An 86,802-nucleotide genomic window follows, 5' to 3' on the forward strand; every position below is an offset into this window, starting at 1 on the left:
CTACGAGCACGGGCTGGTGGGGGCGGCCGGTGCCGGCGGCTGACGCGCCGGGACCGGTGCCGGGCTCGCGGGCCGGTGACGCGGCGCTCGCCGCCGGCGTGTTCCTGATGGCGATGGTCGAGGTGGTCGGCACGGTCACCACGGCGGCGCCGTTGCTCCACCCCACGGCCACCGGAGCCGTCTCGGTCGCCGCCGGGATCGTCCTGGCCGGCGCCCAGGCCGGGCTCGTCCTGCTGCGCCGGTTCCGGCCGCGGCGGGCGTACGCGCTGCTGCCGGTCGTCGCCGTCACCGAGTTCTGGGCGATCGGCGCGTTCGCGAGCTACGCCTGGCCCGTGCTGGCCTTCGCGGTCGCCCGCGCGCCGGGCCGGGCCGCCGGGTGGCTGGTGGCGCCGACCCTCGGCGGCCTCGTCGCGGCCGGGGTGGTCGGCGGCGGGACGTCGGCGGACCTGGCGACGCGGGCCGGGCTCGCCACCGGCCTGGGCCTCAGCGTCGGGCTGCTCGTGCTGGCCGGTGCTGCCGCGGGCCGCTACACCCGCTACGGCACCCGCCGGGCCGCGCAGCAGCGCCGGGTGGCCGAGCAGACCCGGCGGGCCGCCGCCCTGCGGACCGAGCGGGCCCGGATCGCCGAGGAGATCGGGAGCGGGGTCCTCGCCGGCCTGCACCGGCTGGTCGACCGGACCGCCGCCGTCGCCCCGGACCCGGGCCCGGACACGGCCACGGGCCGGCCCGCGGGCCGGGACGGCGAGGTGGACCTACGCGGACTGCGCGACGAGGCGCGGACGGTGCTCGCGGCGATGCGGCGGGTGCTCGGCGTGCTGCGGGCGCCGGCCGAGGACCCCGCCACCGCGGGCCATGCCACCGCGGGCCATGCCACCGTGGGCCCTGCCGCCTCGGACCATGCCACCGTGGACCCTGCCGCCGACGAGCGAGCTGCCGAGGGCCCCGCCGCCCAGAGCCCCGCCACCGAGGGCCCCGCCACCGAGGGCCCCGCCGCCAAGAGCCCCACCGCAGAGAGTCCTGCCGCCGAGGAGCGGGCCCCCGGCCGCGGCCCGGCGGGCGACTCCGCTGTCCCCGGCGCGGAACGCGACGCCGTGGTGGACGGTCCGGGCAGCACGGCCCCGAGACCGCCGGCCGCACCGGCCGCGCTCGGCCGGCAGCCCGTGGCCGTCCCGCGACGGACGCGCCGCCGCGTCCCGCCGCTGCCCGACCAGGCCGGGCTGATCGTGCTGGGCGTCCTCCTCGCGGTGGCCCTCCCGCTGGGCGCGCTGCCCTCGGTCCGCACCGGGGACCCGCCGATCGACCGCCTCCTCGCCTACATCGAGCTGCCGTCGCTCGGCACCCCGGTGGTGCTGCTCGCCGTCACCGCACAGTTCGCCGCGATCGCCTGGTGGCGCACCGCCCCGATCGTCGCGATGCTGGTCTCGGCCGCGGGCTCGCTGACCGCCGCGTCGCTGGGCGGCGCCAACCTCGTCGCCGACACCGGATGGCTGCTGCTGGTGTGGGGCGCGGCGTCGCGGGCACCGGCCCGGTGGTCGGGGCCTGCGGTCCTGGCCGGCACGTCGGCGGTGCTCACCGGGACGCTGCTGTCCTCCACCTGGTCCGGCCCGGCCGACGGGCTCATCGTGGCGCTGGCCTACATCTGGGTGGTGCCGTTCTGGATCGCCGGGGTGCTGGTCCGCCGGCAACGGCGCGAGTCCGACCGGCAGCGCCGCGAGCGCAGCGCCGTCGACGACCGCGACGCCGTCGCCCAGGAACGCCTGCGGGTCGCCCGGGACCTGCACGACGTCGTCGCCCACCACGTGTCCGCGATCGCGGTGCAGGCCGGAGCCGCCCGGATGGCCGCCGACCCGCAGGTGCGCGACGAGGCGCTCGCGCACATCGCCGCCTCCGGCCGCCGGGTCGCCGCCGCGCTCCCCGAGCTCGCGGGGCTCACCCCCGACGCGCACGGCGTCGTCCTCGACGCCGAGGGCGTCGACCGGCTCGTCGCCGCCTCGCGGACGGCCGGGCTGCCGGTGACCGTCGAGGTGTCCGGGACCCCGGCGGACCCGCCCGGTGACCCCGAGCTGTTCGCCCAGCGGATCCTCACCGAGGCCCTGACCAACGTGCTCCGCCACGCCGGGCCGGCGCCGACCCGGGTGCGGCTCGCGCACGACCCCGGGCAGGTGTCGGTCCGGGTCAGCGACGACGGCCCGGTACCCGGCCACCGCCCGGACGCCCACGGCTCCGGCCTGGGCCTGGTCGGCATGCGCGAACGGGTCTCGCTGCTGGGCGGACGGCTGCACGCCGGGACCACCGGCGGTCCGGGATGGACGGTCGACGCGGTGCTCCCCCGCTCCCCCGTCGTCCTCACGGACGAGACGCGACCGCCCCCGATCTCGTCCTCCGCGCCGATCCGGAACGACCCCCTCGGCGCCTAGCGTCGATGCCGTCGACGGCGCGGAGGAGGGGGCAGGATGACGGGGAACCGGACGAGGATGCCGGCGGAGACCGGCAGCACCGGCCCGGCCGGGGCGGCGAGCACCGGCGGCGGGGTGCCCGACAGCAGCACATCCGACGCGGGCACATCCGACTCCGGCGCACCCGACGCCGGCACTCCCGATACCGACACAGCCGCTGCACCCCACGCAGGCACGGCCGCTGCGCCCGCCGGCGGGACGACCGCGAGGGGGGTCGTCCCGCCCGCGCCGCCGCCCGGCACCGGGCGGCCGGGACGCCCGTCGGTGGGCTGGACCGAGCTGCTGGCCGCGGTCCCGATCTACCTGGTGCTGACCGCGGCGGCGGGGTTCACCCTGGTCCTCGTCGCCGAGATGGAGTCGCTGGAGTCCGCGGCCGTGCCACTGCTGGCGCTCACCGGCGCCGCCACGCTGGCGACCGCGTTCGCGGTGCTGGCCCTGCGGGTGCGGTGGCCTGCCGCGATCGGGCTGCGTCGCGCCGCACCGCGCTGGCTGCTGCTCGGTGTCGCGGCCGGCCTGGTGACCCGGGTACTGGCCATCGGGGTCGGCTGGTCCTACCAGCAGCTCACCGGGGACCTGTCGAACCCGCAGGCCTTCCTCGGTGACGCGCTGGCCGGCGACGACGCGCTGACCCTGGCCGGGATCATGCTCACCGGCGCGCTGCTCGTCCCGTTCGCCGAGGAGCTGCTGTTCCGCGGCATCGGCTACGGCGCGCTGCGCCGTTACGGGGTGTGGGTCGCGGTCCCGGCGAGCGCGGCGCTCTTCGCGATCGCGCACGGGGTGAACGTCATCCTGGTGATCGCGTTCGTGCTCGGGATCGTGTGCGCACTGCTCTACGAGCGGTCCCGCTCGGTCTGGCCGGCGGTCGTCACGCACGTGGTGTTCAACGCCTCCGGGTTCCTGATCGCCTCGCTGTTCCTCGGGGGGCCGGCGTGACACACGGGAACGGCGCGCTCGAGATCGACACGATCACCAAGCGCTACGGGGACACGGTCGCCCTCGACGGGGTGAGCGTCGACGTCCGTCCCGGGGAGATCCTCGGGTTCGTCGGCTCCAACGGCGCCGGCAAGACCACGACCATGCGCATCGCGCTGGGGGTGCTCGCCGCCGACTCCGGCCAGGTCCGGCTCGACGGCCGCCCGGTCGACCTCGACGTGCGCCGCACGATCGGCTACATGCCCGAGGAACGCGGGCTGTACCCGAAGATGAAGGTCGGCGAGCAGCTCACCTACCTGGCCGAGCTGCACGGGCTGCGGCGGGCCGCCGCCCGGCGCGCGACCGCCCGCTGGGCCGAGCGCCTCGGCATCGCCGCCCGGCTCACCGACCCGGTCGACGCGCTGAGCCTGGGCAACCAGCAGCGCGTCCAGCTGGCCGCGGCCCTGGTGCACGACCCGGCGGTGCTGGTGCTCGACGAGCCGTTTTCCGGGCTCGACCCGGTCGCCGTCGACGTCATGAGCGACGTGCTGCGGGAGAAGGCCCGGGCCGGGGTGCCGGTGCTGTTCTCCAGCCACCAGCTCGACCTCGTCCAACGGCTCTGCGACCGGGTCGCGATCATCGTCGCGGGCCGGATGCGCACCGTCGGGGCGGTCGCCGAGGTGCGCCGCGGCGCCGGCGTCCGGCTCGAGGTGCACGCCCCGGCCGCACCGCGGGGCTGGGCCGACGGCCTGCCCGGGGTGACCGTCGACGGCACGCTCGACGGCCGTACCACGCTCCTGCTCGACCGGCACGCGAACGACCAGGACGTCCTGGCCGCCGCGCTGGCCACCGGGCCGGTGCACGGGTTCACGCTGCGCACGCCATCGCTGACCGACCTCTACCGGGAGGTCGTGGCGTGACCGGCCCGCTGCCCGCGACCCGGGCGATCGCGCTGGTCGCCCGGCGCGAGTTCCGCGCGCAGGTCGTGAAGAAGAGTTTCGTGATCTCGAACGTGATCGTGCTGCTGGTCATCGCCGGCGGGATCGTCGCGTTCGCCGTGTTCGGTGGCGCCGGCGAGGAGGAGCGCCCGGGCATCGGCGTCGCCGGGGCCGGGCCGCTCGCGGCCGCGGTGACCGGCGCCGGTGACCGGCTCGGCCTGCCGGTGGACGTGCGCGCGCTCGACTCCGCGCAGGCCGGGCGCGACGCGGTGGCGGCGGGTGAGCTGGAGGTCGCGCTGGTCCCGGCGGCCGACGGCGCCGTCGCGATCGTCGACGAGGAGGTCCCGGCCGGGCTCCGGGCGGTGCTCGACGCCGCGCTGGAACGCCAGTCCCGCGACGCCGCCCTCACCGGGCTCGGTGTCGATCCGTCCACCCTGGACCGCGGCACCGCACCGGCGGTGCTCACCGTCGACGCCCTCGACCCGCCCGACCCCGAGGCCGGGCAGCGGACCGCACTCAGCCTGGTGGCGCTGTTCCTGCTGTTCGGCCAGATCCTCGGCTTCGGCACGTACGTGGCGATGGGAGTCGTCGAGGAGAAGTCCAGCCGGGTGGTGGAGCTGCTGCTGTCCACGATCCGGCCGCTGCACCTGCTGTGGGGCAAGGTCATCGGGATCGGCACGGTCGGGCTGCTGCAGCTCGTGCTCTACGGCGTCGTCGGTCTCGCCGCGGGGATCGGGTCCGGGGTGCTGACCCTGACCGGGACCGCGGTCGGGGTGTTCGCGGGCGTGCTCGGCTGGTTCGTGCTCGGGTTCGCCTTCTACGCCGTGCTGTACGCGGCCGCGGGCTCGATGGTGTCGCGGCAGGAGGACGTCAACTCCACGGCCGGGCCGCTGATGCTGAGCCTGTTCGTGCTCTACGGGGCGGCGTTCTACTACGTGGGTTCGCCGGACGCGACGCTCGCCGTGGTGCTCTCCTGGATCCCGCCGTTCTCGGCGATCCTGATGCCGTTGCGGATCGCCGACGGGTCGGCCACCGGGCTGCAGATCGCCGGGACGGTGGGGCTGATGCTCGCCGCGGTGGCGGTGCTCGCCTGGGTGGGGGCGCGGATCTACGAGCGCTCGGTGCTGCGGACCGGGACGACGGTGCCCTGGCGGGAGGCGCTCGGCCGGTCCCGGCGCTGATCCGCCGTTCAGACCTCGACCAGCTCGCGGGGCAGGCTCGTCAGCGCCGCGGCGGGGGCACCGGACCGCACGTGCAGGGTGTCCTCGATCCTGACCCCGCCGCGGCCCTCCAGGTAGACGCCCGGTTCGACGGTGACGACCGAGCCGGCGGCGACCGTCCCGGTCCCCGTCCGCGACAGCCACGGCGGCTCGTGCACCGCCAGCCCGACGCCGTGCCCGAGCCCGTGCGGGAACTGCTCGGCGTACCCGGCCCGCTCGATCACGTCGCGGGCGGCGCCGTCGACGTCGGTGACCGCGGCACCGTCGGTGAGCGCGGCCCGCCCGGCCGCGGCCGCCGCGTCGACCAGCGCGTGCAGCTCGCGCTGCCAGTCGGCGGCCGGGCCGATGCAGAACGTGCGCGTGGTGTCGGAGTGGTAGCCGTCCAGCGCCGCCCCGAAGTCGATCTTGACGAGGTCGCCGCGGCGGAGCTCCGTGCCGGTCGGGCGGTGGTGCGGGACGGCCGAGTGCGCGCCCGCGGCGAGGATCGTCTCGAACGCCGGCCCGGCTGCACCCAGCCGGCGCATCCGGTCCTCCAGGTCGTCGGCGACCTGCCGCTCGGTGCGCCCGGGGGCCAGCCCGCCGGCCTCGAGCAGCTCGCGCAGTGCGGCGTCGGCCAGCTCGCAGGCCGCCCGCAGCGCGGCGACCTCGCCGTCGTCCTTCACCGTCCGCAGCCGGGCGACCAGCCCGGGGGCGCGGCGCAGCCGGCGGCCCGGGACGGCGTCGCGGACGGCGGCGAACCCGTCGACCGTCAGCGTCGCCGAGTCGTAGCCCAGCGTCCGCCCCGCCGGGACGGTCGCCGCGGCGGCCGGTGCGCTCGGCCGGTCGATCACGGTCTCCAGGTCGGGGCACTGCTCACCCGCCTGGATCCGGTAGCGGCCGTCGGTGCAGAGCAGGTCCCGCCCGTGCACGTCGACCACGGCAGCCGCGTTGGACCCGGTGAAGCCGGTCAGGTAGCGGACGTCGAGCAGGTCGGTGACGAGCAGCGCGTCCAGGCCCGCGGCGTCGAGGAGGGCGCGCAACGCGGCCCGGCGGTCGGGGTGGGGCATGCGCGCGAGCCTATGTCCTAGGGTCGCCCGCATGGGCCTGTACTTCCGCCAGCTGCTCTCCGGCCAGGACTACGCCGTCGGTGACCCGGTCGCCACGCAGATGGTCAACTTCTCCTACCTCGTCGGGGACACCGAGACGCGGGAGGCGGTCGTCGTCGACCCGGCCTACTCCCCCGACGAGCTGCTGGCCGCGCTCGACGCCGACGGCATGCGGCTGGTCGGCGTGCTCGCCACCCACCACCACCCCGACCACGTCGGCGGGTCGATGATGGGCTTCGACCTGGTCGGTGTCGCCGACCTGATCGGGCGGCACCCGGTGCCGATCCACGTGCAGCGCCCCGAGGCCGACTACGTCACCCGGGTCACCGGGCTCTCGGCCACCGACCTGACCCCGCACGACCACGACGACGTGATCGAGGTCGGCAACGTCGCGATCCGGACCCTGCACACGCCCGGCCACACGCCCGGCAGCCAGTGCTTCCTGGTGCCGGACCCGGAGGGCGGCGACAAGCTGGTCGCCGGCGATACGCTGTTCCTGCAGGGCTGCGGGCGCACCGACTTCCCGGGTGGCGACGCCGAGCAGATGTACCACTCGCTGCAGCAGCTGGCGTCGCTGAAGGGCAATCCGACCGTCTACCCGGGACACCGGTACTCGCAGGACCCGAGCGCGCCGCTGGCCGACGTGCAGCGCAGCAACATGGTCTACCGGGCGACGTCGGCCGAGCAGTTCGTGGCGGCGTTCGGCAGCTGACCGCATCCGGGCCGAGGAGACGGGGAACTCCGCGGCCGACCCGGCGCGCGAGGTCGTGCTCACGCCGGCCCGAGCCGGCTCGGGCCACCCGTCGTCTGTCTACGCGTCGTCGCAGGTCGGTGCGTCCTGCGGGACGCGCCCGGCGCGTGCGTCCCAGCCCGCCAGCAGCTCCAGCGCCGCCCGCGAGGGCGAACCGGCCGGGGTCGAGTAGACGAAGCCGGTCTGGTCCTCGTCGTCGTTCGGGGTCAGCGCCTGGTAGTCCACCGTCAGCGGCCCCACCAGCGGGTGGTGGTAGCTCTTGGCACCGGTGGTCCGCCGGTGCACCCGGCGGGCCGACCAGTAGCGCCGGAACTCCTCGCTCCGGATCGACAGCTCCCCCACCAGGGTCTCCAGCAGGGGGTCGTCCGGGTGACGTCCGGCGTCGAGCCGGAGCATCGCGACAGTGTCGGCGGCGACCGCGGCCCAGTCGCTGTAGAGCTCGCGGGCGTGCGCGTCGAGGAACACGAACCGGGCCTGGTTGCGCTCCGCGGCCGGGCGGGACCGGAAGTCCGTGATCAGCCGCCCGGCCAGGGTGTTGTGCGCGAGCACGTCCAGGCGTCGGCCGAGCACGAAGGCCGGGGACGACGCCTGGTCGAGCGTCTCCAACAGGGTCAGCGTCGCCGGGGCGACCGCCTGCCTGCGGGGCGACGACCGGCGACGGCGGGCGGGTTGCCCGCGGACCAGGTCGAGCAGGTGGTCCTTACCCGCGTCGTCGAGCTGCAGGGCGTCGCCCAGCGCGTCGAGGACCTCCTGCGACGCGCTGCGGCTGCGCCCCTGCTCCAGCCGCGTGTAGTAGTCGACGCTCACCCCCGCGATGCGCGCGATCTCCTCCCGGCGCAGCCCGCCCACCCGGCGGCGTGCACCGCCGGCCCGCTCCAGTCCTGCGGCCTCCGGGGACAGCTGCTCCCGGCTCGACCGCAGGAACCTCGCCAGCTCGGTCGTCATCGGCCCTCCCGGTGGTCAGACGGTCTCGAAGGCGGTGCCCTGCGACCGGGCCCGCCACGGCTCCAGCTCCGCCCCCATCCTGGCGAGGGTGACCTCGAGCCGCTCGACGGCGTCCGGCCCGATCGGCAGCCGCCGCGGCGGGGCTTCGGACGTCGCAGCCGCCACGATGAGCTCCGCGCTGCGGACCGGGTCGCCGAGCTGGGTGTGGTTGGCCTCGTCCACCCAGTCCAGGGTGACGTGCGCGGGGGTCCCGTCGTAGTCGGCGATGCGGCGCGCGGGCAGCGACAGCGAGGACCGGTCGAGGAAGTCGGTGCGCAGCACACCCGGCTCGACGACCATGCTGCGGATTCCGAACGGCTCCAGCTCGCTCGCCAGTGCCTCGCCGATCCCTGCGACCGCGAACTTCGAGGCGCAGTACAGCCCAACTCCGGGCTCGCCCTCGTAGCCGGACCGGGAGCCGACGTGCACCAGCGTGCCGCGGCCGGCGCGACGCATGTGCGGCAGCACGGCGCGGGTCATCGCGATCAGGCCGAAGACATTGAGGTCGAACAGGGACCGCGCCTCGGCGTCGGTCACCTCCTCGACTGCGCCGAGCAGTCCCCGGCCGGCGTTGTTGACCAGGACGTCGATGCCGCCGAACTCCTCGACGGCGATCTCGACGGCGTGGGCGATGGCCGCGCCGTCGGTGACGTCGAGCGCGACGGGCACCGTGCGGGGGTGTGCCCGCAGGTCGGCAGGCAGGGCGTCGGTGTCGCGGGCGGTCACCACGACCGCGTCGCCACGGTCCAGCGCGGCACGGGCGATCTCGGCACCGAGCCCGCGGGAGGCTCCGGTCACGAACCAGGTCGACATGAGAACTCCTTCTGTGCGGATTCCAGGGCGGCGGTCGTTCCGCCCTGGACCCATTCGACCGGCCCGGAGGCGCCTCATGGGGGCTCTGCCTCGCCCGGCTCGTCGGGGGACAACCTGTCCCCCGACGAGCCGGGGCACCGGTCAGGTGTAGGAGTTGCCGACACCCGTGCGCAGGGTGCGGAGCTGATCCGCGTCGTGACCGAAAATCACCTTCCCGTCGGTGCGCTCGGCGATCCCGCGGATCTTCTCCACCGAGGCGAACCAGGCGACGGTGTCGTGGACGATCGCCGCGGGAAGTGCGGGCGGGCCGTAGGACTCGCTGCGGTACAACGCGTCCGACGCGAAGATCATGGTCCCGCTGTCGACCAGGTCGACCTGCAGCGACAGGGTCCCCCAGGTGTGCCCCGGGGTCCGGAGCGCGGTCACCCCAGGCATCAGCTCGGTGTCGGCGGCGATCGTGGTCAGGTCGAGGCCGTCGTAGTCCGACCTCAGGTGCGCGCCCAGGTTCGCGCCGTCGAAGGAGAACGCTCCCGCCTTCTCCGCCTCGTCGACGATGATCGTCGTGGAGGTGCCCGCCCACAGCTGGGCGTTGCCCACGTGGTCGATGTGCAGGTGCGAGAGCACGAGCATGTCGACGTCGTCCGGCCCGATCTCGAGCTGCCGGAGCCGCGAGTCGAGCCAGTCCTCCTCGGGCACGCCGTCGATCGGGAAGGTCTCGTCGAACCCCATCGGGGCCCACCGGGTCTCCCAGTCTCGCGGGACACCGGCGTCCCACAACATCCTCTGGCCGTTCGGGTGTTCGATGTAGACCACGTGGGTCGGCACGTCCACCCAGTCCCGCTCGCGCGGGCCACCGTTGGGGGTGAGCATCCGGGCCGGGTCGACGAGGAGCCACTGCAGGTCGGCGTGGACCGTGCCGGTCGGCAGGATCGTCACCCTGATCTTGTCGGTCGTCATCGGGTCTCCTCCGCTGTCGCGAGGTCACCGGCCGCCGGGACGCGGGCCGCGGGCGTCGCGCCGGTGACCAGGTCGGTGCCGCGGGTCTCCGGCAGGTACCGCACCAGTGCCGCCGTGGCCAGCAGCGCGACCGCCACCACGTAGAAGGCCGGGGCGACGGCGAGCCCGAGACCTGCCGCCAGCGCGGCCGCGACGAGCGGGCCCGGCCCACCGACGGCGGCCTGGGCCAGGTTGAACCCGATGGCGCTCCCGCTGACCCGGGTGCGGGCCGGGAACAGCTCGACGAGCAGCAGGCCGAGCATGACGTTCGCCAGCGCCTCGAACACCGCGAACACGGTCAGCCCGAGCAGGATCAGGCCCGGGACCCCGGATCCGATGAGCAGGAACGACGGCACCGCGACCACCGCCAGGCCCAGGCCACCGACGATGATCGTCGGACGGCGGCCCCACCGGTCACCCGACATCCCGGCGAGCGGGCAGACCAGCGAGTAGATCGCCAGCCCGGCGACGGCGAGCAGCAACGCCTCGGTCCGGTCCAGCCCGACGACCGTGGTGAGGTGGGTGACCACGTAGGTCGCCAGGTAGTAGAAGCCGAGCCCGGCGACCGCGGTCGCGGCGAACACGAGCCCGATCCGGCCCACACCGGAGCGGCCGAGGCTGCGCAGCGGCTCCTGCGGGACCTCGTCGCGGCGTTCGAGCTCCTGGTAGACGGGGGTGTCCTCGAGCCGGTACCGGATGTAGAGGCCCACCACTGCCAGCGGTGCCGCCAGCAGGAACGGCAGCCGCCAGCCCCACGCGGTGACCTGCTCCTCGGTGAGCCACGCCGTGGCGGCCAGCGCCACGATCCCGGCGAGCAGAACGCCGATCGCCGATGTCGCCGAGATGACGCTGCTCCACAGGCCCCGCCGGTGCGACGGCGCGTTCTCCAGCAAGTAGGTCGTGGCCCCGGCGTACTCCCCGCCTGCGGAGAAGCCCTGGACGCAGCGCAGCGCGACGAGCAGCAGCGGGGCCGCGACCCCGATCGACGCGTGGCTCGGCAGGCAGGCGATCAGGGTGGTGGAGACGCCCATCAGCAGGACCGACAGGGTCAGCGCGGGCCGGCGGCCCGCCCGGTCGGCCAGCCGCCCGAGCACGATCCCGCCGAGGGGCCGCATGACGAAGGCGACCCCGAACACGGCCAGTGCCGCGAGCAGCGAGGCGGTCGGGCTCGACGACGGGAAGAACAGCTGACCGATGGTCACGGCGAAGAAGCCGTAGAGCGCGAAGTCGAACCATTCCAGGATGTTGCCCGCCGCGGCGGCGCCCATGACCTGACGCGACGACCGGACCGGTCCCGGCCGCGCCGGGACGATCACAGCGCGAGCCCGCCGTCGACGACCAGCTCGGCACCGGTCATGAACGGGCAGTCCCGCGCGGCGAGGAACAGCACCGCACCGGCGATCTCCTCCGCCGTCCCGCGCCGGCCGAGCGGTGTGGCGGCGGTGACCGCGTCGATCTGCTCCCCCGGCATCACGTCGATCATCGTGGTGCTGACGAACCCCGGCGCGACCGAGTTCACCCGCACCCCGTGCGGGCCGAGTTCGACGGCGGCGCACTTGGTCATGCCGCGCACCGCCCACTTCGTGGTCGAGTACCCGATCTGGTTCGCGTATCCGCGGTGGCCGCCGATCGAGGAGAGGTTGACGATCGATCCCGCCCCCGCGCGCTTCATCGCGCCGGCGACCGCACGCATGCCGAGGAACACCCCGAGCTGGTTGACCCGGTAGTGCCGGTCGAAGTTGTCGACGCTGGTCTCGCTGATGTCGTGCCCGGGATCGAGGACCCCGGCGTTGTTCACGAGCAGCGTGATCTCCCCGAGGTCGTCCCGGACGGCGGCGGTCAGCTCGTCCCACGACTGCTCGCAGCTGACGTCGTGCGGCAGGTAGCGGTGGGCCGGTCCCAGCTCGTCGACGAGGGCGCGGCCGTGCTTCTCCGAGCCGCCCGCGACGACGACGGAGGCGCCGGCGCCGGCGAGTGCGGTGACGACGGCGGCGCCGATGCCGCGGCTGCCCCCGGTGACGACGGCGACGTCGCCGGTCAGGTCGTGGGTTGCGTGCGTCATGCGGGTCCCTCCCAGGGGTGTGCGGTGCGGAGCCAGTCGGTGAGCGCGGCGGTGACCGCCTCGGGCTGCTCCTCGGTGAGCAGATGGCCCGCACCGGTGATCGGCGCGTAGGTCGAGTCCGGCAGGTGGGCGTGCATGGTGCGGGCGTGCTCGAGGGCGATGCCGTTGTCGTCCTCGCCGTGCAGGACCAGCGTCGGGACGGAGATCCGGGCCAGGTCCGCGGTCCGGTCGGGCTTGTCGATCCACGAGCGGTACTCGCCGTACAGCGACCGGGCCGGGCGCCCGCGCCACGCCGTCGTCCAGCGTTCGACCAGCTCCGGTCGCTCCGCGAGGGCACGCTCGCCGAAGATCACCGGCCGGAACGCGTCGATCACGGACTCCGGGATCGGGCCCTCGGTGTCGAGGGGCTCGAGCAGGGCGCCGAACTCCTGGCGCTGCTGCGCGGTGTAGGCGGCGCTCTGGGTCGCCATCAGGACCAGGCCGGCGACCCGTTCCGGGTACCGCAGTGCCAGCTCGACGGCCATGAACCCGCCGACCGACATGCCGGCCAGCACGAAGCGGCCGACGCCGGCGTCGTCGGCGATCACGAGGGTGTCGGTGACCAGGTCGTCGAGGGATCGTTCGGTCCCGTACCGGGTCGTCCCGGCCCGGCTGGTCCAGGCGATGGTCCGGTACGACCCGGCCAGCGCCTCGGTCTGGGGCAGGAACATCGTGCGGTCGAGCAGTGTGCCGTGGCTGAAGAGCACCGGCGGGCCGTCGCCGGTGTCGGCCACGTCCGTCGCGGGCAGCGGGACGGTGTCGGCCATGGGGGCCTCCGTGGGGTGTCGGGTGCGGCTGGTCGTCGTCGATCAGCCGGTGGCGGCAGCGGCGGGCGCCTCGTCGGTGAGCGACCGGCCCGCGGTCTCGGGCAGGGCCCGGCCCAGCACGATCCCGACGACGAGCGCGGTCGCCGCCAGGTAGAGCGCCGAGGTGACGACCGTGCCGGTGGCCGCCGTCAGCGCGGCCGCGACCAGCGGCGCGGTCCCGGCGATCGGCCCGACGCCGAGGCTGTAGGCCAGCGCCGCACCGCTGGAGCGGGTCCGGGCGGGGAACAGCTCGACCAGCACGATCGAGGACATGACGTTCAGGCCGGCCTGCGGGACCGCGAACAGGCACATGCCGAGCAGGGCGAGCCACGGTGAGCCGGATCCGATCAGCAACAGGACGGGTACGGCGAGGACGACGTGCCCGATCGCCGATCCGATGTAGACCGGCCTGCGGCCGATCCGGTCGGACAGTCGCCCGGCGGGCACGCACAGCACCACGTAGAGGACCAGCGCGGCGGAGGTCACGAGCAGCGCCGCCGGGCGCGATCCGGTCACCGACATGGCGTTCGCGAAGTAGGTCGCCAGGTAGTAGAAGCCGACACCGGTGACCGACGAGCAGGCGAACGCGACCAGCAGGGACCGCCGCTCGGTGCGCAGCGCCTCGCGCAGCGGGGCAGCGGCCACGGAGTCCTGCGCCCGCAGCTCCCGGTAGACCGGGGTTTCGTCGATCCGCAGGCGCAGGTAGAGCCCGGCCAGGCCGAGCGGCGCAGCGAGCAGGAACGGCAGCCGCCAGCCCCACGCCTGCATCTGCTCCGGCGACAGCACGGTCTCCAGCCCGAGCACCGCCACGATCCCGGTGACGATCGCCAGCCCGCCGGAGGCGGAGATCAGCGCCGCGCGGGCGCCGCGGCGCCCGGGCGGGGCGTACTCGGCGAGGAACGCCGAGGCGCTGGTCCACTCGCCGCCCGCGGAGAGTCCCTGCACGCAACGTAGCAGGACCAGCAGGGCCGGCGCCCAGAACCCGATGGTGGCGTAGCCGGGCAGCAGCGCGATGCACGTCGTCGCGACGCTGATGCCGAGCACGGCCGTGGACAGTGCGACGCGGCGGCCGTACCGGTCCCCGGCCGACCCGAGCACCGCGCCGCCGAGCGGGCGGAACACGAACGCCACACCGAACACGGCCAGCGAGGCGAGCAGCGAGGTCATGGCGTCGTCGGTCGGGAAGAAGACCCGGCCGAGGATCACCGCGACCGCGCCGTAGACGGCGAAGTCGAACCACTCGGTGAAGTTCCCGATCAGGGTGGCCGAGACGACGCGGCGGGGCATCGGCGAGGTCATGACGGCGCCCGCCCGCGGTCCGCGAGGGGGGTGGTCTCGCTGCCGTGCACCGGCGCCCAGCCGGAGACCGGGGTGAAGTAGTGCAGCTCGAAGACCCGCTCCACGATGGCCCAGCGCCCGTCCCGCCGGGCCGCGCGGTCCCGGTAGATCCCGCCGACCTGGGTCGGCCCGGTCTCGACGTTGGTCACGAGGCAGTCGAGCGCGGAGACGGCGCGTGCGGTCTCTCCGTCGTCGTCGATGTCGACGACCACGTTGGACATCCAGTGGTGCATACGGGGGCTCTGCGACCAGAGCAGGTGTGCGGCCTCGACGATCCCGTCGATGCCTGCGAAGTCACCGAACGGCTCGCCGAGCCGCAGCTCGGCACCGGTGTGCCAGAGCGTGCGCAGCAGGTCGACGTCGCCGCTGTCGAAGGCGTGGGCGTACTGGGCCACGAGGCGTCCGACGGCCGTCCGGCTCTCGATCCGGTCGATCCGGGTCTCGATGTCGCTCACCGGCCTCACGCCCCGCCCAGCGAGTAGTCGATGACGCCGCGGACGATCGTCCCGTCACGCAGGTCCTGGTAGCCCTCGTTGATCTGGTCGAGGGTGTAGCGGCGGGTGATCAGCTCGTCCAGCTTGAGCTGCCCGGCGTCGTAGAGGCGCAGCATCCGGACGATGTCGTGCTGGGGGTTCGACGAGCCGAACAGCGTCCCCTTGATCGTCTTCTGGTTGAAGACCAGGTCGGAGCCGGAGACGTGCACGGTGAGGTTGGCCGGGTTGGCCACCCCCGTGACGACGACGGTGCTGCCCTTGCCGATCACGTTGAACGCGTCGGTGACGACCTGCTCGGTCATCACCCCGACGACACAGATGGCCGTGTCGGCGCCCTCGCCCCAGGTCAGCTCCTTGGTCGCGGTCGCCGCCTCCTCCGCGGTGGAGAACACGTGGGTGGCGCCGAAGTCCAGCGCGGTCTTGCGCTTGAACTCGATCGGGTCCACGCAGATCACGTACTTCGCGCCGGCGTGCGCGGCGCCCTGCACCGCGTTCATCCCGACGCCGCCGAGGCCGTAGATCACGACGGTGTCGCCGGGCCGGACTCCCCCGGCATTGACCGCGCTGCCCCAGCCGGTGGGGACACCGCAGCCGACGAGGACGGCCTTGTCCAGCGGCAGCCAGTCGTCGACCTTGACACACGACAGCTCGGAGACGGTGGCACGCTCGGAGAAGGCGCCGAGCATGCAGAACCCGCCGATGTCACCGAGCTCCGGGTCGTGCATCCGGAACGTGCCGTCGGGCATGGAGCCCTCGAGGATCGTGGCGCCGGAGTTGCAGAGGTTCTGCTTGCCGGTGGAGCAGTAGCGGCAGGTGCCGCAGGCCGGGGTGAAGCTGCAGACGACGTGGTCGCCGGGCGCGACCCGGGTGACCCCGGGGCCGACCTGCTCGACGATCCCCGCGGCCTCGTGCCCGCCGACGATCGGGAAGCGCACGACGTTGTCGCCGTCGACCATGTGCAGGTCCGAGTGGCACAGTCCGGCGGCGGACATCTTCAGCAGGACCTCGCCGGCACGGGGTTCGTCGAGCTCGATCTCGCGCATCTCGAAGGGCTTGTGGTAGCCGGTCAGTACGGCGGCACGGGTCTTCATGGGCTTCTCCTTGGTGTAGGGGTGGGCCGGGCTCAGCCGTGGAAGGTCCAGACGGACTTGGTCTCGAGATAGCCCTCGAGGCTGTCCGGCCCGAGGTCGCGGCCGTAGCCGGACTGCCGGAAGCCGCCGAACGGGGCGGCCGGGTCGGTGAGGCCCCAGCCGTTGACGTAGACGGTGCCCGCCCGCAGCGCCCGGGTGGCGCGGTGGGCGGTGCTGACGTCGCGGGTCCACACGCCGGCGGCGAGGCCGTACTCGCTGGCGTCGGCGCGTTCGAGGGCCTCGTCGGTGTCGTCGAATCCGAGCACGGTGAGGACCGGGCCGAAGATCTCCTCGGTCGCGCAGGCCATCTCGTCGCGTGCGCCGGAGACGATCGTGGCGGGGTGGAAGAAGCCCTCGGCCGGGGCATCGGGCCCGACGTGCACGGTCGCGCCCTGCTCCCGGGCCAGGCGCACCTGAGCGGCGACCTTGTCCTGCTGGGCCGCGTTCACCAGCGGCCCGAGCTCGGTGCCCTCGTCGAGGCCGTGCCCCGGGCGGAGCCCGTCGGCGATCGTGGTCAGCCGCCGGACCACCTCGTCGTGCACCGAGCGGTGCACGAACAGCCGGGACGGTGCGCTGCAGGTCTGGCCGGAGTGCCAGAACAACCCGCCGGCGGAGCCCTCGACGGCGGCGTCCAGGTCGGCGTCGGCGAAGATGATGTTCGCGCTCTTCCCGCCGAGTTCCAGCGAGACCCGCTTGACCTGGTCCGCGGCCCGGCGAGCGATCTCCTTCCCGACGGCGGTCGAACCGGTGAAAGTGACCTTGTCGACCAGCGGGTGGTCGACGAGCGCCTGCCCGGCGCCCGCGCCGCGGCCGGGCACGACGTTGAGCACACTCGGTGGCAGACCGGCCTCGATCGCCAGCTCGGCCAGCCACAGGGCCGAGTGCGGGGTTTCCTCCGAGGGCTTGAGGACCACGGTGCAGCCGGCCGCGAGCGCGGGGGCGAGCTTCCAGCCGCACAGCAGCAGCGGGAAGTTCCACGCGGTGATAGCGCCGACGACCCCGACAGGGTCCTTCTCGGTGGCGATGTGGATGCCCGGGTGCGACGTCGGCACGGTCGATCCGACGATCTTCGTCGGCCAGCCGGCGAAGTAGTGGAACGCGCGCGCCGCGAAGTCGACGTCGATCGTCCGGGCGGCGCCGCGCACCTTGCCGGCGTCGAGGACCTCGAGCTCGGCGAACTCGTCGGCCCGCTCGAGGATCGCATCACCGATCCGGTGCAGGACCTTGCCCCGCTCCAGCGGGGTCATCGTCCGCCAGGGCGATCCGGGGCGGAACGCCCTGGCCGCGGCCCGGACGGCCCGGTCGATGTCGCCGGCGTCACCGCACGCCGCGGTGCCGATCCGGTGGCCGGTCGCCGGGTCGACGACCGCGAGCTCCTCCCCGTTGCGGGCAGCGACCGCGGCCCCGTCCACGAACAGGTGCGGCGGCAGCGTGAGCCGCTCGGACACCGCGTCGGCCACGGCGGGGGCCTCGCTGGTGAAGGTCATCATTGCCCTCCGTAGATATTTGATACAAACTGCAGACCGAGCATGACGGACTCGCTCTCGGGGAGATCGGCTGTACGACCTGATCGATCGCCTGCCGTGCAGAGAGTCACAGACATTTTCCGCCGAGGCAAGCTTGAACTTCACCTAGTTTGTATCAAAGATCAGCCATCGGGCGGTCTCGTGCCGTCCGCCCCACTCGCCGTCCAGGAGGCATCGATGCCGTCCGCCGAGAGCCCACCGGCCACCCGTGGCCGACCGTTCCGTGAGGGTCTGCTCGCCCTCGACCCCCCGCGGCTGCTGGGGTCGCGCTGCGCCGGCTGCGGCGCCACGGCCTTCCCCGCGCGGGCCTTCTGCCCGGCCTGCCGGACCGGGGTCGTCGAGCCGGCCGAGCTCTCGACGAGCGGCCGGGTCCACTCGTTCACGGTGGTCCGCCAGGCGCCCCCGGGGACCGAGGTGCCCTACACGCTCGCCTGGGTCGACCTGCCCGCGGACGAGGTCCGGCTGATGGCTCAGGTCGTCGGTGTCGCACCGGAGGCGGTCGAGCTGGACATGCCGGTGGACCTCGAGCTCACCACCTTCGGCACCGCCGACGACGGCACCGAGCTGGTCGGGTTCCGCTTCCGCGCAACCGTGGCGGTGGCGGCATGAGCCTCGCCCCCGCCCACGTCGCCGGCGTCGGGATGGTCCGCTTCGGCAAGTACCCGGCCGACGTCATGCTCGAGGCGATGGCCCTCGGCGCGGCCCGGGAGGCACTCGCCGACGCCGGCGCCGACCTCGCGGCCGTCGACGGCCTCTACGTCGGTCACGTCTTCGGTGGCCCGGTCGCCGGTCAGCGGATCGCCGCCCAGCTGGGGCTCGACGGCCGCCCGGTGTCCAACCACGAGAACTACTGCGCCAGCGGCGCCACCGCGATCCGCGAGGCCTGGGTCGCGCTCGCCGCCGGCCTGCACGACGTGGCCCTGGTGATCGGCGTCGAGAAGATGACCGACCGGGTCGCCGGCGGGGTCCGTCCCGACCCCGGCGATCTCGACGCCGCCGTCGGCTACGTGATGGCCGCCGGGCACGCGATGAGCGCCCGGCGCTACCTGGCCGACCACGGGGCCACCCGCGAGCAGATCGCGGCGGTGGCGGTGAAGAACCACGCCCACTCCGTGCACAACCCCTGGGCGCAGTACCGGAAGCCGATCTCCCTGGAGCAGGTCCTGGGCGCCCGGCCGATCGCCGAGCCGCTCGGGCTCCTGGACTGCAGCCCGATCTCCGACGGCGCGGCCGCGGTCGTCCTGTGCACGCCGGCAGGCCTGCGCAGGCTCGGGCTCGGCTCCACCGGCCCGCGGGTGCTCGGCGTCGGCCTGGTGAGCGGCACGGTGCAGACCGGACTGGGCGACCTCAACGCCGAGGACGTCTCCCGCCGGGCGGGCGAGGAGGCCTGGCGGCTCTCCGGCGTCGGTCCGGACGACATCGACCTCGTCGAGATGCACGACTGCTTCACGATCGCGGAGATCGTCCGGATGGAGGGGCTGGGCCTGGTCCCGCACGGCCGCGGCGCCGCCTGGGCCGCGGAGGGGGTGACCGCACTCGGCGGCCGGTTGCCGGTCAACCCGAGCGGTGGGCTGCTCTCCCGCGGCCACCCCGTCGGTGCGACGGGTGCGGCGCAGGTCTGCGAGCTCACCTGGCAGCTGCGCGGCACCGCGGGCGGCCGTCAGGTCGACGGCGCACGCGCGGCACTGGCCTACTGCAAGGGCGGGACGGTCAACGGCACCGACGGCGGGTCGGTCACCACGGTGGTGATGACGGCATGAGCACGACCACCACCGCCGTCGTCCGCGGCGCGGGCACGCTGGTGCCCTCCGTCCGCGACGCGCTCGCCCGGGCCCGCCCGGCCGCCCCGGTCGCGGTCCTGGTCCCCCGGGTCCCGGCGACCGGCCCGCTCACCGAGCTGAGCGACGACCGCCTCGACGACGAGGTCGCCGGCCCGCTCGGCGCCGTCCTCGCCGACGTGCAGGCGGTACTCGGCGAGGTCGACCGGCTCGTGTTCGTCCTACCGCACGCCCCGCTGATGGCCCTCGCCGGTGGCAGCGCCGCGTCCGCCGTCGCGAACGGGGTCCTGTCGATGGCCCGCACACTCGCCATCGAGCTCGCCAGGGACCGGGTGACCGTCAACGTGGTGGCCGTCGATCCGGCCGCCCCGGCCGTCGCCGCTCTCGCCGACCAGCTCACCGTGCTGACGGGTGGGAGCGGCGACGCGGTCACCGGCCAGGAGATCTACCTGACCGCAGGCACCGATCTGGGGAGGCTGCGCCCGTGAGCGCGACGGCACTGGTCACCGGAGGAGCGGGCGGCATCGGCCGCGCGGTCTGCGCACGGCTCGCGGCCGACGGGTTCACCGTGCTGCTCGCGGATCTCGACCCGGCGGCTGCGGACGCCGCCGCCGCGCTCGGGCCCGGCGTCGAACCCCGCGTCCTGGACGTCACCGACCCGGAATCGCGGCGGGCGGCGGTCGCCAGGGCCGACGCGCTGGGCGGGGCGGACCTGCTGGTCAACTGCGCGGGCGTGTTGCGGGACGCGCGGATCGCCAAGCTGGATCCGGCGCTGTTCCGCAGCCTGATCGGGATCAACCTCGTCGGCCCGCTGGCACTGGCCCGGCTCGTCGCCGCGGGGATGGCGGAGCGCGGCCGGGGGTCGATCGTCAACGTCGCCTCGCGGGCCTGGCTGGGCACGTTCGGCTCCACCGCCTACTCCACCGCGAAGGGCGGCCTGGTCGGCGCGACCCGCTCCCTGGCGCTCGAGCTGGGGCCGCACGGGATCACCGTCAACGCCGTGGCCCCGGGGTTCGTCGAGACCCCGATGACCGACGGGCTGCCGCCGGAGATCCGCCGCCGGACCCTGGACGCGATCCCGGTCGGCCGGGCCGGGACCCCGGACGACGCGGCCGCCGCCGTCGCCTACCTCGCGGGCGCCGGCTATGTCACCGGGCAGGTGCTCGTCGCCTGTGGCGGCCGCAGCATCGGCTCCCCCTACTCGGAGGATGGACAGTGACGAGAGAAGACATCCCGCGCGGCCCGCTGCACGGGATCCGGGTCGTCGAGTTCGCCGGCCTGGGCCCCGGTCCGTTCGCCGCGATGCTCCTCGCCGACGCCGGCGCCGACGTGATCCGGGTCGACCGGCCGGCCGGTCCGGTGGACGGCGGGGCGCTCACCCGCGGCCGCCCGTGGATCGGCCTGGACCTCAAGACCGACACCGGGCACCGGACCGCCACGGAACTGGTCCGCAACGCCGACGTGCTGATCGAAGGCTTCCGGCCGGGAGTGATGGAACGGCTCGGTCTCGGCCCCGACGAGTGCCTGGCCGCGAACCCGCGCCTGGTCTACGGGCGGATGACCGGATGGGGCCAGGACGGTCCGCGGGCGCGGGAGGCCGGCCACGACATCAACTACCTGGCAGTGACCGGCGCGCTGCGCTCCATCGCCCGTCGCGGTGAGGCGCCGGTCCCGCCGCTCAACCTCGTCGGTGACTACGGCGGCGGTGGGATGCTGCTCGCCTTCGGTATCACCACCGCGCTGCTCGAACGCGGTGACGGCGGGCGTGGACAGGTCGTCGACGCCGCCATGACCGACGGGGTCAGCCTGCTCATGACCGGGATCTGGAGCCGCGCCGCACAGGGCCGCTGGTCCGGCGAGCCGGGCACCAACGACATCGACTCCGGCGCCCCGTTCTACGACGTCTACCCGACCGCCGACGACGAGTACATGGCGGTCGGCGCGATCGAACCCCAGTTCTGGGCCCGGTTGCTCGACGGTCTCGATCTCGACCCGGCCGAGCTGCCCGACCAGTGGGACCGGGAGCGCTGGCCCGAACTGAAGAAGCACGTCGCGGCGGTCTTCGCACGCCGCACCCGCGCCGAGTGGACCGCCGTGTTCGCCGACCGCGACGCCTGCGTCACGCCCGTGCTGAGCATGGCCGAGGCGCCCGACGACCCCCAGATCGCCGCCCGTGGCACGCTCCGACCGGGCCCGGGGGGCCCGCAGCCGGCGCCCGCCCCCCGCCTCGACCGGACGCCGCTACGGATGGAGTCCCCGTCCAGCACCGCCGAGGTCCTCGACAGGTGGGCCGTCAGCACCGGGGCGACCCGATGACCGCGGTGAGCCGGTCCCGACCGGCAGGACTGATAGATTATTCAGGTCCCGAAGGTCGACGGCGAGGAGAGACCATGGCCGGGCGGTCGACCGCGGGACCTCGGGTACAGCGCCGTTCGATGGCGGTGGAGGTCGCCGAGCACATCCGGTCGATGATCTTCGACGGCCGGCTCTCCGCCGAGCAGCGCGTCCCGCAGGACGCGATCGCGGCCGAGCTGGGGGTCAGCCGCCTACCCGTCCGCGAAGCGCTGATCACACTCGAGACCGACGGACTGGTCGCCTCCGAACCGCACCGCGGGACCTTCGTCGTCCCCATCCGGTCCGAGGACATCGAGGACCACTACCGGCTCTACGGGATGGCACAGGGCCTCGCCGCGGCCGGTGCTGCACGGCGGATCACCGAACCGGTCCTGACCAGGCTCGACGAGCTCCACCGGAGGATGTCCGGCACCGACGACCCGGATCTCGTGCACGACCTGAACTGGGAGTTCCACTCCCTGATCAACCACACCGGGGCGAGCAGACGGACGCTCTCGGTGCTGCGCCAGCTCTCGCACAACCTCCCGCGCGAGGTCTACGGCATCCCGCAGGCCGCGAGCCCGGCCGCGACGCGGCAGCACGCGGCGATCATCGAGGCGCTGCGGGCCGGCGACGGCACCGCGGCCGACCACCTCAACCAGGAACACGTGCGCGCCGAGGGCGACGAGGTCGTCGCCGTCCTCAAACGCAACGGGATCCTGTCGAACTGATCGCCCGCCGAGCCGCCGACGCGACTCCGCAGACTTGATCAAAGATCAGAAATGGACCATCCGATGCCGTATGTGCCGACCACGCTGCCCGAGGTCGTCGACCTGCGCGCCGCCACCGACCCGGACAGCGAGGCCGTCGTGGCACCCGAGGGCCGGCTGACCTGGGCCGAGCTCGCCGACCGGGTACGCACCCTCGCGGACAGCCTGACCGGGGGCGGGGTGGCGCCCGGGGACCGGATCGGGGTGCTCCTCCCGAACGGCCTGCGCTGGATCGTCTCCGCGCTCGCCGTGCAGCACGCGGGAGCGACCGTCGTCCCGATCAACACGTGGTACCGCTCGGCGGAGATCGCCCACGTGCTCGACGAGGCCGGTGTCGCCCTGGTGGTGACCGACGAGTCGGTGTTCGGCCGCGACGCCCTTGCCGAGCTCGCCGCCGCCGGGCGGCCGAGCACGCTGGTCTGGCGGACCGACGAGCCGCTGCCCGCGACCGGCCCGTCGGGCACGGTCCCGTCGACCGCGCCCGGCGCCCGTCCCGACGGCCTGGCCTACGTGCTGTTCACCAGCGGGTCGACGTCCCGGCCGAAGCCCGTGCCGCTGCGCCACGACCGGCTGCTGCGCAACGCGACCGAGATCGGGCGCCGCCAGCACCTGGTGGCCGGGGACCGGCTGTGGATCTCCGCCCCGTTCTTCTTCGGCTACGGCTGCTCGAACGCGCTGCCGGTGGCCCTCGTCCACGGCGTCACCCTGTGCGTCGAGGAGCGGCCCGCCGGGGACACCTCTCTGGAGTTCATCGAGCGGGAACGCTGCACCGTCTACTACGGGTTCGGGCCGACCACCCGGAACCTGCTGGCCGCTCCCGGGTTCGGCCGGTACGATCTTTCGACGCTGCGGACCGGCACGACCGGGTTCACCCGCGAGGACCGGCGCCTGGTCCTCACCGAGCTCGGGGTCGGCGGGATCTGCAGCGTCTACGGGCTCACCGAGGCCTACGGCCACTCGACCATGACCGAGGCGGGCGACCCGCCCGAGACCGTCCTGGGGACCGCGGGCCGGGTGCTCGATTCCCAGGAGATCCGGATCGTCGACGACGAGAGCCGGGTCGTGCCCACCGGGGACTCCGGGGAGATCGAGCTGCGCGGCTGCGTGATCGACGGCTATCTCGGCGACCCGGCGCTCGGCGAGGGCGCCTTCCGCGCGGGCGGCTGGCTGCGCACGGGGGACCTCGGGACCCTCGACGAGGACGGGCGCCTGAATGTCGTCGGCCGGCGCAAGGAGATGCTGAAGGTCAAGGGGATCAACATCGCACCCGTCGAGGTCGAGGAGCTGCTCTGCAGCCACCCCGGCGTCGACCAGGCCTTCGTGGTCGGGATCGAGGACGACCTCGGGAGCGAGCAGATGGTCGCGGCCGTGATCCCCCGCGGCGCACCGCCCGCCGATCTCGCGGCCCGGCTCGACGTCCACGTCCGGGAGCGCGCGGCGAGCTACAAGGTCCCGGCCCGTATCGAGGTCGTCGATCAGGCCGACATCCCACTCACCGACACCGGCAAGTTCAGCAAGCGACTCCTGCGCGACCAGCTCTCCGGAGGTACCCCGTGACCGTCACGACCCTGGCCGCCGGGATCGGCTTCACCGAGGGACCATTGTGGACCTCCGACGGGCGGCTCCTCGTCGTCGCGCTCTCCCGGGGCACCGTCGTGGAGGTCGGGCTCGCCGACGGCGTCCGGTCGCATGTCGACGTCGGCGGAGGACCCAACGGGCTCGCCGAGGACGATCGCGGCGCCGTCTGGGTCGCCCAGAACGGGGGCGCGCTCCGGCCGAGCACCTCGGAGCGTCCGGCCGAGCCGGGGCTCCAGCGCCTCGGCGGGGGCGGCGTGCGGGACGTGATGGTGCCGGGCGCGCAGGCCCCGAACGACCTCGTGCTCGGGCCGGACGGCCGGATCTGGTTCACCGACCCCGGGCCGCCGGGGGCGACCGCGCACGGCCGGGTCTGCGCGCTGGACCGGGCGACGGGCGCCGTCGAGGTCGTCCTGGACGACGTCGACTTCCCCAACGGACTCGCCTTCGCCGACGACGAGCTGTACCTGGCCCACACCTCCCTGGGTGTGATCAGCCGCCACCACTGGGACGGGAGCCTGCTGACGCAGGCCGGGGACCCGCTGGTTCTCCCCGAGGGTGGGCCGGACGGCCTGGCCCTCGACGTCGAGGGGCGGGTGTACGCCGCGGCGCCCGAGGCGGACGCGATCGTCGTGTTCACCCCGGACGGCGCCGTCGAGGAGACGATCGGCTTCGCCGAGCCCGCGTTCCCGACGAACCTCTGCTTCGCCGGCCCGGACCTCGACGTCCTGGTCGTCACCGCGGTGAAGGGCGGCCGGGTGCTCGCCTGCGAGCGGGAGTGGGCCGCGCCGGGCCGCCCGCTGACCGGCTGCCGGACGTGACGGACCGGTCGCGGGTCCACACGAGCAGTCGCCACCGGGCCGGCGTCGTCTCGGGGTGATCTCGCGGGATCACGCAGTGTGGCCGGTGGAGGTCTCGGTGCCGTCGGCCCCGACCAGGGCCTGGGCAGCGACCGTGTTGTGGAAGCCGGCGGAGCCGTCGGTTGCGATCCACGCGGCGCACACGACCAGGATCCGCGACAGCACGAACAGGAAGAACAGCGTCGCGAGCACGGCGCCGAACACGGCCCCGCCCGCGGTGTCCGACACGGCGCCGACGGTCAGCGCCGTGCCGATCTTGAGCAGCTCCAGGGCCGCCGCCCCGGCTGCGGCGGGCACCACCACCCGCCGCACGGGCACCGGTACCCGGGGCAGCCGGGCGAGCACGAAGCAGAGCACGGCCCAGTCCAGGGCCAGCACGACCGCGGACCCGACGACCCGCAGCACGATCAGGCCGCCGACGGCGTCCCGCAGCCCCAGCAGCTCCAGTGTGACGCCGGCGAGGCCGGTCACCACGGCGGTGACCGCCAGCGACCCGAGCACGGCGGTCCCCAGGATCCCGAGTGCACCCAGGTCCCACAGGAACCGGCGCGGGGAAGTCATCTTCTCCGGCGGCAGCAGGTACTGCGCGGACAGCGCTTCCCGCAGGTAGGCGGTCCAGGTCGCGCCCGCCCACAGCGCCCCGACGGCGCCGATGCCGACCAGCGAACCGCCCCGCGCGACGACCGTGTCGAGCACCGGGGTGACGGCCGCCAGCATCCCGGGCGGCATCAGCGCCCCGACCGCGACGGCCAGGTCCTGCCCGGACGGTGAGCGCCAGAACAGCAGCAGGCCGAGCACGGCGAACACCACCATCAGCAACGGCACCGAGGCGATCACCGTGTAGAACGCGACCGCGGCGGACAGGTGGTTGCCGCGCGTCAGGCGGTAGCGCTCGGCGGCGCTCCGGACCCGGGCCAGGCGCGGGTGCTCCGCGGGCAGCGCGCGGAGACGCTCCACCCGGTCCCGGATCTCCTCACGCATCCGGACCATCCTTCCGTACGGCGGCCCGGTGTGCCCGGGCCTGGTTCCCGCTCGAGGAGCCTGCACGTCCCGGCCGGGGCGGCACTGCGGCTCGGGCTCGCGGCATCGCGCGGGCCACCGGCGCGGCGGGCGCTAATCTGCCCCATGCCGCACAGCGCAGCCGGTCACGGGCCGGCCCTCCCCCGCGCCACCGTCCTGCTCCTCGGTACGGCCGCCGCGGTCGTCACCTCGGCCGGGTTGTACGCGGCGGCCTGGCTCGTCGGGCCGGTGTTCCTCGCACTGACGATCGTGATCGTGGTGCACCCGCTGCACGGGTGGCTGCGCCGCTCCGGCGTCCCGGGATGGCTCGCGACCACCCTGCTCCTGCTCGCGATCTACGGCCTGCTGCTGGCACTGTCGGCGGTGCTGGTGGTGTCGGGCGCCCGGCTGGTCACCGTGCTGCCCGCCTACGCCGCCGAGTCGAACCACCTGCTCGCCGCGGTCGCCGCGCGCGCCGCCGAGTTCGGGGTGGGTGCCGAGCAGGTGCGCGCGCTCGCGGCCTCGTTCGATGCCGGCCGGCTCACGGCGCTCGCTGCCGGGCTGCTGCTGCAGGTCGCCGGCCTCGCCGGGAACCTGATCCTGCTGTTCTCGCTGCTGCTGTTCCTCGGCCTCGAGTCGACCGCGGCACCGGCCCGGCTCGACGCGATCGCCGGGACCCGGCCCGAGGTCGCCGCCGCGCTGCGCCGGTTCGCGCACGGCACCCGCCGGTTCCTGGTCGTCACCACGGTGATCGGGCTGATCACCGGGGTGGTCGACGCCGTCGTGCTGTCCGCCCTCGGGGTCCCGCTGGCCGTGCTGTGGGGACTGCTGGTGTTCATCACCAACTACATCCCCTACATCGGATTTTGGATCGGGTTCGTGCCACCGGTGCTGCTGGCCCTGCTGGCCGGCGGCCCCGGGCAGGCCCTGGCCGTGGCCGTGGTGTTCGTCGTCGTCAACTTCGTGCTGACCTCGCTGGTGCAGCCGAAGTTCGTCGGGAACGCGGTGGGGCTGTCGGTGTCGGTGACGATCGTCGCGCTGGTCTTCTGGGCCTGGCTGCTCGGCGCGCTCGGGGCGGTACTGGCGGTGCCGCTGACGTTGCTGGTCAAGCAGCTGCTGGTGGACGCCGACCCCCGCTCGCACTGGCTGAACGCGCTGCTGGGCTCCACCGTGCCCGCCCCCGCGGGCGCCGTGGCCGCCACCGGCGGGACCTTCGACCCGGTTCGCGACGAGGGCGGAGCGGGATCATCCGGGCCGACGACGTCCGGCCCGGCCGGGGTCCCCGCGGTGCCCGCAGCCGTGTCCGGGACGCAGGCCGACGAGGACGATCCTGTGAGGACGGAGACGGACCATGGTCGACACGAGTGACGGACCGGGCGCGGCGACCCCGGCCGCGGACGGTGCCGTGTCCCGGCGGGTCCGCGGACTGGTCGTGCTGCGCGGGGTGCTGGTCCTGGTGTTCGGGCTCGCGATCCTGCTGACCCCGGGCCTGGCGCTGCTGGCGTTGATCTACGTGTTCGCGGCCTACGCGCTGGTCGACGGCGTCGCCGCGATCGTGCTCGGTGTCCGGCACCGGGCGGAGCAGCCCGGCTGGGGCTGGGCGGTCGCCCAGGGTGTCGTCTCGGTCCTTGCCGGTCTGGTCGCGATCGTGCTGCCCGGGTCGGCCGCACTGGCGATCCTGTTCGTGATCGCGTTCTGGGCCATCCTGGCCGGGGTGGTCACCGCGGTCTCGGCGAACGAGGTGCGCAAGCACGACGGCCCGTGGGGCTGGGTCGCCGTCCGCGCGGCGATCAGCGTGCTGTTCGGTGTGCTGCTGCTGGTGTGGCCGGCATCCGGGATCCTCGCGATGCTGTGGCTGGTCGGCGCGTTCGCGATCGTCGCCGGGGTCCTGCTGATCGCGCAGGCGTTCCGGTCGCCGACCCAACCCGCGGTCGGCTGAGCGGAGCTTGCGGAGCGAACATCGGCACCGAGCTGAGCGGGCCGGCGCTCAGCCGGTGATCGCCGCGTAGGCGGTCTCCAGCAGTACCGGGTCGGGGCCTTCCAACCGGGCCGGCTTCGCGAGGCCGTCGAGGACGACGAAGCGCAGCGTCCCGGCGCGGGACTTCTTGTCCCCGCGCATGGTGTCCACGAGCTCGGGCAGCACCCCGGGTTCGTAGGAGGTCGGCAGCCCCACCGACTCCAGGACCTCGCGGTGCAGGTCGGCGGTGGCGTCGTCGAGCCGGCCCGCGGCTCGGGCCAGCTCGGCGGCGAACACGAGCCCGACCGACACGGCGTTGCCGTGCCGCCACCGGTAGTCCTCGCGGCGCTCGATCGCGTGGCCGAGGGTGTGGCCGTAGTTGAGGATCTCGCGCAGGTGCGACTCGCGCAGGTCGGCCCCGACGACGTCGGCCTTCACCCGGATCGAGCGCCGCACCAGCTCCGCCAACACCGGGCCGGCCGGGTCGAGCGCGGCGGCCGGGTCGGCGCGGACCCGGTCGAGGATGACCGGGTCGGCGATGAACCCGGCCTTCCAGACCTCCGCCGAGCCGGCGACGAGCTCGGCGCGCGGGAGCGTGTGGAGGGTGTCGGTGTCGACGAGCACCGCGGCCGGCTCGTGGAACGCCCCGACCAGGTTCTTCCCGGCCGCGGTGTTGATGCCGGTCTTCCCGCCGACGGCCGCGTCCACCATCGCGAGCAGCGTGGTCGGCACATGCACGACACCGATGCCGCGCATCCAGGTGGCCGCCACGAACCCGGCCAGGTCGGTGACCGCTCCCCCGCCCAGGCCGACGACGACGTCGGCGCGGGTCAGCGCGGCGTCCGCGCACGCCTGCCAGCAGGCGGCGAGCGAGTCGAGGGACTTGCCGTCCTCGGCGTCGGCGACCTCGATCGTCGACGCGGCGAGCCCGGCGCGCTCCAGCTCGGCGCGCGCGGCCCCGGCCCGGTCGGCCAGGGTCGGCGGGTGGACGAGCAGGACCCGCCCGGCCCCGGTCGAGGCGACGACCTCGGCCAGCCGCGCCGACACCCCGGCGCCCACCAGCACCGGGTAGGGGCGCTCGGCGTTCACGTCGATCCGGACGGCTCCGTCACGGTCCGCGACACCGGAGGCGTCGGGGAGTTCGCTGGTCATCGGGCCTCCGCCCGGTCGTGCGGGCCGGAGCCCGCGGTGTCGGGGCTCGCGGTGTCGGGGTTCGCGGTGTCGGGGCTCGCGGTGTCGGGGCCCGGAGTGTCGGGGCCCGCCGTGTCGGAACCCGGAGTGTCGTGGCCCGCCGGGGCGCCGAACCCCGGCGTGGGCAGCGCGGAGTCCTGCCGCGGGGTCGGGCGGTCGTGCGGGTCCTCGGCGGCGGCATCGGCGTCCGCGGCGCCGGCCCCGGGCAGCGCGAAGGCGGACAGGACCGCGGAGACGACCTGGTTGGGGCTGCGCCGCGCGGTCGGCACCTGCACCGTGGCGACCTCGGCGTAGAGCGGGGCCCGCTCGGCCAGCAGCGCCCGGAAGGTCGCGCGCGGGTTCACCCCGGCCAGCAGCGGGCGCGCGGTCGACATGCCGGTGCGGCGCATCCCGTCGGCGAGGTCGACGTCGAGCGCGACGACGCGGTGCTCGGCCAGCAGCGCCCGGGTCCGTTCGGCCAGCACCGCCCCACCGCCGAGCGCGAGCACGCCGTGCCCGGCCCGCAGCTGCTCGGCGACGACCTCGCACTCGAGGGCCCGGAACGCCGGCTCCCCCTCCTGCACGAACATCTCGGAGATCGGCTTGCCGATGCGCTCGACGATCGCCGCGTCGGTGTCGGCGAAGGCCAGGCCGAGCCGCTCGGCGAGCAGGGTGCCGATCGTCGTCTTGCCCGAACCCGGCGGCCCGACGAGCACGACGAACGGACGGCCCTCGGCGTCGGGCCCGGGTGCGGTCACCGGGGGTCCCCGGCGAGGTAGCCGGCCACGTTGCGGCGGGTCTCGGCCAGCGAGTCACCGCCGAACTTCTCCAGCGCCGCCTGGGCCAGGACGAGGGCGACCATCGTCTCGACCACGACACCGGCCCGCGGGACGGCGCAGGCGTCCGAACGCTGGTGGATCGCGGTGGCCTCCTCGCCGGTGACCGTGTCGATCGTGCGCAGCGCCCGCGGCACCGTCGAGATCGGCTTCATCGCGACCCGGACGCGGACCGGCTCGCCGTTGGTCATGCCGCCCTCGATCCCGCCGGCCCGGTTGGTGAGCCGGGTGACCGGCACGGTGCCGGCCGGACCCTGGGCGGGCGCGCCTGCGGGGACCATCTCGTCGTGCGCGACGCTGCCGCGGCGGTGCGCGGTCCGGAACCCGTCACCGATCTCCACGCCCTTCATCGCCTGCACCCCCATCAGCGCGGACGCGAGCCGGGCATCGAGGCGACGGTCGGCCTGCACGTAGCTGCCCACCCCGACCGGCATCCCGTAGGCGAGGACCTCGATGACCCCGCCGAGGGTGTCGCCGTCGTCGTGCGCGGCGTCGATTTCCGCGGCCATCGCGGCGCCGGCCCGCTCGGTGAAGGCCCGCACCGGGTTGGCGTCGATCCGGTCCGAGTCGTCCGGGCCGGGCAACGGGTCGTCGTCGGGGGCGTCGACGGCGCCGATCCCGACGACGTGCGACACGATCCGCACGCCGAGTGCCTGCTCGAGGAACGCCTTGGCCACGGTGCCGAGCACGACCCGGGCCGCGGTCTCGCGGGCGCTGGCCCGCTCCAGGACCGGGCGCGCCTCGTCGAAGCCGTACTTGGTCATGCCGGCCAGGTCGGCGTGCCCGGGTCGCGGCCGGGTCAGCGGCGCGTTGCGGGCACGGTGCGCGATGAGCTCGGGGTCCACCGGGTCGGCGGCCATCACCGTCTCCCACTTGGGCCACTCGGTATTGCCGATCCGGACCGCGACCGGCCCGCCCTGGGTGACCCCGTGCCGGATGCCGCCGATCACCTCGAGCTCGTCGGCCTCGAACGCCATCCGCGGGCTGCGGCCGTAGCCGAGCTTGCGGCGGGCCAGCTCGGCCTGCAGCTCCTTCGTGGTGATTCCGACCCCGGCGACCATGCCCTCCAGCACACCCACCAGTGCCGGACCGTGGGACTCCCCGGCGGTGATCCATCGCAGCACGGCGTTCATCCTCTCACCCGGGGTTGCGGCGCCCGGACCAGCCCGAGCGCGGGGTCCGTGAGCGGGATCGGCGCGCGGCTCATCCGGTCGCTCCGGCCGTGACCACCACGAGGGCCGAGCCGAGCAGGACCGGCCCGTGCGGGAGGCCGCTCCCCCACCGCGCCCGGCCGGCGAGCAGCGCGCCCGCCGCCACCACCGCCGAGAGCACGGCGGCGAGGACGGCGGCGACGGGCAGCCCCGCCCAGGCCCCACCGGTCACGGCGGCCCCGACCGGGGCGGCGAGCTTGACGTCCCCGGCCCCCATGGCGACGGGTGAGACGAGGTGCACGGCGGCGTAGACGCCGGCGAGCAGGACCGCCCCGGCGACTCCGCGCAGCACCGCCGCGGGGCCCGCCGGGACGAGCGCGGCCAGGACCACCGGGAGCGCGGGCAGCGTCAGCGCGTCCGGCAGCCGGCGGCGCAGCAGGTCGGTGGCCGCGCCGGCCACCCCGAGCCAGCACAGGACCGCCAGCAGCGGCACCCACCGCGCGGCGAGCACGCCGAGCACCGCCCACAGCACCGCCAGTCCGGCCTCGCACCACGGTGGGTCGACCGCGACGCCGCGGCGCAACCGGGCGAGCCACCGGCGGGTCAGCGCGCCCGCGAGCCCGCCCGCGGCACCGGCGAGCAGGACGGTGACCAGAGCGGCGGTCGGCACGGTCACGGCAGGCAGGGTCACGGCAGGCAGCAGGGGCACCGCCGGCAGGGGTGCGGCGAGCGCGGTGCCGGCGGGCAGAGAGATGGCTGCGAGCAGGGCGGGCGCGGCGAACGGGGCGGGCAGCGGGTCCATGCCTCGAGCCTGCCGCGGTCCGGCCCGTCTGCACCCACGACTTCGCAGCCTGTGGACAACTCGGCAGGGGCCCCGGCACGACCGGGGTGACCCGGGGCAGGATGGACCGCATGGGATCGGGACCGCTGCGGGGCACACGGGACGCCGCTGCAGTGATCCGGGCGGAGGTCGACCACGGCGCCGCCGAGCTGGTGCAGGACCCCGACCGTCCGCAGTCGTGGACGCTGCTGCTCGACGGAACCGCGCAGTCGCACGTCGACCTCGCCGATCCCGGGCACCTGGAGTTCGAGTACGTGCGGCGGATCGCGCACGTCGCGGATCTGGCCGCGCCGCCGACCGTGCCGCTGCGGACGCTGCACCTGGGCGGCGGCGCGTGGACCCTGGCCCGCTACCTCGCCTCGACCCGGCCGGGCTCGCCGCAGACCGTCGTCGAGCTGGACGCGGCACTGGCCGAGCTGGTCACGCACCGGCTGCCCGGCCCCGGCGAGCCCGACGGGCTGCAGGTCGTGACCGGCGAGGCCCGCGCGAGCCTCGACCGGTTCCCGGCGCACGCGTTCGACCTGGTGGTGCTCGACGTGTTCGCCGGTGCCCGCACGCCCGCGCAGGTCACGACCGCGGATTTCCTCCGGTCGGTGCGCCGGGTGCTGGCACCCACCGGCATCCACGTCGCGAACCTGGGCGACGGGGCGCCCTGGCCGTTCCTGCCCGGCCAGGTCGCGACCGCGGGCGCGGCGTTCACCGAGCTGGCGCTCGTCGCGGCACCGGACGTGCTGCGCGGGCGCCGGTTCGGCAACCTCGTGCTGGTCGCGTCGGACCGGGCGCTCCCGGTACCGGGACTGGTGCGGCGCGCCGCCGCGGACCCGTTCCCGGCCCGGGTGCTCGACGACGAGCAGGCCCGCGCCCTGGCCGGCGGTGCCGCCGTCGTCACGGACGCGACGGCGGCACCGTCACCGCGGCCACCGGCCGGGTTCTGGGGCCAGTAGCGGTTCAGGCGATCGCCGGGTCCACCAGCACCTTCATCCTCCGGCCCGCCCGCAACGCCTCGAACCCCTCCGCGACGACGTCGGTCATCGCGATCCGCTCCACCCACCCGGTGGTGTCGTAGTGCCCGCGCGCCATCAGGGCGATCACCGCCGCATAGTCCTCGGCGGTGTAGCAGAGCGAGCCCTGGATCCGGGACTCGTTCATCACCAGGTTGATCAGCGGGGTCTCGATGGGGGTCTCGTAGATCGCGACGCTGACCGTCGGGCGGCCGTTGCCGACCGACGCCGTCGCCGTCTCCACCGCGGCCCGTACCCCGGCCGCGTCGTAGGCGGCGTCGGCACCCCGCCCGTGCGTCAGGTCCGCGACGGCGGCCGGGACGTCCACCGCACCCGGGTCCAGGGTGCGCGCCCCGAGCCGCTCGATCGCGGCGCGCCGGGGCCCGGACGGCTCGACGACGTACACGTCCGCGACACCGGTCCCGCGCAGCGCGAACCAGAGCCCGATCCCGATCGGCCCGGCGCCGAACACCACCGCCGTCGAGCCCGGACCGACCTCGCCCAGCCGCGCCGCGTGGTAGGCCACCGACATCGGCTCGACGAGCGCACCCATCTCCAGCGACACCTCGTCGGGCAGCAGGTGCAGCATGTGCTGGGGCACGACCGTCGTCTCGGCCATCCCACCGTCGGCCATCAGGCCGTGGAAGCCGATCTGCGCGCACACGTTGGGCCGGCCCGCCGTGCACGCCGGGCAGGCACCGCAGCTGTAGAGCGGCATGACCGCGACCCGGTCGCCCTCGGTGACCCCGTCGACGCCCGGGCCGACCTCGACGACGGTCCCGGAGAACTCGTGGCCCAGCGTCAGCGGCAGCTCGCGGCCGGTCAGCGGGTGCGGCCGCCCGTCCGGGATGAAGATCGGACCGGCAAAGTACTCGTGCAGGTCGCTGCCGCAGATCCCGTTGACGCCGACCCGCAGCCGTACCTCCCCGTGCCCGACCGGTGGCTCGGGGACGTCGGTGATGTCGAGCTTCTCGCGCCCCCGGTAGACGACCGCGCGCATGGTTGCTCCCCTTTCGCCGATGACGATGCCGCACCCCGGTCCACCGGTTCCGGGTGACGACGGTCACGGGTTGGAGCGGGATTGCATGCGCACCCGGCGCCGGATCAGTGCCGGATCAGCGCCGGATCAGAAAGCGCCCTCGGCCCGGGCCCGGTCGACGTTGCCGAGGTGCTCCTCGTAGGTGACGGCGAAGCAGGAGCCGCCCTCGGTGGTGCACCGCACGAAGAACAGCCACTGCCCGGGCGCCGGCTCCTCCGCGGCCTGCAGCGCCGTCGTCGACACCGACGCGACCGGGGTCGGCGGCAGCCCGGTGTTGAGGTAGGTGTTGTACGGGCCGGGGGTGCCGCGGGCCTCGGCGGTGGTGCGCAGCGCCTGCACGTCCAGCGGGTAGTTGACGGTGGAGTCCATCTCCAGGCGCTGACCGGCCGCCAGCCGGTTCTCGATCACCCGCGCCACCTTGGGCATGTCCGGGGCCAGGGACTCCTTCTCCACGATCGAGGCGACGATCAGCGTGCGGTAGGCGTCCTCCCCGCCGAGGCCGGCGTCGGCGAGCCGCTCCGCGGAGATCTCGAGGACCTCACGGAGCACCTCCTCGGGGGTGCCGCGCGGGTCGAGGTCGTACGGGCCGGGCGCGACCAGTCCCTCCAGGCGGCGCTCCGGGACCGCGTTGCGGAACCCGGCGTGCGCCCACTCGGGGACGCCGATCTCGGCGGGGTCGGCCCCGGCCATCGCGGCGCGCAGCTCGTCGACACCGGTACAGCGTGGCTCGCCGTCGGCCTCGCCCAGGCACGTCGCCTGCGAGATCTGGGAGAGGACGCCCGGGCTGAGCTCGCCGTTGGGCGCGCGCGTGTCGTCGAGCTGGACCCCGCCCCGCACGTCCATGAACCCGACCCGGCGCTCCGGGTCGACCAGTGCCTCGGCCGCGGCGCCGCCCGACATCTGGGAGCGCAGCTCGTAGAAGCCGGGCTGGATCCGCGCGATGCCCTCCTCGTCCGCGGCCGCCGACACGAACGCGGCCCGTGACTTGACGACGTCCTGGGCCACCAGGGACTCGCCGATGGCGCTGGTGGAGTCGCCGGCCTGCACCCGCACGACGACCGAGCCGCTGCCGCCGCCGGCGTAGTCGTCCGGGCCGAGCAGGAACACCGCCGCGGCCACGAGCAGCGCACCGACCAGCAGGGCCGAGGCGAGCAGCGCCAGCCGGCGCCGGCGGAACTGTGTGGGCGTCGGCCGGTGGCGGACGGGTGGGACGGTCACCGCCGCGCTCACACCCGGTCCCGTGCCCGGGACCGTCGGTTCTCGTCGTTGTCGCCGGCGCCGGTCACGCGTCCGAGGGTAGCGGCCGACCCGCCCCGGACCGCAGACCCCCGAGAGTGTCGATCATGTTCCGGCGCAACCGCCGGCGCCGCCGCTCCGGCCCCGTTCACGAGCGCGCACGGTCCAGCCAGCCCTGCAGGATCTGCACCGCCGCGGCCTGGTCGACCACCGCCCGCTGCTTGCGGCCCTTCACCCCGCGCCCGGACAGCTGCCGGGCCGCCACGACCGTGGTCATCCGCTCGTCGACGAGCTCCACCGGCACGTCGAGGCCGGCCGTCAGCGCGTCGGCGAACTCGCGGGCCGCCCGGGCCGCGGGCCCGTCCTCACCGCGCAGGTTGCGGGGCAGGCCGAGCACGACGCCGACGACGTCGTGCTCGGTCACGAGCTCGGCGATCCGCCGCACGGCCGGTTCACCCGCATCCTCCGCGGCACCGCGCGGCACCGTCTCCACCGGGGTGGCGAGGATCCCGTCCGGGTCGCACATCGCCACCCCGACGCGGACCGCGCCCACGTCGATCCCGAGGCGCCGCCCCCGCGTCCAGATCGTTCCCCCGGGCGTCCCGTCGTCCGGGCTCACCGCCGCAGCGCGGAGCGCAGCTGCTGGATCGCGGCGTCGACCCCGCCCGGGTCGGTGCCGCCACCCTGGGCGAGGTCCGGCTTCCCGCCGCCGCGCCCGCCGACGGCCGCGGCGAACTCCGGGATGAGCTTCCCCGCGGCCAGCCCGTTGTCCCGGGCGGTCTTGGTGGTGGCCACGACGAACGAGACCTTGTCACCGTCGACCGCGAACAACGCGACCACACCGGGCCGGTCCCCGAGCTTGCCGCGGACGTCGGCGGCCAGGGTCCGCAGGTCGTTGCCGGTCACCCCCTCCGGGGCGGTGACGGCGACGAGCGCGGTCCCGTCGAGGTCCTCGGCCTTCTCGGCCAGGGTCCCGGCGGAGGCGAGCACGGCGTCGGCGCGATGCTTCTCCAGGTCCCGCTCGGCGGTGCGCAGCCGCTCCACCAGGCCCTGGATCCGGTCGGGCAGCTCCTCCGGGCGGGCCTTGAGCTGCTCGGCGAGCTGGTTGACCAGCAGGTGTTCGGTCGTGGCGTGCTGGAACGCGTCGAGCCCGACCAGGGCCTCCACGCGGCGCACCCCGGAGCCGATCGACGCCTCGGACAGCACCCGGACCAGGCCGAGCTCGCCGGTACGGGTGACGTGCGTGCCACCGCAGAGCTCGCGCGAGTAGTCGCCCATGTCGACCACGCGGACCCGGTCGCCGTACTTCTCGCCGAACAGCATCATGGCGCCGAGCTTGCGCGCCTCGTCCATCGAGGTCTCGTAGGTCTGGATCTCGCGGTTCTCCTGCAGGACCGAGTTGACCTCCTCCTCGATCTCCACCAGGGCGGCCGGCGGCACGGCCCCGGTCGGGGAGGTGAAGTCGAACCGCAGCCGGCCGGGGGCGTTGAGCGACCCCGCCTGGGCGGCGGAGGAGCCCAGCGCACCGCGCACGCCGGCGTGCACCAGGTGGGTGGCGGTGTGCGCGCGCGAGACCGAGCCCCGCCGGGTCCGGTCGACCTCGGCGACGACCTCGGCGTCGAGCGTCACGGTCCCGGCGGTCACCACGCCGCGGTGCACCCGCAGCCCGGCCACCGGCGACTGGACGTCGTCCACCCGCACCTCGAAGCTCGGTCCGCGCAGCACGCCGGTGTCGGCCTGCTGGCCGCCGGCCTCGGCGTAGAACGGGGTCCGGTCGAGCAGCACCTCGACCTGCTGGCCCTCCTCGCCCGCGGGCACGGTCTGCCCGTCGCGGAGCAGGCCGACGACGCGGGCCTCGGAGTTCAGCGTCTGGTAACCGAGGAAGTCGGTGGCACCGTGGGTGTCGAGGACGGCGCGGTAGACCGAGGCGTCGACGAAGCCGACCTTGCGCCCGGCGGCGTCGGCCTTGGCCCGGGCCCGCTGCTCGTCCATCAGCGCGGTGAACCGCTCCCGGTCGACGGCGAGCCCGGCCTCCTCGGCCATCTCCAGCGTGAGGTCGATCGGGAACCCGTAGGTGTCGTGTAGCTGGAACGCCTGGTCGCCGGGCAGCGTGGACCGCCCCGCCCGGCGGGCCTCGGTGACGGCCCCGTCGAAGATCTTCTCGCCGGCGCTCAGCGTCGCCCGGAAGGTCTCCTCCTCGGCACCGATCACCGCGGAGATCCGCTCGAAGTCCGTGGCGAGCTCGGGGTAGGTCGGGGACATGGCGTCGCGCACGACGGCCGCGAACTCGCCCAGGCACGGCCCGGTGACGCCGAGCAGCCGGGCCGAGCGCACGATCCGGCGCAGCAGCCGGCGCAGCACGTAGCCGCGGCCCTCGTTGCCGGGGGTGACGCCGTCGCCGACGATCATCACCGACGAGCGGGCGTGGTCGGCGATGACCCGGAACCGGATGTCGTCCTCGGCGTTCTGCCCGTACCGCTTGCCGGACAGCTCCTCGGCCTTGGCGATCACCGGGCGGACCAGGTCGGTCTCGTAGACGTTGTTGACGTCCTGCAGCAGGAACGCCACCCGCTCGACGCCCATACCGGTGTCGATGTTCTTGTGCGGCAGGGTCCCGATCGGCGGGTGCCCCTTCTTCGGGGACAGCTCGCCGCGCTCGTCCTGCATGAAGACGAGGTTCCAGATCTCGAGGTAGCGGTCCTCGTCGGCCTCCGGGCCGCCCTCGGCACCGAACTGCGGGCCCCGGTCGTAGTAGATCTCCGAGCAGGGCCCGCCGGGACCGGGCACACCCATGTCCCAGTAGTTGTCGTCGCCGCCGCGGCGCTGGATGCGCTGCTCGGGCAGGCCGGCGATCTCCTTCCAGAGCTCGATGGCCTCGTCGTCGTCGTGGAAGACCGTGACCCAGATGCGCTCGGGGTCGAAGCCGTAGCCGCCGTCGTCCTGGCTGCCGGTGATCAGCGACCACGCGAACTCGATGGCGCCGCGCTTGAAGTAGTCGCCGAAGGAGAAGTTGCCCGCCATCTGGAAGAACGTGGTGTGGCGGGTGGTCTTGCCGACCTCGTCGATGTCCGGCGTGCGGACGCACTTCTGGATCGACGTCGCCCGCGGGTAGGGGGCGGGCACATCGCCCAGGAAGTACGGCTTGAACTGCACCATGCCCGCGTTGACGAACAGCAGCTGCGGATCCTCGAGGATCAGCGAGGCGCTGGGTACGGGCGTGTGCCCGTGCTTCTCGAAGTGGGCGGTGAATCGACGGACGATCTCGTGGGTCTGCACCGGAAGGTCTCTCGTGACGGGTACGACGACGGCTGGTGCACGGGGCCGCGCTCGGCGCGACTCCCGTACGCCGACACCGTACGGCGGGGCGGCGCGGCTGCGCCGGTCAGGCTACTCCGCGGGCCCGCGGCGCAGTCCGGTGCGGTCCGGCGACCGGCGCGCCGACGCCGCCCGCACCGGCGGCACGCGGACCCGGTGCGTGCTCCCGGACGACGAACGGCCGGTGCCGGCGTGCGCCCGAGCACGCCGGCACCGGCCGCGAACGGTCCGCGCCCCCGGCCACCGCTACCCCGGTGACCGGTCCGCGGATCCGCGTCCCGGGGGCCCCGTCAGACGGCCACCGGCAACCCTTCCGTCGAGCCCGCGCCCCGGGGCGCGGGGACGGTCGCGACCGTCCGGGCGGTGGCGGCGGGGCGGTACCGGCGCGGAGCGGGGCCCGCAGCGCCGCCGGGACGGGCCGGTACGGGCGGCTGGTCCCGCAGCCGTGCGGCCCGGCGTTCGGCGCGCTCGTCGAGGTCGCGGCGCAGCCGCTGCAGCGCCCGGTGCTGGGCGACCCGGACCGCGCCCGGCGTGGACCCCAGCGCATCGGCGGTCTCCTCGGCGCTCAGACCGACCGCGATGCGCAACGTGAGGATCTCGATCTGCCGGGGCCCGAGGATGCCCAGCAGGTCGGCGAGCCGCTCGTTGCGCTCGGCGTCGATCACGACCTGCTCCGGGTCGTCGTCCCGGGCGAACCGCTCGGGGATCTCCTCGACCGCGTCACAGCGGTTGCGCGCCATCGCCCGGAACGCGTCCGCGATCTTGTGCCGGGCGATGCCGAACACGAAGGCCCGGAACGACATCCCGGACAGCCGGTAGTCCGGCAGGACCGACAGCACCGCCATGCAGACGTCCTGGGCGACGTCGTCGGCGGAGCCGAGCGTGGTCTCGCGCCGGCCGAGCCGGGCCCGGCAGAACCGCTCGACCTGCGGCTGCACCCGGGCGAGCAGCAGCGCGACCGCGCGCTGGTCCCCGGCCACGGCGGCGCGCAGGAGCTCCGGCGGGAGCAGGTCCGCACCCGCCGGCGACGCCCGCCGCGCCTGCTGCTCCGCCGGGTTCCCGACGTCGGCAGGGACGAGGGGATCCAGCACCGCGGACCCGTCGATCATCATCGTGACCAGAGCTCCTTCGCTGCGGCACGCCGCACCGTTCCGCGACACCACGGGCCCGGTCCCGCGGGGGCGGGTCGGTGACACGTTCGGCGTCCACTCCTCGGGCGGGGAGCCGATGCCGGTGGCATCGCCTCGACCACGTCCGACCTGCGATCAAGCCTGTCGAGCCACCCGATCGGGGTCAATCAACATGAACAATTTGCGGTATGAAGCAACGCGGGGTAGTGCCCTTGGTCCTGCCGGGGTAGCGCATAGCTCGTTCGGACGTCCGACCGGCGTTACCGCTTCGCGTGGCGGAGTCGACCGTGACCCGGACGCAGCAGCGTCGTTGGACCGTATGTCACGGCCCGACCGCTCCCCCGAAGGATCTCCCCCGTGCCTCTGCGCCGTCCTCGCCGACTGCTCCTCGCCGCTCTCGCCGGAGCCGCCGCGATCGGGATCGGTACCGCCGTCCCGTCGTTCGCGTCCCCGGAGCCGGCCCCGGAGTCGATCACAGGGCTCCCGTCGCTGACCGAGTCCGCCGCGACGGAGCTGCTGCCTGCGGTGACCGAGGCCGCGGGCGCGGCGCTGGCCGGGGTCTGGTTCGAGGACGGGAAGCTGATGGCGGGCACCTGGGACCCGGCGCTGGCCCCCGTGCTGAGCGGGCTCGGAGCCACCCCCGTCGTGCGCGACGAGCCGCGGCGCGACCCGATCACCACCCTGCAGGCGCTCACGACCCGCACCGCCCCGGCGATGCCGGCCGGCCTCGCGTCCTACGGCGTGGACCCGCGCACCGCGCAGGTGGTGCTCGACGTCGTCGAGGGCCCGGAGGCCGACGCGCTGGCCCACGACCTGACCGCGGGGCTGGACCCGGCGGCGGTGCGCGTGGAGCGGGTGGCCGCCGCGCCGCAGCGGCAGGCCGCGGTGGCCGGTGGCGACACGATCAGCGACGGCTCCCGGCGCTGCACCGCCGGGTTCGCGGCGTCGGACTCCGCGGGTGACTGGATGCTCACCGCCGGGCACTGCACCCGCGGCTCCTCCACCTGGTACGACGCCTCGCAGGCCACGATCGGCACCGACGCGATGTCCGCGGGTGAGGGCATCGACGTCGGCGCCGTCGCGGTCGAGCCCGGCACCGCCTCCCCGACCGTCTCCGGCACCCGGGTGACCGGGTCGTCGGCCGCCCCGGTGGGTTCGTCGGTCTGCCTCTACGGCTCCACCAGCGGCCGGTCCTGCGGGACCGTGCAGCGCACCGACGTCACGGTGAACTTCGAGGGTCAGCAGCAGTCCGGGCTCACCGCGGTCGGCGCGTGCGCGCAGGAGGGCGACTCGGGCGCCCCGTACATCACCGCCGACGGCCAGGCCCAGGGCGTGCACACCGGCGCCGGCGGCTCGGACAACTGCACCAGCTACTTCACCCCGATCCGCACCGCGACGAACGCGCTCGGGCTGACCCTGGCCACCGGCTGAGCCCGGCCGGGCCCGGTCAGTCCCGGGTGCCGCGCACCACCCGGCGCAGCTTCGGCACCCGCTCGGCGAGCGTGCGTTCGTGGCCCCGCCCGGACGGGGTGTAGTAGTCGATCCCGACGACGTCGTCCGGCGGGTACTGCTGGCGCAGCACGCCGTCCGGGTCGTCGTGCGGGTAGCGGTAGCCCACGGCGTTGCCGAGCTTCTGCGCCCCGGCGTAGTGCCCGTCGCGCAGGTGCGCGGGGACACCCCCGACCCGACCGGCCTTCACGTCGGCCATCGCCGCGTCGATGGCGGTGATCACCGAGTTCGACTTGGGCGCGGTGGCCAGATGCACGGTGACCTGGGCCAGTGCGAGCCGGGCCTCCGGCATCCCGACGAGCTGGACGACCTGGGCGGCGGACGTCGCGGCGGGCAGCGCGGTCGGGTCGGCCAGGCCGATGTCCTCCGAGGCGTGCACCATCAACCGGCGGGCGATGAACCGGGGGTCCTCCCCCGCGACGATCATGCGGGCCAGGTAGTGCAGCGCCGCGTCCGGGTCGGAACCGCGGATCGACTTGATGAAGGCGCTGATGACGTCGTAGTGCTGGTCGCCGGCCCGGTCGTAGCGGACGGCGACCTCGGTGACCGCACGCTCGACGGCGTCCAGATCGACCGTCGTCTCCCCCGCCCCGAGGGCGCCGTCGGCCGCGGCCTCCAGGGCGGTGAGCGCACGACGGCCGTCGCCGGCCGAGAGCCGGACCAGCGCGTCCTCGCCGTCCGGGGCCAGCGTCACGGCGTCGGCCAGCCCCCGCTCGGAGGCGACCGCGCGACGGAGCAGCGCGCGGACGTCGTCCTCGCCGAGCGACTGCAGCTGCAGCACCAGCGAGCGCGACAGCAGCGGGGACACCACCGAGAACGACGGGTTCTCCGTCGTCGCCGCCACGAGCAGCACGAGCCGGTCCTCGACCGCACCCAGCAGCGCGTCCTGCTGGGTACGGGAGAAGCGGTGGACCTCGTCGATGAACAGGACGGTCGTGGTGCCGCTGCGGTCCCGGCGGCGCCGGGCCTCCTCGATGACCGCACGGAGCTCCTTGACCCCGGCCGAGAGCGCGGACAGCGCGACGAAGTGGCGCTGCCCGCCGCCCGCGCCGGCCATCAGCCGGGCGAGGGTGGTCTTCCCGGTCCCGGGCGGGCCGTAGAGCAGCACCGACGCCGCCGCGCCCCCGTCGAGCAGGCGGCGCAGCGGCGCCCCGGGCTTGAGCAGCTCCGGCTGGCCGACGACCTCGTCCAGGCTGCGGGGGCGCATCCGCGCCGCGAGCGGCGCGTCCGGCCGGGGTGCGGAGTCCTCGTCGTGCGCCTCGCCCGGGCCGGGATCGATGTCGAACAGGCCGTCAGTGCTCATCGCCGTTCAGCCTGCCAGGGCCCCGGCCCGGGCCGTCGTGTCAGGGGCGGTCGATCTCGTCGGCCAGGACCGGGGTGTGCACCCGGTTCTGCTCGTGGAACCGGTTCTCCGCGTAGACGACGACGGTGGCGGCCGCGGCGGCCAGGGTGATCGGGAGCGTGAGGACCGAGCTGAGGAACGAGGCCACGACGGGGCTCCCGAACGAGAGCACCGCGCCGACCACGCCCACCACGATGCTGAACACGACCGCGAGCAGGAAGAACACCACGAACCGGCCGAGTACCGGGAAGAACCGCGGGTTGACCAGCGCGAACGTGCGCCCGATGCCCGCCCGCTCGATCACCACGACACCGGTGAGCGCACCACCGAAGATCACCGCGAGGTAGATGCCGGGCAGCACCAGCGCGATGAACCCGATCATGACCAGGAGCCCGGCGAGCAGGCCCCATCCGATCACCGGCAGGGCCCGGGACTTCGCGAACTCGAACACGTGCTGCGGGGCGTACGGGCGCTGGGCAGCGTCGCGCACGATGACGAACACCGACGCCGCCTGGGCCAGCGCACCCAGCACCACCGACACCACGAGCAGCAGGAAGCTGACGAACAGGATCGTCGCGCTGGTCCCCGGAGTGACGAATCCCTCCGTCGGGTCGACGCCGATCTCGCCCTCGGGGTTCTGCACCCCGAGCAGCTGCAGGATCGCCTGGAGGATCGCGAGCGGCACGTAGATGGCGGCCTGGATGACCAGCAGCGGCTTCCAGCTGCGCCGCACCACGCCGATCACCTTGGCGAACCAGTCCCCGAACGAGAACGGCACCAGCGGATCCGGCGACGTCCCGCTCGGCGGCCCGCCCGGGGCGGACGGGTAGGCGGGGTGACCGCCGGGCGTCCCGGCGCCGGCGTAGGGCTGCGCACCGGCGTGCTGCTGGTCGTACGGCTGGGCACCGTAGGGCTGCTGTCCGTACTGCTGCTGTCCGTACTGCGGCTGGTTGTACGGCTCCTGTCCGTACGGCTGGGCGCCGTAGGGCTGCTGCCCGTACTGCTGCTGGCCGTACTGCTGCTGGCCGTACTGCTGCTGGCCGTACTGCTGCTGGCCGTACCGCTGCTGGCCGTAGGCCTGTCCACCGTGCGGTTGCTGCCCGCCGTAGTGGGGCTGTTGCCCGTAGGGCTGCTCGCCGTACGGTTGCCCTCCGGAGGGCTGCTGGCCTGCGTAGGGCTGTTGGCCTGCGTAGGGCTGCTGACCGGCGTAGGGCTGCTGACCGTACGGCGCCTGCCCCGGGGGCTGATCGCCGTACTGCTGACCCTGCCCGCCGTACTGCTGGCCGTAGGGCTGCTGCGCACCGCTGTGCTCGTCACCGGTGGGCGGCTGGGCCCCCGGACCGTTCGGCGACGACCCCCCGGCCCCCTGCTGGGGGTCACCGCCCTGTGGCGGTTCGTTGCTCATGCGCGCGGACCCTAGCGCTGTGCCACCGTCACCGGGAGCGGGTTCACCGGGTCGGCCCCGTTTCGTGACCCCGATTCGTGATACCGACGAATCCGGGACACCACCGGTCCGGACCGGATCGTCGCCGGGCGACCTGCCGGGCGGGCGTCGTAGGGTCGGCGGCGTGCGCGAGATCCTCGAGTTGCTCGAACGCGACGCGGCGCTGAGCCACCACACCGTCGCGACCATGGTCGGCCTCCCGGTCGAGGAGGTCGACGCCCGGATCGCCGAATGGGAACGGACCGGGGTGATCCGCCGGCACCGGGCCGTCGTCGACTGGGCCCGGTACGAGGACGGCGGGCACGGCGTCGAACCCGCCGGCCGGACCGGTGCCCGGGTGACGGCGTTCATCGACGTGTCGGTCAGCCCGGCCCGCGGGGTCGGGTTCGACGACGTCGCCGTCCGCATCTCCCGGTTCGACGAGGTCCGCGACTGCTACCTGGTCTCCGGCGGCCACGACCTGCGGTGCACCGTCGTCGGCCCGGACATCCGGTCGATCAGCGACTTCGTGTCCCAGAAGCTGTCCACGATCGACCGGGTGCGGTCCACGGCCACGCACTTCGTGCTGGCGACCCACAAGCGCGACGGTGACACCTTCACCGAACCCGAGCCGGACCACCGGCTCCCGGTGATGCCGTGAGGCCGCTCAACGCCACGATCTCGGCCATCCCACCCTCGGGCATCCGGCGGTTCTTCGACATCGCCGCGGAGATGGACGACGTCATCTCGCTCGGTGTCGGCGAACCCGACTTCGTGACGCCGTGGCGGATCCGCGAGGCCGGGATCTACGCCCTTGAGCACGGCTACACCACCTACACCGGCAACGCCGGGCTGCCCCGGCTGCGTGAGCTGATCTGTGCCGACCTGGCGTCGCGCTACGACGCCCACTACGACCCCGGCACCGAGTGCCTGATCACCACCGGCGTGTCCGAGGGGCTCGACCTGGCGTTCCGGGTCCTGCTGAACCCCGGCGACGAGGTGATCGTGCCGGAACCCTGCTATGTCGCCTACCAGCCGTGCGTGGCCTTCGCCGGGGGCACGCCGGTCGGGGTGCCGACCCGGGCCGAGGACGGCTTCGTGATCGACGTCGACGCCGTCGAGGCCGCTGTCACCCCGCGCACCGCGGCGGTGCTGATCGGGTCACCGGCCAATCCGACCGGCGCGGTGCAGCCGCCGGAGGTGCTGCGCGCGCTCGTCGAGCTGGCCGAGCGGCACGATCTCTACCTGCTCTCCGACGAGATCTACGACCGGCTCACCTACGAGGGCACCCACACCTGCCTGGGTGCGGTCCCCGGCGCGCGGGAGCGCACCGTCGTGCTCGGCGGGTTCTCCAAGGCCCAGGCGATGACCGGCTGGCGGGTCGGCTGGCTGGCCGCACCGGCGCCGATCGCGGAGCTGTGCCTGCGGGTGCACCAGTACACGATGCTCTGCGCCCCGCACGTGTCCCAGGTGGCGGCGGTGGAGGCGCTGTCGAACGCCGAGGGTGACGTCGCCGAGATGGTCGCCGACTACGACCGGCGCCGGCGGGTCTTCGTGAAGGGCCTGCGGGAGATCGGTCTGGAGTGCCCGGAACCGGCGGGGGCCTTCTACGCGTTCCCGAGCATCCGCACCTCGGGCCTCGACGCGGAGACCTTCGCCGAACGGCTGCTGCGCGAGGAGGCGGTCGCGGTCGTGCCGGGGAGCGTGTTCGGCCCGTCCGGTGAGGGGCACGTGCGCTGCTCCTACGCGACCGCGCTGCCCCAGCTCGAGCAGGCCGTGGAGCGGATCGGGAACTTCCTGCGGCGCCTGTAGGCGCCCGGCGACCGGATCAGCGGGTGATCAGGTCGTCGAACTCGCCGTCCTGCACGCCCTGCAGGAACGCGGTGATCTCGGCGCGGGTGTAGGTGACGTACGCGCCGTCGGGCCGGGTGGAGTTGCGCACCGCGGCACCGCCGCCGGGCAGCGGGGCGACCTCGACACAGGCGCCGTTGGGGTTGCTCCGCATGCTCTTGCGCCACCGAAGACCCGTCGGGAGTTCGATCTCGCCCATGACTTCCCTTTCAGACGTTCGGAACAAATGCATTTGCAACCGTAGCAGGCATTCGATCAAGCGAACGTTGCATCGGGGCTCCTCGGGTGGCACGTTCGAGGTCTCCGTCGACCGCTACGATCGGCACGACCCGGATCCGGGTGGGCACCGAGCGTGCGCGAGCGCGCGGAACCGGAACCGTGCAGGTACGTCGAGGTGAGGAGCGGCACAGGAATGGATCGAGCCCGGGCGGCCACCCCGTCGGAAGTCGACGTGAGCACACCGAGCGTGGCGCGCATGTACGACTACTATCTCGGCGGCAAGGACAACTACGAGGTCGACCGGCAGGCGTGTGCCGCGTTGTCCGAGGCGGCGCCCGGCACGGCGGCGCTGGCGATCAACAACCGGCGCTTCCTCATCCGCGCAGTGCGGTACCTGGCGCGCGAGCACGGGATCCGCCAGTTCCTCGACCACGGCTCCGGACTGCCCACACAGGACAACGTCCACCAGGTGGCCCAGGCGGTCGACCCCGCGTCCCGGGTCGTCTACATCGACAACGACCCGATCGTGCTGGCCCACGGCCGGGCGCTGCTCGAGCAGAACGAGGCCTCCACGGTCGTCCAGGCCGACGTGCGCGACTTCGCCGCCATCTACAGCGACCCCGAGGTCACCGGGCTGCTGGACTTCAGCAGGCCGACCGCCGCGCTGTTCCTGTCGTTCCTGCACTGCATCCCTGACTCCGACGACCCGGCCGGGCTCGTCGAGCAGGTGATGGACCGGCTCCCCCGGGGCAGCGCCGTGATCGTCTCGCACCTGGCCAGCGAGGACCCGGACGTCCGCCGCGACCTCACCGACATGATGCTCACCAACACCCAGGGCAATTGGGGCCGGGTGCGCACGCCGGACGAGGTCCGGGCGCTCTTCGGCGGGCTCTCGATCATCGAGCCCGGGCTGGTCGAGGTCTCCACCTGGCGCCCCGACGACATCGCCCCCGAGCTCCAGCAGACCCAGGAGTGGATCGAGTACGGCGGGATCGCGTTCAAGGAGTGAGCCCGGTGGTGCCCGGCGCCGCGACGGCGCCGGGCACCCGGCTCAGAACATGCCGCGCAGCGAGGCGATCATCGCCTGCGTCCGGCGCGGGGTGAGCGCCGCCGCGGCCAGCCGGTCGATCAGCACCAGGTAGGTCTCGACGTCGGCCCGCTTGTCCAGGTACAGCGCGCTGGTGAGCTGCTCCAAGTAGACGATGTCGGGCAGGTCGGCGTCGGCGAAGCGCAGCAGGATGAACGGGCCCCCGGTCGCGGCGGCCCCGCTCTGGTTGAACGGCAGCACCTGCAGGGTCACGTTCGGCAGCTCGGCGACCTTGAGCAGGTGCTCGAGCTGGTCGCGCATCGCCTGGTCGCTGCCCATCGGGCGGCGCAGCGCCGCCTCGTCGATGACCGCCCAGTACTCGGGCGCGGACGGGCCCTCCAGGATGTGCTGGCGCCCCATCCGCAGCGCGACCCGGCGGTCGATCTCCTCCGCCGGCGCCGGGCGGCCGAGCTCGATCACCGCACGCGCGTAGCCCTCGGTCTGCAGCAGGCCCGGGACGAACTGCGGCTCGTAGGTCCGGATGGTCGCCGCCGCCTGCTCCAGCCCGACGTAGGTGGAGAACCACTCCGGCATCGTGTCGCTGAACGGCTGCCACCAGCCCGGCTCACCGGCCCGCTTGGCCAGCGCCAGCAGTTCCGCACGCTCGGACTCGTCGGTCTGCCCGTAGAGCGTCAGCAGGTCGGCCACGTCGCGCTGCTTGAACCCGACGCGGCCCGACTCCATGCGGCTGATCTTCGCCTCGGACCCGCGCAGCAGGTCCGCGGCCACCGCGCGGGTGACCCCGGCGGCCTCGCGCAGCCGCTTCAGATGGGTCCCGACGAGGATCCGCAGCGCAATCGGCCCGGTCGAGGAGTCCGCGGACGGCACTCCACCCGTGACGGAATCGCCGGTACCCATCAACCACCCCGGAACGTGGACGAACGTGTACGGAGAGTGTGCCATGCCGTCCGGCGTGGACGGACCCGGGACCCCGCCGGGTGGCGGTCGGCGCTCACCGCTCGGCGCCCCGGAACGCGGGGAACACCGGCAGTGCGGACGGGGCGTCCGGGAACCGGGCGTCCAGGGCGCCGACCACGGCGGCCGCCAGGTCCGCGGTCGCCGGCCGGTGGCTCCTCGCGGCGACCGCACCGAGACCGGTCCAGTAGTGCCGCAGCGCCGTCGAGATCCGGGGCGAGCGGCCGGCGTCGGCCCCGATCGGGCCGTCCCGGTCCAGCACCCGGGGCAGCAGCAGCCAGGTCGACCACCACACCCACAGCAGCTGCGCGTCGACCAGCCGGGACTCGAGCAGCTCCGGGTCGTCGAGCTCCGGCCAGACCGGGGCGACCTCGGCCCGCCACGCGTCGAGCATCTGGTCGGCCACCGCCTGCGGCAGCGCGAAGCTCGCCGGGCAGGACGGGAACGGCACCCGGACGTAGGCGGCGTCGAGGACCACGTCGCGGAAACAGCCCCACTCGAAGTCGACGAACCGGACCCCCCGGCTGGTCACGAGGTTGTTGTCCGGGCAGGTGTCCGACGGGCTGAACGCCCGGAACCCGGTGCCGCCGAGCAGCCGGACCCCGCCACGGGCCTCCAGGACGGCCATCGGCCCGACCTCGACGCCGAGGGTGCCGGCCAGCAGCTCCGGCAGCTCGGCGAGCGCGGCCCGGGCCTGGTCGGCGATCGGGTCCCGGCGGATCTTCTCCCCCAGCCGCCGCAGCAGCGCCCCGAAGTCGCCCTCGCGGCCCGCCGTCGCGGCCTGCATCCGGCCGAGCCCGCGTGCCCAGCCCAGCAGGCAGGTGCGCGCGGCGTCGCGGTCCGGGCCGAACAGCTTGTCGGCCAGCGTCATGCTGCGCCCGAGGTCCTCGAGCACCAGCAGCCGCTGCTCGGGGTCGTGCGCGATGATCACCGGGCTGGGCCGGACGTCGCTGGGCAGCGCCGTGAACAGCTGGCAGGACGCGACCTCGTAGCGGAACGGGTCGGACGCGCCCGGGTCGCCCTGGTACTGCTTGATCACAACGCTGCGCCGGTCCGAGAACGGGTTCTGCGCCATGCGCGCCCGGGCCACGACCGAGCTGCCGCTCCCGCCGAGATCCTCCGGCTCGGAGAGCTCGACCTCCGAGCCCGCCCGCCGGGACAGCAGCCGGGCAGCCCCGGCCACCGCCGCGACCGCGCCGGGAGTCGCCTGCGGATCGGTCATCGCCGGGAACCCTACCCGTCGCCGGGCCCCGGGCCCGTGCTCCGACGCCGGGAATCCGCGGGACCGGACCGCTCGTGTGGGCAGCACCGGCTACGCCGACGGCCCCGGCTTCTCCGGGGCACCACCGCCCGTCTCACCGGGCTTGCCGGGCGCCGAACCGCCGGGCGCGGGGCGCGCCGGGGTGGCGTCCACGCCGGCCTCCTTGCGCTGCGCGGCCGTGATCGGCGCCGGCGCCTGGGTCAGCGGGTCGAAGCCGCCACCGGTCTTCGGGAACGCGATGACCTCGCGGATCGAGTCGACGCCGGCGAGCAGCGCGGTGATCCGGTCCCAGCCGAACGCGATGCCGCCGTGCGGCGGCGGGCCGTAGGAGAACGCGTCGAGCAGGAAGCCGAACTTCTCCTTGGCCTCGACCTCGGTCAGGCCCATCACCTCGAAGACCCGCTTCTGGACGTCCGCGTCGTGGATACGGATCGAGCCGCCGCCGATCTCGTTGCCGTTGCAGACGATGTCGTAGGCGTAGGCCAGCGCGCTGCCCGGGTCCTGCTCGAACGTGTCGATCCAGTCCGGGGTCGGCGAGGTGAACGCGTGGTGCAGCGCGGTCCAGGCACCGCCGCCGACGGCGACGTCGTCGGTGTCGGCGGTGGACTCGAACAGCGGGGCGTCCACGATCCAGACGAACGACCAGGCGGACTCGTCGACGGCCCCGATCCGGCGGGCGATCTCGCCGCGGGCCGCGCCCAGCAGCGCACGCGCCTCGCTCGGCGTGCCGGCGGCGAAGAAGATGCAGTCCCCGGGGTTCGCACCGGCGGCCGCGGCCAGCCCGTCCCGCTCGGTCTCGGACAGGTTCTTGACGACCGGGCCGCGCTCGTCGACGGTGCCGTCCTCGCCGATCAGGACGTAGGCCAGCCCGCGCGCACCGCGCTGCTTGGCCCACTCCTGCCAGCCGTCGAGCACCTTGCGCGGCTGCGACGCCCCGCCCGGCATGACCACGGCACCGACGTAGGGGTTCTGGAAGACCCGGAAGCCGGTGTTCGCGAAGTACGCCGTCAGCTCGGTGAGCTCGATGCCGAAACGCAGGTCCGGCTTGTCCGACCCGAACCGGGACATGGCCTCGGCGTAGCTCATCCGCGGGATCGGCGTCGTGATCTCGTGGCCGACCAGCTTCCACAGCGCGACCAGCACCCGCTCGGCGAGCGCGATCACGTCGTCCTGCTCGACGAAGCTCATCTCGATGTCGAGCTGGGTGAACTCGGGCTGGCGGTCCGCGCGGAAGTCCTCGTCGCGGTAGCAGCGCGCGATCTGGTAGTAGCGCTCCAGCCCGCCGACCATGAGCAGCTGCTTGAACAGCTGCGGGCTCTGCGGCAGGGCGTACCAGGAGCCGGGCCGCAGCCGGGCCGGGACCAGGAAGTCGCGCGCGCCCTCGGGGGTGGAACGGGTCAGCGTCGGGGTCTCGACCTCGATGAAGTCCTCGGCGGCGAGCACGTCGCGGGCGGCCTTGTTGACGTCGCTGCGCAGCTTCATCACCGAGGCCGGGCCGGAGCGGCGCAGGTCCAGGTAGCGGTGGGTCAGCCGGATCTCCTCGCCGACCCCGGCGTGCTCGTCGATCGGGAACGGCAGCGGCGCCGACTCCGACAGCACGGTCAGCTCGGTGACCGTGACCTCGATGTCCCCGGTGGGCAGCTCCGCGTTCTCGTTGCCCGCGGGCCGGAGGTCCACCCGGCCGACGACCTGGACGCAGTACTCCGACCGCAGCCTGTGCGCGCGCTCGGCCATCTCGCCCTCGCGGAACACGACCTGGGCGGAGCCCGACCGGTCGCGCAGGTCGATGAAGATCACGCCACCGTGATCGCGGCGGCGGGCCACCCATCCGGCGAGGGTCACGGTCTGGCCGGCGTTCTCGGCGCGCAGCGCGCCGACGGGATGGGTTCGCATCACGGCGGTCAAGGCTATCGGCCCGCCCCGGCCGGTCGGCGACCAGGCTTCGGATGCCCGACCCGGAACCGGCGGGTGGTGACGACGACGGCCCGGGCGCCGACCCGGGGAGCGCACCCGGGGTGCACCGGGGGCGCGACGCCGGAGCCTCACAGCAGGCTCAGCTGCTGCGCCGGGGGCTCCGCCGGCGGTCCGGCCGACCGCTGGACGGGTGTGCCCGATCCGACCCCGCCCCGCACCGGCCGCACGGGCGTTCCCGGTCCAGCCCGTGCCGGGCGAGCAGCGGGACGACCCGGCGGTGCAGCGCCTCGCGGTGGTCCCGGCCGGCGTAGGCGCCGCGGCGGTAGAGCCGCTCGTAGCGCGGCAGCAACGCCGGGTACTCCCGGCCCAGCCATCCCAGGAACCACTCCCGGGTGCCGGGGCGCAGGTGCAGCGCCAGCACCGTCGCCCCCGTCGCGCCGGCCGCGGCGATCTCGCCGAGCAGCGTGTCCAGCGCCTCCTCCGAGTCGGTCAGCCAGGGCAGCACGGGCGCGACCATCACGCTGCACGGAAGGCCCGCGTCGGTGATCCGGCGGACCAGGTCGAGCCGGGCCCGCGGGCTCGGCGTGCCCGGTTCGAGCCGGGCCTGCAGTTCGCGGTCGAGGAGCGCGATCGAGACGCCGGTGCCGACACCGACGTCGGCGCTCGCCGCGGTCAGCTCGGGCAGGTCCCGCTGCAGCACGGTGCCCTTGGTCAGGATCGAGAACGGGGTGCCGGACCGGGCCAGTGCGGAGATCACCCCGGGCATGAGCCGGTAGCGGCCCTCGGCGCGCTGGTAGGGGTCGGTGTTGGTGCCCATCGCGACGTGCTCACGCCGCCAGCCCGGCCGGGCGAGCTCGCGCTGCAGCACGCGGGCCACGTTCACCTTGACCACGATCTGCGAGTCGAAGTCGGCACCCGCGTCGAGATCCAGGTAGGTGTGGGTGTTGCGGGCGAAGCAGTTGTGACTCACGACGCCGGCCGCGACGAAGTCACCGGTGCCGGTCGTGATGTCGCACATCGGCAGGATCTCGCCGGTGTCGTGGACGTCGACGACGCGTGGGGCACCGTCCGGTGGCTCCTCCACGAGCGCGCCGGTGACGTCGCGGACCCGGGCGACGGCCGGGTCGGCGACCGCGACCAGGCGCAGCTGCTCGGCGGCCCCGCCCAGCACGCGCAGGGCCCGCACCCCCGCCCGGGCCGACGGTTCGGACGCGACCCGGAACCGCAGCCGGCGCAGCGCCTCCACGGTCGCCCGGGTGAGCTGCTCGTCGCCGGGCACGATCCGCAGCACGCCCGCGCTCACCTCGCCGCAGGCGTCGAGCACGCCGCCGAGGAACCCCGCGCTCCAGCCGGCGCCGGGCCGCTCCGGCCAGGCCGTCGGCGACGGGTCCCGGCCCGGGACCGGTGCCTGCGGGGTGCCCGGACCGGACCACCCGGGCTCCGGCGCGGACCACCCGGGCCCCGGCGCGGACGCCGCCGCGCGCCGGGCCGTCACCAGGTGGTGGGCGCGGACGAGCGCCTCCAGTTCCACCCACGCCGACGGGAACGGTTCGGCCCGCACCCGGGTGCGGACCGCATCGGCGCGGACCAGGCCACAGAGATACCCCTGCTCGTAGCCCTCCGCGCTGGATCCCACCACGCCGGATCCCACCGCGCCGGGCCCCACCGCGCCGGGTCCCGCTGCGCCGGATCCCACCGGCCGGGTACCCGTCGCCCCGCGGCCCGGCGGCACGGCCGCGGCGCCCGGCCCGACCAGCGCCGAGCCCGGACGCAGGTGCGGGCGCTCCGCCGCGGACCGGCACCGACCGGGGCGGACGTGCGCCCAGCCGTCGCGGGTCAGGAAGCGGTGTTCCGCGGAGGTGACCAGCACCGTCCCGTCGTCCAGCGTGACCCGCTGCGCGCGACGGCGCGTGGTCCAGTGCGCGAGCACCGGGGTGCGGACGAACCGGCGCCGCCCCGCACCGTCCGCCACGGTGCCCACGACCTCGTCACCCGCGCGCAGTTCCGCGATCGGCCGGGAACGGCCGTCGGCGGTCAGCACCGGGGTCGAGCCCTCGAGACAGTAGGTGCAGGCATGGCTGCAGCCCCGGTACGGGTTCACCGTCCAGCCGAACGGCACCGGCGACGACGACGCCACCCGGTTCAGTGCCGAGCGCGCCTCCACCTCGTGGAACACCGTCCCCGCGAACTCCGGGGTCCGCACGCTGCGCAACAGCCCGCGCATGCCCGGCAGCGCCGCATCGGCGCCGATCCCGTCGATCCCCACCTGCTGTCCGTCCCACCGCACCTCCATAGTCGAACACAAGTTCGAACATCGGGCAACCGGTGGTCGCCGAACGGTGCCCTTCAGACGAGCACCGGTCGGCGACCCACGCGGGGGCTGCGAGGATGCCGACGTGCACCCGCCCGAGCCCCACCACCCGGACGCATCGGACGGCGACCCGCAGCGCCGGGCCCGGTCACGACCGGACCCGCCGCGCCGGCGGGGCGGGCGGCGCCGGGCCGAGGACCGGGCCGGCGGTGTCCGCGATGACCACCGGCCGGCCCCCGACCGGCAGCCCGGCGGCGACCGGCACCGCACCCGCGACGGCTCCCGGCCCGCCACCGAGGCCGCCGGGCCACGCCCGGACCCCGGGTCCGGCTCCGACCACACCGCGCCGATCGGGCCTCCGGTGCCGCCCGGTCCGCGCGGCACCGGGCGCCGGGCCGCCCGCCGCCGCGCCGATGCGGGCGCGGGTGGAGGCGATCCCGCCGCACCGGCGCCGGCCGACGACCCGGCCTCGCCCGCCTCGGGCACCGACCGGGCCGAGGTGACCGACTGGGCCGACTGCCCCGCCGCCGCGGACGCCGACGCATCCCCGTCCCGCGACACCGTGCGGCGCACTGGGGCCGACGTCCTCGTTCCGCGGAACCGCCGCGCCCGGCGCACCACTCCCCCGGCGGCGGACGGCGACGCGGCAGCCGCCGGACACGCCCGCGGCCGGGGCCGGAGCACCGGGCACCGCCCCGGTGACGGACCCGCTCCCGGCGGTGGGCAGGGCGCCGGCGACGCGCCCGCTCCCGGTGGTGGGCTCGGTCCCGGTGATGGGCTCGGTGAGGGCCACGGACACGGCCACGGGCACGGCGCGGCGAGCCCAGCCGGCCGGCGGGTCCGGAACCTGTTGATCGCACTGCTCGTCCCGTGCGCGCTCGCGACGCTGGCCGGGGTGGCGCTGCTCTGGCCGGGACCGGTCCCGGCCCCGGACCTGGCCCCGACCCAGCAGGTGCACGGCGAGGTGACCGCCGTGCAGGTCGCCGACTGCTCCCCCGGCGCCGGGGACGGCGGGTGCACCGGTGTCACCGTGGCGATGAGCGACGGCCCGCGCGCCGGGCGCAGCCTCGTGCAGCTGATGCCGAACGAGCCGTCCAGCCCGCGCTTCGCCGTCGGCGACCCGGTCACGCTCGGCTGGTCCGGCGGCAACCCGGACGAGCCCGGCTCCTACCAGCTCAACGACTTCCAGCGCGCCCCCGCGCTGGGCTGGCTGGCGGCGGCGTTCGCGCTCGCCGTCGTGCTGCTCGGCCGGCTGCGCGGGCTCGCCGCGCTGGTGGGGCTGCTGCTGAGCTTCGCGGTGCTGCTGTGGTTCGTGCTGCCGTCGATCCTGTCCGGGAACCCGCCGCTCGCCGTCGCCGTCACCGGGGCGTGCCTGATCATGTTCGCGGTGCTGTACCTGACACACGGGTTCAGCGCGCGGACCTCCTGCGCGGTCCTGGGGACGCTGGCGTCGCTGGCCCTGATCGGGGTCCTCGGCTCCGCGTTCACCGCGGCCACCCGGCTGACCGGGCTCGACGACACCACCGCGAACCTGATCGGCACGCTCGGCCCAGGGGTGCCGATCGACCCCCGCGGGCTCGTGCTCGCCGGGCTGGTGATCGGCGCCCTGGGTGCCCTGGACGACGTCACGGTCACCCAGGCCTCCGCGGTGTGGGAGCTCGGCGCGGCGAACCCGCAGCTCGGGGCGCGGGACCTGTTCGCCGCCGGGATGCGGATCGGGCGGGACCACGTCGCGTCCGCGGTCAACACCCTGGTGCTGGCCTACGCCGGTGCGGCGCTGCCGCTGCTGCTGCTGTTCACCGTCGCCGCCGGCGGGGTCACCGAGGTGCTGACCAGCCAGGACGTCGCCACCGAGATCGTCCGGACGCTGGTGGGCAGCATCGGCCTGGTCGCCGCCGTCCCGGTGACGACGGGGCTGGCCGCGCTGGTCGTGGCACGCCGCTGACCCGCCGGCCACCCGGGCCCACCTCCCTCGTCGACATGCAGCTCAGCGCTCCGTGGAGATCGACACATCGCGCTGAGCTGCATCTCGGCGGGATCCGCACGACGCGGTGCCGGGCCGGGCAGGTCGAAAGGGCCGGCAGGTCGACAGGGGCGGGCAGGTCCACAGGGCCGGGCGGGCCGGTCAGGTCTCGCGGGGCGGGCGGCGGGCCAGCAGGTGCGCCTCGCCGGCGTCCTCGTGGTGCGCCACGATCTCCAGCTCGCCGAAGGCCCGGACCAGCTCACCGGGCCCGGCGCGGAACCGGCCGCCCGCGTCCCCGACCTCGGAGAGCACGCTGATCGCGAGCAGCCCGCCGGGCGCGACGGCCGCCGCCAGCGCCGGGTACAGCGCAGGCGCCCGGAACCGCTGGCAGACGACCACGTCGTAGACGCCGTCCTCCACCGGAAACCCGTCGTCGAGGTCGGCCTCCACCCACCGGATCCGCCCGGGCGGCTGCTCGGCGGTGGCCAGCTCGCCGCCCGCCGCCAGGCCGGCCGGCGACACGTCGACGGCGACCACGTCCAGCCCGCGGCCCGCCAGCCAGACCGCGACGGCGCCGCGACCGCAGGCCACGTCGAGCGCCCGGCCCCGGTCCGGCACGAGGTCGAGGTGGCCGCGCAGCGCGTCCGGGGGCAGCGGCGTGCCGGTGCCGAGGGCGCGGTGCTTCGCGTCCCAGCGCTCGCGGTCCTCCCCCGCCACGAGGGCGCTCAGCCCAGCTCGGCCGCGACCGCGGTGGCCACGGTGTCGACCACCGCGTCCAGCGACACGTCCTGCTGCTCGCCGGATACCAGGTCCTTGAGACCGATCGACCCGCCCGCCAGGTCGCGCTCGCCCAGCACCAGGGCGAACCGTGCGCCGGAGCGGTCGGCGGACTTCATCGCGCCCTTCAGGCCGCGGCCGCCGTAGGACAGGTCGACCCGCACGCCGCGGGCCCGCAGCCCGGCCGCGATCGTCACCAGGCGGCGCTTCGCGGCGTCGCCCAGCGGCACCCCGAAGACCTCGGCGCGGGCGGTCGACCACGGCCGGACGCCCTCGACACCGCAGGCCAGCAACGTCCGGTCGACCCCGATGCCGAACCCGATCCCGGACAGCTCCGGACCGCCGAGGGTGGCCATCAGGCCGTCGTAGCGGCCACCGCCACCGATCCCGGACTGCGCGCCGAGGCCGTCGTGGACGAACTCGAAGGTCGTCTTCGTGTAGTAGTCCAGGCCGCGCACCATCCGCGGGTTCGGCGTGTAGGCGATCCCGAGGTCGTCGAGGTGGGCCAGCACCTGCGCGTGGTGCTCGGCCGACGCCTCCGACAGGTGGTCCATGAGCAGCGGCGCCTGCGCCATCGCGGCCCGCACCTCGGGACGCTTGTCGTCCAGCACCCGCAGCGGGTTGATCTGCGCGCGGGCCCTGGTCGGCTCGTCGAGGTCGAGCCCGGCGAGGTAGTCCTGCAACCGGGCCCGGTAGGCCGGACGGCAGTCGGCGTCGCCGAGCGAGGTGATCTCCAGCCGGTACCCGGTCAGCCCCAGTGCCTTGAAGCCCTCGTCGGCGATCGCGATGACCTCGGCGTCGAGTGCCGGGTCGTCGATCCCGATCGCCTCGACGCCGACCTGCTGCAGCTGCCGGTAGCGACCGGCCTGCGGGCGCTCGTAGCGGAAGAACGGCCCGCTGTAGCGCAGCTTGACCGGCAGGCCCTGCTTGTCGGCGCTGTGCTCGATCACCGAGCGGACGACGCCCGCGGTCCCCTCCGGCCGCAGCGTCACCGACCGTTCGCCCCGGTCGGCGAAGGTGTACATCTCCTTGGACACCACGTCGGTGGACTCGCCCACCCCCCGCGCGAACAGGCCGGTCTCCTCGAAGATCGGCAGTTCGATGTGCCCGTACCCGGCGCGCGCGGCGGCCGCGGCGAGGGTGTCCCGGACATGGACGAACCCGGCCGAGTCCGGCGGCAGGTACTCCGGGATGCCCTTCGGCGCGGCGAACGGCTCGGGCCTGCGCGCCCGGTCGTCCGCCCGCTGCTCGACGGGGGGCACTGCGGTCACGTCGGCGTCCTCTCCACTCGGGTGCTCTCCACCCCGACGCCCTCTCGACGCGGGTCCCTCCAGCGTAGAACCGCCGTCTCTCAGATTCGCTCTCAGGTGGGCCCGCTACCCTCCCGGACGCGAGTGAGTGATCAAGAGCAACTGATCGGGTCGAAGGGTTACGGGCGTGGCGACGAACGAGCAGCGGCGGGAGGCGGCGAAGCGGAAGCTGGCTGCCCAGCAGGCCCATCGGGTCGAACGGGCCGAGAAGCGCAAGCGGACGACGACGATCGCCGCCGTCGCGACGGTGGTGGTGGTCGCGCTGGTGGCCGGCGCGGTCTACCTGGTGGCCTCGGCCTGGTCCGGCCCGGATGGCACCGACCCGGCCGCCGCGGCCCAGGGCGGCGGCCCGGACACCTCCGGGCTGCCCACGGCACCCCTGCCGCAGCGCCCGACCGCGCTGCCGGCCTCGGTGGACTGCTCCTACCCCGCCTCACCCGAACCGGCGTCGAAGCCGGTGGCCCCGCCCGCGGGCGGCCAGGTCAGCGCCGAGGGCACCACGCCGGCGACGCTGGAGACCAGCGCCGGCCCGGTCGACCTCACCCTGGACCGCGCGCTCGCGCCGTGCACGGTGAACAGCTTCGTGCACCTCGTGCAGCAGGGCTTCTACAACGACACGTCCTGCCACCGGCTCACCACCAGCCCGGGCCTGCAGGTGCTGCAGTGCGGTGACCCGACCGGCCGCGGCAACGGCGGTCCCGGCTACTCCTTCGCCGACGAGGTCTTCCCCGAGCTCACTTACGGGCGTGGCCTGCTGGCGATGGCCAACGCCGGCCCCGACACCAACGGCAGCCAGTTCTTCATGATCTACGGCGACGCCCAGCTCCCGCCGAACTACACGGTCTTCGGCTCGATCGGCCCGCAGGGCCTGGCCACCCTGGACGAGGTGGCGCAGGGCGGTGAGTCCGTCGGCTCCGGCGACGGCACCCCGAACATCCCGGTCGACATCCGCACCGCCTCCGCCGGCTGAGCCACCGGCCCGGCCGTACGGGTTACCCAAGGTTGGGGAAATCCCGGCCGGCCCCGCTGCCGGTCCCGCGCGGCGGTCCACAGTCGGTCCCCCAGCAGCGGCCGAGGGAGACGGCGATGGCGGAGACGACGGAGACCACCGTGGACATGGGCGCGGCGACCGGGGCGGAGGGGAGCACGCCGGCGACGGCCGACGCCGTCGCCGAACGTGTCCTCGCGGCGACGCTCGGCGCGTTCGACGTGCTCACGATCTACCTCGGCGACCGGCTGGGCTGGTACCGGGCGCTCGCCGGCTCCGGCCCGCTCTCCCCCGACGAGCTGGCGGAGCGCACCCGCACCGACGCCCGCTACGCCCGCGAGTGGCTCGAGCAGCAGGCGGCGTCGGGGATCCTGACCGTCGTCGACCCCGCCGGGCCGCAGCTGCCCCGGCGTTTCCGACTCGACGCCGGGGCCGCGGAGGTCCTCACCGATCCGGACAGCCTCAACCACCTCGCCCCGCTGACCCGGTTCGTCGGTGCCGCGGCCGTGCAGCTGCCCGCGCTGGCCGAGGTCTACCGCGCCGGTGGCGGGGTGAGCTGGGCGCGGTTCGGGCCCGACGCCCGCACCGGGCAGGCCGACATGAACCGTCCCTGGTACGAGCACGAGCTCGCCGGTGCGCTCGCCGGCGTCCCCGACCTGCACCGCCTGCTCGACCGTCCCGGCGCCGCGATCGCCGACCTCGGCTGCGGCGAGGGGTGGTCGGCGATCGCGCTGGGCCGCGCCTACCCCGGCGCCACCGTGCACGGCGTCGACCCCGACCCGCCGTCGACCGCGGCGGCGACCGCCCACACCGCCGCGGCCGGGCTCGCCGACCGGGTCACGTTCACCACCGGTGACGCCGCCACGAGCCTGCCCGCGGGCGCGTTCGACGCGGTGTTCGCGTTCGAGTGCCTGCACGACCTGCCGCACCCCGTGGAGTTCCTCACCGCGGCCCGCCACGCCCTGCGCCCGGACGGCGTCGTGATCGTGATGGACGAGGCGGCCGAGGACGAGTTCCACGCACCGGCCGGCGACGTGGAACGCCTGCTCTACGGGTTCAGCACGCTGATCTGCCTGCCGGACTCCCGGTCGCACGAGCCCTCCGCCGCGACCGGCACCGTCATCCGCGCCTCGACCGTGCGGGACTACGCCGCCCGCGCCGGCTTCACGGGAGTCGAGGTCCTGCCGATCGAGGACTTCGGGTTCTGGCGGTTCTACCGACTGCGCCTGTGAGTGGTTATCGCGGTCAGGACCGCGATAACCACGCACGGGCGGGTTGTCCCTACCTGTGGCCGGCGGGTCGACCCGCCGCGCGGTAGGGACGGCTCGATGGTCCGGGCCGCTCCTCCGGACCATCCTGGACCGGTCCGAACGATCTCCGATCGGACCGGAGCACAGGGACGGAGCGGCGATCATGAGCACCACAGGGCTTCCCCGGTTGAGCGGCCGCGACCGTGCCGTGCTGCACGCGATCGCCGCCGACCGCTGCACCGTCGCCGACGACACGTGTCACTCGCTCACCATCGACGGTCTGTGCTTCTGCGAACAGTTCGCCGGCGTGCGGCTGGCCGACGCCGGGCTCGTCGAGGCCTCCGGTCCTGCACCGCTGCGGCCGCACCTCACCGATGCGGGTCGCTCGCTGCTCGCCGCTGCGTGACCAGGAGAACGCCGGCGGGCGGGCACCGCCCCGGGGTCCACCGCCGTGTGCCACCGGCTCACGGCCTCGGGCGCACCTCGGTCACCGGCACGGGGACGGCGCGGGCGGTGAGGTCGTCGCGGCACCGCCGGAGCAGCGCGATGCTGCCGTGGTCGGACGCCAGCCGCGCGGCCGCCCGCAGGCGCGCCGCCGCGGCCGGTCCGTCGTCGTAGGCGGCCCGCATCCGCATGACCTCGGGCAACCACCACCGGTCGTCGCGCAGCTCCGCGGCGACCAGGGCGGCGTCGAGTCCGGCGCGCGCGGCGTCGGGCCTCTCCGCCCGGGCGGAGACGTCGGCGAGGAGCGACAGCCAGTAGGGCATCCGGGCGAAGGACCCGGCGCGGGTCAGGTTCTCGACGCCGCGGTGGGCCAGCTCGACGCCCTCCGCCCCGCCGTGCTGCCAGCCCTGCAGGATCAGCGCCCACTCCCGGTAGTAGGCGAACCTGTTCCGCTCGCACAGCTCGCGCAGCTCCTCGACCGTCTCGGCCAGCGCCCCGGTGTCCCGGCGCAGCTGATGGGTGAGGCCGGCGTAGGCCAGGGCCACGGCGAGGCTGTAGGGGTGCTCGGCCGCGCGGGCGAGCGCGACGGCCTCACCGGCGTCGGCCAGCGCGTGCTCGTCCTCGCCGAGCAGCCAGTGCGCGTGGGCCGCCCACGCCCGGCTGTGCACGTCAGGCCGGTTGCCCACGCTCAGCGGGGAGAACGCACCGCCGTGCTCCGTCGCCCGGTGCAGGTGCTCGAGCCCCTCGGCGGGCCGCCCGAGGCTGACCGCGGAGCCGCCGAAGGCGAAGTGGGTGGCCGCCCCGAGCTCGGAGCCCGACGCCACCCGGGCCAGGGCGCGGGTGGCGGTGCGGTGCGCGTCGGCGGTCCGGCCCTGCACGAACAACGACGTCCAGAGCCCGACGAGTGCCCGCGTCGCCGAGCCCGGCCGCCCCAGTGACTCCGCGAGGTCGATCGACCGTTCCAAGGTCGTGCGCAGGTGCGGGGAGGAGTAGCCGTCACGGGCGTTGAGCGGTGCGGCCATCGCCTCGAGCACCGCGAGCTCCCGCTCGGACCGGGCACGGCTCTCCGGCCACCCGCGCACGACGGCGAGCGCCTCGGACAGCAGCCGGACGGCCTCACCGTGGGCGAACGTCCGCGCCGCCACCCCCGCCGCCCGCTGGTAGTGCTCCACCGCCTGCTCGGCGCGCCCGCCGCGGGCGTACTGCTCGGCGAGCTGGGCCGAGACGGCGTCGGGGTCGCCGGGGTGCAACAGCTCGAGACCGTGCGCCACGCGGCGGTGCAGCAACCACCGCTTCGGCGGGCTGACCTGTGCGTAGGCCTCGTCCCGGATCAGGTCGTGGGAGAAGTCGTACCCGTCGGGGACCTCCCGCAGGATGCGCCGCCGCCACAGCTCGTCGACCGCGCGCACGACGGCGTCGGTGTCCAGCCCGGCGGCCTCGGTGAGCAGGTCGAGCGAGAAGTTCCGGCCGACGGCCGCCGCCAGGCCGGCGAGGTCGCGGGCCTCGGGGCTCACGGGTTCGAGCCGGGCGCGCAGGACCGCGGGGAGACCGCCGGCCGGGCTCGGGCCGGGCCCGGGGTCGAGGGCGCTGCGGACCGCCTCGACGACGTGCAGCGGGAACCCGCCGGTGGTGGCCTGGAGGAGCTCGGCGTGCGCGTCGGTCACCGGCCGGCCCGAGATCCGCTCGGCGAGCCGCGCCGTGTCGTGCGGTTCGAACGGGCCCAGCTCGACCTCGGTGAGCAGCCCGGCGGCGCGCATCCGCGCCGTCCAGTCCCCGAGCCCGGGAACGTGGTCGGGGCCGTCCCGGCGCACCGTCGCGGCGACCATGACCGGTGCGTCGGGGACCAGCCCCAGCAGGAACGGCAGGAACGCCAGCGTCTCGGGGTCGCACCAGTGCAGGTCGTCCAGCACCAGCAACGTCGGGCGCCCCGGGCCGACCAGTGCACGGGCCAGGCCCTCGAGGAAGCGGTGCCGCTGCCAGACCTCGACGGCGGGCCGGGCCGCACCGACCGGCCGTGCCCGGGTCGTCTCCGACGGCACGAGGCGGTCGACCTCGCTGCGCCAGACCGGGTCCACCCGCGTCAGCCCCGCCCGCACGGCCGGGGTGCGCAACCAGTCCGCGACCGGTGCCAGTGCCGGGCGCCCCGCGGAGCCGAAGCACCGGCTCGTCGCCACCACCGCTCCGCCCGACCGGGCCGTCTCGGCGACCTCGGCGACCAACCGGGACTTGCCCACGCCCGCATCACCCCGGACGAGCGCGAGCACCGGACGTCCGCCCGTCGCGCTGCGCCACGCGGCCCGCAACCGGTCGAGCTCGTCGGCGCGCCCGACCAGCCGCGCGACGGCGAGGCCCGACCGGGCGTGGTCGGTGGCCCCGGCGGCCGGTGGGGGCGCCGCAGGTGGGCCGGTACGGACGAGCAGCCCGTCCAGCACCGCCCGCGTGTCCGGGTCGGGCTCCACGCCGAGCTCACGTTCGAGGACCGCGGCGCAGTGGTGGAAGGTGCTCACGGCTCCGGCACGATCACCGAGTTCCCCCTGGAGCTCCATCAACCGGCGGTAGCCGAGCTCCTCCAGCGGCCGCAGCCGGACCCGGCGGCGGGCGGCCTCGATCGCCGCCGCCGGGGCTCCGGCCCGGGCGTGCGCCTCGCGGATCAGGTCGTACTGTTCCACGCACCGGTCCTCGAGCTCGGTCCGGCACTGCAGCAGCCAGTCGTCGTAGCCGCCGGGGAGGAAGTCGCCCCGGTACCAGCCGACGGCGGCGGCCGCCCGCGCGAGCGCCTCGGCGTGGTCACCGGCGGCGTCCGCGGCGAGCGCGGCCGCCCCCTCGCGGGCGAACTCCCGCACGTCGACCCGGCAGTCCGCCGTGTCGGACCAGCCCAGCGCCCGCCCCGTGACCACGAGGCCCGCCCCGGGGCCGAGCAGGCTGCGCAGATGGTGCAGCTCGCGCCGCAGGTTGGTCAGCGCCTGCTCGTCGGTCGAGTCCGGCCAGAACGTCGCGGAGAGGCGGTGCCGGTCCTGGGGCGCGGGTGCGTGCACGACGAGGAACCCGAGCAGGGCGAGCGTGCGCGACGACCGGGTCCGCACCGTTCCGGACGCATCCCTGACGACCTGCTCGCCGAGGGGAGAGACCTGCAACATCGCACCGCGACCTCCGGCGGCGCAGGGTAACCGCGCCCGGGGCCCCGGCGGCAGGGCACGACGTACCTCGCCGCCGCGGCGTTCGCCGCGCGCCGCGCCACCGTTCGCCACCGCCGGTGCGGGCGAACGGTCCGCGAACCCCCGGCTTCGTACCGTCACCGCGCCGACCTGCTCGGACGGGACCGAGCCGACGGTGACACCCGATCACACGCAGTGCCCCGGCCGGATCCGTCCGCGGCCGGGAACCGAGCAGGAGGAACCCTCATGACCACGACATCCACCGACCCACGGACCGCACCGGCGGCCCCCGGTACCACCGATCCGATCACCACCGGCCCGATCACCGACGACGACGTCCGGGAGCTGGCCGCGCGGATCGGTCGGGCCGCCGCCCCGTTCGATGCCGGCCACGACCGGGACGCCACCTTCGTCACCGAGGCCTACGCCGAGATGGCCGCGCACGGCTACCTGCGTCTGGCGGTACCCGTGGAGCTGGGTGGCCTGGGCGCGACGCTGCGGCAGGTCGTGATCGCCGAGGAGGAGCTGGGCAGCCACTCCGGTTCGTCCGCGCTCGCGGCCGCCATGCACCTGTACCTGACCGCGGTGCAGTGCTGGCGACGCCGCCGCGGCGCCGCCGACGCCGAGGGCGCCCTGCGCCGCGTCGCCGGGGAGGGCCTCGTGATGGCCACCAGCGGTGGCTCCGACTGGGTGTGCCCGACGACGACGGCCGTCGAGGTCGAGGGCGGGTTCCGGATCGACGGGCGCAAGGTGTTCTGCACCCAGGCACCGGTGGGGACAGTGATCTCGACGTCCGCCGTGCTCGGTCCGCCCGGCCCCGATGCCGAGGTGCTGCACATGTCGGTGCCGCTGTCCGCCCGGGGGGTGCGGATGGTCGAGACCTGGGACACGCTCGGCATGCGCGGCACGGCGAGCCACGACCTCGTCCTCGACGGGGTGTTCGTGCCCGCGGACAAGATCATGGGCCGGCGGCCGTACGGCGTGCTGGCGGGCCCGCTGATGGTGGCGGCGATCCACTTCGCACCGGTCGCGGCGGCCGCCTACCTCGGGGTGGCACGCGGGGCGTGTGACGAGGCCGTGCGGATGACCGTCCGGCGCGGGCAGCCCTCGCCCGCCGCCGTACGCCGGATCGGCGAGATGCGGGCCCGGCTGCGGGTCGCCCGGTGGGCCGTGCTGTCCGCGGTCGACGAGATCGGGGACCCGGTGCCCGACGAGGCGACGCTGGCCACCGTCATGACCGCGAAGCGGCACGCGGTGACCGAGGCCCGCGCCGTGGTCGACACCGCCCTCGAGGTCGTCGGCGGGCCCGCGTTCTTCCGCAGCTCGCCCCTGGAGCGCGCCTACCGGGACGTGCGCGGAGGCCCGTTCCACCCGCTCACCCCGGAGGCCACGCTGGAGCTGCTCGGGACACGTGCGCTGGCGCGCTCGTGAGTGGTTGTCGCGGTCCTGACCGCGACAACCACTCACGAGCCGCTACGCCGCACTCGTGACGCGGTAGACGTCGTAGACGCCCTCGATGTTGCGCACGGCCTGCAGCAGGTGGCCGAGGTGTTTCGGGTCGCCCATCTCGAAGGAGAACCGCGACACCGCGACCCGGTCGCGGGAGGTGGTCGTCGACGCCGACAGGATGTTGACCTTCTCGTCGGCCAGCACCTTGGTCACGTCGGACAGCAGCCGGTGCCGGTCCAGGGCCTCCACCTGGATCGCCACCAGGAACACCGACTCCGGCGACACCGACCACGCGACGTCGACGAGGCGCTCCTCGCGGGTGGTGAGGTCGCCGGCGTTGGTGCAGTCGGTGCGGTGCACGCTGATCCCGCCGCCGCGGGTGACGAAGCCGAGGATCTCGTCGCCCGGCACCGGGGTGCAGCAGCGGGCGAGCTTGACGTAGAGGTCGCCCATCGCGTTGCCGTCGCCGTCCTGCACGACGACACCGGCGTTGCCCGAGGGCCGCCGGTGACGCACCGTGGACGGCGTGGCCCGCTCGGCGAGCTCCTCCTCGGCCTCCTCCTCGCCGCCGAACCAGGCGACGAGCCGCTGGACGACGTGCTGGGCGCTGGACTGGTGCTCGCCGACGGCGGCGTAGAGCGCGGAGACGTCGGTGTAGTGCATCTCCCGGGCGATCGCCGACATGGCGTCGGCGGAGATCAGCCGCTGCAGCGGCATCCCGGTGCGGCGGGCCTCCTTGGTGATCGCCTCCTTGCCCTCCTCGACGGCCTCCTCGCGGCGCTCCTTGGCGAACCACTGCTTGATCTTGGCCTTGGCCCGCGGGGACTTCGCGATGGACAGCCAGTCGCGGCTGGGGCCCGCGTCCTCGGCCTTGGAGGTGAAGATCTCGACGACGTCGCCGGAGGACAGCTGCCGTTCCAGCGCGACCAGCTTGCCGTTGACCCGCGACCCGATGCAGCGGTGCCCGACCTCGGTGTGCACGGCGTAGGCCAGGTCGATCGGGGTGGACCCGGTGGGCAGGGTGACGACGTCGCCCTTCGGGGTGAACACGAAGATCTCCCGCGCGGCGAGGTCGAAGCGCAGCGAGTCGAGGAACTCGCCGGGGTCGGCGGCCTCGCGCTGCCAGTCGAGCAGCTGGCGCATCCACGCCATCTCCTCGACCTCGACCTCCTTGCCCGCGCCGCCCTTGACCTCCTTGTAGCGCCAGTGCGCGGCGATGCCGTACTCCGCGGTGCGGTGCATCGCGTGCGTGCGGATCTGCACCTCGAGCGGCTTGCCGTCCGGCCCGATGACGGTGGTGTGCAGCGACTGGTACACCCCGAACCGGGGCTGGGCGATGTAGTCCTTGAACCGGCCGGGCATCGGCTGCCACAGCGCGTGCACCATGCCGATCGCGGCGTAGCAGTCCCGCACCTCGTCGACCAGCACGCGGACGCCCACGAGGTCGTGGATGTCGTCGAAGTCCCGGCCCTTGACGATCATCTTGCGGTAGATCGAGTAGTAGTGCTTCGGGCGGCCCTCGACCTTCGCCGGGATCCGCGCCGAGTCCAGCTGCGAGGTGACCTCGTCGATCACCTGGCGCAGGTAGGTGTCGCGCGACGGCGCCCGGTCGGCGACCAGCCGCACGATCTCCTGGTACTTCTTCGGCTGCAGGATCGCGAACGACAGGTCCTCCAGCTCCAGCTTCACCGTGGCCATGCCGAGCCGGTGCGCGAGCGGGGCGAACACCTCGAGGGTCTCGTTCGCCTTCTTGACCTGCTTCTCCGGCCGCAGGAAGCGCATGGTGCGCATGTTGTGCAGCCGGTCGGAGAGCTTGATGACGAGCACCCGCGGGTCGCGCGCCATCGCGACGACCATCTTGCGGATCGTCTCGGCCTCGGCTGCCGAGCCGAACTCGACCTTGTCGAGCTTGGTGACGCCGTCGACCAGGTGCGCCACCTCGTCACCGAAGTCGGCGCGCAGCCGCTCCAGCGAGTAGTCGGTGTCCTCGACGGTGTCGTGCAGCAGCGCGGCGACCAGCGTGGTGGTGTCCATGCCGAGCTCGGCGAGGATCGTCGAGACGGCCAGCGGGTGGGTGATGTAGGGGTCGCCGGACTTGCGGGTCTGGCTGCGGTGCTTGGACTCGGCGACGTCGTAGGCCCGCTGCAGGAGCATGAGGTCGGCCTTGGGGTGCAGCGACCGGTGCACCGCGGCCAGCGGTTCGAGGACCGGCTTGACGATGGCGACCCGCTGCGGTGTCATCCGCCGGGCGATCCGGGCGCGGACGCGCCGGGTGGCCGACGGCCGCGGCGGTTCGTCGTCCGCGGGCGTCAACGGCCGCGTGGCCGGGTGGGCGGTCGTCCGGTCGACCTCGGTCACCGCACCTCCTGATCGTGCCCGTGGCGGGAGTGCTCCCTCGGCCCGAGGATAGTCCGCGGGCCCGCCCCGGGCGGAACGTGCGGGTCCTACGCGCTCAGGAGCGCGTCCACCCGCAGGTCACCCAGCTTCGACCGGCCGTTCAGCGCGGTCAGCTCCATCAGCGTGCCGAAGCCGACGATCTCGGCCCCGGCGTCGGCGAGCAGCGCACACGACGCCGCGGCGGTCCCGCCGGTGGCCAGGACGTCGTCGACGACGTACACCCGCGCGCCCGGCTCGACGACACCGGCCGGCAGCTGCAGGGTGGCGGTGCCGTACTCGAGCTCGTAGGTGCGCGACGCGGCGACGGCGGGCAGCTTGCCCGCCTTGCGGACCGGCACCGTCCCCACGCCGGCGACGAGCGCGACGGCCGCCCCGAGCAGGAACCCGCGGGCCTCGACCCCGATCACGATCTCCGCCTCGCCGGCGTGCGCGGCCAGCTCGGTGGTGACGGTGGCGAACGCGCCGCCGTCGGCGAGCACCGGGGTGATGTCGCGGAAGAGCACCCCGGGCTGCGGGTAGTCGGGCACCGAGCGGACGAGCTCGGCCACGCGGAGCAGGTCGTCGGCCGAGTCCGGATCGATCCCCGGGCCGACCCGGATGCCGTCGACGTCGACGCTCACCGGCGCCTCCGTCCGGTCTTGCCCGTCGGGCGGGCTCCGGGTCGGGGTGCGGCGGGCGCGGTACTGCTCACGGCTGCGAGCGTATCCGTCGCCGGTTCGGCGTCCGGCGCGGCCTCACCGTCGGGGGCCGCCCCGTCCGGGGCAGCGGCGGCGCGGGCCCGGCGGGCGGCGACCCGGTCGGCCTGGTCGCGGAACCGCTGGTCGCGCAGCTTGATGTCGACCAGGACCGGGGTGGCGAGCAGCAGCGACGAGACGACCCCGGTGATCATGCCGACGAGCTGGACGAGCGCCAGGTCGGCCAGCGTGCCGACCCCGAGCAGCCCGACACCGACCACCAGCAGGCCGAGCACCGGCAGGATGGCGATCAGCGAGGTGTTCATCGACCGCATGAGGGTCTGGTTCAGCGCCAGGTTCGCGGCCTCGGCGTAGGTGCGCCGGGTCAGCTTCAGCAGCCCCCGCGAGTTCTCCCGCACCTTGTCGAACACGACGACGGTGTCGTAGAGGGAGAAGCCGAGGATCGTCAGCAGCCCGATGACGGTGGCCGGGGTGACCTCCAGGCCGATGATCGAGTAGACGCCCGCGGTGACGACGATGTCGTTGAGCAGCGCGATCAGGGCCGCCCAGGCCATCGCCCGCTCGAAGTAGGCGGCCAGGAAGATCGTGACGAGCACGATGAACACCGCGAGCGCGAGCAGCGCCTGGGTGGTCACCTCGCCGCCCCAGGTGCCGGACACCTGGGAGTCGCTGATCGCGGCCGCGCTCGGGACGCCGTCGGAGCCCAGCGGCTGCAGCTGGGTCAGGAACGCCTCGCGCAGCGGCACCATCTGTTCCGCGCTCAGCGGCTCGGACTGCAGCACGATGGCCGCCGCGTCCCCGGTGCCGACGGCCTGCGTCGTCTCGGGCTCGGTGCCGATCACGCCCTGGTAGACCTCGTCGACCTGGGCGACGGTGATCGGGCCGTTCGCACCGACGGCGGGGAGCTGGATCTGGGACCCGCCGGTGAAGTCGATGCCGAGGTTGAAGCCACGGAACACCAGCGACAGCACGCACACCGCGATCACCACGGCGAACCCGATGTACCAGATCTTCTTGCGGCCGACGATGTCGACGCTGGCGGTGCCCGTGGTGAGCCGGGTCCACCCCGAGAGGTCCTGCGGGGCCGTCATGCCTTCGCTCCCTTCGCCGACGAGGTGCGCCGCCCGACGGCCGGCTTGTCCCGGCGGTTGCGGGCACCGATCCGGTCGACCGCGCCGAGCCCGGACAGGCCCGGCTTCCCGAGCGTCCGGGACCGGGAGATGAGCACGACCAGCGGGAACGTCACCAGGAACACCACGACGAGGTCGAGGACGGTGGACATGCCGAGGGTGAACGCGAACCCGCGGACCTCACCGACGGCGAGGATGTAGAGCACCGCGGCGGCGAGGAAGCTGACCGCGTCGGCGGTCAGGATCGTGCGTCTGGCCCGTTCCCAGGACCGCGGGACGGCCGAGCGGAACGTGCGGCCCTCGCGCATCTCGTCCTTCAGCCTCTCGAAGAAGATCACGAAGGAGTCGGCGGTGATCCCGATCGCGATGATGAACCCGGCGACGCCCGCCAGGTCGAGGGTGAACCCGATCCATCTGCCGAGCAGGATCAGGACGGCGTAGACGACCAGGCCGGACAACGCCAGCGACAGGATCGTCAGCAGCCCGAGCAGCCGGTAGTAGAACAGGCAGTAGGCGAACACCAGGGCCAGCCCGACCGCACCGGCGATCAGGCCGGCCTCCAGCGAGGCCAGGCCGAGGGTCGCGGACACGGTCTGCGCGGTGCCGGAGTCGAACGCCAGCGGCAGCGAGCCGTAGCGCAGGGTCTGCGCGAGGTCCTGGGCGCGTTCCTGGTTGAACTGCCCGCTGATCTGCGTGGGGCCCCAGATCGGCTGGTTGACCTCCGGCGCGGACACGACCTCCCCGTCGAGGACGAACGCGGTCTGCTTGCCGACGTTCTCGGTCGTGTACTGGCCCCAGGCATCGGCTGCGGCCTGCTCGAAGGTCAGGCTGACCACCCAGCCGGCGCCCTGCTGGCTCTGCTGGGCCTCCGCCGAGGCGATCTCGGTGCCCTCGATGAACGACGGGCCGAGGACGTACTTGGCGGCGCCGTCCTCGCTGCAGGCGACGAGCGGCTTCGCCGGGTCGTCGTAGCCCTGCAGCGGGTCGGGGGCGTTGCAGTCCAGGGCCAGCAGCGCCTGCAGCTGGGTCGCCTGGTCCGCGCTCTGGCGGGTGTCGCGCAGGTGCTGGACCTCGGCGGCGACCCGGGGGTCGTCCGGGGACGCGGCTCCGGTGCCGGGCTGGGGTGCTGGGGGCTCGGGTGCCGGGGGCTCGGGTGCCGGGGACGGGTCCTGCAGCGGCGAGCTCTGCGCGACCGGCGCGACGGCACGGGTCTCGCCCTGGCTCTGCGGCTGCGGCTGCGGCTCCGGTGCCGGGGCCTGCCCGCCCGGGGCGGCACCGCCCGGAGCGGCGTCCCCCGGTGCGCCGGGGGCCGCGCCGCCCGGGGCCGCGCCGGGGTCCTGCCCCGGCGCGGGAACCTGGCTCGCGGGGATCTCCTGGACCACCTCGCGGAACCGCAGCTGGGCGGTCTGCCCGAGCGAGCGGGCCTGCTCGCCCTCGTCACCGGGGACGGTGATGACGATGTTGCTGCCGTCGAGCTGCACCTCGGCGCCGCTGACCCCGAGCCCGTTCACGCGCTGCTCGATGATCTCCTGCGCCTGGACGAGCTGGTCCCGCGGCGGCGGCTGACCGTCGATGCTGCGGGCGGTCAGCGAGACGCGGGTGCCGCCCTGGAGGTCGATCCCCAGCTTCGGCGTCAGGTTCCCGCCGCCGGTGAACAGCACCAGCGAGTACAGGACGACGACGATGCCCAGGAAGGCCGTCAGGTAGCGCCAGGGGCGCACATGCTGCCCCGACGACGTTGCCACGTGGTGATCTCCCGAATCCGACTCGCGAGGCGGCCGCGGCCGGCCTCACGGTCGGTCGCCCGGCCCGACCGGCCCGGCGGGTGCGGACGCTGCGTCCGCGGTGCGCCGGGCCCGGTCGTGGAACCGAGGCCGCCGGAGCGGGCCCGGTGGCCCGCTCCCGACATCTCAGTGGATCGTCGGCTTGTTCTCCGACTCCGACTTGCTCTCCGACTCCGGCTCCGCCTCGGTGGTCTCCTCGGCGGCCTCGTCGGCGTTGACCTTCTCCCGGATCGCGGCGCGCAGCCAGGTCGTGACCACGCCCTCGGCGATCTCGAGATCGATCGTGTCCTCGTACGAGGCGTCGACGATCGTGCCCCGCAGCCCGGACGTGGTGACGACGACGTCGCCGTCCTCCAGCGCCTGCTGCATGGCCTGGGTCTCCTGCATCTGCTTGCGCTGCTTGCGGCCGTTGAGGAACAGCGGCACGAACAGCAGCAGGATGATGAGGAAGGGCAGCAGGGACAGCAGGCCCGAACCACCGGCCTCCTGCGCAAGGATCAGATCCATCGTGCGGGGTCTCCGTCTCGTCTCGTAATCGTGAGTGTGCCAGCCGGGACCGACACCGACGGGCGGCCCCCTCCCGGACACGGACCGCTCGTCGCAGTACAACGGGCCGAACGGTGCCCGCGGGCGACCGGCCCGCGAGGGAACGACCCGGATGCCCGGATCGTTCCGGCGGGCCCACCGCACGCGATCGAACCTCCGCGCGGTGTCCGGGTACTCCCGCGCGGTGTGCGGCCGCCCCAGGATGCCCCTGGTCGGCGGCCGGCGTCGGCCCGATCCGTTCGGTCCGTCCGGATCCTCCCACGTCGTCCCGGACGTCCGTGCGCCCGCTCACCGCCCGTGGCCGGGCACAGCCCTCAGAACAGCGGGTCGATCCGGTGCCCGGCCGGGGCGTCGGCGGGCGGGGTGAGACCGAGGTGGGTCCACGCGTGCGGGGTGGCGACCCGGCCGCGGGGGGTGCGGGCGAGCATCCCGGCCCGCACCAGGTACGGCTCGCAGACCTCCTCGACGGTGCCCGCCTCCTCCCCCACCGCGACGGCGAGCGTGGAGATCCCGACCGGCCCGCCGTGGAACGAGCGGACCAGCGCCGCGAGCACGGCCCGGTCGAGCCGGTCGAGGCCCAGCTCGTCGACGTCGTAGACGGCCAGTGCGGCCCGGGCGACCTCGCGGTGGATCACCCCGTCCGCGCGGACCTCGGCGAAGTCCCGCACCCGGCGCAGCAGCCGGTTCGCCACCCGCGGGGTGCCGCGGCAGCGGCCGGCGATCTCCTCCGCCCCCTCCGGGCGCAGGTCGATGCCGAGGATCCCGGCGGCGCGCTCGAGCACCTGCTCGAGCTCGTCGTCGTCGTAGAACTCCATCTGGCCGGTGAACCCGAAGCGGTCCCGCAGCGGCCCGGTCAGCGAACCGGCCCGGGTGGTGGCCCCGACCAGGGTGAACGGGGCGACGTCGAGCGGGATCGAGGTCGCGCCCGGCCCCTTGCCGACGACGACGTCGACCCGGAAGTCCTCCATCGCCAGGTACAGCATCTCCTCGGCGGGCCGGGCGATGCGGTGGATCTCGTCGATGAACAGCACGTCGCCGGGCACCAGGTTCGACAGCATCGCCGCCAGGTCACCGGCGCGCTCGAGGGCGGGCCCGGAGGTCAGCCGGATCGCCGCGCCCAGCTCCTGCGCGACGATCATCGCGAGGCTGGTCTTGCCGAGCCCGGGCGGACCGGCGAGCAGGATGTGGTCGGGCGGGTCGCCGCGGCGCTTCGCGCCCTCCAGCACGAGCTCGAGCTGCTCACGGACCCGGGGCTGCCCGACGAACTCGTGCAGCGACCGGGGACGCAGCGACGCCTCCAGGTCGGCCTCGCCGGGCTGGGCGGCCGCGTCGATCTCGCGCATCCGGTCGAACGCCCCGGCATACGGGTCGTCGGCCTGGGTTCCCGCGGCGTCCGGGACCGTCGGGTCGGGGGCCGTGGATTCCGGGTCGGAGGTCATCGGGAGCGGCCCAGCGACGACAGCGCGGAGCGCAGGAGCACGCTCGCCGTCGCGTCCGGGCTCTCGGCGAGGACACCGTCGACGGCCTGCTCGGCGGGCTTCTGCGGGAAGCCGAGCCCCAGCAGCGCCTCGACGACCTGCTCACGGACCGCGAGCACCGGCGACGGGGCCGCCGCGGCGGTCGCGCCGGCCGGTTCGGCGGCGGGGGCGGTGACCTTGTCGCGCAGCTCGACGACCAGCCGTTCGGCGCTCTTGCGGCCGACGCCGGGGATGCGGGTCAGCACGGCCAGGTCGCCGTCGGCCAGCGCGCGGCGCAGCGTGTCGGGTTCGAGCACCGCGATGGTGGCCAGCGCCAGCCGCGGCCCGATCCCCGACACCGTCTGCAGCAGCAGGAACAGCTCGCGTTCCTCGGCGTCGGCGAACCCGAACAGCGTCAGCGACTCCTCGCGCACGACCAGCGTGGTCGCGAGCCGGGCCTCCTCACCGCGCCGCAGCCCGCCGAGCGTCGACGGCGCCGCGTGGACGGCGAGACCGACCCCGCCGACCTCGACGACAGCGTGGTCCAGCCCGATCTCCAGCACGGGCCCCCGCACCGAGTTGATCACTGCCCGAGCCCCTTCCCGCGAACGGTCGTTCGAGCCGGGACGCTACCGCGCACCCCCGACACCCCCGCACCCGACCACACTCGCAGCCACACTCCCGCCGCCGGAGTCACCCTCGGGCCACCGCCGACCACGGGAGGGTCACCGGCGCCGCACGGACCACCGGGGCTCGCCGGCCGGGCGGGCCTCGGCGGCCGCCCGGGCCGCCGCCCACTGCTCGGCGGCGGTGGGCCGGTCGCCGTCCTGCGCGGCGCGCGCCTGCGCCAGCCGCGCCCGGTGCACGGCGGCCATCTCGGTGGCCCGGGCCTGCGCCTGCGCCATCCGGTCCTGCATCGGCGCCCGCCAGCAGTGGCAGATGGCCAGGGCCAGCGCGTCCGCGGCGTCGGCCGGCTTCGGTGGGGCGTCCAGTCCCAGCACCCGGGTGACCATGGCCGCGACCTGCGCCTTCCCCGCCCGGCCCTCGCCGGTCACCGCCGCCTTCACCTCGCTGGGGGTGTGGAAGGCGACCGGCAACCCGGCCCGCGCGGCGACCAGCGCGACGACGCCACTGGCCTGGGCGGTCCCCATCACGGTGCGCACGTTGTGCTGGCTGAACACGCGCTCGACGGCGATGACGTCCGGCCGGTGCCGCTGCACCCAGCGCTCCACCTCGTCGCCGACGGCGAGCAGCCGGCGTTCCAGCGGCAGGTCGGTGCCGGTGCGCACCACACCGACGTCGACGAACGCGACCGGGCGACCGGCGCCGGACTCGACGACACCGATCCCGCACCGGGTCAGGCCGGGGTCGACCCCGAGCACTCGCACCGCGTCACTCCTCCCGCACGCGCGTTCGAGACCCGCACGCTACCGGCCGCCGCGCCGCCCGTGGCCGGGGCACGCCGGGCCGGGGCCGCCCCGATCGTGCCGGTCACGGGGATGACAGGCTGCGCGGGTGACCTCGTTCCTCCGGGTGCTCGGGCCGGCATGGTCGGCCGTCCTGCTGGTCGTGCTGGTGGGCGCGTTCCGGCCGGAGACGCCGGTGCTCGGCCTCGCGGGGTCGTTCCTCACCGGCCGCTACCCGCTGCACGTGGCGCTCGCGGCCGTGCTGGGCATCCTGCTCGGGCTGGCCGTCCGGAAGGCCGGTGCCCCGCTGGTCGGGTACGCGACGGCGACGGTCGCGCTGGCCGCGGTCATCGGGATGGTCGCGGTGCTGGCCGCGCAGGGCCGCGCCGCCGCGGGCGAGGGGGTGCGGCTGGACTGGACGGCGGCGCTGACCCGGGTCGGGCAGCCCTCCGGCGAGCCGGACCGCACCGTGGAGTTCGCGCCGGGCCGCGAGCTGGACCTGTACCTGCCGTCCGGCCCGGGCCCGCACCCGACGATGGTGTGGGTGCACGGCGGCAGCTGGGTCGGCGGCGAACGCGACGACCGCACGACGATGAACCGCTGGCTCGCCGACCGCGGCTGGGCCGTCGCCGCGGTCGACTACCGGTTGCCGGAGACCGGGTGGGGCGCGGCGGACGCCGCCCCGGTCGGGCGCCACCAGCAGCGTGACGTCGCCTGCGCGGTCGACTGGGTGCGGGCGCACCCCGGCACCGAGCTGGACCCGGGCCGGCTCGTGCTGGCCGGGCAGTCCGCCGGCGCGACCCTCGCGCTGGGCACGACGTCCGGGCTGCTCGACGGCACGCTGGCCTGCTCCGAGGCGCCCGCGGCCTACGGCGGGACCGGCCCGGCCGACGCGCCGCCGCCGGTACCGGGGCCGCCGCCGATCGGGGTCGTCGCCTACCACCCACCGGTCGACCTCGCGCTCGTCGACCCGGACCTGCAGCAGACCCTGTTCGGTGGGGCCGCCGCGGACGCCCCGGGGCTGATGCGGCTGCTCTCGCCGTCCGAGCAGGTCCGTCCCGGCCTGCCGCCGACACTGCTGCTGCTCGGGTCCGCGGACCACTACGTGCACCCGGAGCGGGTCACCGCCTACGACGCCGAGCTGCGCGCCGCCGGGACCCCGGGCCGGCTGGTCACCGTCCCCTACGCCGACCACGTCTTCGACCAGCCCTTCGGCAGCCCGGGCGCGCAGCTCACCCGGGAGGCCATGATCCGGTTCCTGTCCGGGCTGGACTGAGCTCCGGACCGCGGGCGGGATCTCAGGAGCCGACGCCGCCGAGCGGGATCCCGGCGGTGAGCACCGTCGGGCCGCCGGTCGGGCTCGTGACGTCGAGCGTGCCCTCGACCGTGGCCAGCCGGTCGGCGAGCCCGGCGAGCCCGTGCCCCTTGCCGAGGTGCGCACCGCCGCGGCCGTCGTCGCGCACCTGCACGAACACCTGCGCGGCGTCCGCGCTCACCGCGACCGTGCACAGCGAGGCGCCGGCGTGCTTGGCGACGTTGGTGAGGGCTTCGGCGACGACGAAGTAGGCGGTGTTCTCGACGGCGGCGGCGAGGCGCCGGCCGTCCGGGAGCGCGACGTCGAGCGAGACCTCGACCGGACAGCGGGCCGCGGTCGCCGCGAGTGCCGGCCCGAGCCCGCGGTCGGCCAGGATCGGCGGGGCGATGCCGCGGGACAGGGCACGCAGCTCGTCGAGCGCCTCCCGGCACTGTTCGAGGGCCTCGGTGACGATCGGCCGGGCGCGGTCCGGGTCGTCGTCGAGCCGCCGGGAGACGGTCTCGAGGTCCATGCCGATCCGGACGAGCCGCTGCTGCGGGCCGTCGTGGATGTCGCGCTCCAGGCGTCGCAGCGTCTGCGCCTCGGCGTGCACCGCCGACCGGCGGCTGCTCTCCAGCTGGGCGGCGCGGGCGCGCAGCGCCGCGGTCTGGTTGGTGAGCAGGCCCCGGGCCAGACCGGCGCGGGCGAGGACGAGCCCGTGCACGACCAGCGGTGCGGTGAGCAGCATGACCACGCCGACGGTGGTGTGCAGGGCGATCTCCGCGGGGCGCGAGTCGACGCCGGTGACCAGGCCGACGAGACCGTCCGGGCCGGCGTCGCGGGGCAGGGCCCACTCCCACGTCACGTACAGCGCCGCACCCGCCCCGCCCACCGTCCAGCTCACCGCGACGGCGAACGCCGCGATCCGGACCGGGAAGGCGACCACCGCGTGCAGCAGGTCGCGCCACGACTGGGGCTCGGCGAGCGCCCGGAACAGCCCGGAGCCCGACGGGGTCCGGTAGTGGTGCGGGGGCAGCGGTCGTCCGGTCGCCCACTCGGTCGACCGCCTCTCCACCCCGGCGAGCCCGCGGCAGGCCCGCAGCGTCAGCACGAGGATCGGCAGGCCCAGCCACACGACGAGCGTGCCCACCCCCGCCGCGAACCCGGCGACGGCGACCACGAGCGCGACGACACCGATCGGCAGGCCGGTCAGCAGGTAGCCCATCCCCCGGCGCAGGCGCACACCGGCGCTCAGCGGCCCGGGCCCGGGCGGCACGGCTGCGGAGTCCGAGTCCGGCACCGGCCGGGCGGGGGTGAGGGCGGTCATGCCCCCAGTCTCGTCCCGGCCCGGGCCCGGTCACAGCCGGTCCGCCGCAGGACGACGGTGGGGCATACCCCCGTGGGCCCGGTCCCGGGTGCGGGCCTCTACGCGATTTCGGCGATGCACCGGGGCCCGGCTCCGCGCACGCTGGTTCCCATCCGATTCCGCCCGGAGGTGACCATGGAGCCACCCACCGCCGCCGGGCGGATCGATGCGCCCCGGGCCCGGACCCCGCTGCCGGGCACCCACCACGAGTGGGTGGTGGCGGCCGCGCTGGTCTCCGGCGTGCTGCTGACCCTGCGCGGGGCCGAGCGGACCGGTGGCGTCGCGCTGCCGGAGCCGCTCGCCGCGAGCGCGACGCTGCGGTCGTGGGGGCGGGTCGTCCGGACGGTCCTGGACCACCGGGCCACCCGGCCCGCAGCCTCGTCGGCGGACCTGGACGTCGTCGCCCGGGCCGGGGTCCTGCTGGGGTCGACGCTGGCCGCCGCCCGCGCCACCGGACACCCCGGCCCGCTCGCCCGGGTGCTGCTGGCCGACACCGCACCGCTGCACCTGCCCGCCGAGACCGTCGTCGCCCAGCTCGCCCGGGTGCACGGTGCGCTCACCGCCGGGGACCCGGTGGTCGCCGCCACCGTCTGGGCGGCCGGGGCTCCGGCGACCCGACCGTTCCGGCCGGCGCCGGGCGACCGCCGAGCACCCGAGGAGTGATCGTGGACTACCGCACCATGCGCGGGCTGTTCTTCGCCCCGCCGGACGGGCCCCGGCCCCCGCCGCCCGCCGCGGCCTCGCCGTCGCGCGCCCGGGCGCTGCGGGACGCGATCGAGCCGCTGGCGTGCCTGTCGATCTGGTCGCCGGAGGCGGCGGAGGACTACGCGGCGCTCGGGCTGGACGACTACTTCGCGGCCTACGTGTGGCAGCGCGTCGCCCCGCTCGGTACCCCGCCGGAGCCACTGGCCGTGGCCGCGCTCGGGGTGTTCGACGGCGACCTGATCGGCCCGCAGTACACCCTCGGCACCGCCGCCGTGGACCGCGACGCGCTCGTCGCGGTCCGGCTGGCGGCCCCGGGCCGCACGCTGCGCCGGGTGCTCGGCGACGACCTGCCCGATCTCGACCGGGAGGCGGCTGCGGCCGTCGTCGCGCTGCGCCGCGGGATCGACGCCGCCGACCGCACGGCCCGGCCGCTGTTCGCCGGGCTGCTCGCCGAACCGTGGCCGGACGACCCGGCCGCCGCGCTCGTGCACGCCTGCCACGTGCTGCGGGAGCACCGCGGCGACTCGCATCTCGCGGTCTGCGCGGTCGACGGGCTCGACGCGGTGCAGATGAACGTGCTGACCGAGCTGTGGTGCGGGTACCCGCTCGGCTCCTACACCGCGTCCCGCGGCTGGACCCCGGACCGGATCGACGCGGCCGCCGACGCGCTGCGCGCCCGTGGCCTGCTCACCCGGGGCGGGCTGTCCACCGAGGGGCTGCAGCACCGGGCGGTGCTCGAGGAGCGGACCGACGCCATGCAGCGCGCGGTCGTCGCCGCGATCGGGACGGACCTGTACCCGCTCACCCGCCTGCTCGGGAGCTGGTCGGACGCGCTCGTCGCGGCCGGGGCGGCGCCGCCCGACCCGGCGAAGCGCCTGGCCGGGTGAGCGGTCGCCCGCGCAGCACGGTGCTCCGAGTGCACGACGCTCAGTGCACGACGCTGGGTGCACGACGCTCAGTGCGCGGCGGCGTCCCAGCTGCGGCCGTACCCGACCGAGACCTCCAGCGGGACCGACAGCGCGGCGGCGGCCGCCATCTCCCGGCGCACCAGCGCCTCGAGCACCTCCCGCTCGCCGTCGGCCACCTCGAGCACCAGTTCGTCGTGCACCTGCAGCAGCATCCGGCTGCGCAGGCCCTCGGACTGCAGCGCCCGGTACACGCCCAGCATCGCGACCTTGATGATGTCCGCGGCGCTGCCCTGGATCGGCGCGTTCAGCGCCATCCGCTCGGCCATCTCCCGGCGCTGCCGGTTGTCGCTGGTCAGGTCGGGCAGGTAGCGGCGGCGGCCCAGGATGGTGGCGGTGTAGCCGTCCTTGCGGGCCTGGTCGACGACGCCGGCCAGGTAGTCGCGCACCCCGCCGAACCCGGCGAAGTAGTCGTCCATGAGGCCCTTGGCCTCCTCGGTGGAGATCCGCAGCTGCCCGGACAGGCCGTAGGCCGAGAGCCCGTAGGCCAGGCCGTAGTTCATCGCCTTGATCTTGGCGCGCTGCTCGACCGAGACCGCCGCGGCGTCCACCCCGAACACTCGGGCCGCGGTCTCGGCGTGGAAGTCGTGCTGCGAGCGGAACGCCTCGATCAGCGCCGTGTCCTCGGACAGGTGCGCCATGATCCGCATCTCGATCTGGCTGTAGTCCGCGGTCATCAGCTCGGCGTAGCGCTCACCCGCCGGCGACGTCCCGACGACGAACGCGTCCCGGATCCGGCGCCCGGCGGCGGTGCGGATCGGCACGTTCTGCAGGTTCGGGTCGGTCGAGGAGAGCCGCCCGGTCGCCGCGATCGTCTGCGAGTAGGTGGTGTGGATCCGGCCGTCGTCGGCGACGGACTTGATCAGACCGTCGACGGTGACCTTCAGCCGCGTCGCGTCCCGGTGCGCCAGCAGGTGCTGCAGGAACTCGTGCCCGGTCTGCTCGTAGAGGCTCTGCAGCGCGTCGGCGTCGGTGGTGTAGCCGGTCTTGGTGCGCTTGGTCTTCGGCATCTCCAGCTCGTCGAACAGCACCACCTGCAGCTGCTTCGGCGAGCCGAGGTTGATCTCCTTGCCGATCACCCGGTACGCGTTCTGCGCGGCGTCGCGGACCTGCCCGCCGAAGTCGGACTCGAGGTCCGAGAGCGTCTCGGCGTCGACCGCGATCCCGGCGGCCTCGCACTCGGCCAGCACGAACGCCAGCGGCAGCTCCAGGTCGGCCAGCAGCTCGGTGCCGCCCCGGTCGGCCAGCTCGGCGTCGAGGGCGTCGGCGAGCTCACCGATCGCCGAGGCGGCCAGCATCTCCTGCTGCGCGGCCTGCCGGTCGGCCTCGTCGACCGGCGAGGTGTCGTCCGGCAGCGCGTCGCCGCTGCCGCCGAGCAGCGACAGCTGCCCGTCGGCGGCCTCCTCCGTGCGCAGCTCGCGGCGCAGGTAGCGCAGCGCCAGGTCGGCCAGGTCGAACGTGCGCTGCCCGGGCCGCGCGAGGTACGCGGCGAGCGCGGTGTCGCTGGTCAGCCCGGCGAGGCTCCAGCCGCGCGCGCGCAGCGCGTGCAGCACGGCCTTGACGTCGTGCGCGGCCTTCGGCGCCGACCCGTCGGCCAGCCACTCGCCGAGTGCGGCCTCGTCGTCGGGGGTGAGCCCGGTCAACGTCAGGTAGCCGGCCTGCGGCACACCCGCGACGGCACCGGCGGCACGCTGCTCGACGGTCGGTTCCCCGACGGCGAGGGCCAGCCCCGCCACGTCCCGGGCGGCGACCGGCCCGGCCACCCCGGCGAAGCTCAGCGCCACCCGGCGGCCGTCGCGGGCGTGCTCGTCCAGCCAGGCCCGCACCCCGCCCGGTTCGATCATCGCGCCGGCGACCTCGAAGCCGGACTCGGCCTCGGGCTCGGCGGAGGACAGCGTGGAGAACAGCCGCTCGCGCAGCACCCGGAACTCCAGCTCGTCGAACAGCCGGTGCACCGCGTCCCGGTCCCAGGGGCGCACCTCCAGCTGGTCGGGCTCCGACCCCAGCTCGACGTCGCGGACCAGCTCGGTGAGCTGGCGGTTCAGCAGCACGGCGGCCAGGTTGGCCCGCAGGTTGTCCCCGGCCTTGCCCTTGACCTCGTCGACCCGGTCCGACAGCTCGGCCAGCGACCCGAACTCACGGACCCACTTCGCCGCCGTCTTCTCCCCCACCCCGGGGATCGACGGCAGGTTGTCCGAGGGGTCCCCGCGCAGCGCCGCGAAGTCGGGGTACTGGGTCGGGGTGAGCCCGTAGCGCTTGTCCACCTCGGCCGGGTCGATCCGCCCCAGGTCCGAGACGCCCCGCTTCGGGTACAGCACCGTGACGTCGTCGGTGACCAGCTGGAACGCGTCGCGGTCGCCGGTGGTGATGAGCACCTCGTAGCCCTGCGCCGCGGCCTGGGTGGCCAGCGTGGCGATCAGGTCGTCGGCCTCGTAGCCCTCGACGGCGAACACCGGGATCGCGAGCGCGGCGAGGACCTCCTTGATGAGGTCGATCTGGCCGCGGAAGTCGTCCGGCGTGGTGGTCCGGTTGGCCTTGTACTCGGCGAACCGCTCCGCACGGAAGGTCTTGCGGGACACGTCGAACGCCACGGCGAGGTGGGTCGGCTCCTCATCTCGCAACAGGTTGATCAGCATCGAGGTGAAGCCGTAGACCGCGTTGGTGGTCTGCCCGGTCCCGGTCCGGAAGTTCTCCGCGGGCAACGCGAAGAACGCCCGGTAGGCCAGCGAATGGCCGTCGAGCAGCAGCAGCCGGGGGCGGTCGGAGGTCGGCTTCGCCGCCTGCTTCGCGGCGGTCCGTGTGGCGGGGCTCATCGGCGGCGAGTCTAGAACCGACCCCCGACAACGAACGCGGCCGCGTCCCGGTGAGGGACGCGGCCGCGCACGGTGTAGGGGGTCAGCTCACCTCGGCCATGACCTCGTCGGACACGTCGAAGTTCGACCAGACGTTCTGCACCTCGTCGGAGTCCTCCAGCGCCTCGATCAGCCGGAAGATCTTCTTCGCACCCTCGACGTCCAGCTCGACCTGCATCGACGGGATGAAGGTGAGGTCGGCCGAGTCGTAGTCGATCTCGTTCTGCTGCAGCGCGGTGCGCACGTCGACGACGTCACCGGGCTCGGAGACGACCTCCCAGCTCTCGCCGAGGTCGTTGACCTCCTCGGCGCCGGCGTCGAGGACGGCCATCAGCACGTCGTCCTCGGACAGCTCGCCCTTGGGCAGCAGGACGACGCCCTTGCGGGCGAACAGGTACGCCACCGACCCGGGGTCGGCCATGGTGCCGCCGTTGCGGGTCATCGCGGTGCGGACCTCGGTCGCGGCCCGGTTCCGGTTGTCGGTCAGGCACTCGATCAGGACGGCGACGCCGTTCGGTCCGTACCCCTCGTAGGTGATCGACTGGTACTCGGCACCACCCGCGTCCGCACCGGAGCCGCGCTTGAGCGCACGGTCGATGTTGTCGTTCGGGACCGAGCTCTTCTTCGCCTTCTGGATCGCGTCGTAGAGCGTCGGGTTGGCGTCCGGGTCACCGCCGCCGGTACGCGCCGCAACCTCGATGTTCTTGATCAGCTTCGCGAACATCTTGCCGCGGCGGGCGTCGATCACGGCCTTCTTGTGCTTGGTCGTCGCCCACTTGGAGTGGCCGCTCATCGGCTCGTCTGCCCACCTCTCGTGCTCAGGCCGCGCGCATCGCGGCGGCCGGGGCAGGCCTCCGCCGTCCGCAGCGCCTGCGGTGGGGTGGACCTGCGGGAACCCCTCGATGCTACCGGCGGGCCGCCCCGGGCCCCGGCCCGCCCCGCCGCGGGGGCGACGCCGGTCACCCGTCGAGAAGCTCGCAGAGCACCCGGGCCTGGCTGTACTCCGGGGACCGGGTCGCGGTGAGCAGGGTCAGGTCACCGTCCCGGGCGAGCTCGCGCAGCCGGTCCAGCGCCGACGAGCCGTCGAGCTCGCCGCGGTACCGGCGGCGGAACTCCTCGAACCGGTCCGGGTCGTGGCCGTACCATTTTCGCAGCTCGGTGCTGGGCGCGACGTCCTTGACCCACTCGTCATAGGGGGCGTCGGCCTTGCGCAGGCCGCGCGGCCACACCCGGTCGACGAGGACCCGCGTGCCGTCGCCCTGCTCGGGCGGGTCGTAGATGCGCCGTACCCGGACCGTCATGGGCGGGGGTACCGCCGGGGCCTGCCGGCGAAACCCCCGCCGCCGGTTCAGCAGGCGCGGCCGGTGTTGATGCAGGTCGCCGCCGTGCGGGCCTGCTCGCCGGTGAGCAGGCTCTGGTAGTTCCCGTGGTCGGTGCGGGGACTGTGCTGCTGTTCGGGGAACGTGTCGAGTGCGAACTCCCGGCCCGCGGGCTGGTCGTAGGTCAGCGTCATGCGCAGCTGCGGGACGGCGACCCGGCCGTCGGCGCACCGCCCGTCGGCCTCCGGGAACACCACGGCTTCGTTCTCGGCGTTCGAGCGCAGGTTCTCGCCGTCCCAGCAGCTCGGGAAGTCCAGGATCCGGACGAGGTCGCTGCCGGACGGGCAGATCGGGTACTTCTCGGTGGTCCGGTCGGTGAAGCCGCTGCAGGTCCACTTGGACACGACGTTCTCGTCGCCGTTGGTCTCCGCCTTCGCGTCCCCGGTGATCATCCGGAGGTTCTGCGGCATCGGCTCGGTCTCCTGGCCGGGGTGGCCGTGCAGGGTCATCTGCGCCGAGGTCGGGGTCAGGATCTCCCCGACGTTGCCGTCCTTGCCGCCACCGTCGGCGTTCGCGTCGTCGCCGGCGCCGTTCAGATCACGGACGACCGGCCAGTAGAACGTCGACCGGTCGCCGTTGGCGCAGGAGGTGCCGCCCGCCGCGAGGCTGTCGTCGTCGGAGAACGCGTCGGTCGTGGTGTTGCCGATGTAGTCGTGCACGTGCTGCGCGCCGTTTCGTTTGCCCGGCGCCGCCTGGTAGTTGTCGGAGTTGCGGTGATCGCTCGTGCCGCACTGCGAGGTGAAGGTGCCGCCGGCGAACACCCCGCCCTTGTCGTCCGGGCCGCTGCCGGGTGCGACGTCGGTGATGTCGACGAAGTCGTCGGGCGACGGCGGGGCCGCCTGGTCGCGGCCGGGGAACTGTTCGTCGTCACCCTGCTCGTCCGCGGCCTCCTCGTCCCCGGCCGCGCCGTCCTGGGCGCGGTCGTCGTTCTGCCCACCGGGCCCGCCGCCCTCGGTGGTCTTCCTGCCGTCGGTCGTGTCGCCGCCGCCGGTCTTCTCGCCGTCGTCAGCAGTGTTCTCGCTGGTGTCCGTACCTGCGCGGTTGTCGCTGCCGTCCGTACCTGCGCGGTTGTCGCCGTCGTCGCCGTCCGAGCCGGTCAGGCTGTTCTCGCCGGAGCCGGAGTCCTGCTCGGTCGCCGACCCTCGGTCGTCGCCCGAGCCGTCGGCGGAGGCCGTTCCGCCGAAGGCCACTGCGGCGGCGCACACGAGCAACGCGGCGACGAGGGCGATCAGGCGTATCGGTCCGGTGATGCGGTGCCGTCCACGTCGGGGCATGGGCGTACCTCCGCGGTGTGTGCAGTCCCGGTCGTGACCGGGTGGCGCCCACCCCGGCGGTGATCGACGGTCGGGTCCGTCGTCGCGGGCGGGCGCGGGGAGCGTTCGTCGTGTGGACGGCGGTGGTGCGGGGGACGCCACCGCTGCGGTCCAGCGCGGCCACGGTAGGGAGTCGCCGACGTCGGGGTGACGGCCCTGAGAGGATCGGCCCCGGTCACCGGTGAGAGGTCGGCGCCACGCGGCGAACGACGGCGTCGTTGCACCGGCACGAGGCACGGTCTGCTCCATTCGCCGCCGTCCCGCTCAGGTCGGCGACCCGGTGCGACACGCCTCACGGGCCGCGGCCGGTCAGCGGCCCGACACGGGCGTCGCGCCCGCCGTGCCGCCTCTCCGCGGGCGCTCCCTGAGAGCGGGGTTGTCCGGGCGGCGGAACCCGTTGTGCCGGAGGGAGCATCCCGCTCGCCATTCGTCGCGGATGGGTGGCCGGACGCCGGTCGGACGTCCAGGAACGGACCCGGACCGCGGCCCGCTTCCTACGGTCGTGCCGGTCGCGCCGCGGTCGCTCCCCCTCGTTCCTGCGGCGCACCCCCTGATGGTGGCGGTCGCCCCGGGGCCCCCGAGACGGAAATGACCGATGCTTCGACTTCGCCCAGTGCTGTCCCCACGCGCTCCCCGCGTCCTCCCCCTCCGCGTTCCGGCCGACGGTGACGCCCCGTCGCGCCCGGCCGGTTCCTTCCTCTCCCCCGTCGCGGGTGGGCCCGGCCGGCTCCGGGTGGCCCTGCACGTCCTGCTGGCCGCGCTGCCCCTGCTGGCGATCTCTGCGCACGTGTTCCGACTGGTTCCGATGCAGCTCTCGGCAGCGCTGCTGGTGATCCCCCTGGCGACGACGCTGGCCGTGCTCACCGTGTTCGACCCGCATCCGGGTGACCGGGTCATCGCCCACGGGCTGGCGTGGGGCGTGGTCGCCTGCGCGACCTATGACGTGTTCCGGCTCGACACGGTCTACATGCTCGGCCTGTGGGGCGACTTCATCCCCACGATGGGCACGTGGATCATCGGCCGGCCGGACGACCTGGCCGGTGGCGCCGTCGTCGGCTACCTGTGGCGCTATATCGGCGACGGCGGCGGGATCGGGCTGACCTTCTTCGTCGTGGCCTCGGTGTTCGGGCTGCAGCGCCTCTCCCGCGCCCAGGTCGTGCTGTCGGCGGTCGGCTTCGCGGTGGCGCCGGTCTGGGCCGGACTGATCGGCACCGTCGCGCTGGCCCCGCGCGGCGAGGAGCTTATGTTCCCGCTGACCCCGGTCACGGTGACGCTGTCACTGGTCGGACACCTCATCTTCGGCCTGGTGCTCGGGCTGGGGTTCTGGCACTCGAGGGGCGCGCAGGCGCACTGGCCGTGGGCACCGCTGGACCTGCCGGCGCGGATGCGACCGGCGGCGGCCCCACCGGACGCGGCCCCGGTGGGGTCGGTTCCGCGGTCGGCGGGACCGACTGCCTCGCTGTCGTCCGCTCCGAACTCACCGGTGCCTGCTGCGGTCCGCCCCACTCCGAACTCACCGGCTCCGGCATGGCCTGCTGCGGTCCCCCCTGCTCCCACCTCACCTGCTCCGGAGTCACTGCCTGCGGTCGCACCCGCTCCGGGCTCGCCGGCCGCAGGCTCCCCCGCTCCGGGTGGCCCGGCTCCGGTCTCACCGGCTACCCCGCTCCCGGGGCGCGTGCTGCCGGACCCGGCCCGTTCGGATCCGGCCCCGGCCCGTCCATCCTGGGCACGACCCGAGACATACGGGTCGGAGCCACCGGCGCCCGCCCGGGCGTTCGTTCCCCGGCAGCGCACGTCCTCGACCCCGCCCGCCGCCCAGACCCTCGACCCCGACACCTGGGAACAGTGGCGCCGACGGCTGGAGACGACCCAGCCCGGTCGTCGCGCCCACGGCGGACGTCCGGCGGCGGAGCCTGCGCCGCACGGACCGGCCTGACCGGGACGGCAGCCCACGGCGCCTCGCGGGTACCGACATCGAGCGGGCGGCCCAGGCGGCTCCCGGTCCTGCCTGCGGGACGGTCGCACGACAGGGACCGCTCCGCCCCGGATCCGGGCCGGCGATCACTCTCCCGCTCGGGTGACGGCCGGACCAGCGCGGTGCGGATCGGGCGTCCTGCGCTTCTCCCGCCGTGCTGATGCAGCCCGATCCGATTGCACAGGCCACGACAGCTGTGCCGGGTGGGAACTCGCGAAGCGCGACGGCCGGTCGGACGCGTACTCGCCCTACCGTCAGAGGTGTGCGCCCCCGGGGAACGCATCGCGACCGCGGCCACCGTGCCCATCGGGGCTCCGCCGCCTGTCGCCGAGTACCGGGGAAGCACGCGGTGGAACGCTGTCAGGGAGCCGACGACGGCGTCAGATCGACCTGTCGACAAGCACCTCACCTCGGCAGGCTCCGCTCGACCAGCACGATTCCCCGGCGCGGGGCGGAACCGCGCATACCGCCGCACCGGGGCCTGTCGATCAGCACCGTCCCGCCCAGTAGAGGGCGGAAGCGCGCATGCCCCAGCGCCACAGGCTGTTGATCAGCACTTCCGCGCCCAGTCCGGGGCGGAAGCGCGCATGTCGCCAGACCAGGGCCTGTTGACCAGCACGGTCGCGCCCAGCGCGGGCGAGAGCGTGCATGTCACTGCACCAACGCCTGTCGATCAGCACCTACCCGCCCGACGCGGGGCGAAAGCGGGCACGTCACTGCGCCAGGGCCTGTCGATCAGCACAGTCCCGCCCCGCGGAGAGCTGGCCGGGCCGGTTCGACAGGTGTCACCCCGGCACGCCAACCCGGCCACCCCGCGGCCCGCCGCGA

Annotated in this window: 71 protein-coding genes and 3 pseudogenes (1 of these 74 cut by a window edge); 30 read left to right on the forward strand and 44 right to left on the reverse strand. The window is 74.6% G+C overall.

What is annotated here, in order from left to right:
* The 5 genes from BM093_RS17395 to BM093_RS17415 form a co-directional block, all read left to right on the forward strand.
* Window positions 1-43 carry the 3' portion of a response regulator gene (locus BM093_RS17395; RefSeq protein ID WP_093344500.1) on the forward strand. 623 nt of this gene lie to the left of the window's left edge, so the window shows 43 of its 666 coding nt (coding positions 624-666); its start codon lies beyond the left edge, outside the window; it ends in the stop codon at window positions 41-43.
* Window positions 30-2,417, forward strand: a complete 2,388-nt coding sequence (locus BM093_RS17400) for a sensor histidine kinase (RefSeq protein WP_093344504.1) — start codon at window positions 30-32, stop codon at window positions 2,415-2,417. The genes BM093_RS17395 and BM093_RS17400 overlap by 14 nt, the downstream gene beginning before the upstream one ends.
* A gap of 303 nt (window positions 2,418-2,720) precedes the next feature.
* The gene (locus BM093_RS17405) at window positions 2,721-3,389 is read left to right on the forward strand and encodes a CPBP family intramembrane glutamic endopeptidase (protein WP_177238537.1); all 669 of its coding nucleotides are present in this window, start codon (window positions 2,721-2,723) and stop codon (window positions 3,387-3,389) included.
* A complete protein-coding gene (locus tag BM093_RS17410; RefSeq protein ID WP_093344511.1) occupies window positions 3,386-4,288 on the forward strand; it encodes an ABC transporter ATP-binding protein in 903 nt (300 codons plus the stop codon). Before BM093_RS17405 ends, BM093_RS17410 begins: the two co-directional genes overlap by 4 nt.
* On the forward strand, window positions 4,285-5,487 hold the full coding sequence (locus BM093_RS17415; RefSeq protein WP_093344514.1) for an ABC transporter permease: 1,203 nt from the start codon (window positions 4,285-4,287) through the stop codon (window positions 5,485-5,487). The genes BM093_RS17410 and BM093_RS17415 overlap by 4 nt, the downstream gene beginning before the upstream one ends.
* An 8-nt stretch (window positions 5,488-5,495) precedes the next feature.
* Here BM093_RS17415 and BM093_RS17420 read toward each other — a convergent pair whose 3' ends face one another.
* Entirely contained in the window at window positions 5,496-6,572 is a 1,077-nt protein-coding gene (locus BM093_RS17420) for a M24 family metallopeptidase (protein WP_093344518.1), read from the reverse strand.
* Window positions 6,573-6,603: 31 nt separating this feature from the next.
* Between BM093_RS17420 and BM093_RS17425 the strand changes: the two genes are divergently transcribed.
* On the forward strand, window positions 6,604-7,323 hold the full coding sequence (locus tag BM093_RS17425) for an MBL fold metallo-hydrolase (RefSeq protein WP_093344521.1): 720 nt from the start codon (window positions 6,604-6,606) through the stop codon (window positions 7,321-7,323).
* Between the two features lie 99 nt (window positions 7,324-7,422).
* Here BM093_RS17425 and BM093_RS17430 read toward each other — a convergent pair whose 3' ends face one another.
* From BM093_RS17430 to BM093_RS17475, 10 genes are all read right to left on the reverse strand, one after another.
* Entirely contained in the window at window positions 7,423-8,307 is an 885-nt protein-coding gene (locus BM093_RS17430; protein WP_093344524.1) for a helix-turn-helix transcriptional regulator, read from the reverse strand.
* A gap of 15 nt (window positions 8,308-8,322) precedes the next feature.
* Window positions 8,323-9,159: an SDR family NAD(P)-dependent oxidoreductase gene (locus BM093_RS17435; protein WP_093344527.1), complete on the reverse strand. Its 837-nt coding sequence runs from the start codon at window positions 9,157-9,159 to the stop codon at window positions 8,323-8,325.
* A gap of 141 nt (window positions 9,160-9,300) precedes the next feature.
* Window positions 9,301-10,116 (reverse strand): N-acyl homoserine lactonase family protein, encoded by an 816-nt coding sequence (locus tag BM093_RS17440; protein WP_093344530.1) that lies wholly within the window; start codon window positions 10,114-10,116, stop codon window positions 9,301-9,303.
* Entirely contained in the window at window positions 10,113-11,423 is a 1,311-nt protein-coding gene (locus BM093_RS17445; protein ID WP_093344770.1) for an MFS transporter, read from the reverse strand. Before BM093_RS17445 ends, BM093_RS17440 begins: the two co-directional genes overlap by 4 nt.
* Before the next feature lie 44 nt (window positions 11,424-11,467).
* Window positions 11,468-12,217 carry an SDR family NAD(P)-dependent oxidoreductase gene (locus BM093_RS17450; protein WP_093344533.1) on the reverse strand — a complete coding sequence of 250 codons (750 nt, stop codon included), beginning with the start codon at window positions 12,215-12,217 and terminating at the stop codon, window positions 11,468-11,470.
* Window positions 12,214-13,023, reverse strand: coding sequence for an alpha/beta fold hydrolase (locus BM093_RS17455; protein ID WP_245773590.1), 810 nt, complete (start codon window positions 13,021-13,023; stop codon window positions 12,214-12,216). Before BM093_RS17455 ends, BM093_RS17450 begins: the two co-directional genes overlap by 4 nt.
* Window positions 13,024-13,065: 42 nt before the next feature.
* Window positions 13,066-14,361, reverse strand: coding sequence for an MFS transporter (locus tag BM093_RS17460; protein ID WP_245773591.1), 1,296 nt, complete (start codon window positions 14,359-14,361; stop codon window positions 13,066-13,068).
* A complete protein-coding gene (locus tag BM093_RS17465; RefSeq protein WP_093344537.1) occupies window positions 14,358-14,855 on the reverse strand; it encodes a nuclear transport factor 2 family protein in 498 nt (165 codons plus the stop codon). The genes BM093_RS17460 and BM093_RS17465 overlap by 4 nt, the downstream gene beginning before the upstream one ends.
* 5 nt (window positions 14,856-14,860) lie before the next feature.
* The gene (locus BM093_RS17470; protein WP_093344540.1) at window positions 14,861-15,985 is read right to left on the reverse strand and encodes an NDMA-dependent alcohol dehydrogenase; all 1,125 of its coding nucleotides are present in this window, start codon (window positions 15,983-15,985) and stop codon (window positions 14,861-14,863) included.
* Between the two features lie 32 nt (window positions 15,986-16,017).
* A complete protein-coding gene (locus BM093_RS17475; RefSeq protein WP_093344786.1) occupies window positions 16,018-17,511 on the reverse strand; it encodes an aldehyde dehydrogenase family protein in 1,494 nt (497 codons plus the stop codon).
* Between the two features lie 216 nt (window positions 17,512-17,727).
* On the opposite strand from BM093_RS17475, the gene BM093_RS17480 reads away from it, so the two are divergent.
* The 8 genes from BM093_RS17480 (at window position 17,728) to BM093_RS17515 (ending at window position 24,828) form a co-directional block, all read left to right on the forward strand.
* Entirely contained in the window at window positions 17,728-18,159 is a 432-nt protein-coding gene (locus BM093_RS17480) for a Zn-ribbon domain-containing OB-fold protein (RefSeq protein WP_177238538.1), read from the forward strand.
* The gene (locus BM093_RS17485) at window positions 18,156-19,310 is read left to right on the forward strand and encodes a thiolase family protein (RefSeq protein ID WP_093344548.1); all 1,155 of its coding nucleotides are present in this window, start codon (window positions 18,156-18,158) and stop codon (window positions 19,308-19,310) included. The genes BM093_RS17480 and BM093_RS17485 overlap by 4 nt, the downstream gene beginning before the upstream one ends.
* Window positions 19,307-19,816, forward strand: a complete 510-nt coding sequence (locus BM093_RS17490) for a hypothetical protein (RefSeq protein WP_093344551.1) — start codon at window positions 19,307-19,309, stop codon at window positions 19,814-19,816. The genes BM093_RS17485 and BM093_RS17490 overlap by 4 nt, the downstream gene beginning before the upstream one ends.
* Window positions 19,813-20,547: an SDR family NAD(P)-dependent oxidoreductase gene (locus BM093_RS17495; protein ID WP_093344554.1), complete on the forward strand. Its 735-nt coding sequence runs from the start codon at window positions 19,813-19,815 to the stop codon at window positions 20,545-20,547. Before BM093_RS17490 ends, BM093_RS17495 begins: the two co-directional genes overlap by 4 nt.
* Window positions 20,544-21,644 (forward strand): CaiB/BaiF CoA transferase family protein, encoded by a 1,101-nt coding sequence (locus BM093_RS17500; RefSeq protein WP_245773592.1) that lies wholly within the window; start codon window positions 20,544-20,546, stop codon window positions 21,642-21,644. Before BM093_RS17495 ends, BM093_RS17500 begins: the two co-directional genes overlap by 4 nt.
* Window positions 21,645-21,718: 74 nt before the next feature.
* Complete coding sequence (locus tag BM093_RS17505; RefSeq protein ID WP_245773593.1) at window positions 21,719-22,393, forward strand: GntR family transcriptional regulator; 675 nt, start codon at window positions 21,719-21,721, stop codon at window positions 22,391-22,393.
* A gap of 63 nt (window positions 22,394-22,456) precedes the next feature.
* Complete coding sequence (locus BM093_RS17510) at window positions 22,457-23,989, forward strand: class I adenylate-forming enzyme family protein (RefSeq protein WP_177238539.1); 1,533 nt, start codon at window positions 22,457-22,459, stop codon at window positions 23,987-23,989.
* The gene (locus BM093_RS17515) at window positions 23,986-24,828 is read left to right on the forward strand and encodes an SMP-30/gluconolactonase/LRE family protein (protein ID WP_093344564.1); all 843 of its coding nucleotides are present in this window, start codon (window positions 23,986-23,988) and stop codon (window positions 24,826-24,828) included. The genes BM093_RS17510 and BM093_RS17515 overlap by 4 nt, the downstream gene beginning before the upstream one ends.
* 69 nt (window positions 24,829-24,897) lie before the next feature.
* Here BM093_RS17515 and BM093_RS17520 read toward each other — a convergent pair whose 3' ends face one another.
* Window positions 24,898-25,848, reverse strand: coding sequence for a YhjD/YihY/BrkB family envelope integrity protein (locus BM093_RS17520; RefSeq protein ID WP_177238540.1), 951 nt, complete (start codon window positions 25,846-25,848; stop codon window positions 24,898-24,900).
* Between the two features lie 144 nt (window positions 25,849-25,992).
* On the opposite strand from BM093_RS17520, the gene BM093_RS17525 reads away from it, so the two are divergent.
* Window positions 25,993-27,234, forward strand: coding sequence for an AI-2E family transporter (locus tag BM093_RS17525; RefSeq protein WP_093344571.1), 1,242 nt, complete (start codon window positions 25,993-25,995; stop codon window positions 27,232-27,234).
* Window positions 27,218-27,805, forward strand: a complete 588-nt coding sequence (locus BM093_RS17530; protein WP_093344574.1) for an HdeD family acid-resistance protein — start codon at window positions 27,218-27,220, stop codon at window positions 27,803-27,805. The genes BM093_RS17525 and BM093_RS17530 overlap by 17 nt, the downstream gene beginning before the upstream one ends.
* 48 nt (window positions 27,806-27,853) lie before the next feature.
* Here the strand turns inward: BM093_RS17530 and aroB are convergent, their stop codons facing one another.
* From aroB to BM093_RS17550, 4 genes and pseudogenes are all read right to left on the reverse strand, one after another.
* Window positions 27,854-28,975, reverse strand: a complete 1,122-nt coding sequence (gene aroB, locus BM093_RS17535; RefSeq protein WP_093344577.1) for a 3-dehydroquinate synthase — start codon at window positions 28,973-28,975, stop codon at window positions 27,854-27,856.
* A 260-nt stretch (window positions 28,976-29,235) separates the two neighbouring features.
* Window positions 29,236-29,751 (reverse strand): annotated as a pseudogene (locus BM093_RS37365) (shikimate kinase); the annotation flags it as partial.
* Window positions 29,748-30,953, reverse strand: a complete 1,206-nt coding sequence (gene aroC, locus BM093_RS17545) for a chorismate synthase (protein WP_093344794.1) — start codon at window positions 30,951-30,953, stop codon at window positions 29,748-29,750. The pseudogene BM093_RS37365 and the gene aroC, both read right to left, overlap by 4 nt.
* A 79-nt stretch (window positions 30,954-31,032) precedes the next feature.
* Window positions 31,033-31,782, reverse strand: a complete 750-nt coding sequence (locus BM093_RS17550) for a prepilin peptidase (RefSeq protein WP_093344583.1) — start codon at window positions 31,780-31,782, stop codon at window positions 31,033-31,035.
* Between the two features lie 110 nt (window positions 31,783-31,892).
* Between BM093_RS17550 and BM093_RS17555 the strand changes: the two genes are divergently transcribed.
* Window positions 31,893-32,765 (forward strand): spermidine synthase, encoded by an 873-nt coding sequence (locus BM093_RS17555; protein WP_093344586.1) that lies wholly within the window; start codon window positions 31,893-31,895, stop codon window positions 32,763-32,765.
* 4 nt (window positions 32,766-32,769) lie between these two features.
* Here BM093_RS17555 and BM093_RS17560 read toward each other — a convergent pair whose 3' ends face one another.
* The 5 genes and pseudogenes from BM093_RS17560 to shbA form a co-directional block, all read right to left on the reverse strand.
* Entirely contained in the window at window positions 32,770-33,822 is a 1,053-nt protein-coding gene (locus BM093_RS17560) for a 2,3-butanediol dehydrogenase (RefSeq protein ID WP_093344589.1), read from the reverse strand.
* Between the two features lie 126 nt (window positions 33,823-33,948).
* A complete protein-coding gene (locus BM093_RS17565; RefSeq protein ID WP_177238541.1) occupies window positions 33,949-35,079 on the reverse strand; it encodes an endolytic transglycosylase MltG in 1,131 nt (376 codons plus the stop codon).
* A 166-nt stretch (window positions 35,080-35,245) separates the two neighbouring features.
* The gene (gene ruvX / locus BM093_RS17570) at window positions 35,246-35,623 is read right to left on the reverse strand and encodes a Holliday junction resolvase RuvX (protein WP_245773599.1); all 378 of its coding nucleotides are present in this window, start codon (window positions 35,621-35,623) and stop codon (window positions 35,246-35,248) included.
* A gap of 89 nt (window positions 35,624-35,712) precedes the next feature.
* Window positions 35,713-38,373 (reverse strand): alanine--tRNA ligase, encoded by a 2,661-nt coding sequence (alaS, locus tag BM093_RS17575; protein WP_093344598.1) that lies wholly within the window; start codon window positions 38,371-38,373, stop codon window positions 35,713-35,715.
* Window positions 38,374-38,885: 512 nt separating this feature from the next.
* Window positions 38,886-39,521: pseudogene (shbA, locus tag BM093_RS17580) on the reverse strand (RNA polymerase sigma factor ShbA); the annotation flags it as partial.
* A 378-nt stretch (window positions 39,522-39,899) separates the two neighbouring features.
* On the opposite strand from shbA, the gene BM093_RS17585 reads away from it, so the two are divergent.
* The gene (locus BM093_RS17585) at window positions 39,900-40,973 is read left to right on the forward strand and encodes a S1 family peptidase (protein WP_093344602.1); all 1,074 of its coding nucleotides are present in this window, start codon (window positions 39,900-39,902) and stop codon (window positions 40,971-40,973) included.
* A 16-nt stretch (window positions 40,974-40,989) separates the two neighbouring features.
* On the opposite strand, the gene BM093_RS17590 is transcribed toward BM093_RS17585, so the two are convergent.
* Both BM093_RS17590 and BM093_RS37940 read right to left on the reverse strand, forming a co-directional pair.
* Window positions 40,990-42,354 carry a replication-associated recombination protein A gene (locus BM093_RS17590; RefSeq protein WP_093344605.1) on the reverse strand — a complete coding sequence of 455 codons (1,365 nt, stop codon included), beginning with the start codon at window positions 42,352-42,354 and terminating at the stop codon, window positions 40,990-40,992.
* Window positions 42,355-42,394: 40 nt separating this feature from the next.
* Window positions 42,395-43,798 carry a hypothetical protein gene (locus tag BM093_RS37940; protein WP_177238542.1) on the reverse strand — a complete coding sequence of 468 codons (1,404 nt, stop codon included), beginning with the start codon at window positions 43,796-43,798 and terminating at the stop codon, window positions 42,395-42,397.
* A gap of 163 nt (window positions 43,799-43,961) precedes the next feature.
* Here BM093_RS37940 and BM093_RS17605 point away from each other — a divergent pair, with 163 nt between their 5' ends.
* Both BM093_RS17605 and BM093_RS17610 read left to right on the forward strand, forming a co-directional pair.
* On the forward strand, window positions 43,962-44,477 hold the full coding sequence (locus BM093_RS17605) for an Lrp/AsnC family transcriptional regulator (protein WP_093344617.1): 516 nt from the start codon (window positions 43,962-43,964) through the stop codon (window positions 44,475-44,477).
* Window positions 44,474-45,628 (forward strand): aminotransferase class I/II-fold pyridoxal phosphate-dependent enzyme, encoded by a 1,155-nt coding sequence (locus tag BM093_RS17610; RefSeq protein WP_093344620.1) that lies wholly within the window; start codon window positions 44,474-44,476, stop codon window positions 45,626-45,628. The genes BM093_RS17605 and BM093_RS17610 overlap by 4 nt, the downstream gene beginning before the upstream one ends.
* Window positions 45,629-45,644: 16 nt before the next feature.
* On the opposite strand, the gene BM093_RS17615 is transcribed toward BM093_RS17610, so the two are convergent.
* Entirely contained in the window at window positions 45,645-45,899 is a 255-nt protein-coding gene (locus tag BM093_RS17615) for a DUF397 domain-containing protein (protein ID WP_342743016.1), read from the reverse strand.
* A gap of 180 nt (window positions 45,900-46,079) precedes the next feature.
* Here BM093_RS17615 and BM093_RS17620 point away from each other — a divergent pair, with 180 nt between their 5' ends.
* Window positions 46,080-46,895: an SAM-dependent methyltransferase gene (locus tag BM093_RS17620; protein ID WP_093344628.1), complete on the forward strand. Its 816-nt coding sequence runs from the start codon at window positions 46,080-46,082 to the stop codon at window positions 46,893-46,895.
* Window positions 46,896-46,937: 42 nt separating this feature from the next.
* Here the strand turns inward: BM093_RS17620 and BM093_RS17625 are convergent, their stop codons facing one another.
* From BM093_RS17625 to BM093_RS36660, 4 genes are all read right to left on the reverse strand, one after another.
* The gene (locus BM093_RS17625; protein ID WP_093344631.1) at window positions 46,938-47,831 is read right to left on the reverse strand and encodes a helix-turn-helix domain-containing protein; all 894 of its coding nucleotides are present in this window, start codon (window positions 47,829-47,831) and stop codon (window positions 46,938-46,940) included.
* 94 nt (window positions 47,832-47,925) lie between these two features.
* Entirely contained in the window at window positions 47,926-49,110 is a 1,185-nt protein-coding gene (locus tag BM093_RS17630) for a hypothetical protein (RefSeq protein ID WP_093344636.1), read from the reverse strand.
* 90 nt (window positions 49,111-49,200) lie between these two features.
* The gene (aspS, locus tag BM093_RS17635; RefSeq protein ID WP_093344799.1) at window positions 49,201-51,045 is read right to left on the reverse strand and encodes an aspartate--tRNA ligase; all 1,845 of its coding nucleotides are present in this window, start codon (window positions 51,043-51,045) and stop codon (window positions 49,201-49,203) included.
* A 157-nt stretch (window positions 51,046-51,202) separates the two neighbouring features.
* The gene (locus BM093_RS36660; protein WP_218162810.1) at window positions 51,203-53,350 is read right to left on the reverse strand and encodes an intein-containing Rv2578c family radical SAM protein; all 2,148 of its coding nucleotides are present in this window, start codon (window positions 53,348-53,350) and stop codon (window positions 51,203-51,205) included.
* A gap of 109 nt (window positions 53,351-53,459) precedes the next feature.
* Between BM093_RS36660 and BM093_RS17645 the strand changes: the two genes are divergently transcribed.
* On the forward strand, window positions 53,460-55,319 hold the full coding sequence (locus BM093_RS17645; protein WP_245773595.1) for a YibE/F family protein: 1,860 nt from the start codon (window positions 53,460-53,462) through the stop codon (window positions 55,317-55,319).
* A gap of 180 nt (window positions 55,320-55,499) precedes the next feature.
* On the opposite strand, the gene BM093_RS17650 is transcribed toward BM093_RS17645, so the two are convergent.
* Both BM093_RS17650 and hisS read right to left on the reverse strand, forming a co-directional pair.
* Window positions 55,500-56,054: a class I SAM-dependent methyltransferase gene (locus BM093_RS17650; protein WP_093344641.1), complete on the reverse strand. Its 555-nt coding sequence runs from the start codon at window positions 56,052-56,054 to the stop codon at window positions 55,500-55,502.
* Between the two features lie 8 nt (window positions 56,055-56,062).
* Window positions 56,063-57,376 (reverse strand): histidine--tRNA ligase, encoded by a 1,314-nt coding sequence (gene hisS / locus BM093_RS17655; RefSeq protein ID WP_093344805.1) that lies wholly within the window; start codon window positions 57,374-57,376, stop codon window positions 56,063-56,065.
* A 175-nt stretch (window positions 57,377-57,551) separates the two neighbouring features.
* Between hisS and BM093_RS17660 the strand changes: the two genes are divergently transcribed.
* From BM093_RS17660 to BM093_RS17670, 3 genes are all read left to right on the forward strand, one after another.
* On the forward strand, window positions 57,552-58,394 hold the full coding sequence (locus BM093_RS17660; RefSeq protein ID WP_093344646.1) for a peptidylprolyl isomerase: 843 nt from the start codon (window positions 57,552-57,554) through the stop codon (window positions 58,392-58,394).
* A gap of 116 nt (window positions 58,395-58,510) precedes the next feature.
* Complete coding sequence (locus BM093_RS17665) at window positions 58,511-59,644, forward strand: class I SAM-dependent methyltransferase (RefSeq protein WP_218162811.1); 1,134 nt, start codon at window positions 58,511-58,513, stop codon at window positions 59,642-59,644.
* Between the two features lie 181 nt (window positions 59,645-59,825).
* Window positions 59,826-60,068 carry a hypothetical protein gene (locus BM093_RS17670; protein ID WP_143105417.1) on the forward strand — a complete coding sequence of 81 codons (243 nt, stop codon included), beginning with the start codon at window positions 59,826-59,828 and terminating at the stop codon, window positions 60,066-60,068.
* Window positions 60,069-60,126: 58 nt separating this feature from the next.
* On the opposite strand, the gene BM093_RS17675 is transcribed toward BM093_RS17670, so the two are convergent.
* A complete protein-coding gene (locus BM093_RS17675) occupies window positions 60,127-63,243 on the reverse strand; it encodes an ATP-binding protein (protein ID WP_093344657.1) in 3,117 nt (1,038 codons plus the stop codon).
* Between the two features lie 264 nt (window positions 63,244-63,507).
* On the opposite strand from BM093_RS17675, the gene BM093_RS17680 reads away from it, so the two are divergent.
* The gene (locus BM093_RS17680) at window positions 63,508-64,692 is read left to right on the forward strand and encodes an acyl-CoA dehydrogenase family protein (RefSeq protein WP_093344663.1); all 1,185 of its coding nucleotides are present in this window, start codon (window positions 63,508-63,510) and stop codon (window positions 64,690-64,692) included.
* A 42-nt stretch (window positions 64,693-64,734) separates the two neighbouring features.
* Here the strand turns inward: BM093_RS17680 and BM093_RS17685 are convergent, their stop codons facing one another.
* The 8 genes and pseudogenes from BM093_RS17685 to ruvC all read right to left on the reverse strand — a co-directional run.
* On the reverse strand, window positions 64,735-67,023 hold the full coding sequence (locus tag BM093_RS17685; RefSeq protein WP_093344813.1) for a RelA/SpoT family protein: 2,289 nt from the start codon (window positions 67,021-67,023) through the stop codon (window positions 64,735-64,737).
* Between the two features lie 131 nt (window positions 67,024-67,154).
* Window positions 67,155-67,727, reverse strand: a complete 573-nt coding sequence (locus BM093_RS17690) for an adenine phosphoribosyltransferase (RefSeq protein ID WP_425439169.1) — start codon at window positions 67,725-67,727, stop codon at window positions 67,155-67,157.
* On the reverse strand, window positions 67,724-68,893 hold the full coding sequence (secF, locus tag BM093_RS17695) for a protein translocase subunit SecF (protein ID WP_093344672.1): 1,170 nt from the start codon (window positions 68,891-68,893) through the stop codon (window positions 67,724-67,726). The genes BM093_RS17690 and secF overlap by 4 nt, the downstream gene beginning before the upstream one ends.
* Window positions 68,890-70,677 (reverse strand): protein translocase subunit SecD, encoded by a 1,788-nt coding sequence (secD, locus tag BM093_RS17700; protein ID WP_093344679.1) that lies wholly within the window; start codon window positions 70,675-70,677, stop codon window positions 68,890-68,892. The genes secF and secD overlap by 4 nt, the downstream gene beginning before the upstream one ends.
* Before the next feature lie 165 nt (window positions 70,678-70,842).
* Window positions 70,843-71,223, reverse strand: a complete 381-nt coding sequence (gene yajC / locus BM093_RS17705) for a preprotein translocase subunit YajC (protein ID WP_093344684.1) — start codon at window positions 71,221-71,223, stop codon at window positions 70,843-70,845.
* A gap of 353 nt (window positions 71,224-71,576) precedes the next feature.
* Window positions 71,577-72,605 carry a Holliday junction branch migration DNA helicase RuvB gene (gene ruvB, locus BM093_RS17710; RefSeq protein ID WP_093344820.1) on the reverse strand — a complete coding sequence of 343 codons (1,029 nt, stop codon included), beginning with the start codon at window positions 72,603-72,605 and terminating at the stop codon, window positions 71,577-71,579.
* Window positions 72,606-72,697: 92 nt separating this feature from the next.
* Window positions 72,698-73,306 (reverse strand): Holliday junction branch migration protein RuvA, encoded by a 609-nt coding sequence (gene ruvA, locus BM093_RS17715; RefSeq protein WP_093344687.1) that lies wholly within the window; start codon window positions 73,304-73,306, stop codon window positions 72,698-72,700.
* 243 nt (window positions 73,307-73,549) lie between these two features.
* Window positions 73,550-74,107 (reverse strand): annotated as a pseudogene (ruvC, locus tag BM093_RS17720) (crossover junction endodeoxyribonuclease RuvC); the annotation flags it as partial.
* Between the two features lie 127 nt (window positions 74,108-74,234).
* On the opposite strand from ruvC, the gene BM093_RS17725 reads away from it, so the two are divergent.
* The gene (locus BM093_RS17725) at window positions 74,235-75,401 is read left to right on the forward strand and encodes an alpha/beta hydrolase (RefSeq protein ID WP_093344698.1); all 1,167 of its coding nucleotides are present in this window, start codon (window positions 74,235-74,237) and stop codon (window positions 75,399-75,401) included.
* Window positions 75,402-75,423: 22 nt separating this feature from the next.
* On the opposite strand, the gene BM093_RS17730 is transcribed toward BM093_RS17725, so the two are convergent.
* The gene (locus tag BM093_RS17730) at window positions 75,424-76,746 is read right to left on the reverse strand and encodes a sensor histidine kinase (RefSeq protein ID WP_093344703.1); all 1,323 of its coding nucleotides are present in this window, start codon (window positions 76,744-76,746) and stop codon (window positions 75,424-75,426) included.
* Between the two features lie 174 nt (window positions 76,747-76,920).
* Between BM093_RS17730 and BM093_RS17735 the strand changes: the two genes are divergently transcribed.
* Window positions 76,921-77,448, forward strand: a complete 528-nt coding sequence (locus tag BM093_RS17735) for a hypothetical protein (protein WP_143105418.1) — start codon at window positions 76,921-76,923, stop codon at window positions 77,446-77,448.
* Between the two features lie 2 nt (window positions 77,449-77,450).
* On the forward strand, window positions 77,451-78,377 hold the full coding sequence (locus BM093_RS17740; protein WP_093344711.1) for an SCO6745 family protein: 927 nt from the start codon (window positions 77,451-77,453) through the stop codon (window positions 78,375-78,377).
* 68 nt (window positions 78,378-78,445) lie between these two features.
* On the opposite strand, the gene polA is transcribed toward BM093_RS17740, so the two are convergent.
* The 4 genes from polA to BM093_RS17760 all read right to left on the reverse strand — a co-directional run bounded on the left by polA (window position 78,446) and on the right by BM093_RS17760 (window position 83,960).
* Window positions 78,446-81,268 carry a DNA polymerase I gene (gene polA / locus BM093_RS17745; RefSeq protein ID WP_093344716.1) on the reverse strand — a complete coding sequence of 941 codons (2,823 nt, stop codon included), beginning with the start codon at window positions 81,266-81,268 and terminating at the stop codon, window positions 78,446-78,448.
* A gap of 82 nt (window positions 81,269-81,350) precedes the next feature.
* Window positions 81,351-82,100 (reverse strand): YebC/PmpR family DNA-binding transcriptional regulator, encoded by a 750-nt coding sequence (locus BM093_RS17750; protein WP_093344721.1) that lies wholly within the window; start codon window positions 82,098-82,100, stop codon window positions 81,351-81,353.
* A gap of 166 nt (window positions 82,101-82,266) precedes the next feature.
* Entirely contained in the window at window positions 82,267-82,608 is a 342-nt protein-coding gene (locus BM093_RS17755) for a DUF488 domain-containing protein (RefSeq protein ID WP_093344725.1), read from the reverse strand.
* Window positions 82,609-82,655: 47 nt separating this feature from the next.
* Window positions 82,656-83,960, reverse strand: coding sequence for a DUF1996 domain-containing protein (locus BM093_RS17760; protein ID WP_093344730.1), 1,305 nt, complete (start codon window positions 83,958-83,960; stop codon window positions 82,656-82,658).
* A 652-nt stretch (window positions 83,961-84,612) separates the two neighbouring features.
* Here BM093_RS17760 and BM093_RS17765 point away from each other — a divergent pair.
* Window positions 84,613-85,935 (forward strand): hypothetical protein, encoded by a 1,323-nt coding sequence (locus tag BM093_RS17765; protein ID WP_093344735.1) that lies wholly within the window; start codon window positions 84,613-84,615, stop codon window positions 85,933-85,935.
* Window positions 85,936-86,802 lie beyond the last annotated feature (867 nt).

It is taken from the genome of Pseudonocardia ammonioxydans (genome assembly GCF_900115005.1).
Lineage (GTDB): Bacteria > Actinomycetota > Actinomycetes > Mycobacteriales > Pseudonocardiaceae > Pseudonocardia > Pseudonocardia ammonioxydans.

Coding starts and splice junctions, on each gene's coding strand:
- BM093_RS17420 (WP_093344518.1), bottom strand. CDS start 6,572: ATGCCCCACCCCGACCGCCGGGCCGCGTTGCGCGCCCTCCTCGACGCC.
- BM093_RS17425 (WP_093344521.1), top strand. CDS start 6,604: ATGGGCCTGTACTTCCGCCAGCTGCTCTCCGGCCAGGACTACGCCGTC.
- BM093_RS17430 (WP_093344524.1), bottom strand. CDS start 8,307: ATGACGACCGAGCTGGCGAGGTTCCTGCGGTCGAGCCGGGAGCAGCTG.
- BM093_RS17435 (WP_093344527.1), bottom strand. CDS start 9,159: ATGTCGACCTGGTTCGTGACCGGAGCCTCCCGCGGGCTCGGTGCCGAG.
- BM093_RS17440 (WP_093344530.1), bottom strand. CDS start 10,116: ATGACGACCGACAAGATCAGGGTGACGATCCTGCCGACCGGCACGGTC.
- BM093_RS17445 (WP_093344770.1), bottom strand. CDS start 11,423: ATGGGCGCCGCCGCGGCGGGCAACATCCTGGAATGGTTCGACTTCGCG.
- BM093_RS17450 (WP_093344533.1), bottom strand. CDS start 12,217: ATGACGCACGCAACCCACGACCTGACCGGCGACGTCGCCGTCGTCACC.
- BM093_RS17455 (WP_245773590.1), bottom strand. CDS start 13,023: ATGGCCGACACCGTCCCGCTGCCCGCGACGGACGTGGCCGACACCGGC.
- BM093_RS17460 (WP_245773591.1), bottom strand. CDS start 14,361: ATGACCTCGCCGATGCCCCGCCGCGTCGTCTCGGCCACCCTGATCGGG.
- BM093_RS17470 (WP_093344540.1), bottom strand. CDS start 15,985: ATGAAGACCCGTGCCGCCGTACTGACCGGCTACCACAAGCCCTTCGAG.
- BM093_RS17475 (WP_093344786.1), bottom strand. CDS start 17,511: ATGACCTTCACCAGCGAGGCCCCCGCCGTGGCCGACGCGGTGTCCGAG.
- BM093_RS17480 (WP_177238538.1), top strand. CDS start 17,728: ATGCCGTCCGCCGAGAGCCCACCGGCCACCCGTGGCCGACCGTTCCGT.
- BM093_RS17485 (WP_093344548.1), top strand. CDS start 18,156: ATGAGCCTCGCCCCCGCCCACGTCGCCGGCGTCGGGATGGTCCGCTTC.
- BM093_RS17490 (WP_093344551.1), top strand. CDS start 19,307: ATGAGCACGACCACCACCGCCGTCGTCCGCGGCGCGGGCACGCTGGTG.
- BM093_RS17505 (WP_245773593.1), top strand. CDS start 21,719: ATGGCCGGGCGGTCGACCGCGGGACCTCGGGTACAGCGCCGTTCGATG.
- BM093_RS17510 (WP_177238539.1), top strand. CDS start 22,457: ATGCCGTATGTGCCGACCACGCTGCCCGAGGTCGTCGACCTGCGCGCC.
- BM093_RS17520 (WP_177238540.1), bottom strand. CDS start 25,848: ATGCGTGAGGAGATCCGGGACCGGGTGGAGCGTCTCCGCGCGCTGCCC.
- BM093_RS17525 (WP_093344571.1), top strand. CDS start 25,993: ATGCCGCACAGCGCAGCCGGTCACGGGCCGGCCCTCCCCCGCGCCACC.
- BM093_RS17530 (WP_093344574.1), top strand. CDS start 27,218: ATGGTCGACACGAGTGACGGACCGGGCGCGGCGACCCCGGCCGCGGAC.
- aroB (WP_093344577.1), bottom strand. CDS start 28,975: ATGACCAGCGAACTCCCCGACGCCTCCGGTGTCGCGGACCGTGACGGA.
- BM093_RS17550 (WP_093344583.1), bottom strand. CDS start 31,782: ATGGACCCGCTGCCCGCCCCGTTCGCCGCGCCCGCCCTGCTCGCAGCC.
- BM093_RS17555 (WP_093344586.1), top strand. CDS start 31,893: ATGGGATCGGGACCGCTGCGGGGCACACGGGACGCCGCTGCAGTGATC.
- BM093_RS17560 (WP_093344589.1), bottom strand. CDS start 33,822: ATGCGCGCGGTCGTCTACCGGGGGCGCGAGAAGCTCGACATCACCGAC.
- ruvX (WP_245773599.1), bottom strand. CDS start 35,623: ATGTGCGACCCGGACGGGATCCTCGCCACCCCGGTGGAGACGGTGCCG.
- BM093_RS17590 (WP_093344605.1), bottom strand. CDS start 42,354: ATGAGCACTGACGGCCTGTTCGACATCGATCCCGGCCCGGGCGAGGCG.
- BM093_RS37940 (WP_177238542.1), bottom strand. CDS start 43,798: ATGAGCAACGAACCGCCACAGGGCGGTGACCCCCAGCAGGGGGCCGGG.
- BM093_RS17615 (WP_342743016.1), bottom strand. CDS start 45,899: ATGCATTTGTTCCGAACGTCTGAAAGGGAAGTCATGGGCGAGATCGAA.
- BM093_RS17620 (WP_093344628.1), top strand. CDS start 46,080: ATGGATCGAGCCCGGGCGGCCACCCCGTCGGAAGTCGACGTGAGCACA.
- BM093_RS17625 (WP_093344631.1), bottom strand. CDS start 47,831: ATGGGTACCGGCGATTCCGTCACGGGTGGAGTGCCGTCCGCGGACTCC.
- BM093_RS17630 (WP_093344636.1), bottom strand. CDS start 49,110: ATGACCGATCCGCAGGCGACTCCCGGCGCGGTCGCGGCGGTGGCCGGG.
- BM093_RS17665 (WP_218162811.1), top strand. CDS start 58,511: ATGGCGGAGACGACGGAGACCACCGTGGACATGGGCGCGGCGACCGGG.
- BM093_RS17670 (WP_143105417.1), top strand. CDS start 59,826: ATGAGCACCACAGGGCTTCCCCGGTTGAGCGGCCGCGACCGTGCCGTG.
- BM093_RS17675 (WP_093344657.1), bottom strand. CDS start 63,243: ATGTTGCAGGTCTCTCCCCTCGGCGAGCAGGTCGTCAGGGATGCGTCC.
- BM093_RS17680 (WP_093344663.1), top strand. CDS start 63,508: ATGACCACGACATCCACCGACCCACGGACCGCACCGGCGGCCCCCGGT.
- secF (WP_093344672.1), bottom strand. CDS start 68,893: ATGACGGCCCCGCAGGACCTCTCGGGGTGGACCCGGCTCACCACGGGC.
- yajC (WP_093344684.1), bottom strand. CDS start 71,223: ATGGATCTGATCCTTGCGCAGGAGGCCGGTGGTTCGGGCCTGCTGTCC.
- ruvB (WP_093344820.1), bottom strand. CDS start 72,605: ATGCGCGAGATCGACGCGGCCGCCCAGCCCGGCGAGGCCGACCTGGAG.
- BM093_RS17730 (WP_093344703.1), bottom strand. CDS start 76,746: ATGACCGCCCTCACCCCCGCCCGGCCGGTGCCGGACTCGGACTCCGCA.
- BM093_RS17735 (WP_143105418.1), top strand. CDS start 76,921: ATGGAGCCACCCACCGCCGCCGGGCGGATCGATGCGCCCCGGGCCCGG.
- polA (WP_093344716.1), bottom strand. CDS start 81,268: ATGAGCCCCGCCACACGGACCGCCGCGAAGCAGGCGGCGAAGCCGACC.
- BM093_RS17750 (WP_093344721.1), bottom strand. CDS start 82,100: ATGAGCGGCCACTCCAAGTGGGCGACGACCAAGCACAAGAAGGCCGTG.
- BM093_RS17755 (WP_093344725.1), bottom strand. CDS start 82,608: ATGACGGTCCGGGTACGGCGCATCTACGACCCGCCCGAGCAGGGCGAC.
- BM093_RS17760 (WP_093344730.1), bottom strand. CDS start 83,960: ATGCCCCGACGTGGACGGCACCGCATCACCGGACCGATACGCCTGATC.